This is a genomic window from Streptococcus australis (assembly GCF_015553625.1).
In the GTDB taxonomy this organism is placed as follows: Bacteria; Bacillota; Bacilli; order Lactobacillales; family Streptococcaceae; genus Streptococcus; species Streptococcus australis_B.
Map to the genome: position 1 here is coordinate 242,256 of NZ_JADNGY010000001.1, position 96,475 is coordinate 338,730.

At 43.5% G+C, this 96,475-nt stretch carries 69 protein-coding genes, 1 tRNA gene, 1 other RNA gene and 1 pseudogene; 10 read left to right on the plus strand and 62 right to left on the minus strand.

Annotated features, from left to right (window positions below):
* From I2D56_RS09755 to I2D56_RS01130, 12 genes are all read right to left on the minus strand, one after another.
* Window positions 1–3,656 (minus strand): Spy0128 family protein (locus I2D56_RS09755; protein WP_229050151.1); only part of this gene is annotated, 3,656 nt, incomplete at its 3' end.
* Between the two features lie 480 nt (window positions 3,657–4,136).
* Entirely contained in the window at window positions 4,137–7,061 is a 2,925-nt protein-coding gene (gene pgfM1, locus I2D56_RS01080; RefSeq protein WP_195347781.1) for a glycosyltransferase PgfM1, read from the minus strand.
* A 20-nt stretch (window positions 7,062–7,081) separates the two neighbouring features.
* Entirely contained in the window at window positions 7,082–8,041 is a 960-nt protein-coding gene (gene pgfS / locus I2D56_RS01085; RefSeq protein WP_195347782.1) for a glycosyltransferase PgfS, read from the minus strand.
* A gap of 73 nt (window positions 8,042–8,114) precedes the next feature.
* Window positions 8,115–9,656 carry an LPXTG cell wall anchor domain-containing protein gene (locus tag I2D56_RS01090; RefSeq protein ID WP_129822532.1) on the minus strand — a complete coding sequence of 514 codons (1,542 nt, stop codon included), beginning with the start codon at window positions 9,654–9,656 and terminating at the stop codon, window positions 8,115–8,117.
* 394 nt (window positions 9,657–10,050) lie between these two features.
* Entirely contained in the window at window positions 10,051–11,727 is a 1,677-nt protein-coding gene (locus I2D56_RS01095) for a DUF2079 domain-containing protein (protein ID WP_229050152.1), read from the minus strand.
* Window positions 11,728–12,240: 513 nt separating this feature from the next.
* Window positions 12,241–12,738: a beta-class carbonic anhydrase gene (locus tag I2D56_RS01100; protein WP_023027328.1), complete on the minus strand. Its 498-nt coding sequence runs from the start codon at window positions 12,736–12,738 to the stop codon at window positions 12,241–12,243.
* Between the two features lie 146 nt (window positions 12,739–12,884).
* A complete protein-coding gene (locus I2D56_RS01105) occupies window positions 12,885–13,580 on the minus strand; it encodes a TIGR00266 family protein (protein WP_023027329.1) in 696 nt (231 codons plus the stop codon).
* An 82-nt stretch (window positions 13,581–13,662) separates the two neighbouring features.
* Window positions 13,663–15,024, minus strand: coding sequence for a DNA repair protein RadA (gene radA / locus I2D56_RS01110; RefSeq protein WP_195347812.1), 1,362 nt, complete (start codon window positions 15,022–15,024; stop codon window positions 13,663–13,665).
* 13 nt (window positions 15,025–15,037) lie between these two features.
* Complete coding sequence (locus tag I2D56_RS01115; RefSeq protein WP_195347783.1) at window positions 15,038–15,595, minus strand: histidine phosphatase family protein; 558 nt, start codon at window positions 15,593–15,595, stop codon at window positions 15,038–15,040.
* Window positions 15,555–16,001, minus strand: a complete 447-nt coding sequence (locus tag I2D56_RS01120; RefSeq protein ID WP_009731797.1) for a dUTP diphosphatase — start codon at window positions 15,999–16,001, stop codon at window positions 15,555–15,557. Before I2D56_RS01120 ends, I2D56_RS01115 begins: the two co-directional genes overlap by 41 nt.
* A gap of 237 nt (window positions 16,002–16,238) precedes the next feature.
* Entirely contained in the window at window positions 16,239–16,928 is a 690-nt protein-coding gene (locus I2D56_RS01125; RefSeq protein WP_048716619.1) for a gamma-glutamyl-gamma-aminobutyrate hydrolase family protein, read from the minus strand.
* 156 nt (window positions 16,929–17,084) lie between these two features.
* A complete protein-coding gene (locus I2D56_RS01130; protein WP_195347784.1) occupies window positions 17,085–21,026 on the minus strand; it encodes a SpaA isopeptide-forming pilin-related protein in 3,942 nt (1,313 codons plus the stop codon).
* Between the two features lie 229 nt (window positions 21,027–21,255).
* On the opposite strand from I2D56_RS01130, the gene I2D56_RS01135 reads away from it, so the two are divergent.
* Window positions 21,256–22,272, plus strand: coding sequence for an NAD(P)H-dependent glycerol-3-phosphate dehydrogenase (locus I2D56_RS01135; protein ID WP_154854340.1), 1,017 nt, complete (start codon window positions 21,256–21,258; stop codon window positions 22,270–22,272).
* 60 nt (window positions 22,273–22,332) lie between these two features.
* Window positions 22,333–23,244 carry a UTP--glucose-1-phosphate uridylyltransferase GalU gene (galU, locus tag I2D56_RS01140; RefSeq protein ID WP_154854338.1) on the plus strand — a complete coding sequence of 304 codons (912 nt, stop codon included), beginning with the start codon at window positions 22,333–22,335 and terminating at the stop codon, window positions 23,242–23,244.
* 90 nt (window positions 23,245–23,334) lie between these two features.
* Here galU and I2D56_RS09885 read toward each other — a convergent pair whose 3' ends face one another.
* The 25 genes and pseudogenes from I2D56_RS09885 to I2D56_RS01265 all read right to left on the minus strand — a co-directional run bounded on the left by I2D56_RS09885 (window position 23,335) and on the right by I2D56_RS01265 (window position 48,389).
* On the minus strand, window positions 23,335–26,106 hold the full coding sequence (locus tag I2D56_RS09885) for a C69 family dipeptidase (protein ID WP_195347785.1): 2,772 nt from the start codon (window positions 26,104–26,106) through the stop codon (window positions 23,335–23,337).
* A gap of 231 nt (window positions 26,107–26,337) precedes the next feature.
* Window positions 26,338–27,021 (minus strand): rhomboid family intramembrane serine protease, encoded by a 684-nt coding sequence (locus tag I2D56_RS01150; protein WP_154854334.1) that lies wholly within the window; start codon window positions 27,019–27,021, stop codon window positions 26,338–26,340.
* Window positions 27,005–27,544, minus strand: a complete 540-nt coding sequence (locus I2D56_RS01155) for a 5-formyltetrahydrofolate cyclo-ligase (RefSeq protein ID WP_154854332.1) — start codon at window positions 27,542–27,544, stop codon at window positions 27,005–27,007. The genes I2D56_RS01150 and I2D56_RS01155 overlap by 17 nt, the downstream gene beginning before the upstream one ends.
* A gap of 12 nt (window positions 27,545–27,556) precedes the next feature.
* Window positions 27,557–28,690: an N-acetyldiaminopimelate deacetylase gene (locus tag I2D56_RS01160; RefSeq protein WP_154854329.1), complete on the minus strand. Its 1,134-nt coding sequence runs from the start codon at window positions 28,688–28,690 to the stop codon at window positions 27,557–27,559.
* Window positions 28,691–28,753: 63 nt separating this feature from the next.
* On the minus strand, window positions 28,754–29,452 hold the full coding sequence (gene dapD / locus I2D56_RS01165) for a 2,3,4,5-tetrahydropyridine-2,6-dicarboxylate N-acetyltransferase (RefSeq protein WP_006595464.1): 699 nt from the start codon (window positions 29,450–29,452) through the stop codon (window positions 28,754–28,756).
* Window positions 29,453–29,661: 209 nt separating this feature from the next.
* Window positions 29,662–30,576 carry a hypothetical protein gene (locus I2D56_RS01170; protein ID WP_195347786.1) on the minus strand — a complete coding sequence of 305 codons (915 nt, stop codon included), beginning with the start codon at window positions 30,574–30,576 and terminating at the stop codon, window positions 29,662–29,664.
* 69 nt (window positions 30,577–30,645) lie between these two features.
* Window positions 30,646–31,557 carry a hypothetical protein gene (locus I2D56_RS01175; protein WP_154854322.1) on the minus strand — a complete coding sequence of 304 codons (912 nt, stop codon included), beginning with the start codon at window positions 31,555–31,557 and terminating at the stop codon, window positions 30,646–30,648.
* A 17-nt stretch (window positions 31,558–31,574) separates the two neighbouring features.
* Entirely contained in the window at window positions 31,575–32,321 is a 747-nt protein-coding gene (locus I2D56_RS01180; RefSeq protein WP_195347787.1) for a hypothetical protein, read from the minus strand.
* Between the two features lie 10 nt (window positions 32,322–32,331).
* Window positions 32,332–32,973, minus strand: a complete 642-nt coding sequence (locus I2D56_RS01185; protein ID WP_229050153.1) for a hypothetical protein — start codon at window positions 32,971–32,973, stop codon at window positions 32,332–32,334.
* A 297-nt stretch (window positions 32,974–33,270) separates the two neighbouring features.
* Window positions 33,271–34,068, minus strand: a complete 798-nt coding sequence (locus I2D56_RS01190) for a hypothetical protein (RefSeq protein WP_023027341.1) — start codon at window positions 34,066–34,068, stop codon at window positions 33,271–33,273.
* Between the two features lie 21 nt (window positions 34,069–34,089).
* Window positions 34,090–35,268, minus strand: a complete 1,179-nt coding sequence (locus tag I2D56_RS01195; RefSeq protein ID WP_195214217.1) for a hypothetical protein — start codon at window positions 35,266–35,268, stop codon at window positions 34,090–34,092.
* Window positions 35,269–35,450: 182 nt separating this feature from the next.
* A pseudogene (pgi, locus tag I2D56_RS01200) lies at window positions 35,451–35,927 on the minus strand (glucose-6-phosphate isomerase); the annotation flags it as partial.
* A gap of 196 nt (window positions 35,928–36,123) precedes the next feature.
* Window positions 36,124–36,495 carry a PTS glucitol/sorbitol transporter subunit IIA gene (locus tag I2D56_RS01205; protein ID WP_008808177.1) on the minus strand — a complete coding sequence of 124 codons (372 nt, stop codon included), beginning with the start codon at window positions 36,493–36,495 and terminating at the stop codon, window positions 36,124–36,126.
* Between the two features lie 98 nt (window positions 36,496–36,593).
* Window positions 36,594–37,574: a PTS glucitol/sorbitol transporter subunit IIB gene (locus tag I2D56_RS01210; protein ID WP_038804194.1), complete on the minus strand. Its 981-nt coding sequence runs from the start codon at window positions 37,572–37,574 to the stop codon at window positions 36,594–36,596.
* Window positions 37,575–37,590: 16 nt separating this feature from the next.
* The gene (locus I2D56_RS01215) at window positions 37,591–38,133 is read right to left on the minus strand and encodes a PTS glucitol/sorbitol transporter subunit IIC (RefSeq protein ID WP_023024625.1); all 543 of its coding nucleotides are present in this window, start codon (window positions 38,131–38,133) and stop codon (window positions 37,591–37,593) included.
* The gene (locus I2D56_RS01220; RefSeq protein WP_033585448.1) at window positions 38,130–38,627 is read right to left on the minus strand and encodes a transcriptional regulator GutM; all 498 of its coding nucleotides are present in this window, start codon (window positions 38,625–38,627) and stop codon (window positions 38,130–38,132) included. The genes I2D56_RS01215 and I2D56_RS01220 overlap by 4 nt, the downstream gene beginning before the upstream one ends.
* A complete protein-coding gene (locus I2D56_RS01225) occupies window positions 38,627–40,453 on the minus strand; it encodes a BglG family transcription antiterminator (RefSeq protein WP_080639548.1) in 1,827 nt (608 codons plus the stop codon). Before I2D56_RS01225 ends, I2D56_RS01220 begins: the two co-directional genes overlap by 1 nt.
* Window positions 40,454–40,515: 62 nt before the next feature.
* Window positions 40,516–41,316, minus strand: coding sequence for an SDR family oxidoreductase (locus tag I2D56_RS01230; protein ID WP_001000837.1), 801 nt, complete (start codon window positions 41,314–41,316; stop codon window positions 40,516–40,518).
* Window positions 41,317–41,502: 186 nt separating this feature from the next.
* Window positions 41,503–42,852, minus strand: a complete 1,350-nt coding sequence (locus I2D56_RS01235) for a glucose-6-phosphate isomerase (protein WP_008808173.1) — start codon at window positions 42,850–42,852, stop codon at window positions 41,503–41,505.
* A 327-nt stretch (window positions 42,853–43,179) separates the two neighbouring features.
* An RNA gene (gene ffs / locus I2D56_RS01240) (signal recognition particle sRNA small type) lies at window positions 43,180–43,265 on the minus strand.
* A gap of 41 nt (window positions 43,266–43,306) precedes the next feature.
* Window positions 43,307–43,816 carry a tRNA adenosine(34) deaminase TadA gene (tadA, locus tag I2D56_RS01245; RefSeq protein ID WP_003016809.1) on the minus strand — a complete coding sequence of 170 codons (510 nt, stop codon included), beginning with the start codon at window positions 43,814–43,816 and terminating at the stop codon, window positions 43,307–43,309.
* 302 nt (window positions 43,817–44,118) lie between these two features.
* Complete coding sequence (locus tag I2D56_RS01250) at window positions 44,119–45,696, minus strand: ATP-binding cassette domain-containing protein (RefSeq protein WP_003016812.1); 1,578 nt, start codon at window positions 45,694–45,696, stop codon at window positions 44,119–44,121.
* A gap of 144 nt (window positions 45,697–45,840) precedes the next feature.
* Complete coding sequence (locus I2D56_RS01255; protein WP_003009004.1) at window positions 45,841–46,119, minus strand: hypothetical protein; 279 nt, start codon at window positions 46,117–46,119, stop codon at window positions 45,841–45,843.
* 118 nt (window positions 46,120–46,237) lie between these two features.
* Window positions 46,238–46,882, minus strand: a complete 645-nt coding sequence (locus tag I2D56_RS01260; RefSeq protein ID WP_031575622.1) for an HAD family hydrolase — start codon at window positions 46,880–46,882, stop codon at window positions 46,238–46,240.
* Between the two features lie 214 nt (window positions 46,883–47,096).
* Window positions 47,097–48,389 (minus strand): adenylosuccinate synthase, encoded by a 1,293-nt coding sequence (locus I2D56_RS01265; RefSeq protein WP_195347789.1) that lies wholly within the window; start codon window positions 48,387–48,389, stop codon window positions 47,097–47,099.
* A 296-nt stretch (window positions 48,390–48,685) separates the two neighbouring features.
* Between I2D56_RS01265 and gshAB the strand changes: the two genes are divergently transcribed.
* Window positions 48,686–50,941, plus strand: a complete 2,256-nt coding sequence (gene gshAB / locus I2D56_RS01270) for a bifunctional glutamate--cysteine ligase GshA/glutathione synthetase GshB (protein ID WP_195347790.1) — start codon at window positions 48,686–48,688, stop codon at window positions 50,939–50,941.
* 252 nt (window positions 50,942–51,193) lie between these two features.
* Here the strand turns inward: gshAB and I2D56_RS01275 are convergent, their stop codons facing one another.
* Window positions 51,194–51,322, minus strand: a complete 129-nt coding sequence (locus I2D56_RS01275) for a hypothetical protein (RefSeq protein WP_006595453.1) — start codon at window positions 51,320–51,322, stop codon at window positions 51,194–51,196.
* 111 nt (window positions 51,323–51,433) lie between these two features.
* Between I2D56_RS01275 and hslO the strand changes: the two genes are divergently transcribed.
* A complete protein-coding gene (gene hslO, locus I2D56_RS01280) occupies window positions 51,434–52,306 on the plus strand; it encodes an Hsp33 family molecular chaperone HslO (RefSeq protein WP_324250349.1) in 873 nt (290 codons plus the stop codon).
* The gene (gene dusB, locus I2D56_RS01285; RefSeq protein WP_037615415.1) at window positions 52,293–53,270 is read left to right on the plus strand and encodes a tRNA dihydrouridine synthase DusB; all 978 of its coding nucleotides are present in this window, start codon (window positions 52,293–52,295) and stop codon (window positions 53,268–53,270) included. The genes hslO and dusB overlap by 14 nt, the downstream gene beginning before the upstream one ends.
* Before the next feature lie 363 nt (window positions 53,271–53,633).
* On the opposite strand, the gene I2D56_RS01290 is transcribed toward dusB, so the two are convergent.
* From I2D56_RS01290 to I2D56_RS01355, 14 genes are all read right to left on the minus strand, one after another.
* A complete protein-coding gene (locus tag I2D56_RS01290; protein WP_195347792.1) occupies window positions 53,634–54,173 on the minus strand; it encodes a DUF3278 domain-containing protein in 540 nt (179 codons plus the stop codon).
* A gap of 26 nt (window positions 54,174–54,199) precedes the next feature.
* Window positions 54,200–54,526 carry a hypothetical protein gene (locus tag I2D56_RS01295; protein ID WP_195347793.1) on the minus strand — a complete coding sequence of 109 codons (327 nt, stop codon included), beginning with the start codon at window positions 54,524–54,526 and terminating at the stop codon, window positions 54,200–54,202.
* 10 nt (window positions 54,527–54,536) lie between these two features.
* Window positions 54,537–55,079, minus strand: coding sequence for a DUF3278 domain-containing protein (locus I2D56_RS01300; protein WP_195347794.1), 543 nt, complete (start codon window positions 55,077–55,079; stop codon window positions 54,537–54,539).
* Window positions 55,080–55,096: 17 nt separating this feature from the next.
* Entirely contained in the window at window positions 55,097–55,291 is a 195-nt protein-coding gene (locus tag I2D56_RS01305; protein WP_129822551.1) for a helix-turn-helix transcriptional regulator, read from the minus strand.
* A 158-nt stretch (window positions 55,292–55,449) separates the two neighbouring features.
* Entirely contained in the window at window positions 55,450–56,226 is a 777-nt protein-coding gene (locus I2D56_RS01310) for an NUDIX domain-containing protein (protein WP_195347795.1), read from the minus strand.
* Window positions 56,227–57,009 carry a nicotinamide riboside transporter PnuC gene (gene pnuC, locus I2D56_RS01315; RefSeq protein WP_195347796.1) on the minus strand — a complete coding sequence of 261 codons (783 nt, stop codon included), beginning with the start codon at window positions 57,007–57,009 and terminating at the stop codon, window positions 56,227–56,229.
* A gap of 12 nt (window positions 57,010–57,021) precedes the next feature.
* Window positions 57,022–58,080: an AAA family ATPase gene (locus I2D56_RS01320; RefSeq protein ID WP_195347797.1), complete on the minus strand. Its 1,059-nt coding sequence runs from the start codon at window positions 58,078–58,080 to the stop codon at window positions 57,022–57,024.
* A 202-nt stretch (window positions 58,081–58,282) separates the two neighbouring features.
* On the minus strand, window positions 58,283–59,026 hold the full coding sequence (locus tag I2D56_RS01325) for a hypothetical protein (RefSeq protein WP_195347798.1): 744 nt from the start codon (window positions 59,024–59,026) through the stop codon (window positions 58,283–58,285).
* A gap of 163 nt (window positions 59,027–59,189) precedes the next feature.
* Window positions 59,190–59,594 carry a DUF4430 domain-containing protein gene (locus tag I2D56_RS01330; protein ID WP_195347799.1) on the minus strand — a complete coding sequence of 135 codons (405 nt, stop codon included), beginning with the start codon at window positions 59,592–59,594 and terminating at the stop codon, window positions 59,190–59,192.
* A complete protein-coding gene (locus I2D56_RS01335; protein ID WP_195347800.1) occupies window positions 59,575–60,063 on the minus strand; it encodes an ECF transporter S component in 489 nt (162 codons plus the stop codon). The genes I2D56_RS01330 and I2D56_RS01335 overlap by 20 nt, the downstream gene beginning before the upstream one ends.
* A gap of 11 nt (window positions 60,064–60,074) precedes the next feature.
* On the minus strand, window positions 60,075–62,504 hold the full coding sequence (locus I2D56_RS01340; RefSeq protein WP_195347801.1) for an ATP-dependent Clp protease ATP-binding subunit: 2,430 nt from the start codon (window positions 62,502–62,504) through the stop codon (window positions 60,075–60,077).
* Window positions 62,505–62,511: 7 nt separating this feature from the next.
* Entirely contained in the window at window positions 62,512–62,970 is a 459-nt protein-coding gene (locus tag I2D56_RS01345) for a CtsR family transcriptional regulator (protein WP_195324223.1), read from the minus strand.
* A gap of 230 nt (window positions 62,971–63,200) precedes the next feature.
* Complete coding sequence (locus I2D56_RS01350; protein ID WP_195347802.1) at window positions 63,201–66,890, minus strand: alpha-L-fucosidase; 3,690 nt, start codon at window positions 66,888–66,890, stop codon at window positions 63,201–63,203.
* A gap of 105 nt (window positions 66,891–66,995) precedes the next feature.
* Window positions 66,996–73,868, minus strand: a complete 6,873-nt coding sequence (locus I2D56_RS01355) for an Ig-like domain-containing protein (RefSeq protein WP_195347803.1) — start codon at window positions 73,866–73,868, stop codon at window positions 66,996–66,998.
* 352 nt (window positions 73,869–74,220) lie between these two features.
* Between I2D56_RS01355 and I2D56_RS01360 the strand changes: the two genes are divergently transcribed.
* Window positions 74,221–74,691 carry a COG2426 family protein gene (locus tag I2D56_RS01360; RefSeq protein ID WP_023024646.1) on the plus strand — a complete coding sequence of 157 codons (471 nt, stop codon included), beginning with the start codon at window positions 74,221–74,223 and terminating at the stop codon, window positions 74,689–74,691.
* 341 nt (window positions 74,692–75,032) lie between these two features.
* Here the strand turns inward: I2D56_RS01360 and tsf are convergent, their stop codons facing one another.
* Complete coding sequence (gene tsf, locus I2D56_RS01365; RefSeq protein ID WP_023024647.1) at window positions 75,033–76,073, minus strand: translation elongation factor Ts; 1,041 nt, start codon at window positions 76,071–76,073, stop codon at window positions 75,033–75,035.
* A 79-nt stretch (window positions 76,074–76,152) separates the two neighbouring features.
* Window positions 76,153–76,935, minus strand: a complete 783-nt coding sequence (rpsB, locus tag I2D56_RS01370) for a 30S ribosomal protein S2 (RefSeq protein WP_048716695.1) — start codon at window positions 76,933–76,935, stop codon at window positions 76,153–76,155.
* A 311-nt stretch (window positions 76,936–77,246) separates the two neighbouring features.
* Between rpsB and I2D56_RS01375 the strand changes: the two genes are divergently transcribed.
* Window positions 77,247–77,317, plus strand: a tRNA-Cys gene (locus tag I2D56_RS01375).
* A 116-nt stretch (window positions 77,318–77,433) separates the two neighbouring features.
* Entirely contained in the window at window positions 77,434–78,156 is a 723-nt protein-coding gene (locus I2D56_RS01380; protein ID WP_229050155.1) for a hypothetical protein, read from the plus strand.
* Between the two features lie 370 nt (window positions 78,157–78,526).
* Here I2D56_RS01380 and nusG read toward each other — a convergent pair whose 3' ends face one another.
* The 3 genes from nusG to rpmG all read right to left on the minus strand — a co-directional run bounded on the left by nusG (window position 78,527) and on the right by rpmG (window position 79,587).
* The gene (gene nusG / locus I2D56_RS01385; protein ID WP_006595435.1) at window positions 78,527–79,063 is read right to left on the minus strand and encodes a transcription termination/antitermination protein NusG; all 537 of its coding nucleotides are present in this window, start codon (window positions 79,061–79,063) and stop codon (window positions 78,527–78,529) included.
* Window positions 79,064–79,248: 185 nt separating this feature from the next.
* Window positions 79,249–79,425 carry a preprotein translocase subunit SecE gene (gene secE / locus I2D56_RS01390; protein ID WP_023024653.1) on the minus strand — a complete coding sequence of 59 codons (177 nt, stop codon included), beginning with the start codon at window positions 79,423–79,425 and terminating at the stop codon, window positions 79,249–79,251.
* Window positions 79,426–79,434: 9 nt separating this feature from the next.
* A complete protein-coding gene (gene rpmG, locus I2D56_RS01395) occupies window positions 79,435–79,587 on the minus strand; it encodes a 50S ribosomal protein L33 (protein WP_006595433.1) in 153 nt (50 codons plus the stop codon).
* A gap of 126 nt (window positions 79,588–79,713) precedes the next feature.
* Between rpmG and I2D56_RS01400 the strand changes: the two genes are divergently transcribed.
* Window positions 79,714–80,634 carry a neutral zinc metallopeptidase gene (locus I2D56_RS01400; RefSeq protein WP_023024655.1) on the plus strand — a complete coding sequence of 307 codons (921 nt, stop codon included), beginning with the start codon at window positions 79,714–79,716 and terminating at the stop codon, window positions 80,632–80,634.
* A 648-nt stretch (window positions 80,635–81,282) separates the two neighbouring features.
* On the opposite strand, the gene pbp2a is transcribed toward I2D56_RS01400, so the two are convergent.
* Complete coding sequence (pbp2a, locus tag I2D56_RS01405; RefSeq protein WP_195347804.1) at window positions 81,283–83,514, minus strand: penicillin-binding protein PBP2A; 2,232 nt, start codon at window positions 83,512–83,514, stop codon at window positions 81,283–81,285.
* 183 nt (window positions 83,515–83,697) lie between these two features.
* Here pbp2a and I2D56_RS01410 point away from each other — a divergent pair, with 183 nt between their 5' ends.
* Window positions 83,698–84,573: an RluA family pseudouridine synthase gene (locus I2D56_RS01410; RefSeq protein ID WP_195347805.1), complete on the plus strand. Its 876-nt coding sequence runs from the start codon at window positions 83,698–83,700 to the stop codon at window positions 84,571–84,573.
* Between the two features lie 314 nt (window positions 84,574–84,887).
* On the opposite strand, the gene I2D56_RS01415 is transcribed toward I2D56_RS01410, so the two are convergent.
* The 4 genes from I2D56_RS01415 to I2D56_RS01430 form a co-directional block, all read right to left on the minus strand.
* Window positions 84,888–88,100 (minus strand): pneumococcal-type histidine triad protein, encoded by a 3,213-nt coding sequence (locus I2D56_RS01415; RefSeq protein WP_195347806.1) that lies wholly within the window; start codon window positions 88,098–88,100, stop codon window positions 84,888–84,890.
* A 9-nt stretch (window positions 88,101–88,109) separates the two neighbouring features.
* Window positions 88,110–89,045 (minus strand): metal ABC transporter solute-binding protein, Zn/Mn family, encoded by a 936-nt coding sequence (locus I2D56_RS01420; protein ID WP_195347807.1) that lies wholly within the window; start codon window positions 89,043–89,045, stop codon window positions 88,110–88,112.
* Window positions 89,046–89,226: 181 nt separating this feature from the next.
* Window positions 89,227–94,563 (minus strand): Cna B-type domain-containing protein, encoded by a 5,337-nt coding sequence (locus I2D56_RS01425; protein WP_195347808.1) that lies wholly within the window; start codon window positions 94,561–94,563, stop codon window positions 89,227–89,229.
* 430 nt (window positions 94,564–94,993) lie between these two features.
* Window positions 94,994–96,475 (minus strand): GBS Bsp-like repeat-containing protein (locus I2D56_RS01430; protein ID WP_195347809.1); only part of this gene is annotated, 1,482 nt, incomplete at its 5' end.

A 96,475-nucleotide genomic window follows, 5' to 3' on the forward strand; every position in this document is an offset into this window, starting at 1 on the left:
AGAAGCTTGTTATCAGTGATAGAGTATTTCTCTTTATTCAATACATACTTCTCTGGTTGGAACTTAGGTTCTGTTGGAGGAGTTACTGTATTGTTGAACTCTTTGTCAGCTGGTTCAGTTACATTAGCAACCAATGCTTTAGATGTACCGTTGTGAGATACTTTTACAGTCACTTCTGCTTTCATAGCATCGTATGTTACAGTTGTGTCTGTTCCTACAACTTCTTCAACGGTGTACTTGTGTTCACCAACTTGACTCTTTTCAAATTTCAATGCTGAGAACTTAACGTTACCATCCGCATCGTTCTTAACAGTTTCAACAACTTTTCCTGTTGAATCTTTCAGTACGAAGCTGAATTCGTTGGCTTTAAGCTCACGACCTTCCAAACGTTTTGTGAAGTTGAATTCTGCAGTGATTGGTACAGAGTTTACACGTTTTTGAGTTGGTTTTTCTGGAGTTTCTACAGATTTGCTTACTGGGTTGTAAACATGAACGATTTGGTTGGCTTTGTTTTCGATGTCTACTCCACCTGCTACTGATTCTTTAACAGTTGCTGGGATATCGAATTTGTAGTAGCGACCAAATGCAAATTTAGTTGTGTCGATAACTTGAGTGTTATCAGCATCACCTAAAGATTTGTTCATAGAAGATTTAGATGTAGCTGTAATGACTCCGTTAGCTACTGTAATATCAAATTTAGATGTTACATCAACTCCTGTTTCGCTGTCATAAGCCTTGATATCAGCACTGTTAACAGTCAATTTATCTGCATCGTATGTATCAGAGATACCTACAGCTTGGATGTTGTTCTTGTCAGTGAAGTTCTTAGTATCCAACCATACTTGGTAAACTAATTTATCACCGCGGTTAACAGTCTTGGTATTGATGTTTTCTGCTTCGTTGTTCTTGACTTGATCAGCATATGGATTTGCATTTGTTTCTGTGTACTCATCCTGAAGCTCATCGTCATCGTCCATTAATTTTGTACCTGTTAGGTCAAATTTTTCTTTGTTAAGAACGAATTTTTCTGGTTGGAATACAGGTGTTTCTGGAGGAGTTATTTTGTTATTGAACTCTTTATCCGCTGTTCCATCAGTTGCTTTACCATTAGCGTCTACCCCACCAGTAGAAACTACGTTAGTTACAGTTGTTAATGTGTGACCATTTTTAGCAACTTCTACAGTAATAGTAGCTTTCATAGTATCGTATACCATTCCAGCTTCTTTAGCTGCAGGGACAACTTCTTCTACAGTATAAGTGTGAGTACCAACTTTAGAGTTGTCGAATGATAATTCTGTGAATGTTACAGTTCCGTCTGCTTTGTTAGTTACTGTTTCAACTTCTTGTCCGTTTGCATCTTTAAGAACGAATTTGAATTCTCCGTCTTTAAGCTCACGTCCAGCTAATTTCTTAGTGAAGTCGAATTTAGTTTTAACAGGTGCTACAACGTAGTTGTTGAAGACTTTATCATCAGCACTTGATTTGAATCCACCTTCAGCACTGTATTTAACTGCAGCTTGTAATTCACCTTGAGCGTTTTCAGTTACAGTAACAGTCATAGTAACTGTCATTGCATCGTATTCAACGTTTGCATCTGAACCTGGAGTCTCAGTGATTGTGTAAGTGTAAGTTCCCACTTTGTTAAATGTTAATTTGCTGAATGTAGCTTTACCGTCAGCTTTGTTAGTTACAGTTTCTTCATGAGCTGGAAGCGATTTATTTGGTTGTACTTCTTTTAGTTTGAATGTAAACTCACCATTTGCTAATACACGTCCTTCCAATTGTTTTTCAACTTCTGGAGTTACTTCAACTGGTTCTTGTTTTACATAGTAGTAAACTGGTTGTTTATACGGTGTCAAAGAGTTAAGCAAGTCAACGTTTGTCCCGATACCATTTACTCCACGAACCAATTGTTCATTTGGAGAAAGGTGACCAATGTTATCTCCCAAGAATGGAACGAAGACAGTCTTATACGGTGTATATCCTGCAGCTTTTTGGAAGTCAAATGGAACTTCTTTCCCGTCTGGATAGTTTACGCCTTTGCTATCTGTGAAAGGAATGGTGTTAAGAGGTGATTTCTTAACATTTAATTCTTGTTTGTTATAATCACCAGGTTTAATAGGCTTCGTTTCTGCTAGCAACATGTAGCCATCAGTGCTCAAGGTACCGTCAGAACGTTTGCTTTGTTGTTTTGGATCTAATAAGTAAACACGAACGACTACAGTTCCATCTTCACCTACGATTTCTTTAATCCGTTTAATTCCTGCACGCTCAGCGTCCATGAATTTTGTACCAACTTTGTAAGGGCGACTTACATAACCTGATTGATCATTTGCATCAGCTGCTTGATACAATTTATATCCATCAAATTGGCGCTCTCCAGATGCTGTGAAGTTTTGACCTTCCATAGCTTTAAGAGTGTATGAAGCTAAGTCTACTTCATTACCATTTGCTACGTAGTCTTGAACAGTTTTATCTGTTTTATTCGCGTTAAATGTTGGGTTGTTTTTATCAACTACTTTATAGTAAGTTGTTTTATTAACTGCTGCTGGAATCTTGGCATTAGTATCCGTAATCGTACGACCGTTATAAGCTGGTTCTACAACGTTTATAATATCTGTTGATGTACGAGCAGCATAAACAGCATCGTATAATTTTTTTTCATCCGGAGTAAGGTTATGTCCTGGAGCTACTAAAGCTTGGATACTTGCCCCAACTTCATAACCAAATTGAATAAATGGTTGGTCCGTTTTACCAGGCCCTGCTCCTAGACCTTTGTCGTAATCAACTTGCCAAGTTAATTCTCCTCTAGATGCAGTAGCAGTAGTAGTGAATTTTTGAATACCACTAGATGCAGTAATCTTTCTAGTTTCTACTACATTACCTGTATTTTTATCAATTAATTCTACAGTAGTATCAGTAGAATCATTAAATCCCTTGTAAGCACGTGTGTAGTAGTTTGTATTGTAACGTTCATTAAAGCGAGTGAGGTCTACGATGCTATAGGTGTAGACATCGCCTTCTTTAGCAGCATATCCTGATGGTACTGTTTGTGAACGAACACTTGCACCGTTAGGATCTTTGATTTCTGGAGTTACTTTTTCTCCATCTTTTAAGTAAGTACTTACCGCTACTGGGTTAGAGTTGTGGTCTCCAGTTACAGCTTCATTAGTAACAGCACGACGGCTACGTACACGTGGTTTATCGCCTTCTGAAACTACAGGTTTTGCTTCAGTTACTGGTTTTGCTTCTTCAGCTTTTTCTGCTGGTTTAGCAGCTTCTTCAGCAGTAACACCTGCTTCAGCCGCAGGTTTTGCTTCAGTTGCTACTGGTGCTGCAGTCGCAGCTGGAGCTTCCGTTGCTGCTTTTGCTTCTGTTGCTAAAGCAGTGTTTGAGAGATCCACTTTAGGTGCTGTTGCTCCCTGAGCGTAGGTCTCACCTGGAGCTGTAGTAGCAGTATCTGGCGCCGTTTGAGTCGACTCAGATTGAACGCTTGTTGCTGCTTCCTTGCTTGCGTCAGTAGGCGCAATAGCGTCATCCGCAGCTACTGTCGGAGCTCCTACAGCAAAAAGCGCTGTCCCAAGTAATACAGAACAAACGCCAACGCTATACTTTCGCAAAGAAAAGCGCTGACGTCTATTAAACATTTCCTTCATTAATTTGTATCTCCTTTTTCATATTTTTATTGTTTGATACATAACAAATATTACCAGACTTGTTGACTACCGTCAACTAAATATATCAAAGTTGTTACTTACCGTAAAACTTTCTGAATATTCAGATGAAGTTTCCCTCTATTTTTTAACATTTTTTTACTTTTTTTCCCATTTAGTCCATTTTTTTATCATTCATTTTTTGCACTTTTCCATCTTTAATAATATAGAAAATAGGTGTTCTATTTTTTGAGTCAGCAAACAGATATATAACTTTCCGCCGTGAGAAAAGTGCCTGAAACAATAGCGTTTCAGGCACTCGGAATTATTGAGACCTTAGGCTCAATAATTAGTCATGGAACTTCTACGAAGTTCGCTGACGTCCGTACTCACCTAAGGAAAGTTTTAAAGAAGACTCTATCTTCAAACTGAAATTTAGACCGAAATCTCAACTTTTTAAGAAATTTATTACACATGGGAAGCTTAAGAATGCTCCTCTTTCCATTTTTTTCTAATGATGACGAGACTCACAACTGCGACAATAGACAGTAGGGCACCGATAAAGCTTCCTCTGGTTTTGAAGACAAACTCGACCTGATGTTTCCCTTTGGTAATTGGGAAAGATAGGAAGCTATTCCAGGCTCTTTCGGTCGGGACAGCTTGACCATCCACTTTTACCTGCCAGCCGGCACTGTATGGGATGGAGGTCATCATGACATCACTATCATCTGTAATAGTGACCTCCCCCTCGATATGAGTATTGCTGAACTTGGTCACCTTCAAACCTTGGTGCTTGCGCTTCTCAAGTACTTCTTGGATCTGATCCAGCTCGGCTCGATAGACACCCGCCTGGCTCATGTCAATGGTATCTGTTCTAAAGCGAAACTCAATCACCGACTCTTGATTTTCGGTCATGTCCGTCAGTTGCCAGATTTGCCTTTGGGTAAAGGTCTTGGTGTTTGGCAACCATTTGTTGTTGACCAGGACAGAGTAATCTTGCTTGGGAATCAAAGACGCTGGCACAAAGAAGTAATAGGTATTGTTGGAACGGGGAATGACCTTATAGCGGATAATACCTTCCTTAGAAGAATCTGCCCGTCGATAGATGGCCTCTCCTGTCTCCTTGTTGACCTTTTCTTCTATTAAATTCTCCGTTTCAATCCCAGTGAAAGCCAAAGGTTTGAAATACTCTACATAATCGCCTGTGTTCTTTTGATGGCCTTCCATCGAGTTGAGGATAATGTTCTGGTTGGCAAAGGCATTATTAGCCCCAAATTGAATATTCTTCACGAGGGAATTGGTCCCATAGGCCAAAGGGAAGGAATGAGGGTTTTTATAGACGACAAAGCGATTGTCTTCATAGACTGTCTCTGTGTAGTAACGCCCCATGTCAAAGCGGTTGGTAAAGCGATAGAAATACATCTTTTCTGGATGTGCTTCCATCTCTTTTGGATCGAACTCCTTGGCATGCATGTAATAGCGAACACCGTACAAGGCATCCGTCAAAGGCGTCCCATTGGTATACTCTGTGGCTGCATTGACCCCCAGATCCCCCATGTAAGCAAAGTGGTCCATGGTCGACCGTTCTAAGCTCGAGCTAAAGGTGCTTAAGCCCGGATAAGATACCAAGGATGGAACTGTTCGAGAATAAGCAAAATCGGTCGCAATCCGGTAAAACTTCTCATCCGCATCAGCCTGGACCTTGTCTGTCACACGCTTGACCGAGACAGCAGCATCCGCAAATTTATGGACACTGTCATAGCCTAAGGTCACCTGAGAGAGATAGGCATTGTAGCCCAGCTCAAAGAAGGTCAAGGCTGATAAGATCACGACGGACAAGCGGGACCATTTTTGGTTCAAGACCAGAAGGACAAGCAAGTACATCAGAACGGTGATCCCAACCTGGGACAACAAATAGCCTGCTTTTAAAAGGATGAGGGCAAGGACAAGGAATCCGGCCGACCAGCCAATCCGAATAAGCTTTTCTTTCTGGCTCTTCTTGGACTTGTCCCAATAGCTGTAAAAGCCATAGGAGGCAACGACCAGGAGCGCCAACAAATGAAGGGCGGTAAAGCGGGTGATGTAACGGGTGACACCAGACGGTTGAAGCTTGGCAATGAAGCTATAGTTCTGCGAATAGACATAGACAACTGCCAACGCTAACACCAGACCAATCACTAGATTGGCGATGCGCGAAAGCATAATTTTTTCTTTCATCGCTTGGTAGGCCAGAATGAGCATAAAGAAAGAGAATAGCCAAGAGAAACGGAAAAAGAAACCAGCTGGATTTTGCCCCATATGCCAAATCTTGCTGACAAATTCATTGACAAAAGAAATAAAGAAGACGAGGGTGACCAGACCGGCAGCCCACTTCTTAACTCTGACAACTTTTTTCGACAAGAAATAGGAGACAAAGCCTAGTAGCCCCAAGGCTCCGATATAGATATTGGGAAGGTTTGGCCCCGCAGACCAGCCTGAGGTGTTATCAAAGCCACCCACAACTAGCTTGGCAAAAATATCTAAGGGGTTAATTTGAAAGACCAATGAGAAGGTCATCCCTCCTCCAACCTGGCCCTTACTTTCAATGAGGTTGAAAAAGACCGGTAAGAGGATGACTGAGGCAAGCGCAATCCCGATAATCGAATAGATCACTGCCTGCAAGAGGGGAAGACTGACGTTTCTAATTTTCTTCTTCCAATCTCCTTCGACCATCAGCCTTGGTGATACATAGTAGCAAGCATACAAGGCGATGAAAATGGAGATCATATAGCCCATATAGAATTGGAGCAAGACGGTCAAGCCTAAGGCAAAGGCATAGCGGTAGGGAGCGCCTCCATCCAATAGTTCTTCTAGGTAGACGATGACGATGGGAAGCATGATCATGGCATCATAGAAAATGACATTCATCTGATACGACACCAGCATCCCTGACAGGGCATAAGCCGTCGCAAAGAGGGGCACCAGCCATTTCCTAGACTCCAAGCCCTTATACCGCTTGATCAAGAGGAAGGCAAAGGCCATCCCGATAGCCCCATAACGAAGCCAAATGGTCAAGAAGACCGCAAACCCAAAGTACTTGAGGGGCGTCAAAATATAGATGATATTAAAAGGACTCATCAAATAGTAGCCGAGCACCCCTATCATATCTCCCCCCAGAGACTTGGTAAAGGAATAGCTCAAACTAGATAAATCTCCGGAGAGCACGGCATTTTTTAACAAGCCAAAGAAGCTGATGTATTGTTGACCAAAGTCAACAGCCATCAAGCTTTTGTCTCCAAAGGGAAAAGTCCCCATAAAGGCCCAAACGACCAGCATGATGGCCATTGGGAGCATGGCGCTAAAAGCATACAGCAAATTCTTCGGTTTTCTCTTCCAAAGTTCTTGCCAAGGCTTGGTCCAGACAAACATTCTTCTATCTCCTATCTTCCTTATCCGATACTATCTTCTTTCGCCTTCTCAATATTGGTGTCTTCAATAATGAAATGAGGGCGACGCTTCACTTCGTAATAAATCTTCCCGATATATTCTCCAAGAATTCCGATAAAGATTAGCTGCACCCCACTAAAGAGGATGATGGCCGCAATGGTGGTGAAATACCCACTCACATAATCCCCCGGAGCAAAGATATACTTCATCAACTCAAAAGCCAAGTAAAGAATAGCCAAGCCCAGACAGATAAAGCCAAACTGGATACAAACGCGAAGAGGGCGATCATTGAAGGAAATAATCCCTTGAATGGCATAGTTCATGGATTTCTTGAAGCCAAACTTACTCTTTCCAGCCTTGCGAAGTTCATTTTTGTAGGGGATGACTTTCTCCTTGAAGCCAATCCATTCGTACAGACCTTTATTAAAGCGGTTGTATTCTGGCATGGAGACAAAGGCGTTGATAGCTTTGCGACTGAGAAGTCTGAGCTCAGATTTCCCATCCGTCAAATGGACATCCATCGAGCGGTTGGATAGGAAGTAAAAGAGACGAGCAAAACTGCTCCCCACAAAGGACTCACCATCACGAGTCCGCTGGCCACTGACGATATCGTAGCCTTCCTTGTAAGCCTCTAGAAAGAGAGGGATGAGATAGGGCGGATGTTGCAAATCACCATCCATGACCATGACAGCATCTCCCGTCGCATACTTAAACCCAGCCAAGATACCACTCTCTCGGCCGAAGTTTCGACTAAAGCGAATATATTTGACCCGATCATTGTCTCTGGCAATTCCTGCAATCAGCTCAAAGGTCCTGTCATTGCTTCCATCATCAATATAAAGGATTTCATAATCCGAAAGGTCTTTCCCAAGCATGTCTTCCAGCTGGGCCGAAATAGCTGCATGAGTCTGAGCTAGTACTAATTCCTCATTGAGTAGTGTAATGAGTATTGATAATTTCATCCCTTTTCTCCATCTATCGTTCTCCCAAAAAAGAGAGAGCTTTCGCTCTCTCCATCATACGGAAACTCTTTGTTTATTTATTAGAAATTTTACGTTTTAACACAATTGCACCGATGAGGACAATGACTCCTGAAATTACAAGACCAGTTGCTACGACTTCACCAGTACTTGGAAGAAGTTTCTTACGACCTCCACCAGTACCACCGCCTGGTGTTGACTCAGTCGTGTCACCAGTGGTTGGGCCACCAGGAGTTGTTGTTGTAGTGGTTGTTGGACGTCCTCCACCAGTCGTAGTTGTCGTAGTGGTTGGTTCCTCAGTTGTCGTGGTTGACGTAGTGGTTGGTCCCTCAGTTGTCGTTGTGGTTGAGGTGGTTGTTGAATCCTCTGTTGTCGTTGTGGTCGACGTTGTTGAAGGCTCCTCGGTTGTCGTGGTTGACGTTGTTGAAGGCTCCTCAGTCATCGTGGTTGACGTGGTCGTTGGTGCCACAGTTGTCGTGGTCGACGTAGTTGAAGGCTCCTCAGTTGTCGTAGTTGACGTTGTTGAAGGCTCCTCGGTTGTTGTCGTTGTAGTGGTTGTGCTTGTTGTGGTAGTTGTCGTTGTAGTGGTTGTTCGATCCCCACTACCGCTACCTGAAGCAGTTTCCAAACGTGTCAAGGCGTTGACTGAGCGAGACTTTTCAAAGTTGCTAGCTGACCATTCTAGGACATTAGCTACTTTGCTTCCTTCAGGAAGCTCTGACTTCAACTCTGTTGTGTACTCAATGTACATAGCCCAGTTCCAGTTATCCCCAAAATTAATCGTGAATCCTGTGATGCCACCATCAGCATTTCGTGTAAATTCAGCTTTATTGCTAAAGTTATCAATTGGATCCAATTTAAGAAGAGCCGCCTCATTCGGAATCTTCTCTGGTTGAGTCGCATAACGAACTGCACGGAAGGAACTTTCTACCAAGACTTGTCCGCTGTCGCTGAAGTCATCCTTGATGACCATGTTGTTCAACTTGTCTTGAACCGCATTCAAGACAATACGCCATTTTATCCGCTTAGGATTTTCTGGATCTTGGTAACCATACTTCATTTCATAGTCACCAGCTTCACCATCGTCCTTGTTGTAGTTCAATGTGAAGTCAGTGCTACCAAATGTAAAGTAGTAAGTTCCCGTCTTTGGCAAGTTCGCTGCATTTGGACGAACATTGTACCTCAAGGTCATTACCTTATCTTTGTAATTCTCAGAGAAATAGTTTGTAAAAGTAATGGTCACCTTTTGCGTACTTGGATCGGTCACTGCATTGGCAATTACTTCACCATTTTCGTGTACAATTGGAAACTCTAGCTTGGTCACCAGGCCTAGTTCTTTTGGAAGATCTAGAACCAATGTGTCACCAGCATTGATCTGCTGTGAGTCAGGGAAACTAATCTCGTTTGTCGCCTCCATCGTTTGACCAGTAGTGATCTTCGTGTCGGCAGTTAACGGTTGGTTATCAACCTTAATTTCAGTTTTTATCGTATAACTGGTTACTTCAGTCGCAAAGACTGTCGTAAAAACTGTCAAGGATAAAACTAAAAGACTCATAAATGCTAAAACTCGCTTCACGCGTGCTTTTGTGGTCTGCATATTATGCTCCTTTATAAATTATTTGATTATTATTGTAACATATCTGTTTATAAATGCAAGATTTTTTAATTATTTTTCACTAATTGTTCAGTTTTTTGTCAATCCGATTTTACAGGAGAGTCAAAGCCTCTCAAACACCGAAACAAAGCCCATCGACAGCCTTTCAATTCACAACGAAAACCATCTTGATCTTCATCTTTTTCATTAAATTTTCACAAGCTTTTCCTAGTTTTTTCAGATGTTGCTTTCATCGCTCCGAGAATAAAAGTAAGCAACCTATATAAAAAGGCAGTAGCTACTATGTACTACTGCCTCTATAATTGTTCATTATGAAAAAATATCGCACAGCATATGTTTATTGCTTCTGATCAAATAGACAAGGTAGCCACCTTTTTTACTTCGCCTTCTCTAAAATATAAACATGAGCGGACGAATACTGACTCTCCCGGTATCCTAAAGCTTCATAACTCGCTAATAATTGATTGTATTCTTCGTTTTGATCCTTTTGAGATTGAGGGATCACAATATAATCAATTGTTGGATCCGCCTTCTTATCATTGTGATAAAAAATATCAAAGAGTTTTTTATGACCTCTAAGTGATGGTGTATAGGCTCCCTCAGCTAAGACTGAAGCATCCTTTGGCAAACTTCCTAAAGTCTTTTGGATTTCATCAAACATGTCTTTATTTTGACGGTAATAGCCGATATTAAAGGACCAATTATTAGTAAAGTGGTGTAGAAGACTACCAGAAAAAATAATTCCTACTATCACGATAGCTACCGCTATTTTTTCCTGTAGGATGTTAGTTTCCTTAAGATCCTCTAATGCTAGAAGCGTCATGATGAAAACTAAAGCACCACTTCCATAGCTATATTGGAAACCAATATCATACTGATAGGGCCAATTAGGCAGTAGGTTAATCACTATCAGTGGAAGCACAAGAAAATAAGTCGACCAACGCCGTTGGAGTAGTCCTAAGAAACATAACGGAGCAAACATTAAGAATAAATACCCTAATCTTTTGGCAGTCAGTAGCGTACTAATGACATAGCCTGGATGGAAGAATAGATTCTTAATCACCATTAACATCCCGCTTTCCCCATTGAGCAAGAATCCGTCATACCGTGAAACCATTCCTCCCTCACCATAGGCACTCAAAAGGTACATGGCAAAAACGAAATAGACTATTGGCAAGACAATCTCTGTAAAGAAAAGCCATCTTTTTGTCTGTTTGGATAAATCAAATCGTTTTTGAAAAAGGAAGAACAAACCCATACTCAGTACATAGATAAAGGCATCTTCTTTCACGAACAATAGTAACATGGTCGCTAGTAGAATCTTCCATTTTTGTTCCGAAATAATAAAATAGAATACCCAAAACACTAATGGGACTAAAAAGCAATTTTCATGCAGATGAAATCCCCCTGCCGTTGTCATCACTGGCAACAACACAAACCATAAGACGGCCAAGGTATTTGTGAGATTAGAAAACTTTAATTTACGAAGGATTAATCTCAATGGGATAATCCCCGAAAAGACTACGAGCAACTGTAAAACTTCTAAAGTCTCTACATATGGGAAGAGCTTATAGAATGGCAACATTACATAAAAGATCGGTGAAATATGGACAGAAAAATGAGAGAGTACTCTATCTCTTTCCAAGGTCGTTATCGGAGTCAAATCGTGATTCATCCGTTCAAACATTTGAGAAAAGATCCCAATATCAAACGATGACAACTCATTCGTCTTCACTTTGTAAACCACTACAACAGAAAGATAAAGGACGTAAACTAGAACTAGCGAAAACACGATTATTTGAACTATTTTTTTATGTCGCTCTAAATAGTTAAAGATTGGAAATTTGAGATAGAGGATCATAAACACAATTGAGATAATGGAGGCAATAACAACTGGCCAGATGATTGAAAGAAATCGGGTACTGGAAAGATCAACAGCATGGAAGCCAAGTACTTGATCTTGAAAATTCGAGCTTCCCAAGGTTAGTAAACGCGGTATGGCTAGCAAGATGACCGATAAATACAAATAGGAAGACTTTTCTTCATTAAACATCCCTCCTATAAACAAAATCAGAGCTAAAAGAATTAAACCCAACGATAAAAAGAAGGACATACTCTTATAAATAGCTACGAGGAGAGTCACACAAGAAAGAATCATCGTGATACTACCTATATCTGAGTTCGTCAACTTGTCATGTAAACAAATTAAGGCACCTCCCACAATAAAAAAGATTCCCATTTTTAATACGGACAAGGGGCGAGTGTCAAAAACAGATCCTGTGAGGTCGCACTCAACAAGTCTACCAATAACATTGTCAAATAGGCACTGATACCGCACATGATAGCATAATCCGTTTTCGAAAACAAATCGCTAAAAACTTTTTTCATCATAAAATTCCTCCAAATGATATTTTATCATAATTTTATACTTCAAACCTAGTTTGGACTAATATTTTTGTAGCCTCTCTAACCATTTGATGCCTTATGTTTTCAACCCCTATCAATTTTCAGTTTCGTATTTGCATACAAAAACCGTTAGCCAAAAAGCTAACGGTATAAGTTTAAGTCAATCTATCACCTCAGTGATCAATCCTGTATCGACATCATAGACAGCTCCTGAGATAATGACGTCGTCTGGAATCAGTGGCGATGCTTTTAAGAGAGCGACATCCTCCCGGACGCTCTCGTAGATATCTTGAAAGGGTAGGAAGTCTTGGTCTCCAACATCAACTCCCAACTCCTTCTTCAGATGCTGACGGAAACCTTCATTCTCAAAGGTTTGCGCTCCACAGTCTGTGTGGTGCAAAACCACGATTTCTCGAGTCCCCATCTGTTGCTGTGAGATGACCAAGGAACGAATCATGTCCTCTGTCACGCGCCCACCTGCATTCCGCAAAATATGGGCATCTCCCAAAGCAAGCCCCAGTGCTGGTGCCACGTGAAGACGAGAGTCCATACAGGTCACAATGGCCACTTGCGTTTTCGGTTTGATCGGAAGATGGAGGTCTCCGTGCAATTCAACATAGGCTTGATTGGCTTTTAAAAAATTCTCAAAATAGGACATTAGGAACTTCCTTTCTGGTTGGTAAAATAGTTTGAACACCAAATTATTTACACTCTATCTTACCATCTTTTTCCCAGATTGTCAGTTGTCAGCCTACATGAAAAAGGAGAGCAAAAGCAAACCGACTTCTACACTCCTTTCTTATCTTATGATCGTCTTGGTAAATAACGATTCAGCAAGCCAGCAAAGGTCTGAAGGTTGAGACTTTGAACATAGACCTCACCAGTCCCTCTAAAGGTATTGACAACACCTTCACCCGTTCCGATGGATTGCCAGAAACCATTTTCCAAATGGATATTGTAATCCAAAGACTGGCTCCAAGCAACGACATGGGCATTATCGATGGTGATTTCTTGATTGTTTAGCTCAATTTTTTTAATTGAGCCGTAGGCATTCACCAAGAGGGTCCCTTGACCTTGGGTCGTCATGACGAAGAATCCACCCTGACCACCAAAGAGAGCCTTACCAATCGATTGGGTTTCCATTGTATAGAAAGCTGAACCATCCAGTGCAAGGAAGGCACCATCGTTCAATCGATACTGCTTTTCGCCCAAGTAGAGTGGCACCACCTGACCTGGTGAGTCGGGTGCCAATGCTAGGTAAGCATTATTAGACTGGGCAAATACCTGAGTGATAAAGGTACTTTCACCCGAAACCATTGACCGTCCAACTGCTTTCACAAAGCGTCCCACACCAGAGCCACTCGCATTTAATTTGGTGTTGAGGGTCACATTAGGCGTATGGTAGACCATACTCCCCCGTTGAATATAGACAGTTTCACCTTGATTGAGAGACAGCTCGACCAAAGGGAACTGCACATTGTTATCTGTAAAAAATTGCAAAATAAGTACCCCCCTATGTTTAGTAAGTATAGAAAAAGTATAGCACAGGAAAAACCTTTTTGCAAACGATTCCAAGATCTGGTTAAGAAAAGACTTTTTTCAGAACTTCCCCTACCGTGGAGACTGCTATCACTTGAATGTCATCTGGGATCGCGATCCCTTGGAGAGAATTTTTTGGCGCATAAATCTTAGTGAAACCAAGTTTCGCCGCTTCGTTGATCCTTTGCTCAATCCGAGTCACGCGACGAATCTCCCCAGTCAAGCCAATCTCACCGATAAAGGCTTCTTGAGGATTGGTTGGAAGCTCCTTGTAGCTAGAAGCAATGGCTACCGCTACGGCTAAGTCAATGGCTGGTTCGTCTAGTTTGACACCACCAGCTGACTTGAGATAGGCATCCTGATTTTGGAGAAGAAGTCCGCAACGTTTCTCTAACACAGCCATAATGAGACTGACCCGATTAAAGTCCAGACCCGTCGTTGTCCGCTTGGCATTTCCAAATACAGTCGGTGTCACCAAGGCCTGAACTTCCGCCAAGATTGGTCTACTTCCTTCCATGGTGACGACAATGGCAGAACCAGTCGCCCCATCCAAACGTTCTTCTAAAAAGACCTGACTGGGATTGAGGACTTCGACCAGCCCACCTGATTGCATCTCAAAGATTCCAATCTCATTGGTCGAGCCAAAGCGGTTCTTGACCGCTCTCAGGATCCGGAAGGTATGGTGCCGTTCCCCTTCAAAGTAGAGCACCGTATCCACCATGTGTTCCAGCATCCGAGGGCCCGCCAAGGTTCCTTCCTTGGTCACATGACCGACGATAAAAATGGCAATGTTATTGGTTTTGGCCAGCTGCATGAGCTCAGCTGTTACTTCCCGCACCTGAGAAACTGATCCCTGCACCCCTGAAATCTCAGGAGATATAATGGTCTGGATCGAGTCAATGATGAGGAAGTTGGGCTGGATGCGCTCCACTTCTGCTCGAACACTCTGCATATTGGTCTCGGCATAGAGATAAAACTCACTGTCAATATCTCCCAAGCGCTCTGCCCGAAGTTTGATCTGTTGGGCCGACTCCTCTCCACTAACGTAGAGAACCGTTCCCACTTGAGACAACTGGGTCGACACTTGGAGAAGGAGGGTCGATTTCCCTATCCCAGGATCTCCCCCGATGAGAACGAGACTCCCTGGGACCACTCCTCCACCAAGGACGCGGTTGAATTCCTCCATCTCCGTCTTGGTCCGGTGAACATTGATAGAGGTCACGTCCGCCAATTTCATGGGTTTGGTCTTTTCACCCGTCAAGGATACCCGTGCATTCTTGACCTCTGCGACCTCGACCTCCTCGACAAAAGAAGACCAAGAACCACAGTTAGGACAGCGCCCTAGGTATTTGGGTGAGTTATAAGCACAATTTTGACAAATAAATGTCGTTTTTTTCTTAGCGATAAGATACCTCTTTCTAAATCTCTATCTCACACTCAATCACTTGGCAAAAATCAATGGTTTCATTCGGTACAAACTGGCGCATGAGCATGCGATGGGTAACCACTACAAGCTTCTGGTAGTCTCGGTACTTGGCCAAAGTTTCAATAAAGCGAACTCTCATATCCTCAGCGGTTTCATATTGAATTGGGCTATCCGGAAGGAGCTTCCCATTATTTTCTAGAAACAGAGTCCGAGCTGTTTCAAAATTCTCTATACCACTTTCGTATACCTGCCATTCGTGCAATAAGGGTTCTACTCTCAAAGGAAGTCCAGTAGCACAAGCCAGATAAGAAGCTGTTTCTAAAGCTCGCGTTACTGCTGAAGCTACTAGTAGATCAGCTGATTGGAACAAGGGGTTTTGGCAAAGGTCCTGAGCCTGTTTCCTTCCCTTCTCAGATAAGGGAGCTAGATCCATTCCAAATCCGGAATAAGCACGCTCCTCTAACACACGATAATCTGGCTCCCCGTGACGGACAAAGATAATCTTCATCTTAGTGCCCTGTTGACCCAAATCCACCGGTCCGCACGCCATCCGCCTCATCTCCATCTGCAATCAAGAAAGGAGCAAAGACAGCCTGAACCACACGTTCCCCAACTTCAAGAACAACTTCCTGATCGGTAATATTTTTCATCTGAGCAAAGATATGGCCTTCATTTCCTGGATTCCCATAGTAGTCGCCATCAATAACCCCCACAGAGTTGATCAAGACCAGACCTTTTTTGCGAGGATTGGATGAGCGGTCGTAAAGATACAGCACCTCCCCCGCTTGCATATAGGCCTTGACCCCAGTTGGGACGAGGACGATTTCTCCCGGTGCAATCACTGTGCGCTCTGCCACCTTTAAGTCGTAGCCAGCTGCATGGGCTGTCTCCCGTTTTGGCAACAAGTCCTGATTGGTATAGCTTGATACAAGTTCAAATCCACGAATTTTTGTCATGATGATTCCTCTTTCATTCTAAATTGTTTCCATCTCTTCTATTATACCATCACTTTTCCCTAGCGTCTCCCCTATACTACTATTCGTATTTTTTCTGACAAACACATAAAAGTCCCCTCAACCGAGGAGACTTTTGCAGGAGATTATATGAAAAAAGTAAACTGTATCAAACAAAGTTAGGAGGTCTTTGTTGATGAGACTAGTTTACCTCTTTCTCCTTAAAAAAATCTAAAGAGTTTACAATTCTTGCAACAGATAGCGGAAGAGTTCGAGATTGCCTTTTTCTTCTTTGACTAGGAACTCTGGATGCCATTGCAAGCCGATGATGCGATGACCATCTACTGCTTCGATGGCTTCAATGGTCTGATCTCGTGGATCAATGGCAGTCACTCGAAAGTTGGGCGCCAAGTCCTTGATACTTTGGCGATGAACAGAATTGATCTGGCTGGCTTGCCCAAAGAGACGCTCCACCACACTGCCTTTTTTGGTCTCAATTGAATGAGAAGTGCCAAAAGGAAGGCCCTGCCAGTGTCCTTCCACTTCTTGATGGAGAGTCCCACCGAAGGCCACATTGACCAACTGAACTCCTCGGCAGATGGCTAGGACCGGCTTATTTTGACGGACTGCTTCTTTTAACAAGGCCAATTCAAACTGATCGCGCTCGAGATTGTAGTCATCACTCTCGATAGCGATCTCTTCTCCATAAAAGCTAGGATGGACATTTTGCCCCCCACTGAGGATAAGCTTGTCCACTGTTTCGATATAATCTTTTGCAAAAGATGGGTCTCCCACTGGGATGACCATAGGAAGGCCACCTACTTGCTTAATGGTTTCCGCAAACTTACAAGATACAGACGAATGGATATTTTTTCCATCTGGATCCACTGCACATAGATTGGCAGAGACTCCAACAATCGTTCTACACATGGCCTTCCCTCCTTTAATATTTCTATTCCCTATTTTATCATCCCACCCTTAGAGCGTCTAATATGTATTTTTTAAGGGCCTGATAAATATTTTTTATCACCCAAAGCAAAAAAACAGGCTTGTCTAGCAAGGCTAGAACAAAACCTGTTTTAGAGATTAATTCTCACGTTTTTTGTAAACCAAGGCACTTCCAGCAACCGCCAATGCGAGTCCTGTAGCCACTAGTCCTTCACTCATTGATTGACCAGTAGAAGGAAGAACTTCTTTTTTATCCTCTTTTGGAGGATTTGATGGAATTTCTTTTTCTGGTTTTTCAGTAGAAGGTGGTGGGGTTTTCCCTTTTGGAGGATTTGATGGAATTTCTTTTCTTGGTTTGTCAGTAGAAGGTGGTGGGGTATTCCCTTTTGGAGGAGTCAGTTGATTGACAACATTCCCTTTATCTACTACCAAATTTGTCGCAGCAGTTAACTCTGCCGCAGAAACAGTGATTGAAACGTTTGAAAGTTGGTATCCTGCCGGAGCAGTCAATTCTTTCACCACATAATCCTTAGCCTCAAAGCCTACAAAGCTTACAAGACCATTAGCATCAGATGTCGCTGTCGCTTGACCTTCACCATATGGATTGGCAACTGGTGTCACACCATCCGCCTCAAAGAGTCCGAAGACTGCTCCTGCTAGAGATTGGTAGAATGGATTTACCTTGTGAAGCTTAATGGTATATAGCTTCAATTCTGGTTTCTCAACTACTGGTGGAGTTGGCGGAATCGCTGTAAATGGTTTGTTGACAACTTTTCCTTGATCAAGTACTTGATCGGTTGACGCAATCAACTGGCTAGATGAAACAGTAATCGCTTCTTCAGAAAGTTGGTATCCTTCTGGAGCAGTGATTTCTTTCACTACATAATCCTTGGCTTCAAGTCCTGTAAAGGTCACAAGACCGTTGGCATCGGATGTCGCTGTCGCTTGACCTTCGCCATATGGATTTGCAACTGGTGTTACACCATCTGCTTCAAAGAGTCCAAAGACAGCTCCTGCCAAGACTTGACCTTCATTATTGACTTTGTGCAATTGAATGCTATAAAGAGTCAATTCCGGTTTCTCAACAACTGGCGGAGTTGGTGGAATAGCAGTAAACGGTTGGTTCACCACATTTCCTTTATCCACTACCAAGTCTGTCGCAGTGCTCAATTCTGTTGCAGAGACAGCGATTGAAGCAGTTGATAATTGGTAACCTTCTGGTGCTGTCAATTCTTTCACTACATAATTCTTAGCCTCAAAGCCTACAAAGCTTACAAGACCATTAGCATCGGATGTCGCTGTCGCTTGGCCTTCGCCATAAGGGTTGGCAACCGCTGTCACACCATCTGCTTCAAAGAGTCCGAAGACAGCTCCTGCTAGAGCTTGACCTTCACCATTGACCTTGTGAAGTTGGATGGTATAAAGTTTAGCTTCTGGTTTTTCAACTACTGGTGGTGTTGGTGGGATTTCACTTGTCACAAAAGTATTGATAAAGGATTTCTTTTCACCATATGCCACTGTAGCCTTGATGGTATTGCTTGCATCATCTTTCGTAACAGTTACTGTCACTTCAATGCTAGCTTGATCGTAGGTCATTCCTTTTTCTTGAGATTGAGGAATCACTTCTTTAATCGTGTAGTGGAAAGTTTTTCCTGCATCTTCTTGTGAATAAGAAATTTCATCAAAGGCTACGGAACCATCTGCAGCATTTTGTTTTGTTTGAAGAACTTCTCCAGCTTCATCCAACAAGTTAAAGCTGAATTCGCCATCTTTTAGGTCACGACCTTCTAAAATCTTGCTAGCTGAAATCTGAGCTTTTGCTGGACTTGGAGCTGAGTAAGTATTTGCAAAGACCTTGTTTTCTGGATAGACAACTGTTGCTTTTAGGTTGTCTCCATCTTTTGTTACCTGAACGGTTACTTGTTTTTCTGCTGTATCGTATGTGATACCTGGGGTAGTCCCTTTGACTTCTTTCACAGTGTAAGTGTGTTCACCTTCTGCTGTGTAAGAGATAGCATTAAAGGTTACTTTGCCAGATTTGTTAGTAACAGTTTGAAGTTTGTTAGTACCTTCGTACAATTCAAAACTAAACTCACCGTCTACCAAGTCACGACCTGTCAACTCTTTAGACAACTCAATTGTTGCAGTCGTTGCGTTTGGTGTGAAGGCGTTGGTAAAGGTTTTGCTTTCTGGATAGACAACTTCTGCCTTCAAGGCATCTCCATCACGAGTGACTTTAACAGTCACTTGTTTTTCAGAAGCATCGTAAGTAATAGTGGCATTGTCACCTTTGACCTCTTTCACAGTGTAAGTGTGTTCACCTTCTGCTGTGTAAGAAATGGATTCAAAGGTTACTTTGCCAGATTTGTTGGTGACAGTTTGAAGTTTGTTTGAACCTTCGTACAATTCAAAACTAAATTCGCCATCTACCAAGTCACGACCTGTTAACTCTTTCGTCAACTCAATTGTTGCAGTTGTTGCGTTTGGCGTGAAGGCATTGGTAAAGGTTTTGCTTTCTGGATAGACAACTTCTGCCTTCAAGGCATCTCCATCACGAGTGACTTTAACAGTCACTTGTTTTTCAGAAGTATCGTAAGCAATAGTGGCATTATCCCCTTTGACCTCTTTCACAGTGTAAGTGTGTTCACCCTCTGCTGTGTAAGAGATTGATTCAAAGGTTACTTTGCCAGATTTGTTGGTGACAGTTTGAAGTTTGTTTGAACCTTCGTACAATTCAAAGCTAAACTCACCGTCTACCAAGTCACGACCTGTAAGGGCCTTATCTAATTCAATCACCGCACTGGTTGGTGTCGGTTCTTTAACAATTTTCTTGTTTGTAACTTTTTTAAGAGCTGTTTTCGTTGTTCCAAAATCTTCTGATTTGACATCAATTGGAGTGGCATCCAATTCATATCCTTCTGGAGCTTTTGTTTCAACTAATTGGTAAGCTGTGTTCAACAAGCCACCAATGCTCGCTTCCCCCTTTGCATTGGTTGTCAACTTACCGACAACAGCACCTGTTGCAACACGGATCACGTTAAACTCCGCACCTGCTAAAGCAGTGTTTTCATCCTGGCTATCAATTTTCTTGAGGTTGATTGAGTAGGTAGACCCTTCAGCCTCTCCAGTAGCATCTTGATAAACAAATGGATTGCTCTTAGTTTCAACAACTTTTTTTGCATTCAAGGTTACATTGTTATAGAACTCGGCACCAACTTTAGGGGTATAAGGAATCTTCACCTTATAGGCAATCGAGTAACCTTCGCCTTGGGCTACATTGCCCAAGCTGACTTGGAAGCTCTTCTTGTCTGCTCCAAACTCAACTGGAAAAGAAACAACTTGCCCATTTTTCAAATCTAATTTATGCGAACTGTTAACGACCCAATTCCCTTTTTTAATCACAAAGGAATCTTCTACGTAGCTCATTCCTTCTGTTTGCAATTGGTCAGTCACAACTGCTTCTGTCAACGGCTCTTTCGCTGCATTGACACGCACTTCATATTGACGTGTAATGCTACCATCAGCTAAGTGTTTTGTTCCCCAGCTAACCTTATCCAAGGTCTTTCCAGCGTTCCCTGGGTCAACTACAAAGTCAACTTTTCCTACAGGGACAGGATTGTTATCCACATTCAAGGTGATTGGCACCTTGCTTGGAGATTCTGTTGCCGGCTCTACCCGAACTCCAAAAGACAAGCTTCCTGAAATATTCGATTTCGTTTCCACATAATTTTCATAAGTCAGGGTGATGGTTTTGTTGGCGGCATTAATGACTGCTTTTGCAACCACTTTACCATCCGGGCTCTTCACATCAAATGTTTGATCCTTGATAAATTTTAAATTCTGAGGGAGGGTAATGACCGCTTGATCCCCAGATTTAACCTCATTCGGAACATTGAAAGTTAGATCAACCTTAATGTCCGTATACTGGTCCACGGGTGACTTAGCAGGTGTGATCGTTTTACTTGTAATTTGGATCTTTCCTGTTGCGCCATCAGCATGGGCCGACCGTATTTTGGACAAACCAAAGACACTAGCTAAAACTAATACTAAGGTCAGTATTATTTTTAAGCTCTTTTTCATCATAAACTCCTTTTTCTTTTTGTTTCTCCTATATATCACTAGCTAGAGTAATATATGGAAAGAATTTTATCATATTTAACTTATATATGCAAGAATAATTTACTAAAATTCCCAACATTTTATCAGTTATCATATTATTTGCTTTTCCTCTGAAATTCAGCTAGATTCCAAAGCTTTTTTCTCTATAGTATGGTAAAATAGAAATGAAATCTTCACGAAGGAGAATACTATGGATAAACAAACCGTTGCAGTCATCGGTCCTGGTTCTTGGGGAACTGCCCTTTCTCAAGTCCTCCACGATAATGGCCATGAAGTGCGGATCTGGGGAAACGTCCCAGAACAAATCGACGAAATCAATAAAGAACATACCAACAAACGCTACTTTAAGGATGTCCTGCTAGATCCAGGGATCAAGGCTTACCACAACTTGGATGAAGCCCTTTCTGGAGCAGATGCTGTCCTCTTTGTCGTCCCAACCAAGGTGACACGACTCGTTGCTAAGCAAGTAGCTGAACTCTTGGACCATCCTGTCAAGGTCATGCACGCCTCCAAAGGGTTAGAACCAAACAGTCACAAACGGATTTCTCAAATCTTAGAAGAGGAAATCCCTGCTTCTCTACGTAGCGAGATTGTGGTCGTGTCTGGTCCAAGTCACGCTGAAGAAACCATCGTTCGCGATATCACTCTGATCACAGCAGCTTCTAAGAATTTAGAAACAGCTCGTTATGTTCAAGAACTCTTCAGCAACCACTACTTCCGCCTCTATACCAATACAGATGTGATTGGGGTAGAAACGGCTGGAGCCTTGAAAAATATTATCGCTGTTGGTGCTGGAGCCCTCCATGGACTCGGCTTTGGGGACAATGCCAAGGCTGCTATCATCACACGTGGTTTAGCTGAAATCACCCGTCTAGGTGTTAAACTAGGCGCTAGCCCCTTAACCTATAGTGGACTATCCGGAGTTGGGGACCTGATCGTGACAGGAACTTCGATCCACTCTCGGAACTGGCGAGCTGGGGATGCCCTCGGTCGCGGTGAAAAACTAGAAGATATCGAAGCCAACATGGGCATGATCATCGAAGGGATTTCAACTACTAAGGCCGCCTACGAACTGGCCCAAGAGCTAGACGTCTATATGCCGATCACACAAGCCATCTACCAAGTGATTTATGAAGGGCAAGACATACGCGAAGCTATCAACTTCATGATGAACAACGAATTTAAAGAAGAAAATGAGTGGAACTAAGGGTTATTTCTTGCTACTCATTCAACGAAACCATCATTCTTTAGTTAGAAAGGAATTATTATGACAAAAGTTAGAAAAGCAGTCATTCCTGCGGCTGGACTTGGAACGCGTTTCCTACCTGCAACCAAAGCTTTGGCCAAAGAAATGTTGCCAATCGTGGATAAGCCAACCATCCAATTCATCGTTGAGGAAGCCCTTAAGGCTGGCATCGAGGACATTCTCGTTGTCACTGGTAAGTCCAAACGTTCGATCGAAGACCACTTCGACTCAAACTTCGAACTTGAGTACAACCTCAAGGAAAAAGGGAAAAATGACCTATTGAAACTGGTCGATGAAACTACCGGGATGCGCCTCCACTTCATTCGTCAAAAACATCCGAACGGCCTTGGAGATGCTGTCCTTCAGGCGAAGGCCTTCGTTGGGAATGAGCCTTTCGTCGTGATGCTGGGTGATGACCTCATGGATATCACAGATGATACAGCGACTACGCTCACCAAGCAATTGATGAATGACTACGATGAGACACATGCTTCAACCATTGCTGTCATGAAAGTTCCCCATGAAGAAGTTTCTGCCTACGGAGTCATTGCTCCTCAAGGGGAAGGCATCAAGGGACTGTATAGTGTTGAAACCTTTGTCGAAAAACCGGCACCTGAGGAAGCACCGAGTGACCTTGCCATTATCGGTCGTTACTTGCTGACTCCAGAGATTTTCCAAATCTTGGAAAACCAAAAACCAGGCGCTGGAAATGAAATCCAATTGACTGATGCCATTGATACCTTGAACAAGACCCAACGAGTATTTGCCCGCGAATTTAAGGGCAGACGCTACGATGTTGGGGACAAGTTTGGTTTCATGAAAACTTCTATTGATTATGCCTTGAAGCACCCACAGGTTAAAGATGATCTTAAACAATACATCATCGATCTTGGAAAACAATTAGAAGAAAGTGGGAAAGTGACTGAGAAGTAAAAAATCCTCACCCTGACTTTTCGATTATAAAGCAAAGAGACCGGACTAAACGTCCGGCCTCTTTTTCTTTCTTAAAAACAGGTTGGTTCTTTAGGCTTTATTCTGTTTGCGTTTTTCTACATAGAAGGCAAATCCAAGTGCACTAATCAAGACACCACCGATGATACCAACCATTGAAATGGTTTGTCCAGTAGATGGCAATTTTTTGCTTTCTGTTTTTTCTTCTACCTTAGCTGCTGTTTTGTAAACAACTCCATAAGATGAGAAATGATTGGTTGTGAAGGTTACCTTGCTCTTGTCTTCATTCAAGCTGAACTGGTAGGTCTCAACCTTGCCATCTTCTCCAATCCCTACAACAGATTCTACTTCTTTCTTAGGATCCACTGGCATGGTCACCACAGTTGGGCTGAATTGATGAACAGGGCCATTTTGATTTGACAACTGAATGTCGTAAATCTGATAGTCTTTACCTTTGAGGGCTTGGACATCCTTCAATACAGAAGCTACCAAATTAAAGCCACCTTGGGCAAAGTCTGGGTTTTGTAGGGTGATTCCAGTAACAGGATCTACTAAAATGTAAGAATTCGTAGGAAGAACTGGACGATTGTTTGTAGTTGGAGCAGGGACAATCGTAGTTGATGTGTTTACATCCTTGTTTGGCTCAGTACTTGGTTGAGTTGGCTTGGTTTCGTTCTTGCTTGGCTCAGTACTTGGCTCAGTTGGTTGAGTTGCATCCGTGCTTGGTTCAGTCGTTGTAGTTGTGGTTTCATCCTTGCTTGGCTCGGTACTTGGTTGAGTTGGCTTGGTTTCATTCTTGCTTGGCTCAGTACTTGGAGCTGTTGTTGTAGTTGCATCTGTGCTTGGCTCGGTACTTGAAGCTGTTGTTGTAGTTGCGTCAGTGCTTGGCTCGGTACTTGGAGCTGTTGTTGTAGTTGCGTCAGTGCTTGGCTCGGTACTTGAAGCTGTTGTTGTAGTTGCGTCAGTGCTTGGCTCGGTACTTGGAGCTGTTGTTGTAGTTGCGTCAGTGCTTGGCTCGGTACTTGAAGCTGTTGTTGTAGTTGCGTCAGTGCTTGGCTCGGTACTTGGAGCTGTTGTTGTAGTTGCGTCAGTGCTTGGCTCAGTACTTGGAGCTGTTGTCGTAGTTACGTCAGTGCTTGGCTCAGTACTTGGAGCTGTTGTCGTAGTTACGTCAGTGCTTGGCTCAGTACTTGGAGCTGTTGTCGTAGTTGCGTCAGTGCTTGGCTCAGTACTTGGAGCTGTTGTTGTAGTTGCGTCCGTTGGTTCCTTGTAATCATCTGGAAGAGATGCCCGATACGGATCATCTGTTCTACCCGCTTCTTTCAAGGTTGCTGAAAGCTCTGCTTCGTATTGTTTAAATTGTTTGAAAAGACGTTCAGAACGCGCAATTGATTCAGCAGTTACTTGATCCTCTGCCCCTTTTGCAGCTACTTCATCAGCTTTCAAGGCAGCGTATTTTGCATCGCTCACTTTTTGTTCGATAATGAGCTGTTCTTCTAGTGCTTTCCAGTGATTTTGGATAGATTTTCCGAAGAGATCTTGGTTATTGATGGCCATTTGGTCAATGTGCCAAACTGTCCAATACCATGAATTTGGATCATAAGTAGCTGTTTGAGGTTTAAAGGCTTCGTAAGTATCTTTTACATTTCCATAGAATGGAACATAAGGGGTGTTCCGTGAAGGTCCCATGCCGAGCCATACAGTTCCACCAAATGATTTTGGAAGGTTTGGATTGATTTGATAGACATGGGCATCAATCACATTTTCGTTTCCTAAGGCATATTTATATTGGTCTTTACGAACAGTATCGTTGCTACCATCGTCACCTTGTTTCTTAACACCGATTTGATCATCTGGTACAAAGCGACCATTCAAGTGTTCAAAACGGTTCCGTTGCAAGGCAAAAGCATCTTCTAAGGTGTATTTTTTATTTGGATCGGTTGGTGAACGGAAGAGCTCATACTCATCATCCTCATAGGTGACTTTAGAGTCTGGATCTAGCAAGGTAATACCTGCATAGGTCCGTGAACGGTCCCCTTCAGCATATTTTTCTGGTCCATAAGATTTAGCAATATGGAAATTGCCATCTTTATCGGTCTTGTAGTTGCCAGATTCCTTGGCTACTTTTTCGACATCTTTCGAAGCAATCACATTTTCCTTGTCATTCAAATCCACATGACCAAGGTAGTAGGTATTTGCAAAGACTGCGTATTTATCTTCTGGCACCTTCACCGCTACATATTGGTGACCAGAAAGAATTTCCATATACCAAGTTTCATTTTGGTCTGCAAAGACGACCACATTCCCTTCAGCTGAACCTTTTTCTTCGATGACTTTAGCCAGTAATTCAACCCCTTCACGGGCAGTCTTCACACGTGGCAAGATGACATCTAGCATCGCTGCTTCTGGAAGTCCATTCTCTTTCAAAGGATCCGTTGACAAGACTTTTTTATTTGGGATCGCTGTTACTGTCGCAGTCATGGATACACCGGCTTCATTAAAACCGTGTTCCCCGAAAGCCCCGTTGCTACCGTCACCACGAGCAGAGTCATAAGTTGCTGTGTATTTCATTTCATTGGCAGCATGCGGGTAGGTGAATCCGTTGGATTCATCCTCGATTTGATCTCCCTCATTATAGGTCTTGGCATCGACAACAACATAGTTTTTGTTGTGTTTTCCACCATTTGGATAATAAGGATAGTCCTCAGTCCGGCCAAACAGGGTTGTTCCATCCTTGGTCAACTGGCGACCAATGATAAATCCACAGCAGGCCTGAACGGCTTGAATTGGTAGGAGTAAGAACGTCATCGCTACCAAAGCTAGTTTAAACAACCATTTCTTCATCGCAAATCTCCTTTTGCTTATTCTATGTCCTCAAGCGGTTTTTGGACACAAGTAGGTTTTATATACCATCAGTCTACTCCTTTTCAATCAACATTGCAAGCGCTTTCTTTTCACATTTTTATTCATTTATTTGTGATATTTTTAGCTTTCTCTATCGTTTTTAAGAAATAAATACAAAAAAACTGAGACTTCACTCAGTTTTCAGATAATTTACAAATTCGTTACAAATCATTAAAAGGGTTGAGCAAGTAAAGGCCAAGCATAAAGAAGGATGGCCCCAGCTGTATAAAGAAACAGAGCTACCAAGCGCCAGCTTTTTTTCACACTATCTTGCTCACCATAAACGGGAAAGACAAAGGCTAGAAGCCCTCCTCCCACCAGGCCTCCTAAGTGACCGGCTAGACTGATCCCCGGCATGAAGCTAAAGAGGATATTGATCAGAATCAAGGAAGTATAACGTTGGCTCAGATAGTGAATATAGGGACTTCGAGCTATAAAGCGCAAACTGGCAATGGCACCAAAGATTCCAAACAAGGCGGTAGAAGCCCCAGCTGCAACAGCAAGAGGAGAAAAAACCAAGACAAAAAGGTTGCCCATTAAGCCGGATAAGAGGTAGAGGGCTAAAAAGGCCTTTGAGCCAAATAGATCTTCTGCGATTCTTCCGATAAAATAGAGGGTAACCATGTTCAAAACAAAGTGTTGCAAGCCAACATGAACAAACATGGCAGCAAGCAAACGCCAGCTCTGGCTCGGGTCCATTTGGATTTCCGCCCCTAAGACACCCCCAAAGTCGTAAACAGTTTGGACCGATTCATAGTCAAAGCCACGAAGCAATAACATGGCTAGAAAAACGCCGGTTGTTAATAGGAGCAAGCTACTGGTCACCGGGTATTTCTTATCAAATAGTTGATTCATCCACAAGAACCTCCTGTACTGGAATATCATGGGGAGCAGGTGAAAAGTCTACTTCCTGGCAAGCATAGATAGTGCTGACGGTCGCTCCGTCGAAATCTGCCAAATAGCGATCGTAATAGCCTCCTCCATAACCCAGACGGTAGCCATCCTTTTGAAAGGCCACTCCAGGAACATGGATCAGGTCAATCTCCGACTGATCTATCACTTGAGCCCCATCCTCTGGTTCCAAGAGACCAAAGGCTGTTGGTTTCAATTTCTGCGGATCATAGACTGCAAATTCCATGCGCCCTTTGGGATAGGTTTTTGGGATGACAACCTGTTTGCCATCTTCTTGAGCTGCATCAATCAGAAAACTCGTATCCACCTCATGCGGGAAGGACAAATAGGTCGCAATCACGCTTGCTTCTTGGTAAGCTGACAAAGAGCGTAACCGCTGGATCAAGGCTCGATCAGCCTTTCGCTTGTTCTCCGGCTCCAAGCCTTTCATCTTCTTCAATATACTTTTTCGAATACTTGCTTTCATTTCCGTCTCTCTTTATTGGTTGGCTTTCATTTTTAAGAAAGGACTAATGGCTTTGACACCAAAGTGCAGGGTTTCTTCCTTGGGACTCATCTGAGGGTGATGAAGGGCATAAGGACTGTCCACTCCCAACCAGAACATGACTCCATCCACTTTTGACAAGAGATAACCAAAATCCTCTCCGGTCATGGCGGGTAGGATATCCATCAAGGTCACATCTTCTGCTTGATCAAAGAAAGTCATCAATTCATCTGCCAAGTCTGGATTGTTTTCCACCGGCAAATAGCCCCCTTGCTTGAGTTCCAACTCTAGGTCCATATCAAAAGCATCTGCAACCCCTCTCGCAATCGTCTCGAGTCGTTTCTGGGTCAAGAGGTTCATTTCCATGGTCAGGGTCCGGATGGTCCCATGCAGAAAGGCCGTTTCTGCAATGACGTTATTGGTCGTCCCCGCATGCATGGAACCGAAGGTCACAACTGCCCCCTCGATAGGATCGACATTACGGCTGACAATGGTTTGAACTTGAGTGACAAAATAGCTAGCAGCAACCAGGGCATCCTTGGCTTCATGAGGAAAGGCGGCGTGTCCACCTTTTCCTTTAAAGGTCAGCTTCACTTCACAGGTCCCTGCAAAGAGCGTCCCCCGATTGGTCGCGATTTCGCCTACCTTTAAGTCCGGACGGACATGGAGGCCGTAGAATTGATCAGGTAGCCAGTCTCCAAAGGCCCCATCTTCATACATAAGCATGCCTCCAGCTTCATTTTCCTCGGCTGGTTGAAAGAGGAACAAGAGATTGTTCTTAGGCTGTTCTTGAACCAATTGCTCCAACAAGCCCAAGGCTAAGGTCATATGAACATCATGGCCACAGGCATGCATCCGACCTTCGTGGTGGGAGGCAAAGTCAAGGCCAGTTTGCTCGATAATGGGCAGTCCATCGATATCCGTCCGCCAGCCAATGGTCTTTTCTGGATTGGATCCTTTCAGAAAAACCAGGATCCCCGTCCGCCAGGTCCGCTGCTCGACGAATTCTTTTCCCTCGGTGATTTCTGCGATGCGCTCCAAGAGATAGGCTTGTGTTTTAAATTCTTCTAGTCCAATTTCTGGGATTTGATGCAGGTCCCGCCGAATTTTTACTAAATCAAGTGTCATATCCATCTTCCTCTTTTGAGAAGAAGCCGAGGTATCCCCCAGCTTCCTTTTCTTATTCCTCTATTATAGGTTACGCAAGGCATCCTCAAGCGCTGTTTTTTGTTGCGTCTGTTCGTCAATCGTCTTGATCACGCGCGCAGGTACACCTGCTACCACTACATTTTCAGGTACATCTTGGGTAACAATCGCACCCGCTGCTACGACAGAGCCATTGCCAACTTGAACCCCTTCGATGACAACGGCATTGGCACCCACCAAGACGTTATCCCCGATACGAACTGGTTCTGCAGAGGCTGGCTCAATGACACCTGCAAGGACTGCTCCTGCTCCGATATGGCTATTTTTACCAACCGTTGCACGGCCACCAAGAATAGCTCCCATATCGATCATGGTCCCTGCACCAATTTCAGCCCCGATATTGATGACGGCTCCCATCATGATTACCGCATTGTCTTCAATGGTCACCTGATCTCGAATGATCGCACCCGGTTCAATCCTGGCATTCAAATAACGCTTGTCCAGCAAAGGTACCGCTGAATTGCGACCATCTTGCTCTACGATATAGTCTTTGTTTTCTGTTAAGTTGGCAAGAAGGGGCTCAATCTCTTTCCAGTCTCCAAATAGGACATTGCCTAGCTTTACAACGGATGCTGGAAGCTCTCCTGCCAATTCCCCTTCAAAGGTCACTTTTACGTTGGTTTTCTTTTCTGCATTGCCGATAAAGGCGATAATCTCTTGTGCAGTCATTTTTTGTGCAGTCATGTCAGTACCTCTTGTTCTTTGTAGTCAGTCCTCTAGGAAGATAAACTCCTTTTGAACTCTTAGATTTTACTATTATAGCATAATTTGCAAGAATTCTTTCTCATCTAAAAATTTCATCAAAGCAACACGTTCTGGACCAACAGAGACAAGTAGAGAGGCCAGAATTTTTTGACAACCCCTAAATAGGAATTCTCAGATGATCTTATCGATTATGATTTATCCTCAACACTCCTTATACTCTTCAAACGGAATCTTCCCCCAGTTTCATCAAAAGACATAAAGACACTCATCTTATCCCTTGTAGTATAGACGATTGTAATTCGTTTGACTCCCCCAATAGCATAATTATTATGCATAAAGTCAGGAGTTCCTAATTCTTTTACAGCTTCTATCAACTCTAGACCTTCTTCAGATGAAGCTTGCAAAGCCTTATAGTCTTTACTTGTTTTCGTGACTTCTCCTCTAAAACTTTTCCTAGTATAATAGGTCACACTACTGAGTTCCATAGAATCTTGTTCTTTCTGAAAATTAAGAGACAAGCGCCCTGTATCCCCGACGAGCTCATATTCTAATCCGATTCTCTGGCTACCGTCGGAGCTAGAGGACAGGTGACCAGAGACCGCTTTCCCAATCTGATCGACAATCTGCTCTGGCGTTACATTAGGTTCATTCGCTTTTCTCACTAAAGAAATGAAATCCTCTATGGACAATTCAATTCTGTGGTCCTTGTCAATATAAGGAGAATCTTCTCCAAAAAATGTAAATTCAGTTTTTACGGATGAATCTGTTGGGAGCTTCTCAGTCTTTTTAGTGGTTGAATAGGAATCTCTTTGATGGGAAAGGTATCTTACATAGTGGAGAGCCCCACAAAAGAGACACACAATGACGACAAGACCTATCCCTAGCTTCAGGAGACCACTGCGACGAGAAAACCAGGATGCTTTGAACTGGCCCATTTGGGATGCGTATACTCGATCTGATCTCGAATATTTGTCTTCCTCAAATTGATCTTTGGATTCAAATACCTCTCCTTGTGGTTGACCTTCTGAAAACACCTCCGGTACTTTTTTATTCCCCCCTGGCACTTTTGACCATTCTCGTTGAATTTTTCTACCTTTTTGCATTTCACTCTCCCTTATTCTCGTTTCTCAGGATGGAAGAAAACGGAATGAGACTCCTCCTTCTCACTTTAGTTATTCTTTTTTATCCTTCAATTTCGTCATACTTCCCAAACGGAAAAAATCTCCATCTTGATCAAAATACAAGGTAACTCGCATCTCATCACTTGCTTTATAGGAGATAGCAATTTGAGCCTCCGTCCCAGGTAAAAAACTGGAATAGAGCCAATCTGGTACTCCCAATTCTTTGATAGCTTCCATCAACTCCACCCCCTCTTGACCTGGCTGAGGAATAAGAGCACTATAATCATCACTTGTTCTTTCAGTTGATTCTCTCTGGCTTTCTAGGGTAAAATACTGAATCGAATGCAGAAGGAGGCGATTCTCCTTTTCACTAAAATCAAAGTCCAGTGCTGCTTTATTATCGGTAAGGAGATACGTCAATACACTTCCTCGACTACCATCAGAGTCTATACTCACATATCCATCTCTTGCTTTTCCTAATTGGTTGAAAATATCATTCATAGTAAGGTTGGCATCATTAATTTTTCTAATGTATGCGACAACCTCCTCTATATTGATATCAACTTTATGATTTGGGTCTGTATAGCGAGAGTTTTTATTAAAAAGATTTTTAAATTCCTTATCTGATAAACGAGCCTCTGTCCCCTTGCTTAATTTTACAGAGTGAGAATCATGCGCAGGTGATTTCACATATCGAGACACAATGTTAAAAAGGAACAAGAGGAACAGACCTCCTAGCACTAGCTTGAAGAAAATAGAGAAATGAGCTAAGTAAGACTTCTTAAGCACACTTTTTTGAAGATTCTCTCCACCATTTCGCTTCCCTGTTTTTGCTTCTTTGACCCTGCTTGGTAGTTCCATCCTATCATTCTGCAGATTACTTTTTGAAGAGAGCTCTGAAGAGATTTTATTTCCACCTGGGACCTTAGTCCATTCTCTCTGAATCTTTCTACCTTTTTCCATTCAATTTCTCCCCTCTATCAGGTAAGACTTGTAATCCCTTGAGAGTCCACCTGGCTCTTTCGCAACAAATAGCAAGAACCATCCATTATTTCAATCTCTAATAAATAAGATTTCCCCTTCTCATCCTGAAAGGATAGTTGAAAACCTTCCTGATCAGGCCCGATCTGGCGTCGGACGAGGAATTGTAATCCCTGATAGCTACCTAGAAGTGCTTTCAGATCTATCTTTTCTCCAGGTTCTAAGTTCTGGTAAACTTTTTCTGAAAAAGCTTTTTCCCCCTCCCGGTCTAGATTGGCTAGACTGGCGTCAATCTCTTCTAGCAGATAACTCCCATCAGCCCCCTTGCTAAAAAGCAAACGGATGGAGGCTCCCTTTCCCCTATCGTCCCATCGATAGAGCAGGGAGAGACTGGGTTGCTTACTTGCTGTAGATTGAAAGAGAACTTTCTCTTGGGGGTGCCCCATCCCCTTCAGAAGGGTCTCCAGGCGACTTCCAGTCTGCTTCAGGCTACCGTTTTGGTTCTTTATCGACAGAGAAAAATGCTTAATTTGTTCCAAGGTCCATGGCGAATCCTTTTTTTCATTCGTTTCTTTTAAGAGTCGCTCCCCTTGAAATTCTTTCGCTTCAAAAGTTGATAAGTTCCTTATTTCACTTATCGCTGTAGAACTTTTGGGTGGATGACTAAGGACCTCTAGACCCATCCCTAAGAGGAACGCTAGCAGCAGGAGACCAGGAATTTTTAGCTTCTTGATGACTGTATCCATTTACTCCTCCTTATTCGACCTTAACTAGATGATAGTGAGCATCTTTTTGGGCTTGCAAAGTGAGAAAGACGAGCCCCTCTTGTGCACGGTAGGTTAGGACCAAAACTGTCTTTCCATCCTTATGATTCAAAAGCAATGATTGTGGCAAGCCAACCTTTTGTAAAATGTCTTCTAGTTTCATGCCAGTTTTCTCTTTCCCACTAGCAAGACTGGTCAAGGCTGCCTTTTTCAGCTGTTTACTTTCTATATTCTGCTTAGAGGTTGGTTGATAGCCCTGAATAGCTGTTAGATAGTAGCCATCCTTCATATGGGTAAATTCAAATTGGTATCTATCTCGACCATCTTGTGTCGTTCCATAGCTGAGACGAAGGAGCTGCGTTCTAGCTTTTGACTCCAGCCGAGCTTGCTTGGCTCCCCCTAATTTTTTGACCAGGGTCTCCGGTGTCGTCCCCTTGGTGCTTAGCTCACCAGTCCCATCTCCTATTTTAAATTCTAGCAATTCCTCCAAATGCACCCCAACTTCTGGTCGATCTGATTTCGCCAGGAAGGCCTGCAGATAAGCTTCTTCCTTACGAAAGGTCACTTGCTGGTCTGGATTTAGCTGGTCTTGTGGACTCCCAGAAGCAGCAAGCCCATATCCTACTCCCAACATTGCGAGGATCCCTAAAAGAATCCCTCTTTTTTGGATGAAAGCTAAGAGGGTCTTCAGATGTTTTCTTGTTATTTCCTTTACATTATCCATTCTGCGATCGTATCTGTATCCCTTTCCGTCCAACTGTTCACACCTATTTCCTTTGGCAACATATTCTACTATACCATAAATAGCTCGTCCCCGCTAGAACAGAAAAAGATCTGAAAATGCCATTCCAGATCTTTTTAGGGTTTTAGGTGAATGGATTTTTCCTCCCTTACCTCTTTCGAAAAGAATGAATGAAGAGCCCCTTCTTCATCATAATTTTTTTTCAGATAAAAGGAAATCTCCATCAGATTGTCTCACAAAAGTCAACCTATATTCAGAAGAACTTGAGGATTTTATATTTACTGTCATTGTAGTAACAATATCTTTAGTTTTGTAGTCTTCATCTGCAGACATTGAAAGACTAGAAATAGTATGATCCTTAATCACTTCCTTGTAGGATACTCCATCCTTACCAGTTTTAGCATCTCCCACTTTCAGTTTATCATAGTAAGATGAGGTCATAAAATCGTCCTCAGCTTCTTTATGATTCCCTAAATAATAGAGGTTTTTTAAATAGTAATTGTCTCCTTTCTTCTGAAACGTAAGGCGCATTTCACGAACAGTACGATAACTAGTCAGCGTATCATCCTGATCTTCTTGTAACTCGCCCCATTCTAAATCAATTTTATCTTTTCTAAACGTGCCTTTCAAAGCTTTGCCATGTACATCCACAACATCTTCAATGCTTGTTCCTAAATCTGGAGTTTCGTATGTACCAAACTCCAAATCAGCTAAATCATCAATGTTCCAAGAAAATTCTGCTTCTTCCGGATCAATATACTTACCAGCCTGATCTCGTTTTGATTCTCCTGCGTTAGCTGTTGGGTGAAGGGCTGGTTCGCTACTTTTAGCATTTGCTGCACCAAAAGAACGACCAAGAAATAGACCTGCAATGACTCCTAAGACTGCAAAAACACTAACACAAGCGATTAACAGACCTTTCCCTGGCTTCTTTTGATTACCAGTTTCTGGCACACCAAATGGTGCCTGTGATTGATTCATATTCATCTTTCATCTATCTCCTCTATATTAATAACGTTCTGGACCAATGTATAAGAAATCTCCATCTGGTTGTGCTAAGAAGCGCAATGTCTTATAATCGTCACCGACCTTAAAGTTTACGGTTGCAATAACACGAGTAGAGTCATACTTTTCTCCGTCCTCAGTCATTTTTGTTTCTGTTCCAATTCGGACAACATTTGATTTATGCTTTTTCAAAACTTCTGATAGGGAAGTTCCACCTTCACCAGTTTTCTTATCTCCTGTTTTCAGATTTTTGAATTCTTTTGTACTCAACTCACGATCTGCAGAAGTATCTTCATCTTCATCGTCTTCTTCGTCTGCATAGAATTCTTCTAAGTCAAAAGCTTCCACAGTTTTCAAATAATAATTGCCATCAACTTTTTCAAATCGGAAATAAACATTCTGATGTTCAGCATTCTTTGCGCGATCCCAATAAAGAGTAAGGCTATTCTTATCATACTCTACACTGGAAGCCAATCCATAGGTTTCAACAATCTGATCAGCAGTCAACCCATAACCATCCTTATTGGTATAACTCAAGGTAGCAAGGTCTTTAAGAGTCCAGGTGAAAACAGCCTCCTTCTTATCTGTAATGAAGCTGTTCTTTATCTTTTTTGCTTCTTCATTAGCGCGTTCTAAACGTTTTGTTCGATTAGCATCTGCTTGAGGCTTAGATGAATTTCCCCAGAAATAGCCAGCTCCACCACCAATTAATCCACCAAGAAGGAGTGCAAAAAGGGAAAAGACAACAAATTTCGTCCATCCACGCTTCGGTTTTGGCTGAACATTCCATTGCGATTGGAAGGCTTGAGGGTTCCCTTGTTGGTAGAAAGGATTGTTTTCTACCTGAGGAGCTTGGTTTTGGAAAAATTGTCCCTGCCCACCAGCTTGTGGTCCTTCTACTGGAGAAGACTGTTGAAAGGCTTGCGCTCCTGGTGCGCCAAATGGCTCATAAGCTGTTTGACCAGTTTGTGCTCCAAAAGGTTCTTGAACGTTTTGACCAGTTTGGGCTCCAAAAGGTTCTTGAACAGTCTGCCCTCCTTGTGCTCCAAAAGGTTCGTGAACGCTTTGACCAGTTTGGGCTTCAAGAGGTGGTTGAACGGTTTGTTCGTCTTGCGCTCCCAAAGGTTCTTGGACAGTTTGTCCCTCTTGTGTTCCAAAAGGTGTCTTGTCTTCTGTTGTCATAATCTCTCCTTTACTAACAACCTGCGCCCGTCATTCTCCCCACTTTTCGTGACCATAGTTTGACGTGCAAAGTATAAATATAGTAGTTCTACTATATCATAAAACAGTCTATTTTTCCACCTCATTCTGAGATATTGAAAGCGATTAAAAAACGACCTCTTGCGAGATCGTTTTGTTGTCTATTATAGACGAGCGTTGAGTTCTTTGCTCAATTCTTCAAATCCTGGTTTACCAAGAAGGGCAAACATGTTACGTTTGTAAGCTTCAACACCTGGTTGGTCAAATGGGTTGATCGCGTTTAAGTAACCTGAAAGGGCAATGGCTAATTCGAAGAAGTAGATAGTGTAACCAAGAGTGAAGGCATCTTGCTCAGGAAGAGTTACGTACATGTTTGGTACGTCACCGTCAGTGTGGGCAAGAAGAACACCGTCAGTCGCTTTTTTGTTAACGAAGTCAACGTCTTTTCCTTGGAGGTATCCAAGTCCGTCAAGGTCTTCTTCCAAAGTAGGGATGATCACATTCTTACGAGGTTTGTCAACGCGGACAACTGTTTCAAACATGATGCGAGTTCCTTCTTGGATAAATTGACCCAATGAGTGCAAGTCTGTTGAGAAGTTAGCTGAAGTTGGGTAAATACCTTTTTGGTCTTTTCCTTCTGTTCAGGCACCCCTTGTGGATCCATCTGCTGGGAATTCCCTTGCACTGACTGGCTAGTTTGATTGACTTGCCAATCAACCACTGCGTCATCTATTTTTTCTAATTTAGACCCAGAAGCCTGGACTTTTTGTCCAAGCTCTGAATCAATTTTTTAGACTTTTATTTTTCTAAATTGCTTGATTTTAAATTTTGTTATGGTCAAGCAGTTTCGAAAATCTGAATGGTAGAGTCCTTTTCAATTACTACTGCTTGGTCTGCTGCAACATGGAGAGTGCCCGGCAGGCTGCCCTCTTTTGAACCATCAAAAGAAATCGTGATATGGCCCAGTCCAGTTAAATTTTTTTCTACTACATTTCCTACGGCAGTAATCGAATATTCCTGACTATCTACCACCAGCTTTCCACCTTCTAGTATTGCACCTAGAAGATTTTTGTTATCGATTTTAAAACAATACTCTGCTAAGTCTTCCGGAGCTTCTTCTCCAAACAAAATGAGCATATTGGCATCTTGAATCATATTCTGAGCTTCAGGCCCCACTTGAATTACTTTAGCTTCAAAAATTTTCTTCATCTAATTCCTATTCATCCTTTCTCAAATCTGTCATAAACTTATGCTTATAGATAAGTTTAACATAATAGTTGCTATGTTTACGTGCATCTATCAAAAGTTTACTGATAAAGGCCAATACTAGCTATCCAAGCTACTAGCACCCGCGGAACACCATTGAGAAAGCGTGAATAAAGCACAGAAGGGACACCAACCTCAACTGTTTCAGCCTTGGCTTCAGATAGACCGAGTGCTACAGGAATGAAATCACAACCGTTTTGAGTGTTGATAGCAAATATAGCTGGCAGAGCCATTTGGGGCGGAATAGTCCCTTTGCCGATTTCAACTCCAATTAAGGTTCCAATAATCTGACTGATAACAGCTCCGGGGCCTAACAAAGGAGATAGGAATGGCAAGGAACAGATAAAGCCAATCAAAATGAGTCCCCAGATGTTCCCAGCTAGGGGAACCATTAATTTTGCCAGCCAATTTCCAACACCTGAACCTTGAATAACCCCAATCAGCAAGGAAACAAAGGCCATGAAAGGAATGATCGTGTTGAGCATTGTTTGGATGGCTTCACGAGCAGCCTGGTTGAAAGTCGCAACGACCTTCCCAGCGCCCATCCCAATTCTTGCTACAATACTTGTTTCAGCTTTTTGCTCTGTAATTTTTTTACTAGTATCGTAAGTTGGCTTTTCTGTTACCACAGTTGTCGCTTTTTCGTCTTCATTAGCAGCAGAAATTTGATTAAGGCCAACTGCTGACACATAGATTTCCTCGGTTATATATTGAGCTAGAGGCCCACTTTTCCCTGTAGCGACAATATTTATTGTAGGGATCCCCTTTTTAGGATAAATACCACAGCGAAGAGTACCGCCACAATCCACGATTGCTAAAGCAATTTCCTCATCTGGGATAGAAGTTTTAAACCCATTAACAGCTTCCATACCGGTCAAATCAGCAATTTTATCTACAATATCTGGCTTTTCTCCTCCGCCAGTGATATAGATGAATTTATGCTTAGCTTCACTAGGTGTAATGACCAAAGGTCCTCCGAAACCGCCATTTCCTTTAACAACTTTTATACTCTTATATGACATAATTTCACTCTTTCTATCAATCAAATGTTTTACTCAAGGTAACACCTTGCTGTTTTGCTACATAAGCAGTTGTAAAATCGGTCACCCAACCGCCTACAAAGTTCATGACAAGCCCAACAAGCATGTAACGAATGGCTAAGTCCATTTGACTTAAACCTAAAGTTTGAATTCCTGTTGCAATTCCCATCCATACAAACAATTCCCCAGGATTGATATGCGGAAATACACCATTTGAAGTATGGCAGAACTGCATCTGAGCTGCTACAAAACTAGGTTTATAATATTCTGGTAAGAAACGTCCCATACTGATTGCCATCGGATTCCCCAGCATAAAGGCTGAAATGAAAGGTAAAATCATATACCGGCTAACAGGATTTTTGGCAGAAATCTTAGCCAGGGAATTGACCTTCTCTTCTCCCAAGAAAGCGATAAGGGTATTCATTGCAATCAATAGCATTAAGACAAGCGGTACAATATTTGTCATCCAGCTAATAAAGGTTTCTCCACCTAATTGGAAGAGTTTCATAAAACTCTCTGCAAAATTTGTAATGTGATTCATAAGGAACTCCCTTTCTTATTTTTTTTAAATAACTGTTTAATAGATAATTGTAAGTAATTCGCATAAAAGCCGAATCCCAGAAAAGAATCAGATGAACTTGTCTCTTTCTCAATACCTGCCTCATTCCAAAGATAGACTTTTCTAGCATCTTCTATGGCTGATTGCATCAACTTATTTTCTTTTCTCACAAGAGGATTATACTTGTCAAAATAATGGATGTCTTCTCCAACATAATCGTCCATATTTTGAAAACGTGCTAAGATTGTGACTCCTTGCATTTTGCTAGCTTTAAGAACCCGACCGTTTTCATCAACCGCGAACATGACAATCGTACCGGATTTGATTCTTCCGGACTTCCTGCCAATCGCTACGCGCCCCAGTTTTCGGAGCATCGTATAGGTCTTATTGAAGTCTTTGAGTTGCTGCCAGCCGAGGAACATTTGAAATATATAAGCTGCCATGACAAATACAGCGAAAATTATTAGCGAATTCATTAAAATACTCCTTTGCTCTTAGAAAATGATAGAAACTCTGTCTCTGTTTCTACAGCCCTCAATGCTTCTTTTAGAGAAGGCTCTCCTGCAATTCGAAAAATGTCGTCATACAATTCCAGCAATTCACTCTCCATTTTGCTTTCAATTTCTGAGGGAATGGCGACTAGAAAGATAAATTCAATCCAATCATCTCCTTTTTGATAAGGCTCTTCTAGCTTTCCAAACATTAAAATAGTCTTTGCATAACCCTGGTTAATTGTATGGGGGAAGGCAATTCCTCCACCAAAAATGGTTGATTGTTTTTTATCCCTATCAATTATCCGATTTCTAAAACCTTCATCAATCATCTGAAGTTTCTCTAACTCTGCAACCATATTTAGCAAGTATTGCTGATAGGTTTTTTGGGGAGTCAAACGAAGAAAACGTAAGCTGACTGTTTCTAGATTTTTTTGATGAAAAGCATTGGCCCTCTGCCATTCTTCCTGCAGCCATTGATCATCAAAAAGATGATTAACTTGAATGACTGGAGATTTAGAATCTTTATATTTTAGAGGAACTGTCGTAAAAATCGCGAAATAGTCCTGATTCAAATCCAGATTAAAATCCTCTTCAGAATACTGAGTAATGTCTACATCATTTCCAAGAATTCGTCTGAGTTGCTGAATAATCATCGCAGCAGTTCCTCTTCCTGTTGTGCAAACTACAGCTATCTGCTTGCGAGAACCATTTACAACAGAGTTTTGCTTTCTTAAAATCATTTCAAAATACAAAGCCAGATATCCGATTTCAGATAATTCCAATTCAGAACCAAAAATTGCAGATAGTTCTTCTCCAGCAATTTTCGCCATTTCAAAAGCAAAAGGATATTGAGTTTGAACCTCGCCATGGAATATATCATTAGCTTGCACATGGAAAATCAGTCGATTGATTAAGGAGCCTAGATGAGACTTGATTTCTTCAAATAATTCTTCATCATCAAAGTTAACCAACATTGTTTCTTTGACTTTCTTGACAATCCCTTGAAAAATGTTTGCAAGCTGTTCAGATTGATAAGACGGCTTGCTTAAAGTGTCAATAAAACGGATATTAAACGGAAAACACAAAAAGTCTATCTCAAACTGACTGAGGGAAATCTTATAAGTCATCTCAATATGATAGATTAATTTTTCAACCAAAGGTGTCTCTGTTAAATCATTCCTATAGTAAGGAATAGGGCAACTCAACACCCTAGATGCATGAATACGCTCCACCATAATTGAAATTGTCTTTCGAAGGAGTTCCTTTGTTTCTTTCGGGATTTTATACTCCTGGAGTAGCGTCTCCAGAAAAGAAGATGTTGCCTCGGTGAGTGTCTTTCCTTCAAAGTAAGGGGCCACTTGGTGAATATAGAGCAAGCGCAAATTCAGCTCGGACCCCAAGACCTCCAGCCCACGGTTGGGCTTTCCTGAAATAGTGATAGAGTAACTCTCTGCCAAAGATTTTACTTGTTTTAAATCCTTATTAAGGGTACTTCTACTAACACCTGCTTCCTCAGCCAAGTCGTCAATAAGAAGAGGGGAGGTTGACTCAATTAAACGTTTTAGTAAATAGGCAATTCTTTTACTGGAAGAATTGAAGTCACTCTCCCGTTTTAAACTACCAGATAAAATCCTTTCCAACTCAGTATAGTCATACACCTCTAACATTAACTGATCATCTTGTGAGATAATCTGGATACTCGGAGCCAAAACATCATTTAATTGTTGGATACTCTTTTGCAAGGTTTGCATACTAATATCCAGCTCTGAGCGCATATCTACCAAGGAATAAGTTGGCTGTGAGACCATTTTTTCTAAAATATTATACCATCGATTTACTATGGTCAACTCTCTTCCTCACCTTCATTTTTTTAACCGCGAGTTTTCCCTCCGGCAATATTTGTAGTGACTCCAGTTATATAGCTAGAACGGTCTGAAATATAGAATGCTACAAGGTCAGCTACTTCCCGTAGTTTACCACTTCGTCCCAAAGGAGTTGTTGAAGTTGAAGCATAACCAGCTCGAATATCTTCTACCGTCTTTCCACGGGTATAAGCAAGAGCTTCCTCATAAGAAAGAGTTCGAAGTCCCGTAGCTTCCATAATTCCTGGAGCAATTCCAACCACACGTACACCATGCTTACCCAGCTCTTTTGCCCATGAACGAGTGTAACTATAGACTGCTGCTTTTGTGGCAGCATAGGCACTTTGTCCTTCAGAACCTTCCAAGCCTGCTTCTGAAGCCATGTTCACAATTACACCTTTTCCATTTTTCACTAAAATACGTCCCACTGCCTGACTAACCAGATACAAACCTTTTTGATTAATCATCGTTACTTTTTCGAACGTCTCATCGTCCAATTCGTAAGGACCTTTAGGATTTTCTGCATCGATTAATAATCTAGGGATATTAATCCCTGCATTATTGACCACTGCATCAATATTGCCAAATCTTTCAACTATTTTGGCAACACCCTCTTCTACTTCAGAGCGAGAAGTTACATCAACTTTTACAAATAATAGATTTGGATGACGCAAATCGTTGTCGCTAAGATCGAAATTCGCTACGTTGACACCTAATTCCAGCAATTCTTCAACGATTGCCTTACCGATCCCAGATGACGCGCCAGTCACAAGAACTGTTTTGCCTTTTATGTTTAACCAATCATTCATTTTGATACCTCTCAAATTTTATTTACAAGGCAATTATACAGCGCTTTCATAAATGAATTAAGACACTCTTTTTTACACAGTTCAAAAAAATAATAAACTAATTAAGAGGCTTGTACTAAAAAATCCACAAGAAATGAACTTGTGGATCTCTTTTTATACTCTAAATGAACTCAAGGCATATAAGAATCAAAGGCGTGCATTCAACTCAGCACCCAGCTCTTCAAAGCCTGGTTTTCCAAGAAGGGCAAACATGTTTTTCTTATAAGCCTCAACTCCAGGCTGGTCAAATGGATTGATACCATTCAGGTAGCCAGAAAGAGCAATAGCCAACTCAAAGAAGTAAATAGTGTAGCCCAAAGTGAACTCATCTTGCTCAGGCAGTGTCACAAACATATTTGGAACTCCACCATCAGTGTGTGCTAACAGCACTCCATCTGTAGCTTTTTTATTGACAAAGTCAACATCTTTTCCTTGCAAGTAGCCAAGACCGTCCAAGTCTTCTGCCAATTCAGGAATCAGCACATTTTTGCGAGGTTTATCTACACGTACAACTGTTTCAAAGAGGATACGGGTACCTTCCTGGATAAATTGTCCCAGAGAGTGCAAGTCTGTTGAGAAGTTGGCTGAAGTTGGGTAAATCCCTTTTTGGTCTTTCCCTTCTGACTCACCAGCCAGTTGCTTCCACCACTCAGAGAAGTATTGTAGAGATGGTTCATAGTTAGCTAAAACTTCTGTCAGATAACCTTTACGGTACAAGATATTGCGTACAACTGCATATTGATATGCTTCATTTTCAGCCAACTTATCAGAAGCATAAGCCTTGCGAGCAGCATTTGCTCCTTCCATTAACTTGCTGATATCAGCCCCTGCAGCTGCGATTGGCAAGAGTCCCACTGCTGTCAATACTGTAAAACGACCACCTACACTATCAGGCACTACAAAAGTATCCCAGCCATTAGCATCTGCTTCAACCTTAACTGCACCTTTAGCGCGGTCTGTAGTTGCATAAATCCGTTTATTTGCTTCTTCCTGACCATACTTCTTAACCAAGAGTTCTTTGAAGACACGGAAAGCAATAGCAGGCTCTGTAGTCGTTCCTGACTTAGAAATAACGTTGACAGAGAAATCTTTGTCTGATACATAGTCTACCAAATCAGCCAAATAGCTTGAAGAAATAGAATTTCCAGCATAGAGGATTTGAGGTGCCTTGCGTTCTTCCTTGCTTTGTAGATTTACAAAAGAATTATTCAAGAAATCAATAGCTGCACGAGCTCCTAAATAGGAACCACCAATACCGATTACGATCAATACCTCACTATCAGATTGGATTTTAGCAGCAGCCTTTTGAATACGAGCAAATTCATCTTTGTCATATTCTTCAGGCAAGTTCAACCAGCCAGTCATTTCTGCCCCAGGACCTGTACCATTTCGCAGAGCAGAATCTGCAGCAGTCACTTGAGGCTGCATATAATCTAGTTCATGTGGTGCTACAAATTTATCTAACACCTTTGAGTAGTCAAATTTAATATGTGACATGTTTATCCTCCAATTGTTCTTTTCTTTTATGATAACGCTTTAAGAAAAAATAAGCAAGTGCTTTCGCTATTTTAAAACGTTTACATTTGTATTCTATACTATTTTTCTAAATAAGCTAACCTTAGGACATAACCGAGAGCAATCGTTTGCGTAAGTCAACAAATTTTAGGCCTATTTAGGCCTATTGAGAAGAACAATTTTGATTGACAAGAAAACAAATATGCTTCTTAAGATTGGATGTCAGCTGAATTCATTTCAGGTCCGTTCAAACTAGATTCGCTGCTCCAATATTCATCTGCACCTTTTAGGCTTGACTCATCAAGAGCAATAGAAAAAGAGCACACAGTTCACTTCGCTTAGGGCTGCTGGATTCCTCCCCTGACCCGCTTCACGCAGAACTGTTGCTCCGATAGGTATTATATCATAATTTGTGGATTTTGCAAAGGTCCGGTTTTTATTCTTGTGTTTCGGCCTTGGCTGCGAGTTTGGCTTGTTTTTTTCGTTCTCGACCTTGGCGGAAGAAGGTCTGCATGATGGCTGCACATTCTGCTTCCAAGATTCCTGTTTCTACTTCGACTCGGTGATTGAGGCGTTCATCTGCCAAAATGTCGTAGAGACTACCTGCTCCACCGAACTTCTGATTGGTCGCCCCGTAAATCACCTGGGGAATCCGAGCTAGACCAATGGCACCACTACACATGACACAGGGCTCAATCGTGACAAAAAGCGTCGTATCCAGCAGGCGCCAGCTATTTTCACGCTGATTGGCCTCCTCGATCGCCATGATTTCCGCATGCATGACCGCCCGCTGCAGCTCCTCACGCGCATTATGTCCACGCCCGATAATCTGACCATCCTTGACCAAGACACAGCCAATCGGTATTTCATCATTGGCGAGGGCAATCTCCGCCTCCTTCAGGGCTTCCCTCATAAACATCGCTTTTTCCTCTATCGTGTAGTCCATCTCTTCCTTCTTCCTTTTAGTTTCTTTGTTCATTATACCATAGGCAGCTTACGACTCACAAAAAAAGCCGCCGATTGGGCGACTCTTATGGGAGATTATTATGAAAAAGTTTAGGAGGTTTAAACAAAGTTAGGAGGTCTTTGTTTATGCTTCTAGTATAGCTGGCCTATCTTAAATAAAGCTTAAGTTCTCTGAGTATTGATGATTTTGGAAATATCACCACTTAGAATCTCAAAAATATCTGACAAATTGCTGGCTTACTACTATCCGCTTTGTCGCAGAACCAACTATTGTGGCATCGCTCATCCTTTACGTAACTCAAGGATTTGGTCATAGCGCTCTTCTTCATCAATATGATGGGCTATTTCTAGTACCGTGATCGGCAAAGAAAAGATTAGGTCTCTAACCAGACGACTATTTTTTTCGTCCAAAGCTGATGTCACTTCGTCCGCTAATAAAATATCCTTCTCGCGTAAGAGAAAACGAGCCAACTCTAATCTGACACGCTGACCTCCTGAAATGTTTTCACCATTATTATGAATTTCTACATTCAAAATATCCTGAAATTCATCTATTAAGCCAACTCGGTCCAATACCTCCAATAATTCATGGTCCTGAAAAGGCTGACCAAAAGTTAGATTATAGCGGATAGTATCGTTAAACAGGAAGGGATGCTGGCTAATTAAACCGATATTCCCTTGGAAATGACTCGTTATTTGATTTCCATCATACTGAACGAAAATGTCACCCTCATCACATACTTCTTCTCCTAAAATCAAGCGAAAAAGAGTCGTCTTTCCAGACCCGCTCGGTCCTTTGATTAAGACCTTCTGACCTACTGAAATCGTCGCCGTCAAATCAGAAAAAAGCTGACGTTCAGCAAAACTTTTTGAAATATGATTTAAGCGCAACGATTCGAGATTTTCAACAAATTGATCCTTTGTCTCTTCGAAATCAGGTTCTTCCTCGATAATCTTAAACAGGCGGTTCGCAGTCGGCAAGGCACCTTGGAGATTGGCTGCACTGTACATCAGAGTTTGGATCGGTTCTACCAGCATCCCCGCAGCAACATACATAGAGATGAGGCTTGTAATAGAAATAGAATTTCCCTGTAAACTCAAATAAAAGCCTAAAGCAAGAGGAACAACCTGACTAAAAAAGACCATAAATCCATTAAAGAAAAAAATAATATTATGTGTGAAACAAAATCTTTGGATGGCTTTTTGATATTCTCCGTTTAAATCATTCACGCGCTCTTCATTCAGCCTCATGGCCTGATTAATCCGTAAGGTTTGGCTGCCTTGCATACTATCCGAGACAAGCCCATGTAATTTCGTTCTAAGCTTGGACCAGCTGTCTCCCGAATCTTGTAAACGACGATTCATGATGAACTGAGGAATAGGTCTCATAATCGTAAAAATGACAAAAATAAGTCCTAAGAGAAAATTTTGTGAAACAATATAAATGGCTGTAACAAGGGCGACAAATCCCCAACTCACCATAACATTTATATTTTCCAAATAATTATCGCCCACATATTCCATATCTTGAGTTAGCAGACTAACTTTTTCATCATTGGAAAATTTAGGATTCAATATGACTTTCTTAAATAAAAGGGCACGGACACTTTTGTTGATTTCTCTTCGGAATATATTGTGCGAATAGTTTGAAAACAGCATCAGACTATAAATAACAAGATAGACAGACAAACCAAATAAAACAAAATTGAGAATTTTTCCATAAGAAAGGCCGTCTTGATCTAACTTCAAGGCCTTCGTTAAAATCAGAGGTTGCGCCAACACCAAACCACTATTCACAATACGCCCTAAAAAAATAGGAAAAAGATACTTCTTATCAATGTACTTATAAATATTTCTCATAATTATCATCCATCAAAATAGAGGGCTAGCACAACCCTCTTCTCTAATTTATTTAAAATCGTGATTATTTACAATCACAATTATAGTTAAATACTCTAGGTTTAGCATTCATTTTGTCATCGAATTTGTTATTCACTTTAACCTTCACCGAAAATTACAATCTCCATGTGTCAAAATTGTTAGTTCCAATAATTCAGCATCTGTATCGCTTATTTTAGATAGATACTTTTCGACCTCATACTCACCCTCACTTAAATATTTATTTTTATCAAGATAAGCATGAAACTCTTTCCTAATCACATCATTGCTGTCGACTACTCTATTCAATTCATTCGTAAGAAAAAATGAATGATTGGTTTTAGTATTAAAATACAACGTACCATCATCAGTACTATATTTTAATATATATCGTGACAAATTCATATTATCACCTCTTAATCTGTGTGACTTAACCTACAGTAAGTATACACCGATAGAAATATTAAATAAAGCAATATTCAGCAGATTAGAAAAGTTCCAACTTTTAATATTTTGGAAAAGGTTATCCTATAAAAGCTGCAATTTCGCCAACTTCTTGAGCAATATAGGTGGCGCCGGCTTCTTCCAATTCTTCCCTGCTTCCAAAGCCATAAAGGACACCGATAGAATCAAACTTTTGCGCTTGAGCGCCAAGCACATCGTGCTCCCTGTCTCCAATCATGATGGTATGCGCCAAATCTGTAATCCCATTTTGCTCCAAGGCATACTGGATAACATCGCTTTTTTTACTACGTTTTCTATCCATGGTCGCACCAGCGACAAAGTCAAAATAATCATACAAACCAAAGTGTTTGAGAATTTGAATGGAAAATTCTTCAGGCTTTGACGTAGCTACAATCAACTGTTTGCCAGCCTGCTTGAGAGAAGCCAGCAAGTCAGGAACGCCTAGATAGACCTCATTTTCATAAAGGCCTTTTTCGGAAAAATACTCATGATAGTAGTCAATGGCCTTTAAACATTCTTCCTTAGAAAATCCATAAAAGCGCTCAAAAGACTCCTGCAAGGGCGGACCGATGAAAACTCTCAATGCTTTCTTGTCTGGCACTTGAATCCCATATTTTCCTAAGGCATAGGCCACCGAGTTGGTAATCCCTAGTTCTGAATTGGTCAAGGTGCCGTCTAGGTCAAATAAAATCGTTTGATACATTTTTTCCTCTTTCTGCTTTCAAAAAGAGGCTGGGACAAAAGTCCTAGCCTCTCAATTGTCTTTGGATTGTCGAGCAAGACGCAGTGGTTGAGTGGGCTCTACTACGCTGATTTCATCAGCTTTTACAGCCCTACTCAACTGTGCGGAGGTGGGACGATGAAATCGAATTCTAACGAATGACCGATTTCTGTCCCACTCTCTTATCTTCATTTGCTTATAAACTAGACCAAACACTTTCCAAGATATTGGTTTGCTCGCGACCTGGTCCGACTGAGAAGGTCGAAATGCGGACTCCAACCAGTTCGCTGACACGGCGAACATAATTGCGGGCATTTTCTGGCAGGTCTTCTAGGCTGCGGACACCGGTGATGTCTTCTGACCAACCTGGTAATTCTTCATAGATTGGTTTGCAACGTTTGAGTTGCTCCAAGCTTGCTGGGTAGTGGTCAATGCGTTCTCCATCCAAGTCGTAAGCCACACAGATCTTCACTGTATCCAAACCTGACAGAACGTCGATGGAGTTCAAGCTGAGGTTGGTAATTCCTGACACACGACGGCTATGGCGCATGACAACTGAGTCAAACCAACCGACACGACGTGGACGACCGGTTGTTGTCCCATACTCATGGCCGACTTCACGGATCCGATCACCCACTTCATCAAAGAGCTCCGTAGGGAATGGGCCATCTCCAACACGGCTGGTATAGGCTTTACATACACCGACAACCTTATCGATCTTACTTGGGCCGACACCTGATCCGATGGTCACCCCACCTGCAACAGGGTTTGAGGAAGTTACAAATGGATAGGTTCCTTGGTCGATATCCAACATAACCCCTTGGGCTCCTTCAAAGAGCACGCGCTTGCCGTTATCCAAAGCATCGTTCAAGATAACAGAAGTATCGGTTACATATTGTTTGATTTGTTGACCATATTCATAGTATTCTTCGAAGATATCGTCAAATGACAAAGCCTCTGCATCATAGAGTTTGGTAAATTGACGGTTCTTTTCTTCCAAATTGATGCGAAGGCGTTCCGCAAAGACGTCACGGTCCAAAAGATCCGCAATCCGAATTCCTACACGTGCAGCCTTGTCCATATAGGCTGGTCCAATCCCTTTGATGGTCGTTCCGATTTTGTTGTCCCCTTTAGACTCTTCTTGGAGACGGTCCAATTCGATGTGGTAAGGAAGGATGACATGGGCACGGTCAGAAATGCGAAGGCTGTCTGTTGATACCCCTTCTTCATGGAGATAAGCCAACTCTTTGACCAATGATTTCGGGTTGACCACCACCCCATTTCCAATCACAGAGATCTTTTCAGGGAAGAAGATACCAGAAGGAATCAAGTGCAACTTGAACTTTTTGCCGTCAATCACGATGGTGTGACCGGCATTGTCCCCACCTTGGTAGCGAGCAATGACTTCTGCATTGGCTGATAGGAAGTCTGTAATCTTCCCTTTTCCTTCATCTCCCCACTGGGTTCCTACAACAACTACTGATGTCATATCTTTGTCTGAGCTATATAGCTCGTCCTTTCTTGAAAAGCAGGCAGGAATCTCACCTGCGATTATGTTTTATACCTCATTATATGAAAAATTTGACAATTTTTCAAGGAGGGTTCATCATTTCATTTGTTTTTTCTCTTATGTAGACGAATTACATTTTTACAAAATATGTATTTTCTGAATTTTAGTACTTAATTTAAAATAAAAGTTCGGAATTTTTGTAAAATCGTAGCGGAAATTTGCTTTCTTTTTCCGTTTGTAATAGACTAAAATAACTACCATAGGACGGTGAAACGATGACGATTAATCAATTACTGCAGAAACTGGATACATCAAGCCCTATTCTCCAAGCGACCTTTGGTCTGGAGAGGGAAAATCTGCGAGTGACAACTGATGGACACTTAGCTCAAACTGCTCATCCGAGTCAGCTTGGTTCCCGCAATTTCCACCCGACCATCCAAACAGACTTCAGCGAACAACAACTGGAACTAATTACACCTATTGCTCACTCTACTAAGGAAGCGCGGCGCTTACTGGGAGCTATCAGCGATGTGGCAGGCCGCTCAATTGACCAGAGTGAATGCCTGTGGCCTCTGTCCATGCCACCGCAGCTGACTGAAGAAGATATTATCATCGCCCGTCTGGAAAACGAATACGAACGCCACTACCGAGAGGGTTTAGCGAAAAAATATGGCAAAAAACTACAGGCCATCTCTGGCATCCACTACAACATGGAGCTAGGGAAAGATCTGGTCGCTGCTCTCTTTCAAGTCAGCTCCTATCATTTACTCAAGGACTTTAAAAATGACCTCTATCTCAAACTGGCTCGAAACTTTCTGCGTTTCCGATGGCTCTTAACCTATCTCTACGGTGCTGCTCCTCTGGCAGAAGCCGGCTTCTACAGTCAGGAATACCCGCAGCCTATCCGCTCTTTTCGCAACAGCGACTATGGCTATGTCAATGACGAGAATATTCAGGTGTCCTACACTTCTTTGGAGCAATATGTAACCGATATTGACAACTACGTTCAGTCTGGCGAGCTCAGTGCTGAAAAAGAATTTTACTCAGCCGTTCGCTTCCGTGGACAGAAGCACAATCGCGCCTATCTGGAGCAGGGTATCACCTATCTGGAATTCCGCTGCTTCGATCTCAATCCTTTTGACCATTTGGGCATTAGCCAAGAGACCTTAGATACTGTCCATCTCTTTTTACTGGGCCTGCTCTGGCTAGATGATGTAGAAAATGTTGATGCAGTATTAAAAGATGCTCATGATTTGAACCAGAAAATTGCTTGTAGCCACCCGCTGACTGCCCTGCCAGATGAGGCAGACAGCTCAGCCATTCTCCAAGCCATGGAAGAGCTCATCCAGCATTTTGAACTGCCAACTTACTATCAAACTTTGCTGGACCAGATGAGAGAGGCTCTCTTACATCCTCAGCTGACACTGTCAGGACAGCTCCTGCCCCATATCCAGCAAGATTCCTTAACAGCTTTTGGTCTAGAAAAAGCAGAAGAATACCACCGCTATGCCTGGACTGCTCCTTATGCCCTCAAAGGCTACGAAAATATGGAACTGTCCACCCAGATGCTACTCTTTGATGCTATTCAAAAGGGGCTAAATGTCGAAATTTTAGATGAAAAGGACCAATTTCTCAAGCTTTGGCATGGTAGTCATGTAGAATATGTCAAGAACGGCAATATGACCTCCAAGGATAACTATGTCATCCCTTTGGCCATGGCCAATAAAACAGTCACCAAAAAGATTTTGGCAGCAGCTGACTTTCCCGTTCCGGCTGGAGCAGAATTTTCTTCTCTAGAAGAGGGACTGGCCTACTACCCTTTGATTAAGAACCGAGAAATTGTTGTCAAACCCAAGTCAACTAACTTCGGACTGGGCATCTCTATCTTCCAAGAGCCAGCTAGCCTGGAAGCTTATCACAAGGCTCTGGAGATTGCTTTTTCAGAAGATGTCGCCGTCTTAGTGGAGGAATTTATCGCTGGAACGGAGTACCGCTTCTTTGTCTTAGACGGACAATGCCAAGCAGTCCTCTTGCGAGTGGCGGCCAATGTCGTCGGAGACGGTCAGCATACCGTGAGAGAATTGATTGCCATCAAAAATGACAATCCTCTGCGGGGCCGAGATCATCGTTCACCGCTTGAAATCATTGAACTGGGGGACATTGAACTGCTCATGCTGGACCAGCAAGGCTATGGACCAGATGATATCCTGCCTGCTGGAGTCAAGGTTGACTTGCGGCGCAATTCCAACATTTCTACTGGCGGAGACTCGATTGATGTCACAGACAGCATGCACCCATCTTATAAGGAACTCGCTGCGGACATGGCAAAGGCTATGGGAGCCTGGGCCTGTGGCGTTGATCTCATCATCCCTGACAGCTCTGCTATTTCCACAAAGGAAAATCCCAACTGTACCTGCATCGAGCTCAACTTCAATCCTTCTATGTATATGCACACCTATTGTGCTGAGGGGCCGGGACAAAGCATTACTCCGAAAATACTAGCTAAACTTTTCCCAGAAATGGACCTATAAAGTAAGAAAACGCAGAAGATGTCTCTGCGTTTTTGTTTTGTAACCGAGGTAGAGTTTTAGATGATAACCTAAAAAGATTAAGCATGGTCCTCCTACAAGTTTAAAATAGCAAGTCATTTGCTGTAAAATCATCCTCTAACAAGCAAATTTCAAACCTCTCCTGCATATAGCAGAGGAAATCTTCCCTTTTTCCTAAAAAGAATCATAGGTCGCGAATACAAGGCTAGTATCATCTGAACAAGTTCCAGCCAGTTACTGTTGGCTTCCATAGCCCACCATCTCAACCGCTTTAAAACTGCCTCGGGTTAAAAATTCATACGGAACCCCTAATGCATCAGCTACCGCCAAACCATAGACTGCCGTTTTCAAAGATTGGTTCATGCTAGCCTCCTTTGTTTTATTATACTATTTTTGGTCTTAAAATTCTTCCTAATCCCCAAAAACAAGCGCAGGCCCGCGCTTGTTTTTCTATTTTATGCTAAAATAGAAGCTATGGACAAAATTATTAAAACTATCTCAGAAAGTGGCTCCTTCCGTGCCTTTGTACTAGACAGTACTGAGACCGTGCGAGCAGCCCAAGAATACCATCAAACACAAGCAAGCTCAACAGTGGCCCTCGGCCGGACCATCATCGCTAGTCAAATTCTGGCAGCCAACGAAAAGGGAAACACCAAGATAACGGTGAAAATCCTTGGTACTAGCTCACTGGGTGCTATTATCACTGTGGCAGATACTCAAGGAAACGTCAAAGGCTACGTGCAAAATCCCGGTGTGGATATCAAGAAAACAGCGACCGGTGAAGTTGTGGTCGGACCATTTGTCGGAAATGGGGAATTCTTAGTGATTACCGACTATGGCACAGGCAATCCTTACCACTCCATGACGCCCCTGGTCACTGGAGAAATCGGTGAAGACCTGGCTTATTACTTGACTGAAAGCCAACAAACCCCATCTGCGGTTGGACTCAATGTCCTACTTGATGAAGAAGACAAGGTCAAGGTTGCGGGTGGTTTCTTGGTACAGGTCTTGCCAAATGCCAAGGAAGAAGAAATTGCCCGCTTCGAAAAACGGATCCAAGAAATGCCAGCCATTTCTACTCTTTTAGCCTCTGACGACCATATTGAAGCCCTTCTTGCTGCCATCTATGGCGAAGAGCCATACAAACGTCTCTCTGAAGAAGAACTTCGTTTCCAATGCGACTGTAGCAAGGAACGCTTCATGGATGCCCTGGCTAGCTTGCCAGTCAAAGACCTTCAAGAAATGAAGGACGAAGACCAGGGAGCAGAAATTGTTTGCCAATTCTGTCAGACAGCTTATCACTTTGATGAAAACGACTTGGAGGAACTCATTCGTGACAAATCTTAATACACCTTTTATGATTGGGAACGTCGAGATCCCAAACCGGACGGTCCTAGCCCCCATGGCTGGAGTGACCAATTCAGCTTTCCGGACCATTGCCAAAGAACTCGGAGCAGGGCTTGTGGTCATGGAAATGGTCTCTGACAAAGGAATCCAATACAACAACGAAAAGACCCTGCATATGCTCCATATCGATGAGGGAGAAAATCCTGTATCGATCCAACTTTTCGGGAGCGACGAAGATAGCTTGGCACGCGCAGCTGAATTTATCCAAGAAAATACCAAGACCGATATCGTCGATATCAACATGGGCTGCCCAGTGAATAAAATCGTGAAAAACGAGGCGGGTGCTATGTGGCTCAAGGATCCTGATAAGATTTACTCCATTATCAACAAGGTTCAATCCGTCCTTGATATCCCTCTCACTGTTAAAATGCGGACAGGTTGGTCGGACCCTTCTCTAGCAGTGGAGAATGCCCTCGCTGCTGAAGCTGCAGGTGTCTCTGCCCTTGCCATGCATGGACGGACTCGGGAACAAATGTATACGGGGCACGCTGACCTCGAGACCCTTCACAAGGTTGCGCAAGCTCTGACCAAGATTCCATTTATTGCAAACGGAGACATCCGTACGGTTCAAGACGCGAAGCAACGGATCGAAGAAGTCGGTGCCGATGCTGTTATGATTGGCCGTGCCGCTATGGGGAATCCTTATCTCTTCAACCAAATCAATCACTACTTTGAAACAGGAGAAATCCTGCCTGATTTGACCTTCGAAGACAAGATGAAGATTGCTTATGAGCACTTGAAGCGCTTGATCAATCTCAAGGGTGAGCACATTGCCGTTCGTGAATTCCGTGGACTTGCCCCTCACTACCTCCGTGGAACATCTGGCGCAGCCAAACTCCGCGGAGCCATCTCGCAAGCTAGCACTCTGGCTGAGATTGAAGAACTTTTACAATTAAAAGCATAAGAAGCATAAAAATAGGACCTTATATGAACTACACCCCCAAAGTTAGACTCAAAAAATCTAGCTTTGGGGGTGTTTTTATTATGAAATTGACAGATAAGAATAAGGTTCAGATCTATGCACTTAGAAAACATAGAAAAACTTCCAATGATCATCACAACTATTTCATTGAAAATGGCCAAGGCAATCTGCAGTTTCCGGTCTTAAACCTCCTCGTTTGGCTCAAAACTATCATTTGTTTAACAATTCTTGTCTATGTATTAGTAGAATATATGCGGTATTTAAGGAACTAATCAACCCCTAGCGTTCACAAGTGCCAGATGGGTTCTACCGATAACGTATACAATCAATTTGTTCTGCTTTCTCCTACTGATCTTCATGTTCGGATAAAAAACAATAAGTCATAGTCCCAAAGATGGCTCCAATACTAAGACCAAAGACCAGTAAGGGGATCATTATCTCTGTTTGGATGATTTTTCCCAGGAATGTTGAAAAGGGCATCTGCTGAACGAAGAGTTTATGAAAGAGTAGCAGGGCAAATAAGCCAATCTCAATAATTATAAATACCAACCAACTACGAACTTTTATTTGGTGTTTGCTGTAGGTTTTGTAGATGATTTCTGATTTATCATCCTTTTCAAGATGAAGCTCTTTGACAGCTCTTTGGGCTTTTATACTCATGAACAAAATGAGTCCAAAATAGAGGTAGGGAATAACCGATCGAACAATTTCTATAAAGCGTCCGAACAAAATATAGAACAGGAAGAGAAAGAAGGAAGAGTAAAAGATTTGGACCATGGAACGGGCGCAAGCCTTATAGATAACCTCTTGTCGGCATTCATCAAAGGGACCTTGGATATGAAAGAAATTTCGAAGTAAGCGAGTTGTTAAGTCTTCTTTTTGCATGGATAATTTCTCCTAAATGAATGAAGTTACTTTGTTTCTTTTACGAATTGATAGAGATAATAAAGATAAGTGATAGAAGAAAGGGTAGCGATAGTGAATAGTAAATAATATTTCCAATCACTTAAAATAACCGTCAGTTGTGGCAAGGATATAATCATAAAGCATAGTGCTAAGTTGAGTATGCGCGTTTTTTGGGAGTCGATCTTTAGATAAGTCAGTCCTTTGTTGAGTGCTGGGATAAAGACTAGAACGAGGATTATATCGTAGATGGGCAAGTTTCCTGAAATGATGATGAAAGTGAGTAGGGAAGCAAACAAAAGATGATAGGTAAGCAGGGTTACTAATGATTTCATAAGTTACCTCCTAATAGTCGTCTTGATCTTCCTTGGCTTTTCGAATGCGAAATGAGACACTAATTTGCATCACCAAGCCGAAAAAGAAGGCTGCGAAAAGGATTGATATAAAATGACCTAGATTGAAAAGAGAGGTAAGATAGTTTTTGCTATTATCCGTTAAGACATTGAGAAGAGGTATTCCAAAGAACATGAAAACTCCATAGAGCAGACCAGCTTTGATGCCAGGATAGCGTAACTGTTTGCTTTCTTTTTGGCTCAACATTTCGGGATCAATGGCTGTGATGCCCGTTTTCTTGGTTTGGGAGACCACATAGAAAGCAGACAGCATCGCAATGCAAAACACCACAAGAGGATAGCCAATAGCGACAATTTGAGGATATTTATAAGCAAGGACAAAGGGAATGAGATTGCCAAATATCATCAGGTAAAAGAGGACCATAAAGACTTTATTTCCAATGCGATCTGCCTCGCGTCGTTTGTGTTCATCAAGTGGTCCAGAAATGCCATATGTACGTTTAATCAGTTTTTCAGTAAAAGTTTCTTGTTTCATTTTCTTTTTCCTTTTTGTTAAAAATCATCTTCCCAAAAAAGATTGTTGAGGTCCGTTTGGAGGGTACGAGCGAGATTGAGACAGAGTTCCAGGGTCGGATTGTACTTGTCGTTTTCAATCATGTTGATAGTTTGCCTCGAGACACCGATATCCTTAGCAAGTTCGAGCTGAGACATCCCCAATTCCTTGCGAAATTCTTTCACACGGTTCATGTTTCCTCCTATTAAATTAATGTCGTGTATATTTGACTATAGTATAGTATTCTAAAAATTAAATGTCAACTATTTTTGACGTTTTTTAATATTTCTTGCTAAAAAAGCCCTCAGCTACTAAAAGTAACTGAAGGCTAATAGAACAGCTCTCGCTCGACCTACTCTTTCCAGCGATAGGTCTTGCGCGGTTTTTTCTTAGGCACCCGCTTAACCCCCACTTCTTCGACATAGGACCCATAGGTCACGAGGAAGTTGTTGGTCAAAATTTCCTTATCTGGATGGATTAGGTTCACCAATTCGGTTGCTTCGTATACGGTAAAAGGCTCTTCTAAGAGATGGAGGAAAGTCGGATTCCAAGTTAAGCGCCCTTGGATCCGCTTGATGGATTCTTGCACAATCTCATAGTGGTCAAAGGCAAAATCTTCAGCTGCCAAGACACGACCATCTAGGGAACATTCCCCTTGTTTGAAGTCCACATCGAGGAAGAGAACTTCTTTGGCATCATCTCCAGCTCGGACCATATCTACCGCTTCAGCTGGCAAATAAACCAAGTGAGCAATGGTGATGACCCAGCCCCGTGGGTCCCGACCAGGAGTCGAAACTGTCATTAACTGCTCGACCTTTTGAGGGGTCAACTCTAATCCAACTTCTTCTTGAACTTCGCGGATACAAGCCTGGATAGCATCCTCGTGCTTTTGCAAGAATCCTCCAACTAAGGCGACCCGATGCTGACAAGGGTGGGTTTTCCGGCGAATCACCAAGAGCTTCAAACGCCCCTCCACAAAGCAGTAGGCCACCATATCGGTAGTTACACTTGGATTTTCATAGGTGGGATGATCTTGCTCCTTATACCAACGGAGGAATTCTTCCTCGCTGACGACCGTCTCGTAGTATTCCTTTTCGTTCATCCCTTCCGGAATGCTGCTTGTTGCCATCTAAATAGCCTCCTTTTTCACAGCTTTGCTCCATTGGTACCAACCAACCAAGCTATTGAGGGTGTAGACCCAATACATTCCCTGAATATGGATGCTTTCTCCCCACCAGAGGTAGATACTGAAGAGGTTGGTCGCAATCCAGAAAATCCACTGTTCACGATAAAGACCAGTCATGAGAAGTTGACCGACTCCATTGGTCGCATCTGTCACACTATCACGGAAAGGTCGTGCGCTGTGGATGCTTTTATAAGCATAGCCCATCCCGATCCAAATCAGAGCTGTTAGAACCAAATACTTGATCCATTCCATTATGGTTAATTTCTTGGCCTCAAAGTGAGATTCTTCTGCCCCTCCTTGGTCATTGATCCGATTCGACAACCAGACATAGAGACCGATTGGTTGCATCACAAAGAAGTATAGGGTTGTCAGAACTTCTCCATAGAAGTTTTTGTTCAAGGCTAGGATGAGGTAAATCGCTGAGTTCACTGCTCCAAAGAGATAGTTACTAGCCCTACCTTCTGCTACTAGTATCACACAAACGATTCCTGTCCAGGAGGCAAAGAGCCCTAACCAATCGTGACTTGCCTCCTGATTGGTAAACTCTAGGACAAAGGGCACGCTAGACAAAGCAAGCAAATAAAGCCATTGTGTTAGAGTGCGACCTGCAAATAGGTCTTTCCAAAGGAGTTTCATAATCCCTACGAAGCCACGTTTGCCAGCTTCTCGATGGACATTTTTTAAATGCTCCCCAAATGTTTGAATTTTTTCTTGTAGTCGTTTCATGCTGTTTCTCCTTTAATCAGCTTGATAAATCGTATCGATGACACGCTTTGCTTCTTCGTAATTCCCCAAGTAGTCTTGCCCGAGATAGGCTGTAGGGATATCCGAGAGGTATTGGTGGCGGAGGTGATCCAGGTGATTTGAAAAACTGGTGCGAATTTCATCATCTGCCATGGTCATATCACGGAAGCCATCATTGACATAGGATCCAATGGGTTGAACAAATAAAATTAGATCCCATTTTTCCTTAGCTAGGATACTGACGAAGAGGTTGTCAAAAGTATCCGTCATACTGGTCTCTGGGCCTTCTACTTCCATATAGTAGTCGTAATAGCCCTTCGTCACCAGAGAATTCGTATCCGCAATCACTAGCCCTCGATTGGCGCTACTATCAATCAATTTAGAAGTCTGATCGTATTGCCCCAACAAGAGGTAATAGTAATCTTTTGGTGTCAGCTCATCATCCCGTACATTATTTCTAATCTGGTACTCGCGAGCATATTCTAAGCTCACTGGTGCATCATAGAAGCGGGCCAAATCTTTTGCCAAGGTTGTCTTCCCGTTGCTAGCACTCCCCATAATGAGGACTTTCTTCGTGAACTGACGGCGGAAGGGTTGGGCAATGTATTTCCAATACTTGCTCGGGTTCTCTCTGATGAGGGTCCCTGAAATGCCAAATTGACGTTCCTGCAGGCGAGCTTCAAAACCTCGCGCTTCAAGTTCTTCTTGGTAAGTCTTCTCTCCAACAAAGAAGACTAAATCTTCTCTCTTAGAATCATATTGAATCGTTTCTAAGGCGGTTTTCAACCAAGGTTCCCATCCCAAGGGATAGCGAGGAAGTTCTGTCTCATCGAGTTTATAAATCTGAGTGAGTTCATCATTTGAAAAACCTTCTCGAATATAGCGAAAACGTTTTTGCAAAGGAAGGCCAACTTCTTCTCCTCGGTCACCTTTGTAACCAGAGACAATCACACAAACGCGGTCACATTGGCGTTTTGCCCGTTGAATTAAATCAATATGCCCTTGATGAAGGGGGGCAAACGTTCCAAATACCACTGCCACTCTTTCTTTCATCTAACTGGCTCCTTTATCATAATGTCAAAACATGTTTTGCTTATGATTTTATTATAAACTATAATTTCAATCTGTCAATACCTTTTTATAAAAAAATATAATTTTGTAAAACAAAAATTAAAAAGATTCAACTCTGTATGTTATTATACAGAATTGAATCTCTGATTTCAATCATTTTTTTAATTTTCTCAGTGGCAAGACATTATTCCCGAACCAAGGCATGCGTATGGCCTTTTTCTGTCACTTGAACACTTGCCAGTTGGCCATCTTGACCAACGACTATATCCAAGCTAGCTACAGATCCATCTTGGGCGGAAATCAAGCCAGCATGATAATGACCTTGATCCAAGTTGTATTCATAGCTTCCAATCGTATAGCCCACTGCATCGCCACCTGAAGTTTGTATGGTCACTTGGCCTCCTTGCCCGATTGTTACAGCTGTATCGCGACCGTCGGTCCAACTACCTATTGCTCCAGAATAATCCCCTGAGGCATAAGCTAATACACCTTTATAGCGTGGGTTCTCTGTCTTAGAGGCTTGCTCTTTTGCAGTCGTGCGACCTTCTTCCAAGCTAGGTAGTTTTGGTTTTTCAGGTGCTGAAGTCACTGCTGGATGTGTTTCTTTGGAAGGAGTTGGGGCCAGGCTTTGACTGACTTGTGGAACTCTTGGTGTCACCGGAGTTGACGGAGTCTCTTGGCTCGCTTGTGTTTCACTCGAAGCGATGGCAGGAGTTTTTGCCACTTCTGCGCTTTGTTGGCTTTGTGTGGTTTTGCCTGTAGCCTTTTTCTCTTCTTTTTTACTCGTAGAGCTTTGTTTCACTTGCTCAATTTTACTAGTTGAAGATGGACTGGTTTCCTTTTTCTTTTCTGATCCACAGCCGCTTAAGAGAAGAGCAGCGGTTAAAGCAAGGGTTGACAGACTAAATAAGGTTCCTTTCATTTTCATGGCAATACCTCCCCTTTTGTAACATTTGTTACATTTTGTAATACAATTGTAACATTTATCTATAGGGAAGTCAAGAGGATTTACGATACTTATAAAAAATAGAAACTAGTTTCAAAAAAAGAGTGAATGATTGGAGCTCTACTCCAATCATTCACTCTTTTTCTTATTGATAAACTTCTTGATAAAATTCGATGGTATCTCCATCTTGGACAGTCGTTTCTGCTGCCCCTTTTGGTGCCATCTCTCCATTGATCTTGTACATCCAATAGAGCCCCTTGCTTTCATCCTGAGCTACGCCATCGATCGAGGTGATGAAGCCACTCTTCTCCTCAATCTTGTAGTTAGCCTTCAGGACTTCCATCAGGTTGGCTTTTTCAGCAACCTTCAAGGTCTTGCTTTGAGCTTCTTGCCCTTCAGGGACGATACTGACCGTAATGGTAATTTGTTTTTCTTTAGCTACTTGTGAGCTAGAAGCTGAGTTTTTCGTAGTCGATGGTGTGCTTTGTCCGCAACTGACCAATACAAGAGCCGTTAGGACAGCAAAGAAGCTATAAAGTGTTTTTTTCATGATAGAATCTCCTAAATATTGTATAAAGTAGAGGGTAAAAACAGACGGTGGAAAGGGCGTGGGCTAGGTTAAAGCTAAAGCCATTCACCAGTGCATAGGTCCACCAAGGCATGTGGTAGAGGACAGCATAAAGACTGTCAATCACTATCCCGTAGAGAAAGGATAAGATGCCGACCACTAGGGTTTGGACTTGCAAAGACAAGTGGCGGTAAAGCCCCCGCCAAAGAGTCAAGAGGAGGCCAAAGGCCAGTATCTGAGCGAGCACCACTGGGCTCATCCCCAAGAGAAAAGCCGAGGTAAACATGGTGACCGCCATCACCAAAAAGGCAAATTGCCAGTCTTCAAATAGCACCAGTAAAAAGAAAATGGCACTAATGGGTTGGACATTGGGCAAGAAGGCAAAGGCTTGTCTCAGCACCACACAGAGGGCTGCTAAGAGGGTGATTCGGGTCAAGCGTTTGAGAGGCACTGCATATCCTCCTAGTCAATCGTGAAGTTAAGCTGACCAGACTTGACACCTACCTTGAGGGTTTGCCCTTCAGCCACTTCTCCTCTCAAGAGGATCTCTGCCAAGTAGTCTTCCACCTGGGTCTGGATGGTTCGGCGCAAAGGACGCGCTCCCATCTCTGGATCATATCCGTGAGTCGCCAGCCATTTAAGGGCAGACGCTTGGAATTTCAGAGTAATGCCTTTCTCTGCTAGAGATTGAACCAAGGGTTTCACCATAATCTTGACAATCTCATGCATTTGGTCACTGGTCAAGCTATGGAAGACAACCTTCTCATCAATCCGGTTGATAAACTCTGGTCGATAGGTCTTCTTCAACTCTTCGAAGATGCGTTTCTCCATATTGGCTTGGTCAAAGCGAATATCCTTAGCTCCAAAGCCAACCGTCTTATCATCTCGTAAAGCGGTAGCTCCCAAGTTTGAGGTCATGATAATAATGGTATTGGAGAAATCTACCTTGCGTCCCTTGCTGTCGGTCAAGACACCGTCATCCAAGACTTGCAAGAGAACGTTAAAGATATCTGGATGGGCTTTTTCCACCTCATCAAACAAGAGGACTGAATATGGTTTGTTGCGGACTTTTTCCGTCAACTCGCCCCCTTCTTCATAACCGACATAGCCTGGAGGGGCACCGTTGAGACGACTGGCTGCAAATTTCTCCATGTATTCACTCATATCAAAGCGGATCAAAGCGGACTCGTCATCAAAGAGGACTTCAGCCAGCGCCTTCGCCAGCTCAGTCTTCCCGACCCCAGTGGGACCGAGGAAGAGGAAGGAGCCAATTGGCCGTTTATGAGACCGAATTCCCGACTGATTACGGCGAATGGCTCGGCTGATACTTGAGACAGCCTGATCCTGACCGATCACGCGCTTATGAAGTTCTGCTTCCAATTCAAGGTATTTCTTAGCTGCTGTTTGGGTTAGTTTCTCCACAGGAATGCCTGACAATTGACTGAGCGTCTTCAGGATATCCTCTTCCTTAACTTCTAGCTGGTAGCCTTTTGGACTGGCATCTTCTTTTAGCAACTGAGCAACTTTTTTCCACTGCCCCTTGAGCAAGGCTTGATCGGCAGCTGTCAAGTCGGACTGAAGACCGGCTTGAGGCCCCTTGTTTTGCACGGTCGCTGCCGCCTCATCCAAGAGGTCAATGGCGGAGTCAGGTAAGAGGCGACTGGTCAAATAACGATTGGCATAGACAACAGCTGTCTCGATGGCCTCATCCGTAATATGGACACGGTGGTGACGTTCATAGGTCTTCTTGAGCCCTTGCAAAATCGCAATGCTATCTGCAACTGAGGGTTGCTCAATCAAGACCTTAGCAAAGCGGCGTGACAGAGCAGCGTCTTTTTCAATGTGTTTTTGGTATTCTTCTTGCGTAGTGGCTCCTACGGTCCGTAGGGTCCCGCGAGCCAAGGCTGGCTTCAAGATATTGGCAGCATCCAAGGTGGAGTCAATCCCAGAGCCAGAGCCCATAATGGTATGGAGCTCATCAATGAAGAGGATGACATGGCCATCTTCTTCGATATCATTGATGATGTTGTTCATCCGCTCTTCAAAATCTCCACGGAACCGCGTCCCTGCGACAACATTCATCAAGTCCAATTCTAGGACCCGCATTTTAGCCAGTTCCGTCGGGACATCTCCGCTGGCAATCCGTTGAGCCAAGCCCAAGGCTAGAGCGGTCTTTCCGACACCGGCATCCCCGACCAGAACTGGGTTATTTTTTGTTTTACGGCTCAAAATCTGAATCATCCGCGAGATTTCTTGACCCCGACCAATCACCGGTTCCAAACTGCCATTGCGAGCCATTTCTGTCAAATCTCGGGTGTAGTCTTCCAAACCACCGCTGGTAGAGGCTGGCATGCCCATCATATTTCCCATGGTTTGACGATTGGGTTGCTGGGCTCGATAGAGCGAACGAATGGCCTTGACAGCTTCCTTGTCCCAACCTGCTCGTTGCTCCAAGCTCTTCCGAAGCTCGACGATTTTAATGCCCTCTTCCTGATCATCATAGCGGAAGCCGACATATTCCAATACTTGAGAAGCCAAGGTCCCCCGCTCTAATAGAAGCGCCAAGAGGACATGCTCTGTTCCAAGACTTTTGGCATGGACTGCCTGGGCAATCTCTTGGGAACGTTTCATGATTTCTTCGACACGGAAAGAAAAAGGAAACACCTCATAGCGGCCATCCCTCTGGTAGACTTGACCCGTAATGTGCTCCGCCGCATCTTGAAAATCATCAATCTGCATAGGATAGTCACTTAAGACAGAACCAGCTACACTATAAGGATTATTGGCTAGGGCCACTAGGATATGCCAGGTATCTAGCGTTTGGGACTCAAAATGACCCGCCAAGATTTGAGCGGCTTCAATCGTTTCTAATAAGGCTTTTGAATAGTTCATAAGGAGATTACATTCCCTTTCTATCGACTTGTTGGATAATTTTTCGTAGGATATTGGCTCGTAGGCAATGGGCTTCACTTCCCAGGACCTCGTCTGTCGTCGTCACTGACAAAAGCTCTGCTTCTCTCTTTGTAAGGACTTTTTCTTCAAATAGCATCTGGAGAATATCACCAAAAACAGTCTGACTGATTTGTTCTCCGATGCTTGCGCCAAGCTCTTTTAGCATCTGGTGTTGGTCTGAAAATTGGACCTTGCCAATCCGGATATAACCGCCACCTCCACGCTTGCTCTCTACGATATAGCCTCGACTTTCGGTGAAGCGGGTCTTGATCACATAATTGATTTGACTAGGAACAACTTGGAAGACATCCGCTAATTCGCTTCTCTTGAGCTCTGCGATGCCTGCTTGGGCCAGTAGCGACTTGATATAGGCCTCAATGCTATCTGATGTATTTTTACTTGCCATGATGCTCCTTTCTAACCTTTTCATTCTAGATAAGCTCTCTGCTTTTCAGAGGATCAAAAATGGTCTCATCATCCATGATGTCATTCTTGACCTTATCTGACTATTATACAATTTTTACGCCTGTAAATAAAGCAAAGACTACGTCGAGATGGAATCTGAAGACCCTTGTTGGTAGCCAGAAGGAGGCAAAAAAAGAGGATAGCTATTGCTAACCTCTTGTAGAAGGGACTTTAGGATTTCCGACGAGCGTATTTCACTCTTCCGCCTAAGAAGCCTAAGCCGAGTAGTCCGATCCAAGCTAAGAAACTTGCCTTCTCTGATCCTGTCTGTGGCAGTTTTTCTTGGGACTGCACAGGGTCTGGATTTACGGCTTCTACCACAGGAGAAGGAGGAGTCTCTTTCGAAGCCGTTGGTTTCAAAATTGGAGCAATTCCACTTCCTTTTTTGTCTTCTGGAGGAAGGAACGGTTTCGTTTCTTGTGAGTCTTCACTAGGACTTGTTGGTAGCGGCACATCCGGAATAATAGGAGCTTCTTCTACTTCCTTCGTCCCGACTTCTGTGATCTGGTCCTGAGCTTCCACTTCGACAAAGGCATCGACTTCTGTCCGAATTTCTTTGCCTTCTTCTTGTCGAACCTCAATCAATTTCAATCGGCGTCCGACCTTCCCTGCTTGAAGGATCCGGCTTTCGCCCTTGGCCAAGTCCTTGTTCTCACGTGTTTGACTCTCAAATGGAATCTCCTCCGCTTCGATGAGAAGTTCTGGTTTTTCAAGAATCAAATCCCGAACACCTTCTTCTGGTCGTGTCTGCGTCAGCGGTTCATAATTGTGAGCATCTCCTAAGATGGTTTCAAGGGCTTCCACTTGATTAGCTGCAGCAACCAAATCTGGTCGCTCTTGATTCAACAACTGAGTCAAGTCCGTCAATTGTCCTTGAACCGTCGGTTTGAGGTCTGCTTTCAAGCGATCGAGAGAAGTAGCCTTAATCTTTTCTACTCCTTCTCTGATGATCTGTTGCAGCTCTTCTTGACTGAGCAACTGACTATCTTTCCCTGAGAGGACAAATCGGTCGACCTGGATAGCTCTGGACGACTGAGGATCATTGAGGGCCGGATCCAGATGCAGGCGTAGCTGGTGGTAGCCTTTTGCTAGACCTTGTAGATTGACCAAACTCTGGTCGAGCTTGCGTTGGTCTCCGTAGCCACTGAAATAATGATCGCCTTCGATCTCATAATCATGGCCCCGACCTTCTTCGAAGGTCATTTCTTTTCCATCCAGGGTGACGCTGTAGAGCCCATGACTTGGATCAACCACTCCTCGAACCTCCACACCTGTGCCCTTAAAGGTAATGGTCACTTCAATGTGTTTCTTGCCCTCCTCATTGGTCACTTGGTTAAAGCTAGACCAAGATTCTGTGCCATTTGAGAAGTTTGGATTGTCTGTCTCGTGCTGCCAACCCTCACTGTAATGCAGTTTTGGATCTTGGTCATCTACTTCTTTGCGATTTTCTGGAAGCAGGTCCTCGTTCATCACTTGGACTGTCAGTTCTGGAATAAAGCCGACCAGGCTTCCCTGATCCGGATGCAACAATTTGACCTTAAAGTCATAGACATCGGTCGCTTTTCCTGCAAAATCAAGAGTTGGAACTTGGACTGTTTTTTCCGTCTCTCCATCTGCGAACTCAAGGGTGACATTGGTATCTTTGTAGACCTTGCCATGAACCCCTGTTCCTGGTTCTGTGATCAATTTGAGACTGGCACTTCCTTTAGAGCCACCTTTTCTCTTGACGACGACTTGCGCTGGGTCGCCTTTCTTAACAGCTAGGGTTGGCTGAGCAAACTCAAAGAGACCCTTTTCTTGGTTATTGAGGGAATAAATCCCTTCCGTTGCGATCGCATCTCCCTTGCTATTGACCAAGGTCAAGGTGTGGGATCCTGCTGCCAAGTCCGGTGTTTCATAGACCTTTTGGCTGCGTTTGCGGCTTGGGCTTTGGGTATTGACGGTCGCTAGCTTTTGGCCATCGACAGAGACATCCATTTCCCCATGACCAGGGTCGACAGTAGCGACCACATAGGCCTTGGTACCTTCAAACTGATAGGTCACCGAAGCTCCTTTTTCCTTGGTCCACATAGAGGTGCCTCGGACGCCTTCTCCCTCTTCATTCCATTGGCTATTGGCCCGGTCAGCAGTCCGGTCAGAATGATAAGTCAAACCAAGCGGGTAACCATCGGTTTCTTCGATGCTAGCTGGGGTCTTATAGACAGAGACACCGTTCAAGATTGGAGTGGCTTGGGCATCGGTGATGGACACCCGGATATAGCGACTATCAACTGGTTGCCCTTTGATCAAACGGCGGTATCCTACGGTTGAGCCAGCTCCAAAAGGAACCCATTGACCATTTACAGCCACATCGATGGTGAAGCCAGAAATCCGTTGGCCTTTCTCGATGGTTTCTTTGAGCTCTACTACATCAAAGTGTTGCTCTTTTCCAAGATCGAGCACAAAAGAGCCGGTTTTGGCATCATCTGCAGGTGCCCAACTGGTCTTTTCATCGCCATCTGTCAAATGGCTGGCTGAATAATGAGCATTGCGTCGTGTCGAGTCAGCTTCGACCAAAGCTCCTGCCGCATAGTCCACACTGTAGAGTTGGTCCAAAGTCTGGCGGAATTCTTTCAAACGGGCCACATCGGCATCCGCAAATTTCCCATCTTGATTCGGTGGAATATTAAGCAAAAGCGGGGTTCCACGGCCGACCGATTTGAAGTAAATGTCCATCAATTCGCGCAAGGACTTAGGCTCTTGGTTGTCATGGTAGAACCAGCCGGAGCGAATAGAAACATCCGCTTCTCCCACTGAGTATTGCTTCCCTTCTGGATCCCCGTGATTGAGGTAACTATTAGATGGATTGTTACGAATCTTATCTGGATTGACCTTATGCCAAACTGGATCTCCAGCGATCCCCTTCTCATTTCCGATCCAACGAACATTGGTGGGCTCAGCCGAGAAGATGGCAATGTCCCCTTGGGCCTTACGAATGACATCAAACCACTTGTCGAAGGTATAGGTGACTTTTTGAGCCCCATCGCCCCGCGCTCCATCCATCCAGACTTCTACGAACTTGCCCTTGTTACCATATTTTGGATCTTCAAGGATTTCTTTGAGCTGGTTGAGATAGTATTCGTTGTATTGGTCCTCTGTATCCACATGGTAGAGCGGGCTGTGAGCATCCCAAGGCGAGAGGTAGACCCCCATATCCATGTCATACTTGCTGGCAGAAGCAGAAACCTCGGCTAGGACATCACCTTTTCCATCCTTCCAGCCACTTTTGGCAATGGTATGGTCGGTGTATTTGGATGGGTACAAGAGGAAGCCATCGTGGTGCTTGACGACCATGATGGTTCGTTTGAAGCCCGCGTCTTTCAGGGTTTTGATCCACTGATCGGTATCCAGATGCTCTGGATAGAAATAATAAGGGTCTTCTTGCCCATCTCCCCACTCACGATCGTAGTAAGTATTCATCCCAAAGTGGATGAAAGCTGCTAGTTCTTCGCGGTGGTATTGCATCTGAGCCTTGCTTGGAGGTGGTCCATAATCCGCAATCTCAGGCTCCTCATCTAGAGAAGTGGCTGGTTGGCTTGCTTCTGTCCCTTGGCTAACTGCGCGATTTTCTTTCTCACTAATAGCTGATGAGGACTGTTCAGATTCTTCTTGGTGCTCGTTCACAGTTTTCTCCTCCTTTCCTTGATCCCCTGCATTGCTCGTTTCAACCCGTTCTTCACGCGGTTCACTATTCTCAGCTTGTTCCTCTGCGTAACTGGTAGTCACTCCTAAAAAACAAGTCGCTACGACTACCGAGCAGACGCCTACTGAGAGCTTGCGAATGCCAAATCGATTTCTCTTATCAACTAATCTTTTTCCCATATTCCATTCCTTTATGTCATCAGGTAAAGAGGGTGGAGACTTTCCCCATCCTCTTTCTGTTACCTGTGAACTTTTCACCGTATAGTTGCTGGCTTATCCAGCTTTTTACTTGGCCTTATCGGCTCTTTTTTTCTGATCATCCAGCACAGCACCGGCAAGACCTGCTGCTAAGAGACCTGCCACAAGGCTTGCGACGCTTTCTTCCGTTCCTGTATTTGGTAATCTACCTTCGGAAACTGAAGTTGCTGAAACTGCTGGCGTTTGAGCTGTTTTCTCGACTTCCTTCCCTGCTGCATCTGTCCCTTCCTGACGCACTGCTTTGACCTCAAGAGATGTTTGAGGAGTTGGGGTAGCTACTGGTCCTTCTGAGCCATGAGGATGTTCTGGGTTCGGAAGCGGTTGTGGCTCTGGCCGTGGTTGCGGCTCTGGCTGTGGCTGTGGTTGCGGCTCTGGCTGTGGTTGCGGTTGTGGCTCTGGTTGTGGCTGAGGTTCTGGCTGTGGCTCTGGTTGTGGAGTGTCTGGAAGTACTTCTTTCGTGCCCACCTCTGTGATTTCTGCCACTGGATCTAGCTCTACAAAGGCATCCAGTTTCTTCCGGCTTTCCACACCATTTTCTTGAGAAACTTCCACCAAGCGCAATTTGCGGCCTTTTTGACCTTCTTGAACCACACGTTTCTCTCCTTTTGGAAGTTCCGCATTTGGACGTTCTAAGCGTTCAAAGTCCATCTCTTCTGGCTCAATCACCAACTCTGGTTTGGTATGGACCAGATTCTTAACCCCTTCTTCAGGAATGGCTGAGCCTGTAGGTGCTTTTGCGGATAGAGAAAGTTGATATACTGTTTCTAGCTTGCCATCTTCTGAGACAACCTTGACAAGAACCGGAGCATTGGCACTTTTAGCATCGATGACCGTAACGGCTGTTCCATTCTTGCCTTGTGCTGAAACGATTGGACGTTCTCCCTCATACTCTAGATGATAATCTGTCACATCTGGTTTAAAACCTTCTAGGTCTTTGCCATTCACTTGGATCGTAACATCAGTTGTTGCCTGGGCCTCTTCTGTTGGGGCATAGGTGCTCAATTCAATGATTCCAATTCCTTTAAGATTTTCATCACGGACCATTCTTAAACGGATGGCTTTCGTTCTGGTTTCGTTGAAGCTGAGGTTAGAGATATAACCAGGCTCAAAGGCATAATCCAAGCTATACGGGATTTCTTCCCAGTTAGAGGCCTGGTTAAATGGATGATCTGGAAGATTCTTCAAATTGCCGTAATCATCTGGGACATCAAAGTCTGGACCAATATAGCGTTCAAGAACCGTTTTCGTTGGCAGACCTGTTTCCTGATCTGCAAAGAAGTCGACCGCTACTTTATTGACTAAGCGCTCTGTTACTTGACCATTTTTCTTGAAGATGAGACCAGCAAACACTTCTGTTTGATCTGGCTCTCTCTTCCAGTTGGTCCAACGGTAGTACTCGTTGTAGCCACCATCATTGATGTAATCGATATAGTCGATTTGATTTGGATCGAGATCGTTGGTTTCACTAGCAAATGCTCTGGTATCCTCTGCATTGTAGTCACGGTTCACAGAGAGGATTTCTCCTGTCTTTTCTGACACCCGAACGGTCAGCTGAGCTGTCAGATCATAGCCGAGGACTTTTCCTTCTAACGTGAAGCTGCCTTCATGAGAAAGTGCATCAGCTGGGATAGCCTGCCAGTCCACCGTCAGTTCCTTGCGTTCATAACCTGTGTCCCCTTTAAAGTAGACACCTACTGTAGATGGTAGAACTAGATCTTGACCGACTTTCACAAAACGTCTGCCTGCTTCTACTGCTACTGGAACAGCTTGTTTCAGTTTTTCTGCATCGCTTGTGAGATGGAGATGGTATTCTTGTAAGATGGTACCATCTTCCGCTTTATGGATGACACGGATTGGCTCACCTTCATGGACGCTTGGCACAACCGTTGCAAGACCGTGATGGCTAGCTGTCGCTTCCACTTGTGGATAAGCCCGATCACGCGCATCGATGTAGTAATCGGTCACACTTGGATTAACTCCTGGTAAAACCTCACCGTTGACACGAATGGTCACCTGGCTCTTTTCTTCTGCCGCAACCTTATTGGCAAATACCTGAATCTCTGAAATAGAGCTTCCACGTTTGCCTTCTGGTGTCTTCATACGGATACGAACAGCATAGGTGTCGACTTTATCAAAACTGAAATGATTCATCTTGCCAGCTGCTACCGGTTCTTCAACGGTTAGGTTGCTGACTTCTTTCCAGTTGGCTGGATTGTTAAATGGATGGTCTGTTTCGTCTTTGACGCGATTTGGATTGCTTGGAACAGTTGGGATTTGTTCCCCTGTATAGTACTCAATCACATATTCACTTGGAGCCCCAACGCCGTGGTCTTCGTGGAAACCAACATGGAGGTTGTCCACTGCTCGCTTGGTCAAGATACCAGAATCCCCAAACAAGATACCAACAGAATCTTCCGCATTGTCACGGCCCCAGTTGGTCCAACGGTTAGCTGGAGCATCGGTAAAGGAGATGACCTTATCATTGACCTTAGCAACTGGATCCGCATCGTTAGAGTCACTTGCAAAAGCGAGTGGCAAGACTGATCCTGTCCATTGCTCAGCTACATTGGCTCCCTTGACTGTGGTGCTAGAAACACGAATATGAAGACGTGTTGGAAGGTTGGTTCCTTCTACACGGCCTGCTATGACAACTTCTCCTTCTTGGGCCAAGAGTTGCGGATCGACCGCATCCCAGGCCACCTTGGCAGCATAGGTCTTGCCATTGGAGTGATAAGTCCGCACGCTTTCTGGAAGGGCTGGTTTTTCACCAACTGGCGTTGTCGTGCTGACTTCTTCTACAGCGATAATGCCTTCAACGGTGACTTGAGCTTGGGCTTCTTTTTCCACACCCTCTACATGACCTGTGACTGTAAAGCTATGGTAATCCTTGACTTGATCTGCTGTCACGGTATCCCAGGTCACACGTTTTTCTTTCGGGAATCCCTTATCATACTCGACCAAGACGGTCTCTGGAAGAGCTGGCAAAACGTTTCGATCGGTGCTGATCCGTACAGGACGCACCTTGACAACCGTCTTTTCTTCAGGATTTGGCGTGATGGTAAAGGTGACTTCTCCCGTTTGTCCTTGGAAGCTAGCTTGTAAATGAACCAATCCTGCTTCTCGCAGTTCCAAACCTTTCTTGCTTGCGACCGCTTTTCCTTGACTGCCAGCTCTTGTCTTCACATCGATTTGATCTGCTTTGAGACTTGCCTGGCTACCATCTTGGTAATGAGCAATGACTTCAAGTGGTACTGTTTGGTCTTCCTTGAGTTCTTGCCCTTCTGGCAGACGCAATTCTAGGCGCTGGATCTGTGGACTTTCTTCTTGGAATTGGACCACATAGGTCTGGACAGCTCCCGTATCCTTAGCGGTAACATAGATTTGAGCTTTCAAACCATTCTCACGGCTAGCTTGTAGGACCGTCACTTGGGCATTTTCTGCACTTGCTGTGACTTGACCTGGCTCTTGCCCATAAGCGAGGGAACGGAAAATGGTATGGTTGCCACTACCAAATTTTGGAAGAGCTACTCCATCTAGCTGAACCGTTGGTTTCTTAGCCTTGGCTACATCTCCTCCTGCAACCACTAGCGTCGCTTGGACCGTTTCCCCATTGCCTAGGAGACCTGTCGCCTTCAAGCGAGCACCTGGTGTGGACAACTGATCTTCTTGACCAGCTTCCAAGGTCCATTGATCAACTTCATAGCTAACTGTCCGGCCATCTGTAAAGACCAATTGCACAGCCTTATCCACAGTTGCTAGATCCGCTCCCTGCGGGATTTGTTTGATGACCGGAAGAACTTGTTCCACACCGATTACATCGACCAGTGCCTCGACCGTCCGTCCTTGAACATGACCGGTCACACGAACTTGCCCAGCACGACTAAAGTCTGCCGCATCCCATTCAACGGCTTCTTCTTGGGCCATGCCATCGTTATAGACGACAGATACGCGACTTGGAAGCTCAGGTACTTCACCTAAGTAAACTTGTGTCCGAACCGGTTCTACTCCCAAGATAGAGCGTTCTTCCTGGTCCTTCTTACCTGTAAAGAGACTGACTTGGTCTGATTGCAAGCGGTCTGAATCAGCATAAAGAGTAAAGGATCCTGCTTGCTCAGTTGATTTGACAATGACCACCCCTTTGCCGTTAAAGGCCCGACGTTGCCATGAGCCATCTTCCTGTGCTTTGTAGCGTTCACGGCTGGCTTGTTCCCCGTTGTCGACGCCGACAATTTGGCCTTGTCCATGCAGATGGAAATGCACCAAATTATTGGCAGTTGGCACGACACGGCCTGCTTCATCGACGATTTCATAGGTAATATAGGTCAGATCCTTGCCGTCTGCTGCAATGGCGTGTTCTTCTTTCAGCAGGCGAACACCGGCTGGCTTCCCAGCTGTTTCTATTTGATCGCGGGCAATCACTTCGCCTGCTTCGTTGCGGGCAATAGCTTCCACCTTACCTGGCACATAAGGAACCAACCATTCTAGATAGAGTTCATCCGGATTTGCCCCTTCTTGGTAGGTCCGGCCATCTGCTGTAGTCTTCTTGGTAAAGGTCTTGACCCCTTGTGATTCCCCATTGACAATCAATTCCACACTGTGGGCATTGGAGAAGGCACGAACAGGGATCCGACCTTCTTCATCCATGACACGATTGGCCAATTCTGGATTTTCCCAGTTCCAATGCGGTAAGAGATGGACCATTGGATGTTTCTCAGCTGACAGCCATTGACTTTGGTACAGGTAAAAATCATTCTTCGGAAGGCCGGCAGTATCGACAATACCGAAATAAGAACTTTTCACAGGTGTGTCATTTTGGTTGTGCCATGGTGTTGGCTCACCGATATAGTCGGTACCTGTCCAGATAAATTGCCCTGCATAGCCGGCATGATCGCGGTCAAAGGTCCAAGAGGCTGTCGCTGTCCGACCCCAACCAACCCGGTCATTGCCGTAGTCTGATTGTTCATAGTGGCGGTCTTCTTGGTTGCTTCCGACCCATTCTCTTTCAGGATGATAGTAAGAGCCCCGTGTCCGCGTTGCAGAAGAGGTTTCAGAACCATAAATGAGCCAGTTTGGGTGTTTAGCGCGTAGGCTTTCATAGTTGGCCTCTGAATAGTTAAATCCAACTGCATCGAGCTCTGCCGCTACCTTTTCATGCCCTCCTGATCCATCACCAAAGCGGAATTTATCAGCTCCCATGGTGACATAGCGGGTTGCATCCACTTCCTTGATGGTCTTGACCAGACGACGAACGGTTGCGACAGACTTATCAGATCCATCTGCTTCACCGACTTCGTTACCGATTGACCACATCACAATAGAAGGATTGTTCTTGCCTCGCTCTACCATGGTCCGGAGGTCATAATCAGACCACTTATCCCCTTTACGAGCTTCTGGATGTGTTGCATCCTTTTCAAAGAATCGACCGTAATCGTATTGCTTTTTGCCACCATACCAGGTATCAAAGGCTTCTTCTTGGACCATCAAGCCCAACTCGGCCGCAATTTGCAAGGTTTGTTCACTCGCTGGGTTGTGGGTCGTCCGGATGGCATTGACCCCCATGTCCTTCATCTGTTTGAGACGGCGGTATTCAGCCTTGTAATTTTCCTCAGCTCCGAGGGCCCCATGATCATGGTGAAGGGAAACACCGTGGAATTTCGTAGCCGCTCCGTTAAGGAAGAAGCCACCTTCTGGTGTCCAGTTGAGATAGCGATAACCAAAGCGTTCCTTTTGCACATCTACCAATTGCGAATCCCGATAGACCCGTGTATACAGAGTATAAAGGGCTGGGTTATTGGTTTTGACATCCCAGAGGGTCGGTTTTTCAACATGAAGAGTATGAGACAGGTTGATCTCTTGACCAGCCAAAACGGATTGCACTTCACTGCGCACCTTTTCACTGACCACTTGACCATTTTGATCGACGATTTCGTATTCCGCATACACACTGTGGGCTTGATCATCTTGGTTGACAATACGACTCTTCACAAGAGTATCGACTGCCCCATTCTGTTGTTCTTCTAATTTTGGACTCGTGATGGTGGTCCCATACTTAGCTACATGGACCTTATCCGTCACACTGAGTTTGACATCACGATAAATCCCACTTCCAGAATACCAACGACTACTTGGCTGTTGGTTGACCACATGAACCGCGATGGTGTTTTCACTTCCATCCGCATTCAAATAAGGGGTAATATCGTAAGAAAAGGCATTGTAGCCATTTGGATAATGACCCACAAATTGTCCGTTTACATAGACTTTGGAATCCATGTAAACTCCACCAAATTCCAAACGCACCTTCTTATCCAGGTCCTTGTCTTCCAAACGGAAGGTCTTGCGATACCAAGCATCCCCACCGTTTAATTGTCCCCCTTCATTTTGAGCCGGAGAATTGTGATCGAAGTCAAAAAAGATTGACCAATCGTGTGGCAAATCTAATTTTTTCCAATCCTTGACATCCACTTGACGCCCTTCTGCACCAGGAGCTGCGTTTAACTTGAAATACCAGTCCTTGTTAAAGTCTCGTTCGCGATCTTGCACCATGTCCTCCGCTACTTGTTTTTGATCCTTGGTAGCCTCTTCAGTAGCCCCAGCAGAACGTTCACTTGTTTGAGGTTCCCCCTGTGGCTTTTCGATTTCGCTCTCATTCTTTTCAGGAGTAATCACAGCAGGCGCCTCTAAGGTTGTTGATGCTTTATCACTTGTCCCAACTTCTCCATTCGTCACCTCTGACGCTTCCCTTGTGGCTGTCATCTCCTCTTCTGTTACAGCTCTTCCTTCTTCTTCAGCTAAGACAGATGGAGCTCCAAAAAAAGATACACCGATTAATACAGAACAAGCTCCAACCGCGAGCTTGCGAATACTAAATACACTGCGCTTTTCAAAAAAAGACTTTCCCATATTTAACCTCCTCTTGGGACTTTTTAAAATGTAAGCGCTTTCTAAAATGCGTTTGCAAATAAAGAAACTCTACATTTTAACTATACCAAAAGTTGAGCCTTTAACAAGAGAACATGCAAAGAATATATAGTTTGTACTAAAAGAACTATACTTTGTCGAACAGATTCTTATAAGCATAAAATAGGAATGTAGGGATACTAAAGCTCTTTCAGATACGAGAAATGGATCAAGAAGATAGGGATGACATCCATCATTCAGTATTAACGATCCCCCTCTATTTCTCCTGTTTGAAATAGTTGTCATTCCAGCAGAGATAAGGTAGAATGAAAAGGATGAATTGAAAGGATACCACATGAACTACATTATTACTTTTTTGATCTCCATGATTCCTTTGGTGGAGCTTCGTGGAGCTGTTCCCTACGCTATCTCTAGCGGAATTCCTCTTTGGCAAGCCCTCCTGATCGGGGTCATTGGCAATATGCTTCCTGTCCCTATTATCTTCTTTTTCGCTCGCCATATCCTGGAATGGGGGAAAGAGAAACCTCTTATCGGGAATTTCTTTACTTGGTGTCTCAATAAGGGGCATCGTGGAGGTCAAAAATTAGAAGAGGCTGCAGGAGATAAGGGAATCTTTTGGGCCCTGCTCCTCTTCGTCGGCATTCCTTTACCAGGAACTGGTGCTTGGACTGGAACCCTCGCCGCCTCTATTCTAGACTGGGACTTCAAACGGAGTGTCCTAGCGGTCATGTTGGGAGTCATTCTAGCAGGGCTTATCATGGGTACTCTCTCGCTTCTTTTTGGACTCAATACCTTTGCGCATTAATCATAAAAGAGGTTGGGACAAAAGTCCTAGCCTCTCAATTGTCTTTGGATTGTCGAGCAAGACGCAATGGTTGAGTGCTCAAAGCACTGCTTTGAGGTGGTGGATAGAACTTGCGAAGCAAGTATCCTAAGTCTTTGTTCGCTTTTTAAGCTTCAAAGATGCCCTATGTTGACGGAAACTATGTTTCCTTTATCTGCAACCTTCAACAGTCTCCCAGACTGTTGAAGCTGTGCGGAGGTGTGACGGCGTAATCGAATTCTAACGAATGACCGATTTCTGTCCCACTCTCTTTTCATCTTGAAAAAAAGAGGTTTCTATGGAAACCTCTTTTCTTTTTATTCTTAGTTATTAAGAGCTGCTGCCATTGTAGCTGCAACTTCTGCTTCAAAGTCATTTGAAGCTTTTTCAATACCTTCACCAACTTCAAAGCGAACAAATTCAACAACTGAAGCATTTACTGATTCAAGGTAAGCTTCTACTGTCTTGCTGTCGTCCATGATGTAGACTTGTGCAAGAAGAGTGTATGCTTGGTCAACTTTTGTGTTGTCCAAGAAGAAGCGATCCATTTTACCTGGGATGATTTTATCCCAGATTTTTTCTGGTTTACCTTCAGCTGCCAATTCAGCTTTGATATCTTCTTCAGCTTGAGCGACAACTTCGTCAGTCAATTGAGCTTTAGAACCATACTTCAAGTGTGGAAGAGCTGGTTTACCAACCATTGCACGGCTTTCGTTGTCTTGGTCGATCACGTGGTTCAATTGTGCCAACTCATCTTTCACGAATTGCTCATCCAATTCTTTGTATGAAAGAACGGTTGGTTTCATTGCAGCGATGTGCATTGAAATTTGTTTAGCAAGGGCTTCGTCTCCACCTTCGATAACAGAGATAACACCAATACGTCCACCGTTGTGTTGGTAAGCACCAAAGTGTTGTGCATCTGTTTTTTCAAGCAAAGCAAAACGACGGAATGAGATTTTTTCTCCGATTGTAGCAGTTGCAGATACGTATGCTGCTTCAAGAGTTTCACCTGAAGGCATTGTCAAAGCAAGAGCTTCTTCGTTGTTAGCTGGTTTACCTTCAGCGATTACTTTCGCAGTTGCGTTTACCAATTCAACGAATTGAGCGTTTTTCGCAACGAAGTCAGTTTCAGCATTTACTTCAACTACTGCTGCAACGTTACCGTTCACATAAACACCAGTCAAACCTTCAGCGGCAACACGGTCAGCTTTTTTAGCTGCTTTAGCCATACCTTTTTCGCGAAGCAATTCGATCGCTTTTTCGATATCACCTTCAACTTCAACCAATGCTTTTTTAGCGTCCATGACACCAGCACCAGATTTTTCACGCAACTCTTTAACAAGTTTAGCTGTAATTTCTGCCATTTTGTTTCTCCTATATTTTTTTAAAAATAGGAGAGCCGGGCTAAGCCCCGCCCTCCTAGGTAATTACTATTTATACGAATTAAGCGTTGTCGCCTTCAACAACTTCAACGATTTCTTCGATTGAATCTGCTTGAGTTTCAGTTGCTGCCAATTCAGCTTCAACTGATGCAACTGCATCTTCACCTTGACGTCCTTCGATAACAGCATCAGCCATTTTCGCAGTGATCAATTTAACAGCGCGGATAGCATCATCGTTAGCTGGGATGATTACATCGATATCGTCTGGGTCAGTGTTTGTGTCGACCATCGCTACAACTGGGATACCCAATTTCTTAGCTTCTTTAACAGCGATTTGCTCTTTGTGTGGGTCAACAACGTACATTACGTCTGGGATACGAGGCATATCTTCGATACCACCCAAGAATTTTTCAAGACGAGCGCGTTGTTTGTTAAGAAGTGCAACTTCTTTCTTAGGAAGAACGTCGAAGATTCCTTCTTCTTCCATGCGTTTTATTTCTTTCAAACGAGCGATACGTTTTTGGATTGTTCCCCAGTTAGTAAGGGTACCACCCAACCAACGGTGGTTGATGTAGTATTGACCTGAACGAACAGCTTCTTCAGCAACAGCTTCAGCAGCTTGTTTCTTAGTACCAACAAACAATACAACTGCGTCGTTTGCAGCAGCTTCACGCATGAAGTCATATGCTTGGTCAGCGTATTTTACAGTTTGTTGCAAGTCGATAACGTGGATTCCGTTACGCTCAGTGAAGATGTACTTAGCCATCTTAGGGTTCCAGCGACGAGTTTGGTGACCGAAGTGTACACCAGCCTCAAGAAGTTGTTTCATTGAAATTACTGCCATGAGTAAATTCTCCTTTTTGTTTTTTTCTCCTCTCCCAGACGTCAGCTTGCAACACGACCACAAGGGCAACGGTGCCACAATGGTTCCGGGATGAGTATTTATTGCTTTACGCAACTTTATTAGTATAGCAGATTTAGAAGCTTTTTGCAAGTCATTTGAGAGAAATTCCTAGACATTCCTGCTTTTCTTCAGAGTCTCCCTCCTTCCTTTATTTTTTCTGCAAAATTCTCATTCTTTCCCTTTCATAGACCTTTTGTCTGAAATTTTTTCTTGACCTTATCTGATTTTTAAGATAAAATAGAATATGTTGTGGCGGTATAGCCAAGTGGTAAGGCACGGCTCTGCAAAAGCTTGATCGTCGGTTCAAATCCGTCTACCGCCTTCACAAACAAATATCAATGAGCCCAGCAATGGGCTTTTTTGATACATCAGCTTGATTGAATCTCACTTTCACCCCTTTGTCAGTGATTGTGTTTTCCAATCATGAAAGGAAAAGATATGATGAAAAAAGTTACCTTATCTGCTCTCAGCATCCTCTCTTTGGCCATGCTCACTGCTTGCCAACCAGCACAGAAAGAGACCCAAGAAAGAAAACCTCTTGTTAGCAGCTCTAAAAAAACCTCTAAAAGCTCTAAGAGTTCTAGAAGTTCTTCCTCTAAAAAGTCAACCAGCAAAAAGAATTTTTCATCAGGCTTCAATGACGATGATTCTCATAGCTCTTCAGATTCTAACACGCGCGAGGATCCTAACTATACAATGAGCTTGATGGACCAAGGAGAATCACTGGAAGCTATCGGGGATATCCCTGAAATGCCAAAATGGGCTGCCTTCAAAGAAATTAAGGTGGAAATCCTTGTTGGAAATGAAGCCCTTGCTCCTACTTCAAAGGACGAAGCCATCAATAAGTTAGGTCCTATTGATTCCACTTATGGTGATAATGGTTACTGGCATGGAGAGGGCTATGCTATCTTGATTGATTTTAATGAAAAAGGTCAAGCCACTAACAAAATTGCAAACTTGCCTAACTCTAAAAAGGTGACGAATCTCAAGGATATTCAACCTGGAATGACGGCTAAAGAAGTCATTGAAAAACACGGCCGTCCAGAAACTGTTTTCGTCTTTGGCTACGCGACGATCTTTACTTGGAAAGGTGAAGACGGGAAGGACTACTCTGTCGGTTTTGACAAAGAAACAGTCTTCCAAGTCTCTGAACCTGCATAAAATTCCCTTTTTCGGGATTCTTTTCTGATCCTATTCAAGAGCACTCAGTTGCTTTTCTCACCGATGGGATAGAAGCCCTTCTCATAACGCACAAACCCTCCAAGACGCTAGTCTTGGAGGGTTTGTTTGAATAAGAGGCTGGGACAAAAGTCCTAGCCTCTCAATTGCCTTTGAATTGTCGAGCAAGACGCAGTGGTTGCTTGGTATCTTTGTTCGCTTTTAAGCTCCAAATATGACCTAATGAGGGAAACAAAGTTTCCTTTATCTGCAACCTTCAACAGTCTCCCAGACTGTTGAAGCTGTGCGGAGGTGGGACGACGAAATCGAATTCTAACGAAGGACCGATTTCTGTCCCACTCTCTTTCATTCCTTACAATTCTGCAATTTGATTGAGGTTGACTTCTGCCACAGTGTCATTTCCAAACATGGTGATAATCATTTTCACCTTGTTGTTATCGATTTCTGTGATCTTACCAGTGTAATCTGCAAAAGCTCCATCGATGATGCGTACAGTATCTCCTACCTTCACATCAATGTTGAAATCTTGAACGGTTTGTCCCATCGAAATCAAGATGTTACGGATTTCGTCTTCCAAAAGTGGAGTTGGTTTTGAACGGTTCCCGTGTGATCCAACAAATCCAGTTACGTTTGGTGTATTCCGAACGACAAACCAAGCTTCATCCGTCATGACCATTTCTACCAAGACATAACCAGGGAAGCGATTTTCTTCGATTTCTTTTGTCTTCCCGTTTTTCTCGATTTGCACAGTTTGAGTAGGGATTTCTACACGCAAGATGTTTTCCAACATGTTATAGGTTTGTGCGCGTTGAAGAAGGTTTTCCTTCACTTTGTTTTCATATCCTGAGTAGGTCTGTAGGACAAACCAGCCTTTGTCAAAACTATCCATTTTTATTTCCTTTCTTATCTACCAGAAGGGGTTCGTTTCATCACGATACTAAAAAAAGCCTTCTGGCTCTTGTTTTCCTAGCTCCATTATAACATAAAACCGGAGAAAGCAAAGAAGTTTCTCTTGTTTTTCTTCAGCAAGACAAGAAAAAAAGCATCCACAGGGGACGCAGATTTGTTCTTTTTTTAGAACATATCGATGATCTTCAAAATACCTTTAGCCACTACTTGGTCAAACAAATAAATCAAAGCTACAAAGAAAGCGGTGTACTCAATTACTGAGATAAAATTTTTCCATCTTTCCTTGCGATTTGGCCAAGTCGTGTTTTTCAGCAAGACAAAAATATCTTTAAAAAATTTCACAACATTCTCCTATCTGGTTTCTTTATGAATTGTATATTTGCTACAATGTTTACAAAATTTGTTAACTTCTAGACGTTTTGGTTTTGGCGTCGCACTCAACTTGATTGAGTAGTTGCGTGACCCACAAACCGTACACGCTAGACTTGCTTTTTTTAATGCCATAACGCCTCCATTCACACCATTATAGCAAGTTTTCTACTATTTGACAAGTTCTTCTGCTCTCTGGAAGCGCATTTTGTTTGGCTTTTCTCTACGATTTGGTACAATATAGGAGATAAAGGAGAAATTATGAAAAGCGATCATCTGAAAGAAAGTAAAAACATTGAAGACCGTCGCGGGCAAAGTGGCGGAAGCTACTCATCTGGCCGCTCTGGTGGGAATTTAGGGGGTGGTATTTTACAAATCCTCCTCTCACCTGGAAGCTTCAAGAGCAAACTAATCTTGATCCTGGTCCTCATCTTTTTGAGTGGCGGGGCTGGATTGAGCGGGCTCTTTGACCAGGGCCAAACCACGCAGAACTATAACTCAGGCCAAGTCACTCGCCAAAGCAATACCCAGGTGAGTGATGGAGATAGCAAATTCGTCAGTCAAGTCCTTGGAACGACTGAGGATTTCTGGGGGCAAACCTTCCAAAATGAAGGGCGGACCTATCACAAACCAACCTTGGTTTTCTATACAGGTCAAACTCGAACTGGCTGTGGTGTAGGCCAAGCATCTGCCGGTCCCTTCTACTGTCCGACAGACCAAAAGATCTATTTGGATATCAGCTTCTACAAAGAGCTAACCACCAAATACAAGGCTAGCGGAGATTTTGCCATGGCTTATGTCATCGCTCACGAAGTCGGCCACCACATCCAAAACGAATTGGGGACTCTTCAGAGTTATCAGAAAGCCATCCGAGGAAAAAGTGAGACAGAAAAAAATGCCTTAAATGTCCGTTTAGAACTTCAAGCTGACTATTATGCGGGTATGTGGGCTCGTTACATTGAAGAGCAAGGCCTCATGGAGACGGGAGATATCGAAGAAGCGCTCAATGCTGCCCACGCCGTGGGAGATGACACCCTTCAAGAACAAGCCTATGGCTACTCCGTTCCTGATAGCTTCACCCACGGGACTTCTGAACAACGTATGCGCTGGTTCAAACGTGGTTACCAATACGGTGACTTTGAACACGGAGATACCTTCAGCGTCTCTGATAAAGACTTGTAACAAACCTAAAACCAAAAGCCTTTCAGATTATCTGAAGGCTTTTTTAGCACCCTATCGATAGCTAGCTAAGCAAGGAAAATGATTTAAAAAATCCTTTCCATTCAAAATCTTCTCAGAAACTTTCCTTAGGTGAGTACGGACGTCAGCGAACTTCGAAGAAGTTCCATGACTTAGTTTTGAATCTAGGGTTTCAAAACTCCCGAGTGCTTGAAACAATCGTGTTTCAAGCACTTTTCTCACGGCGGAAAGTTTCGAGATTGAGTTGAATAATTTCATAAAATAGAAATCATCTTTTTTATTGAAGGATCTCCCAGTTATTTTATGTAAATATAGTTCCTATACAATCTAAAAGAGAGTGGGACAGAAATCGGTCATTCGTAAGAATTCGATTTCGTCGTCCCACCTCCGCACAGCTTCAACAGTCTGGGAGACTGTTGAAGGTTGCAGATAAAGGAAACATAGTTTCCGTCAACATAGGGCATCTTTGAAGCTTAAAAAGCGAACAAAGACTTAGGATACTTGCTTCGCAAGTTCTATCCACCACCTCAAAGCAGTGCTTTGAGCACTCAACCACTGCGCCTTGCTCGACAATCCAAAGACAATTTAGAGGCTAGGACTTTTGTCCCAGCCTCTTTTAAGCGTCTATTTTTAGAATCCAAACCAACCTTTGAAAGTATCCCAGGCATTTTGTGCTTTTCCAGGAATATCTGCTTCATCGATGGCTTTCTTGGCATCGTCTACGATACCTGCAGCGCGTTCTTTGACTGTATCAAAGAAGCCCTTGTCCTCTTCTGGACTCTCAGTTTCTGTTTCTTGACCGACAGGGGCAATGCCATTTTCCTGGTAAGAATTTTCCTCATTATCAAAGCTGGTTCCTTCTGTATAAGGTAGGACGCTATTGGCTACATTTCGGAAAATTACTGAGGCTGTCTCTGCACTGGTCCCTGTCAAATAGTGGGTTTCATCCGTCTTAGGGAAACCTAGCCACTGACTAATGACCACATCTGGCGTGTAGCCGATGACCCACTGGTCTCCGGAAAGATCGGGGTTGAAGTCCGTTTCAGTCGTTCCTGTTTTACCAGCCATGGTATAACCATACGGTGCTGCGTTGACACCCGTTCCGTTGGTAAAGGTTCCCAACATCATATTGGTCATCTTCTTATTGGCTGAGCTGCTGAGCACTCGTTTTGATTTCTGACTGTGACTTTTCACTACCTGACCGCTGGCATTTTCAATCTTGGTAATGAGATGGGCATCGTTCATTACTCCGTCATTGGCAAAGGTGCCATAAGCCTGAGCCATTTGAAGAGGGTTGGTCGTCACACCAGATCCCAGGGCTACTCCGAGAGATTTGTCCACATTGTCCATGTTGAGACCAAATTTTTTCCCATAATCAAAGACAGTATTGAGCCCTAACTCATTGGCTGTCGCTACAGCTGGAAGGTTGAGAGATTCTGCCAAGGCTTGGTACATAGGTACGGTCGGACTACCTTGAATGCCGCCGTAGTTATCGACTGTATAACTGCCGTAGACCTTGGTCGTATTGTCCAATTCTTTGTTGGTCGACCAGCCGTTGGCTACAGCTGGACTATAAACGACCAGGGGTTTAATGGTAGAACCAGGACTTCTCGCAGATTGAGTCGCATAGTTATAGCTTCGGAAGCCAGCATCTTGGTCACTGGCCACGCGCCCGACAATTGCCCGCACTCCTCCAGTCTTAGGATCCAGAGCCACGCTACCAGATTCTGCCCGCGTGCCATCTTCGGCAACAGGGAAGAGATCTACATTGTCGTAGATGACCTGCATGCTGGCTTGGTAGTTCTGGTCCATCTCTGTGTAGATCCGGTATCCATTCTTGATGATATCTTCTTCTGTTAGACCATATTCGTTGACAGCCTCGTTGATAACCGCATCGAAATAGGACGGGTAGCGATAATCTTCTGACTTGCCTTCATAGGCATCCACCAGTTGGCCATGAATGTCGACTGCGGCGGATTGATCTGCTGTGGCTTGATCGATATAGCCAGCTGCGACCATATTTTGTAGGACCGTATTGCGACGATTGGTTGCGTTCTCGACTGAATAAAGGGGGTTATAAATTTCTGGCCCCTTGAGCATACCGGCAAGGACAGCCGACTGATCCAGAGTCAACTCACTAGCGGAGACACCGAAATACTTCTTAGAAGCATCTTCAATCCCCCAAACCCCATTTCCAAAATAGGCATTATTGAGGTACATGGTCAGGATTTCTTTCTTACTATACTTTTTGTTGATTTCAAGGGCTAGGAAGAACTCCTTGGCCTTCCGCTCAACCGTCTGATCCTGAGAAAGATAGGCATTTTTAGCCAACTGTTGGGTGATCGTCGATCCCCCACCTGAACGACCGGCAGTCAAAATCGCCAGGAAGAAACGACCATAGTTAATCCCACTATTTTTGTAGAAGCTCCGGTCTTCCGTCGCCACAACTGCATTTTGCAAGTCTTCGCTAATGGCATCTAACTCAACGTAAGTCCCTTTTTGCCCTGTTAGGCTTCCTGCTTGGTTCCCATTTTTATCATAGATGATTGTGGTTGCCTTGAGGGCATTTTGCAGATCTGCTACATTGGTCGTCTTGGCTATGTAGAAAAGATAACCTCCGACGACGAGACTAAAGGTCAGGCCAATCAGTAAGAAGATCTTGGTCAAGTGATACTTGCGCCAAAAGCGTCTGATCGGATGTTGGGAGTGAGATTTTCTCCGTGACTTGTCCGAGCGGCTATAGGTTGGAGCTTGCTCCTCCCCGTCTGTTGATAACTCAACCTCTTCCGCAATTTTCGTTGGTTTTTTTTCTCGTTGGAAATGACGAATCATTCCCTCCAATAATTCTTTTAATTTGTTCATAGTCCCTATTTTATCACCTTCCTAACGTCTAGACAAGAAAGACCTTCGCAAGAAAGGATGCTTTTAGCTTTCTTTAAGGTTGCCATCTAGTCCACTCTAGAGCGGGTTTCAGCGTCTTGTTCCTCCCTCCCTCTTCCTCCTTCTCGCCTTTTCTTTCCACCCGCTTTCTGATACAATAACACTATGCATTATACTATAACGATACCAAGCGCCTTGCCCGCTATGACGGTCAAAGAGGCCCTAGAAGATTACTTTCTCATCCCACGAAAGATTCGTCATTTTTTGCGAACAAAAAAACATGTCCAAGTCAATGGGGAGACTGTCCATTGGCAATCGATGCTTCAGGCTGGTGACCAACTCACCCTCACCTTTGATCCGGAAGATTATGAAGAAAAGGAGCTCCTAGCAGGGGATGCTAGCCTGGTCGAAACCCTCTATGAAGATGAGCACCTCATCATCGTAAACAAGCCCGAAGGCATGAAAACGCACGCCAATCAACCAGATGAAATCGCCCTTCTCAACCATGTCTCTACTTATGTCGGAAAGACCTGTTATGTGGTTCATCGCTTGGACAAGGAGACCAGTGGGGCTCTTGTCTTTGCCAAGAATCCTTTTGTTTTACCCGTCCTGAATCGACTGCTAGAAGACAAGAAAATCCAACGAGACTATTGGGCCTTAATCCTAGGCAACTTACCCAAAAAGCAGCTGGTTTATAAGGACAAATTAGGACGAGATCGCCACGATCGACGCAAACGCATTGTTGATCCTCGAAAGGGCCTCTATGCAGAAACCCATGTGACCGGCTTAAAGACTTTCAAACGCACCAGCTTGGTCAACTGCCAGCTCCAGACAGGTCGCACCCACCAGATCCGCGTCCACCTCTCTCACCATGGCCATCCAATCGTGGGAGACCCTCTCTACAACCCAGAAAGAGCTCCTCGTCTCATGCTCCATGCCCACCGCTTGCGACTCACCCACCCCTTTACCTTAGAAAAAATCCAAGTTGAGGCTCCTTCTGCAAGTTTTGAAAAAGGATTAAAAGAGCAGACATCTCCATAGAGCCAAGCGAGTGGTGCTCCTAATCGATTACCTTACAGAGTAATCAAAAAACAGCTAGTTGATTTTCAAAAAATGACTTATTTTGCCATTTAAGAAGATTAAAAACTTTCCGCTGTGAGAAAAGTGCTAGAAACAATAGTGTATCTAGCACTCGGAATTATTGAGACCTTAGGCTCAATAATTAGTCATGGAACTTCTTAGAAGTTCGCTGACGTCCGTACTCACCTAAGGAAAGTTTTTCGGAAGATTTTATCTACATCTAAAAACACAGAATCAAATTGATTCTGTGTTTTTTTGCTATTTCTACATAGGTCCTAGTCCGTCGTTTCTTCACTTGCGGCTGGGCTAACTTCTGTGTTTTCTGACTCTGGAGATGGAGTCTGAGCAGGATCTGAAGTTTCTTCCTTATTCAGATTAGAATCGCTCGTGGCAGGACTTTGAGGGGCTGGGGTTGCTTCGTCTGCTTCCACTGTCACTGCTGTCGATGGAGCCGCTAGCAAATCATCTCGAAGGGCTTGGATCGCCTGTAACAAGGCTTTCTTGTCGCTCTTCGGATCAGCTAGTTGATCAAAGAGGGCTTCTAAGCGTTCAAACTGAGCATCACTGGCTCCTTTTTCGGCCAATTGTTGGTGGAGAGCGATCAACTGGTTATAAATCTCTTGATAGAGAGCTACGTCTCCAAGTTGAGGTTCTTCTGTTTTCTTTTGCTTTTGTTGTTCAATCGTTTCACCAACTTCACGCAAAAGAGTTTTCCCAGTTGTCAAAGCCTTATCAGCATCTGGCTCTTGGCGCACCTGTTCCAAACGTTCTTCAAAAGCAGGACGTTTGCTTTCTTCTACTTGTGGCAAAAGAGAGGAGATTTGATCGATAAGGGCTGTCAGGAGATTCGAGCGTTGACGAGACTCTGTCTTTTCATCCAGGTCGCCATAGACCCCCTTGAGGAAGTCGTAAACAGCTAGGTTATAGGACGGAGCATCTGCTCCCTTTTGATCCAGAACTGTTTTTTCAATTGGATAGGTTGGAGCATTTTCCTGAGATACTAGTTGGTCAATGGCTTGCTTGGCTTGGTAGAGTTCCATGAAATGGGCTTTTGAGTCCCAAGCTTCTTCAAAGGCCTGAGCCCGGTAAAGCTTCAAAGCAAGGTCTGCTGCTGTCGCCCGCAATTCTGGTGTCAAGCGCGCATCACTTAAACTTTGGTAGAAATACTTGAGGTAGTCCACCGAAGTCACACCGGTCCGATCTTGCATCTCTTGAATGGCCTGGAGCAATTTTCCTTCTTTCTCCAATCGTTGGCTATCCTTGGCCGTATAGGCTTCCTGCAACTGAGAAACGAGGCTTTCTTTCTTGAGTTGGAAGGCTTCGGTATCTAGCAAGCGAACCTGCTCCAACAATTCCTGGTAACGACGGTCCAAGGCCGTTTCTTCTTTCGGTTTGACTTCCTGGGTCGCGTGGATATATTCCTTGTCAACTTGGTCAAGACTCGCCAAGTAGCCTGCTGTCGAATTGCTTGGGAAGTTTTTAACAGTTTCTAAGAATTGACCCAAGTTCAACTCAATCCGTCTTTGTTGCAGAGGATCGGATGCGTACAAAGTCCGACTTTCTGCCAGAAGTTGGTTGACCTTGTCCTCTACAGCTTTCTGGTCCAAGTCACCTTTCTGGTAAGCTGCTTGGATGGTCGGCAGACGATGAGCCAGGTAGTCCGCCAAACCTGCTGAGCGCACCTTGATATAGTGGTTATGGTCTCCATGCGGAATGACAAACTGACCATTCTCGATTTGCATCGTATATGGTGAAATACCAGAGCGAAGTGCTGTTGCATAGAGCTCGTTGATAAAGTCTAGCTCAGGATTTCCTGTTTCAAGTGGAATCCGGACATGCTCCTTCCGAACTGCATAAGGGTGGATATGGGTTGGATCGTATTCTTGGTCTGGATTATTAAAGACAAAGAAACCATTTGAAATCTTGATAGCTTCCCGAGGAACGCCGTAAGTCTGGCTAATGTACTGGATTTTTTCTTCATCCGAAGCATCGCGCGAATAGGTCGCCACATCATCCGTCAGTGGCTGCCCCTTGTCCTCTTCCTTCTTACCAGCTAGCACTGCCTCTGCAGCAGCGATTTCTTGAGGTGAGAGATCCTTCTTGTAGAAGTAATGGGCATGGTCTCCGTGAGCGACCATATAACCCTCGTCATCCTTGCTGATGACATGGTCTGCATGGAATCCATGATCGTGCTCATGGGCCTGTTCGCCTTCATGATGATGGTCGTGATCGGCTTCATGGTCATGCTTGTGATGAGGATCCTCCTTCTCATGGTCGTGGTCCTGATTGACTGGTTTTGTGTCTGGGCTTGAAGGTTGAGTTGGACTCTCTTCTTTTGCGATACTTCCACCTTGTGTACGGGATAGTTGGAACTGTCGTGCCAACTCCCGCTCTAAAGGCGAAAGGAGACTATAAGGGATGAAATGGAAATGATCCCCATGAGGATAAACTACCCCTTGATCTGTCCATTTGGTAATCTTACTTGGATCAAAAACAGAACCATCCGACTCAACATGGCGCTCTGAAAGCGGGGTATGCTGCAACTCTTCCAAAAGGCTCGGCAAGGTCCCCCCCTTATTAGTTGCTGTTGGATGAGGCACAGAAGCTGTAATCGTTGGAGTAAACGGGTCTGAGATTGGCTGATTCGGATTAACCGATGAAGCTAGCTGGCTAGAAGGTGGAGCAATAGGATTTACTTCATTTTTTCCTCCTCCATTTAAAACCGCTAAGGCAGCATATAATTCTCCAGCTGATAAGGCACTCTTCGGAATATAGTGGTAGTGTCCTCCATGAGGCACGATAAAGCCATCTCCTGTATCAGAAATCACATCCCCAGGATGGAAGACATAGCCGTCATCTGTCCGGTAGCCACCTTGGCTAGGCTTGACTCCTGCTGTTAGACTGGCTACTGTTTTCCCTTCTCGTAAAGCCTGACTTGGCTGACTAAAATCACGAGTTTGCCCAGCTTTTTGGGCATTCTCTTTCGAACCTGAAACCAGCTCTCCTTTTTTCTGTTGGGCAATTTCCTCCACCGAACGAACATTCAGTGTATGTTGTGGATCGGTTAGATAAAGGTAGTAGTTCCCATCCTTCTTGATAATATAGCCATCTCGCACCTGTGTGACAATGTCCGATTGCTGTAGTTGGTAAGAAGGGTCCCGTAAAATCAACTCCTCACTAAAAATCGCATCGTAAGGGACCTTGCCATTGTAGTAATGGAAATGATCTCCATGGGAAGTCACAAAGCCCTCGTCAGTAATCTTAACCACAATCTGCTCTGCCTGGGTCTTTTCCTTCGAGTTGACGGATTCAATGCTTTCTTCCTGTTTGTTTGAGCTGCTAGCTGACTTTTTCTTGTCTCCTTGTAAATACTGCACCTGATTCTGACTCTTTTTGTCTTCCTTGACTGGTGCTTGTTGACTTAAGGCGTAGGCACATAAACCCAGACCTAATGTTGCTACTAATCCAATTGTTCCTTTTTTCTTCATTCTTTCTACTTACTCCTGTAATTCTTTCGCTAAACTAGCCATATTTTCTTCTAGGTTCTCTAAGAAATCTTTGTTATTTCCCGGATCTGCTTCGAGAGGATCCAAGACCTTCACTTTTGCCCCTGTCGCCTTGGCAATGCTATCGGCCACCTTAGACGAGGTATGCTTCTCAACAAAGATAGTTTGAACTTGATAATCCTTGACAAACTGCTGAATCTCAGCCAATTGACGGGCTGTTGGTTCCTGCTCAGGCGAGATCCCTGCAATTCCTAATTGTTTCAAGCCAAAGCGCTTGGCTAAATAAGAAAAGGCTGTATGCTGGGTCACGAAGGTCTTTTGTGTCGCTTTTTCAAAGAGAGGTTGGTATTTAGCCACCAAGGCCTCACAGCGTTTTTCAAGCTTTTGGGCATTGGCCTCATAATAACTTCTATTTTCTGGATCGATGTCTCCCAACTCTTTGGCGATGATCTTTCCTTCCTCGGCAATTTTCAGTGGATCCATCCAGGTATGAGGGTCATACAAGTGCTTTGCATCCTTCCCTTCCGTATCCTCAATATCCTCTAAGCCAGCAACCTTATCCAGCTCCATTCCTTTGCTGGCTTCGATGACCCGCAGTTTCGAGTCTTGCAAGCTAGGGTCTAGACGTCCAGCCCAAGATTCGAGCGTTTGAGAATGGTAGACGAAGACATCCGCATCATAGATCTGGGCTGTCTCCTTGGCCGAAGGTTCGTAATCATGAATCCCAGCACCCGACTGAACCATCCAGACTTCGTTTCGATCGCCTGAAATTTCCTTCACCAGGGAATAGACAGGATAGAAACTCGTCACAATTTTGAGCCCCTTTTTAGTAGAGCCAGCTCCCGAACTCCTCTGACTCCCACAAGCCACTAACAATAAGAGGCAGACGAATCCAATTCCTAAGGTTCTTAGCTTCCTCCCCAACATGTATAAATCCTTTCTTTTTCTTAATCGGTTTATTAAATAGTTAATTAACTAGTTAATGATAACGTTAATTTTTTAGTTTGTCAAGAATTTTTTTGTATTTTTTTTCACACAGAAAAAAGAGGCCCCTAGGGGCCTCTTCTATTCTCTTGATTAGTTAGACAAGATTAATCAAACCATGCGCTTATTTTTTCTTCTTTTTAAGGAGATAAGCTGCACCGCTTGCGACTACAAAGGCTAATACCAAGCTAATCAAGGAGATAGTGGTACCAGTGCTTGGCAAGATACCAACCTTCTTACCTGGTTTCTTAGGTTCTGGTGTCACTGGCTCTGTTGGTTCATGTTTATTGGTCAGAACAACATTACCTTGACCGTCATCTGTTTTCGTCACTTGGTAACCTCTTGGAACATCGACTTCTTCCACTGTATAGGTGACAGCTTTGCCCTTGACATTCTTGTCTAGATCCGCAAAGGTATGAGTCCACTTGTTCTCAGCTGACAACTCAATGACGTCACCAGACTTCTTACCGTCCGCATATAGCTGCACTTTCACACTCTTCGGACGAAGACCATCTTTGTCCTCTTGGTCATCCCACTGTTTGGTTACAGAGAGGGTGGTCTTACCTGGAGTGTGCGTATTGGTAATAGTATAGCTTTCTTGGTCAATGCTTGGTGAATAGTCAGTAACCTTTTCTTCTTGAAGGGTGTAGACGATTTCCTTACCATCCTTAAACTTAGGAAGGCCAGTAAAGGTTTCTTTCCAATCGGTCTCGCTTGTAATATCTTTGCGAGCCACTTCTCCACCATTGGCTAGAAGTTTCACAGTGATCTTAGTAGGACGAAGACCATCTTGGTTGTCATTGTCCACCCAGATCTTAGTGACTGGAATATCCACCGTACTTGGAGTGTGCGTATTGGTCAAGACGATATCGCCCTTCTCCTTGCTCTCTTCTGTTACGGCGTAACCTTCAGGGACATCCACTTCTTTCACAGAATAATGAATCTCTTGTCCGTTTGCTTTTTCAGCAAGTTTCTCAAAGGTATGAGTCCATTTATTGTCAGCAGACAAGACAACTTCCTTGCCTAGCTTTTGATCACCTGCATACAATTGGACGCGAATTTCTTTTGGACGAAGGCCATCTTGGTTATGAGCGTCATCCCATTTCTTAGTGACCTTGACCTGAGTGACAGCTGGTTCATGCTTATTGGTCAAGACAGGATGAGCTGGATCCTTGTCATCAATTGAAAGGGTGTAACCTTCTGGAACATTCTCTTCTTTCACAGTGTAGTGAATGGTCTTGCCGGCTGCTTTTTCATCAAGGTTTTCAAACGTTCCTTGCCACTGATTCGCTTCTGACAATTCAAGGGTCTGGTCTGTAGCAACCCCATCTTTATAAAGTCTGACTGTAATCGTCGCTGGGCGAAGACCATCTTGGTTATTGGCATCGTCCCATTTCTTGGTTACTTGAACTTTCGTCTTAGAAGGAGTGTGCGTATTGCTAATCACTACCTGACCTGGATTGGTCGTTTCTACCGCTTGAGTATAGCCTTCTGGAACTTCTGTTTCTTTCACGGTATACTGAATAGCTTGACCAGCTTTTTTCTCATCCAAATCAGAGAAGGTATAAGTCCAGTCGTTGTCTGCAGAAAGTTCTACCTCTTTACCTGATTTTTGGTCATTCGCATAGAGTTGGACCTTGATGCTCTTCGGACGAAGGCCATCTTGGTTTTCTGCATCTGTCCATTTCTTGGTCACTGTTACACTTGTCTTACCTGGTTTGTAGGTGTTGGTAATGGTTGATCCTTCGATAGCTGTCGAGTAGTTGGCAACTGTATCTTCCGTTACCGTATAGACTAGTTTTTGACCATTCTTATAGACTGGCAAGTCAGTGAAGCTGTGGCTCCATGTATCTCCCTCACCAGACAGAGTAGCCGTCTGTACTTCCTCTCCGTTGGCTAGGAGATGGACCGTGATGGTTGATGGACGGAGTCCGTCTTGGTTCTGAGCATCATCCCAAACTTTTTTCACGCTGACTTCTGTAGTTTCAGGAGTACGCTTGTTGGTAATGGTCGCTTTTCCATCGACGAACTGAGCTTCTTGACTTTCAGCTGTATAATGAGTCGGTACCTTGACTTCTTTTACAGTATAGGTAATCACATTACCATCATTGTCTTTGTCTGGAAGAGCGCTGAAGGTTACTTTCCAGTCATTTCCTGCTGAAAGGGCTACTGGTTTGCCTTCTGCTGTTCCATTCTTGTACAATTGGAATTCAATCTTTTCTGGACGAAGACCTTCGACGTTGTCTTGGTCATCCCAGACTTTTGAAGCTTCCAGATCGATATAATGGATATCTTTCTCATTGGCGATGACTTTTGGTGAAGCTTTTGAACCAGTCGCTTCGCCATCAATCGTGACATGGTAAAGCTGTTGATCTGCATCGTAGGTCACAACGACTGCATGCTCTGTCTCATCCAACTTGTAGTTATTTGGAGCTTTCGTCTCTTTAAGAGTGTAAGTTCCTTCTGTTAGGGTGGTGAAAGCAAGGTCTCCATCCTTATCAGAAACTTGAGTCGCAAGGACAGTACCAGTCGCATCTGACAAGGTGAACTCCGCACCAGCTAAGCCTTTGCTAGTATCATCCTTGTCTACTTTCTTCACATGGAAGCTCGCCGCAAAGATTTGAGACGTTACGGTGTTGGATTCGCGGTTTCCTTCATGTCCTTTAGCTCTGTATCCGAATTGGTTATGGGCTTGGACGACACCTGAACGACCGCCATTGTCCTTGTTATCTTCTGTCCGTTCTAGCATCAACTGCTTGACTTGGTCTGTCAATTCGCTTGGGTTGACCACTGGCACCGCAACATCTACTTGGCTACGTGCACCGATAGTGGTTCCCTCATTGGCTACGACCTTAATTCCTGTTACTTTACTATAGTCTGTGACATCTGCTGACCAAATATCTTTATCTGCAGCTTGTGCCATGGTGCTAGCTGTAACTGTGGTATCTGTTGTGTAGTATACTGTCCATCCTTCCGGAGCAGTGACTGGTCCGCGAAGACTAACGGTGTATTCTGTCTTACGGGCTGAAGCATCCAGTGTATTGACATCTCCAACTTTAGGGAGAACGTCATAGATAACCGTGTTTTCAACTGGACTATCTGTGTTGTTTTTAATCGTTAACTTGTAATTAAAGGTTTCCCCTGGTTTAAAGGTTCGAGTTACTGTTGAAGCATCAGACAAGTCATCGTTCTTGGCGATGAACTTACGAGAATAAACCCCTTCAGCTGCGACAATAGTATAGTTGGATTCCGCATGAGGAATCTTATCCGTTGTCGAACCATTGTTATTTAAATCATAACTATCTACTGCAACTGTATTCGGGTTAGCAGTTTCTAGATCCCAGAGACCTTCTCCTGCCAGATAGATATGGTTGGTAAAGGTTCCGCCATCAGCCTTCCCTTTTAATTTAGTATAGATGAATGGCAAATTAGCCTTGCCACCAGTCTCTAGGGAGCGTTTGATAAATTCCTTTTGATCCAAATGGATAATCAAGGCAGAACGTCCAGAGTTATGGTAGTTTTCAATAACCTCATAGGATTTGTACCAAGGGGCATAAAAACGAGTGTTATTCTTATCAAAGTATTGATCTAGGTATTTGAAGTCAATATCCAAGGTATTTGGATCAAAGAGATCAATAACACGCAAGTCCTTGTAATCCTTACCTGGATCTAAGCGAACATTATTAGCAGATAGGGCAAAACGAATGGTTTTTCCATCTGTGAATTGGACATTGTTATAATCTGTATTCTTAGTCAGTTCAACATTTTCTGTCAATGGAAGAAGTTTGAACTGCCATTTAGCAGATTGGTCTCTGTCTGCCCCTGACTGGGTTTTATAGGTGATCCGTCCAGTATTTTCATAGGCATTCTTGGACTCATCATTTTGATCGATATGGGTCTTTTCTGGATCCTTGAAGGCTGTATAGGTAGAAATATAAATCCCTTGACCAGATGGAAGCTCGAAGTCATCTTTCATCTCCAGTCTCCATCCGACAACCGTTCCATATTTGGTCAAATCAATGTTTCCAAATCCATCCTTGTCTGCCTCTGGTTGGATTTCTTTAGTTGAGCCATCTTCCATGGTTAGGATGATGCGTTTCACGTATTGATTGATCAGAGGTCCATTTCCATAGATTCCAATCAACATACGACCATATTCAATTTTGGTAAACTTCAAGCGCGAGTCTACTTGCTCATCATAAAAGACAATGTTTTTCTGAGCAAATGGTGTGGTGTTATTGTATTTCAAGAGCCACTTGTAGTTAGCCGCCTTGTAGTCTGTCGAATCGTAGACATTTCCTTCTGCTTGTTTAGCAAAAGCTCCTTTACCTTCCAAGTCACGCGAAGTAAGTCGGAAGATGAGAGAATCTTCAGCCGTTACATCCGGCTCTCCCTCACCACGTTCCGCAGGAATCCCCACGACAGACGCAGTGTTGGTCAAATCTTTAACCAAGACATCTTCTAAGGTTTGGTCTTTTTCCATGACCAAATCAGGGAATTTCAAGTATAAGAAACTCTTATCTTGGATTTTTTGCATCAAATCTGAATGATAGTTTTGAGGATTGGCATTGGCATCGGCAACAAAAGTTTTTGAAACCGTACCATCTCCATTATCGACCCAACCTTCTGATTTTTCTGTATCTAGAACCGCTGTACGAGTTTTTCCATCTTTGTCCGTATAGGTTGGCAGCTTATCTGTGATTGTTGCAGATTCCAACTGACGATAGCTACCATTGTACTGTCCACGCATCCCATCTAACAAGAAGGCAAACGGAACGGAAGTAGCTTTTTCGATGTACTTTTTGCCATCTGCTCCAGTTACAATCCCTGGAGATGCTTCCGCATAGTCTCTGGACATGGTCGCATCATAGTTCTGATTGACAAACTTGGTCAAGGTATAATCCTTGTATTGAGGTTTCCAAGTGATACTATTTAAAGCAGTCTCAGCACCGTTAATATTGAGCGTCCCTGTAATATCCATCGAGTAGTTAGTAGGAGGGAATCCCAACTTAAACTTGGCGATGAATGGTAGGGTCAAGACTTCAGATTTTTGGTAGTTCGTAAAATGTAAGCTTACATGGTAGTCATCTCCCACCTTTGTCACTGTTGGTGCGTCATGTTGTGAGCTACTATTAAACTCGGGAACATTGACCTCATCCAAGTACTTCCCTGGAAGCACTAGATTGACAACCACGTCATCGAGATCTGTTGTCAGATTCTTAGGGGTAATCTGAATGTAGCCAGACATGGTATCAGATGTGTTATAGGCCATACCACCTGGATGTTCTTGCTTATCTCCATACAAGAGGCTAACATCTAAGGCACCATTATCTCCGACTGCTAGCTCTTGCGCCAAGGCTGTTACAGCACCTTGACCCAATTGACCCAGCATCATCAAAATGGTGAAGAGGGCAAACCCTTTTTTCAAAAAGGTTTTCCATAAGGATGATCTCCTGTTCATTCTTTCATCTCCTTTTTATCATTTTGAACCGCAAAAGTTCCTCACTCCATTTTTATCATATATGAGCCAATTTAGCCAACGATTATATAAAAAGTGTCGCTAAATGAACAAATGAGCCGTCTAATGTTTTTGTTTTTTTAAGTTTTCTTGATTTTTTCATCAACCAGCCAATTTAGGTTAAGTACTCCAAAGATATGATTGCAAAGATCTATTATACGGCTCCAGCCCTTATTTTCATAGCTTTTTTATACCCTCCTACAAGGCCTTTAAACCCCTTACATGGATATCATTAGGTTATTTATGAGATTTTTGACAAAAATGACTTCTCCTCCTATCATCAAAGGGATGCAAAAAACCAGCTCCTTCATAGAGCTGGTTGTCTTTCTATTCTAGAAAAGTCATTAGGCAATGATGCTGAAAAATATGTATGTTATTTATAGCGCGGTGTCGCAAATCCGCGGATATTGCCATGTCCGATACGGTATACATTGCGTTTGACAGTTCCAACGGCACCGGAATTTCCTTCGATTGTATGAATCAGTCCATTTTCGACGCGTTCCACAATTCCAATATGGTCTGCCCAACCATCATTTGATTGATAATCTTGATCCCAGTTAAAGGTAATGATATCACCTGACTTCGGTGTAGAGGATCCATTTTCGTTCCAAATACCTAAACGTTTAAAAATTTGGATGTGACGTTCAACTCCACATTCACGGCCAATCAAACCACTCAAGCCTTCCCGCTGAAAGACCGTTGTGACAAAGACGTCACACCAGTCATCAGTCATCTTCACCTCATAACCAACTGGAAGTGGTTTGATACTGTTGTAATCATTGACCAATTGTTGGTGAGCTGCACTTCCTGTGCGAGCACCGACTAGACTTGCTGCTGCCCGTAAGACACGGTCCCGTTGTCCATTCGTTACACGAGGAGTGAAAGCAGTTTGATCAACTGTTACTCGGGGATGAAGGGCTGTTTGTCCAAGGTTAAAGCCTTCAACACCACCATCGACATAATCCACATAGACGTGAGTGGTATAATTGCCTGATTGGTACTGGTGATTGGCTGTAGAAACCTGCACTTCTGTGTGCATTCCAGAAGGTGCTGTTGAATACCAGAAAAGATTTTCTTGGTGCGCTTTAGACCAAGCTGCGACACGGATGTTCTTAATCCGACGTCCCTGAGGCGCTTGATCCACCGTTACCATATAGGTTCCAGCACCAGAATTGACATTTTTGATCCCTGTTTGTGTCTTGGTCTGGGCATTTCGGAACTCAACTTCTGTAGTCGTTGAACCGACACCCACACGAGAACCATCATTTTGAATATAGTAAAGGTGAATATGGTACTTACCAGTAGAGTTCTTGTGATCGCTCGCTTTGACTGATACCTTGTAGTCTCCATTTGATTGACGAGTCGCTTCATACCAGCGAATATCGTCTTGGCCATCCCTATCAGACCAAGTTGGGACTTGCACAGTCCGAACACCTTTAGGGCTGTAAACATCCTTGATAATGACATCAAAGGTACCTGTATCCTTGTTATTATTTTGGATTAAGAGACTAGCAGTTGGACGTGACTGATTTTTGAAATCAATAAAGGCCTTCTTGACAAACTTATTTTGACCTTTGGCATCCACATAGAAAACTTGCGCTTCATATTGGCCATCAGCGTTTTCGTGGTCACTAGCTTTGGCTGTTACAGTATATGAACCATCTGCTTGACGAGTTGGCGTGTACCAGATGATATCTTTCATCCCATTGGCATGAGACCATAATGGAATCTTCACTTCCTTGTAGCCATCGAAACCTTGAAGGTTCTTAGCTGTAATAGTGAAAGTCCCGTCTTTTTCTGATTTTGTAATGGTCAGATCAGCAGATGGTTTAGAAGCTGTGTAATCGATAAAGGC

Bases quoted from the DNA above. Each gene is read 5' to 3' on its own strand.
- I2D56_RS01115 (WP_195347783.1), bottom strand. From the start codon at position 15,595: ATGGCGTGCGGACCGGTGGATTTGGGTCAACAGGGCACTAAGATGAAG.
- I2D56_RS01250 (WP_003016812.1), bottom strand. From the start codon at position 45,696: ATGAGAAATATTTATAAGTACATTGATAAGAAGTATCTTTTTCCTATT.
- tsf (WP_023024647.1), bottom strand. From the start codon at position 76,073: ATGGCAGAAATTACAGCTAAACTTGTTAAAGAGTTGCGTGAAAAATCT.
- I2D56_RS01100 (WP_023027328.1), bottom strand. From the start codon at position 12,738: ATGTCCTATTTTGAGAATTTTTTAAAAGCCAATCAAGCCTATGTTGAA.
- I2D56_RS01230 (WP_001000837.1), bottom strand. From the start codon at position 41,316: ATGAATGATTGGTTAAACATAAAAGGCAAAACAGTTCTTGTGACTGGC.
- dapD (WP_006595464.1), bottom strand. From the start codon at position 29,452: ATGACTGCACAAAAAATGACTGCACAAGAGATTATCGCCTTTATCGGC.
- I2D56_RS01150 (WP_154854334.1), bottom strand. From the start codon at position 27,021: ATGAATCAACTATTTGATAAGAAATACCCGGTGACCAGTAGCTTGCTC.
- I2D56_RS01095 (WP_229050152.1), bottom strand. From the start codon at position 11,727: ATGTTTAATGAAGAAAAGTCTTCCTATTTGTATTTATCGGTCATCTTG.
- I2D56_RS01180 (WP_195347787.1), bottom strand. From the start codon at position 32,321: ATGGATACAGTCATCAAGAAGCTAAAAATTCCTGGTCTCCTGCTGCTA.
- I2D56_RS01170 (WP_195347786.1), bottom strand. From the start codon at position 30,576: ATGCAAAAAGGTAGAAAAATTCAACGAGAATGGTCAAAAGTGCCAGGG.
- I2D56_RS01310 (WP_195347795.1), bottom strand. From the start codon at position 56,226: ATGGCAACAAGCAGCATTCCGGAAGGGATGAACGAAAAGGAATACTAC.
- I2D56_RS01090 (WP_129822532.1), bottom strand. From the start codon at position 9,656: ATGCAGACCACAAAAGCACGCGTGAAGCGAGTTTTAGCATTTATGAGT.
- I2D56_RS01420 (WP_195347807.1), bottom strand. From the start codon at position 89,045: ATGTTGGGGAGGAAGCTAAGAACCTTAGGAATTGGATTCGTCTGCCTC.
- I2D56_RS01275 (WP_006595453.1), bottom strand. From the start codon at position 51,322: ATGAACCAATCTTTGAAAACGGCAGTCTATGGTTTGGCGGTAGCTGAT.
- I2D56_RS01185 (WP_229050153.1), bottom strand. From the start codon at position 32,973: ATGTTGGGAGTAGGATATGGGCTTGCTGCTTCTGGGAGTCCACAAGAC.
- I2D56_RS01330 (WP_195347799.1), bottom strand. From the start codon at position 59,594: ATGAAAAAAACACTTTATAGCTTCTTTGCTGTCCTAACGGCTCTTGTA.
- I2D56_RS01155 (WP_154854332.1), bottom strand. From the start codon at position 27,544: ATGAAAGCAAGTATTCGAAAAAGTATATTGAAGAAGATGAAAGGCTTG.
- I2D56_RS01220 (WP_033585448.1), bottom strand. From the start codon at position 38,627: ATGAATTCGCTAATAATTTTCGCTGTATTTGTCATGGCAGCTTATATA.
- I2D56_RS01320 (WP_195347797.1), bottom strand. From the start codon at position 58,080: ATGAAAGAAAGAGTGGCAGTGGTATTTGGAACGTTTGCCCCCCTTCAT.
- I2D56_RS01380 (WP_229050155.1), top strand. From the start codon at position 77,434: ATGATGAAAAAAGTTACCTTATCTGCTCTCAGCATCCTCTCTTTGGCC.
- I2D56_RS01325 (WP_195347798.1), bottom strand. From the start codon at position 59,026: ATGAAAATGAAAGGAACCTTATTTAGTCTGTCAACCCTTGCTTTAACC.
- hslO (WP_324250349.1), top strand. From the start codon at position 51,434: ATGGACAAAATTATTAAAACTATCTCAGAAAGTGGCTCCTTCCGTGCC.
- I2D56_RS01195 (WP_195214217.1), bottom strand. From the start codon at position 35,268: ATGACAACAGAAGACAAGACACCTTTTGGAACACAAGAGGGACAAACT.
- I2D56_RS01205 (WP_008808177.1), bottom strand. From the start codon at position 36,495: ATGAAGAAAATTTTTGAAGCTAAAGTAATTCAAGTGGGGCCTGAAGCT.
- I2D56_RS01175 (WP_154854322.1), bottom strand. From the start codon at position 31,557: ATGGAAAAAGGTAGAAAGATTCAGAGAGAATGGACTAAGGTCCCAGGT.
- I2D56_RS01235 (WP_008808173.1), bottom strand. From the start codon at position 42,852: ATGTCACATATTAAATTTGACTACTCAAAGGTGTTAGATAAATTTGTA.
- I2D56_RS01425 (WP_195347808.1), bottom strand. From the start codon at position 94,563: ATGAACAGGAGATCATCCTTATGGAAAACCTTTTTGAAAAAAGGGTTT.
- I2D56_RS01295 (WP_195347793.1), bottom strand. From the start codon at position 54,526: ATGAAATCATTAGTAACCCTGCTTACCTATCATCTTTTGTTTGCTTCC.
- tadA (WP_003016809.1), bottom strand. From the start codon at position 43,816: ATGGACTACACGATAGAGGAAAAAGCGATGTTTATGAGGGAAGCCCTG.
- I2D56_RS01130 (WP_195347784.1), bottom strand. From the start codon at position 21,026: ATGAAAAAGAGCTTAAAAATAATACTGACCTTAGTATTAGTTTTAGCT.
- I2D56_RS01355 (WP_195347803.1), bottom strand. From the start codon at position 73,868: ATGGGAAAGTCTTTTTTTGAAAAGCGCAGTGTATTTAGTATTCGCAAG.
- I2D56_RS01160 (WP_154854329.1), bottom strand. From the start codon at position 28,690: ATGACACTTGATTTAGTAAAAATTCGGCGGGACCTGCATCAAATCCCA.
- I2D56_RS01360 (WP_023024646.1), top strand. From the start codon at position 74,221: ATGAACTACATTATTACTTTTTTGATCTCCATGATTCCTTTGGTGGAG.
- I2D56_RS01120 (WP_009731797.1), bottom strand. From the start codon at position 16,001: ATGACAAAAATTCGTGGATTTGAACTTGTATCAAGCTATACCAATCAG.
- I2D56_RS01350 (WP_195347802.1), bottom strand. From the start codon at position 66,890: ATGGGAAAAAGATTAGTTGATAAGAGAAATCGATTTGGCATTCGCAAG.
- pgfM1 (WP_195347781.1), bottom strand. From the start codon at position 7,061: ATGTTTGTCTGGACCAAGCCTTGGCAAGAACTTTGGAAGAGAAAACCG.
- I2D56_RS01410 (WP_195347805.1), top strand. From the start codon at position 83,698: ATGCATTATACTATAACGATACCAAGCGCCTTGCCCGCTATGACGGTC.
- I2D56_RS01305 (WP_129822551.1), bottom strand. From the start codon at position 55,291: ATGAACCGTGTGAAAGAATTTCGCAAGGAATTGGGGATGTCTCAGCTC.
- I2D56_RS01345 (WP_195324223.1), bottom strand. From the start codon at position 62,970: ATGGCAAGTAAAAATACATCAGATAGCATTGAGGCCTATATCAAGTCG.
- I2D56_RS01255 (WP_003009004.1), bottom strand. From the start codon at position 46,119: ATGAATTTGTCACGATATATATTAAAATATAGTACTGATGATGGTACG.
- I2D56_RS01210 (WP_038804194.1), bottom strand. From the start codon at position 37,574: ATGTCATATAAGAGTATAAAAGTTGTTAAAGGAAATGGCGGTTTCGGA.
- pgfS (WP_195347782.1), bottom strand. From the start codon at position 8,041: ATGAAATTATCAATACTCATTACACTACTCAATGAGGAATTAGTACTA.
- I2D56_RS01125 (WP_048716619.1), bottom strand. From the start codon at position 16,928: ATGTGTAGAACGATTGTTGGAGTCTCTGCCAATCTATGTGCAGTGGAT.
- nusG (WP_006595435.1), bottom strand. From the start codon at position 79,063: ATGGATAGTTTTGACAAAGGCTGGTTTGTCCTACAGACCTACTCAGGA.
- I2D56_RS01225 (WP_080639548.1), bottom strand. From the start codon at position 40,453: ATGGTCTCACAGCCAACTTATTCCTTGGTAGATATGCGCTCAGAGCTG.
- I2D56_RS01135 (WP_154854340.1), top strand. From the start codon at position 21,256: ATGGATAAACAAACCGTTGCAGTCATCGGTCCTGGTTCTTGGGGAACT.
- I2D56_RS01265 (WP_195347789.1), bottom strand. From the start codon at position 48,389: ATGACATCAGTAGTTGTTGTAGGAACCCAGTGGGGAGATGAAGGAAAA.
- pbp2a (WP_195347804.1), bottom strand. From the start codon at position 83,514: ATGAACAAATTAAAAGAATTATTGGAGGGAATGATTCGTCATTTCCAA.
- galU (WP_154854338.1), top strand. From the start codon at position 22,333: ATGACAAAAGTTAGAAAAGCAGTCATTCCTGCGGCTGGACTTGGAACG.
- gshAB (WP_195347790.1), top strand. From the start codon at position 48,686: ATGACGATTAATCAATTACTGCAGAAACTGGATACATCAAGCCCTATT.
- I2D56_RS01190 (WP_023027341.1), bottom strand. From the start codon at position 34,068: ATGAATATGAATCAATCACAGGCACCATTTGGTGTGCCAGAAACTGGT.
- I2D56_RS01215 (WP_023024625.1), bottom strand. From the start codon at position 38,133: ATGAATCACATTACAAATTTTGCAGAGAGTTTTATGAAACTCTTCCAA.
- I2D56_RS01260 (WP_031575622.1), bottom strand. From the start codon at position 46,882: ATGTATCAAACGATTTTATTTGACCTAGACGGCACCTTGACCAATTCA.
- pnuC (WP_195347796.1), bottom strand. From the start codon at position 57,009: ATGAAACGACTACAAGAAAAAATTCAAACATTTGGGGAGCATTTAAAA.
- I2D56_RS01300 (WP_195347794.1), bottom strand. From the start codon at position 55,079: ATGAAACAAGAAACTTTTACTGAAAAACTGATTAAACGTACATATGGC.
- I2D56_RS01340 (WP_195347801.1), bottom strand. From the start codon at position 62,504: ATGAACTATTCAAAAGCCTTATTAGAAACGATTGAAGCCGCTCAAATC.
- I2D56_RS01415 (WP_195347806.1), bottom strand. From the start codon at position 88,100: ATGAAGAAAAAAGGAACAATTGGATTAGTAGCAACATTAGGTCTGGGT.
- I2D56_RS01400 (WP_023024655.1), top strand. From the start codon at position 79,714: ATGAAAAGCGATCATCTGAAAGAAAGTAAAAACATTGAAGACCGTCGC.
- I2D56_RS09885 (WP_195347785.1), bottom strand. From the start codon at position 26,106: ATGAAGAAATGGTTGTTTAAACTAGCTTTGGTAGCGATGACGTTCTTA.
- rpsB (WP_048716695.1), bottom strand. From the start codon at position 76,935: ATGGCAGTAATTTCAATGAAACAACTTCTTGAGGCTGGTGTACACTTC.
- I2D56_RS01290 (WP_195347792.1), bottom strand. From the start codon at position 54,173: ATGCAAAAAGAAGACTTAACAACTCGCTTACTTCGAAATTTCTTTCAT.
- rpmG (WP_006595433.1), bottom strand. From the start codon at position 79,587: ATGGCATTAAAAAAAGCAAGTCTAGCGTGTACGGTTTGTGGGTCACGC.